At 47.6% G+C, this 115343-nt stretch carries 88 protein-coding genes, 2 tRNA genes and 1 pseudogene (1 of these 91 running past the window's edge); 46 read left to right on the forward strand and 45 right to left on the reverse strand.

The window, feature by feature from the left end:
* Positions 1 to 158: pseudogene (locus tag VIR50_RS09355) on the reverse strand (radical SAM protein); the annotation flags it as partial.
* A gap of 179 nt (positions 159 to 337) precedes the next feature.
* Here VIR50_RS09355 and VIR50_RS09360 point away from each other — a divergent pair.
* Genes VIR50_RS09360 through folK form a run of 6 tightly spaced genes read left to right on the forward strand, consistent with a single transcriptional unit; the run spans position 338 to position 4790 of the window.
* Positions 338 to 1216, forward strand: coding sequence for a cell division protein FtsX (locus tag VIR50_RS09360; protein WP_331934863.1), 879 nt, complete (start codon positions 338 to 340; stop codon positions 1214 to 1216).
* Positions 1217 to 1273: 57 nt separating this feature from the next.
* The gene (locus VIR50_RS09365) at positions 1274 to 1510 is read left to right on the forward strand and encodes a DUF3098 domain-containing protein (RefSeq protein WP_331934864.1); all 237 of its coding nucleotides are present in this window, start codon (positions 1274 to 1276) and stop codon (positions 1508 to 1510) included.
* The gene (locus VIR50_RS09370) at positions 1510 to 2430 is read left to right on the forward strand and encodes an undecaprenyl-diphosphate phosphatase (RefSeq protein WP_331934865.1); all 921 of its coding nucleotides are present in this window, start codon (positions 1510 to 1512) and stop codon (positions 2428 to 2430) included. Before VIR50_RS09365 ends, VIR50_RS09370 begins: the two co-directional genes overlap by 1 nt.
* On the forward strand, positions 2430 to 3140 hold the full coding sequence (gene truB, locus VIR50_RS09375; RefSeq protein ID WP_331934866.1) for a tRNA pseudouridine(55) synthase TruB: 711 nt from the start codon (positions 2430 to 2432) through the stop codon (positions 3138 to 3140). Before VIR50_RS09370 ends, truB begins: the two co-directional genes overlap by 1 nt.
* A gap of 2 nt (positions 3141 to 3142) precedes the next feature.
* The gene (gene queA, locus VIR50_RS09380; RefSeq protein WP_331934867.1) at positions 3143 to 4327 is read left to right on the forward strand and encodes a tRNA preQ1(34) S-adenosylmethionine ribosyltransferase-isomerase QueA; all 1185 of its coding nucleotides are present in this window, start codon (positions 3143 to 3145) and stop codon (positions 4325 to 4327) included.
* 34 nt (positions 4328 to 4361) lie between these two features.
* Positions 4362 to 4790, forward strand: coding sequence for a 2-amino-4-hydroxy-6-hydroxymethyldihydropteridine diphosphokinase (gene folK, locus VIR50_RS09385; protein ID WP_331934868.1), 429 nt, complete (start codon positions 4362 to 4364; stop codon positions 4788 to 4790).
* A gap of 14 nt (positions 4791 to 4804) precedes the next feature.
* On the opposite strand, the gene VIR50_RS09390 is transcribed toward folK, so the two are convergent.
* Positions 4805 to 5590: an ABC transporter ATP-binding protein gene (locus VIR50_RS09390; RefSeq protein WP_331934869.1), complete on the reverse strand. Its 786-nt coding sequence runs from the start codon at positions 5588 to 5590 to the stop codon at positions 4805 to 4807.
* Between the two features lie 207 nt (positions 5591 to 5797).
* On the opposite strand from VIR50_RS09390, the gene VIR50_RS09395 reads away from it, so the two are divergent.
* Both VIR50_RS09395 and VIR50_RS09400 read left to right on the forward strand, forming a co-directional pair.
* Positions 5798 to 6616, forward strand: coding sequence for a KilA-N domain-containing protein (locus VIR50_RS09395; RefSeq protein ID WP_414703546.1), 819 nt, complete (start codon positions 5798 to 5800; stop codon positions 6614 to 6616).
* A gap of 54 nt (positions 6617 to 6670) precedes the next feature.
* The gene (locus tag VIR50_RS09400; protein WP_331934870.1) at positions 6671 to 7474 is read left to right on the forward strand and encodes a carboxylesterase family protein; all 804 of its coding nucleotides are present in this window, start codon (positions 6671 to 6673) and stop codon (positions 7472 to 7474) included.
* 285 nt (positions 7475 to 7759) lie between these two features.
* Here VIR50_RS09400 and VIR50_RS09405 read toward each other — a convergent pair whose 3' ends face one another.
* The 3 genes from VIR50_RS09405 to VIR50_RS09415 form a co-directional block, all read right to left on the reverse strand.
* Complete coding sequence (locus VIR50_RS09405; protein ID WP_331934871.1) at positions 7760 to 9721, reverse strand: beta-N-acetylglucosaminidase domain-containing protein; 1962 nt, start codon at positions 9719 to 9721, stop codon at positions 7760 to 7762.
* Between the two features lie 642 nt (positions 9722 to 10363).
* Complete coding sequence (locus tag VIR50_RS09410) at positions 10364 to 11419, reverse strand: DUF4831 family protein (RefSeq protein ID WP_331934945.1); 1056 nt, start codon at positions 11417 to 11419, stop codon at positions 10364 to 10366.
* 56 nt (positions 11420 to 11475) lie between these two features.
* A complete protein-coding gene (locus VIR50_RS09415) occupies positions 11476 to 12993 on the reverse strand; it encodes an NAD(P)H-hydrate dehydratase (protein WP_331934872.1) in 1518 nt (505 codons plus the stop codon).
* Between the two features lie 89 nt (positions 12994 to 13082).
* Between VIR50_RS09415 and hpt the strand changes: the two genes are divergently transcribed.
* From hpt to VIR50_RS09450, 7 genes are all read left to right on the forward strand, one after another.
* Complete coding sequence (gene hpt, locus VIR50_RS09420) at positions 13083 to 13619, forward strand: hypoxanthine phosphoribosyltransferase (protein WP_331934873.1); 537 nt, start codon at positions 13083 to 13085, stop codon at positions 13617 to 13619.
* 40 nt (positions 13620 to 13659) lie between these two features.
* Positions 13660 to 14232, forward strand: a complete 573-nt coding sequence (locus VIR50_RS09425) for an adenylate kinase (RefSeq protein WP_331934874.1) — start codon at positions 13660 to 13662, stop codon at positions 14230 to 14232.
* 35 nt (positions 14233 to 14267) lie between these two features.
* Positions 14268 to 15428, forward strand: coding sequence for a GTPase ObgE (gene obgE / locus VIR50_RS09430; RefSeq protein WP_331934875.1), 1161 nt, complete (start codon positions 14268 to 14270; stop codon positions 15426 to 15428).
* Positions 15421 to 16200: a peptidoglycan editing factor PgeF gene (pgeF, locus tag VIR50_RS09435; RefSeq protein ID WP_331934876.1), complete on the forward strand. Its 780-nt coding sequence runs from the start codon at positions 15421 to 15423 to the stop codon at positions 16198 to 16200. Before obgE ends, pgeF begins: the two co-directional genes overlap by 8 nt.
* 89 nt (positions 16201 to 16289) lie before the next feature.
* Positions 16290 to 17408 carry a M23 family metallopeptidase gene (locus VIR50_RS09440; RefSeq protein ID WP_331934877.1) on the forward strand — a complete coding sequence of 373 codons (1119 nt, stop codon included), beginning with the start codon at positions 16290 to 16292 and terminating at the stop codon, positions 17406 to 17408.
* Positions 17409 to 17423: 15 nt separating this feature from the next.
* Complete coding sequence (locus tag VIR50_RS09445; RefSeq protein ID WP_331934878.1) at positions 17424 to 18605, forward strand: phosphoribosylaminoimidazolecarboxamide formyltransferase; 1182 nt, start codon at positions 17424 to 17426, stop codon at positions 18603 to 18605.
* Between the two features lie 76 nt (positions 18606 to 18681).
* Positions 18682 to 18867, forward strand: a complete 186-nt coding sequence (locus VIR50_RS09450; RefSeq protein WP_331934879.1) for a hypothetical protein — start codon at positions 18682 to 18684, stop codon at positions 18865 to 18867.
* Positions 18868 to 18959: 92 nt separating this feature from the next.
* On the opposite strand, the gene VIR50_RS09455 is transcribed toward VIR50_RS09450, so the two are convergent.
* From VIR50_RS09455 to VIR50_RS09465, 3 genes are all read right to left on the reverse strand, one after another.
* Positions 18960 to 19928: a bifunctional methionine sulfoxide reductase B/A protein gene (locus VIR50_RS09455; protein WP_331934880.1), complete on the reverse strand. Its 969-nt coding sequence runs from the start codon at positions 19926 to 19928 to the stop codon at positions 18960 to 18962.
* A gap of 351 nt (positions 19929 to 20279) precedes the next feature.
* Entirely contained in the window at positions 20280 to 21251 is a 972-nt protein-coding gene (locus tag VIR50_RS09460; RefSeq protein ID WP_331934881.1) for a FecR family protein, read from the reverse strand.
* A gap of 99 nt (positions 21252 to 21350) precedes the next feature.
* Positions 21351 to 21917, reverse strand: coding sequence for an RNA polymerase sigma-70 factor (locus tag VIR50_RS09465; RefSeq protein ID WP_331934882.1), 567 nt, complete (start codon positions 21915 to 21917; stop codon positions 21351 to 21353).
* 1034 nt (positions 21918 to 22951) lie between these two features.
* On the opposite strand from VIR50_RS09465, the gene VIR50_RS09470 reads away from it, so the two are divergent.
* Genes VIR50_RS09470 through VIR50_RS09480 form a run of 3 tightly spaced genes read left to right on the forward strand, consistent with a single transcriptional unit; the run spans position 22952 to position 29779 of the window.
* Positions 22952 to 26161, forward strand: coding sequence for a SusC/RagA family TonB-linked outer membrane protein (locus tag VIR50_RS09470; protein ID WP_331934946.1), 3210 nt, complete (start codon positions 22952 to 22954; stop codon positions 26159 to 26161).
* Positions 26162 to 26179: 18 nt separating this feature from the next.
* Positions 26180 to 28252: a RagB/SusD family nutrient uptake outer membrane protein gene (locus VIR50_RS09475; protein WP_331934883.1), complete on the forward strand. Its 2073-nt coding sequence runs from the start codon at positions 26180 to 26182 to the stop codon at positions 28250 to 28252.
* Between the two features lie 6 nt (positions 28253 to 28258).
* Entirely contained in the window at positions 28259 to 29779 is a 1521-nt protein-coding gene (locus VIR50_RS09480) for an arylsulfatase (protein ID WP_331934884.1), read from the forward strand.
* 227 nt (positions 29780 to 30006) lie between these two features.
* Here VIR50_RS09480 and VIR50_RS09485 read toward each other — a convergent pair.
* Positions 30007 to 30080: transfer RNA gene (locus VIR50_RS09485), tRNA-Met, on the reverse strand.
* A 504-nt stretch (positions 30081 to 30584) separates the two neighbouring features.
* On the opposite strand from VIR50_RS09485, the gene VIR50_RS09490 reads away from it, so the two are divergent.
* Positions 30585 to 32963, forward strand: a complete 2379-nt coding sequence (locus tag VIR50_RS09490; protein WP_331934885.1) for a zinc-dependent metalloprotease — start codon at positions 30585 to 30587, stop codon at positions 32961 to 32963.
* Between the two features lie 781 nt (positions 32964 to 33744).
* Here VIR50_RS09490 and VIR50_RS09495 read toward each other — a convergent pair.
* From VIR50_RS09495 to VIR50_RS09520, 6 genes are read right to left on the reverse strand one after another with little or no spacing between them, the layout of a single operon-like run.
* A complete protein-coding gene (locus VIR50_RS09495) occupies positions 33745 to 35265 on the reverse strand; it encodes a hypothetical protein (protein WP_331934886.1) in 1521 nt (506 codons plus the stop codon).
* Between the two features lie 16 nt (positions 35266 to 35281).
* Complete coding sequence (locus VIR50_RS09500; protein ID WP_331934887.1) at positions 35282 to 36046, reverse strand: DUF4843 domain-containing protein; 765 nt, start codon at positions 36044 to 36046, stop codon at positions 35282 to 35284.
* A complete protein-coding gene (locus VIR50_RS09505) occupies positions 36018 to 37454 on the reverse strand; it encodes a RagB/SusD family nutrient uptake outer membrane protein (protein ID WP_331934888.1) in 1437 nt (478 codons plus the stop codon). The genes VIR50_RS09500 and VIR50_RS09505 overlap by 29 nt, the downstream gene beginning before the upstream one ends.
* A gap of 12 nt (positions 37455 to 37466) precedes the next feature.
* Positions 37467 to 40634, reverse strand: coding sequence for a SusC/RagA family TonB-linked outer membrane protein (locus tag VIR50_RS09510; RefSeq protein WP_331934889.1), 3168 nt, complete (start codon positions 40632 to 40634; stop codon positions 37467 to 37469).
* Positions 40635 to 40657: 23 nt separating this feature from the next.
* Positions 40658 to 42052 (reverse strand): RagB/SusD family nutrient uptake outer membrane protein, encoded by a 1395-nt coding sequence (locus tag VIR50_RS09515; RefSeq protein ID WP_331934890.1) that lies wholly within the window; start codon positions 42050 to 42052, stop codon positions 40658 to 40660.
* Between the two features lie 12 nt (positions 42053 to 42064).
* Complete coding sequence (locus tag VIR50_RS09520) at positions 42065 to 44389, reverse strand: hypothetical protein (protein WP_331934891.1); 2325 nt, start codon at positions 44387 to 44389, stop codon at positions 42065 to 42067.
* Positions 44390 to 44659: 270 nt separating this feature from the next.
* On the opposite strand from VIR50_RS09520, the gene VIR50_RS09525 reads away from it, so the two are divergent.
* The 12 genes from VIR50_RS09525 (at position 44660) to VIR50_RS09580 (ending at position 57236) form a co-directional block, all read left to right on the forward strand.
* Positions 44660 to 46561, forward strand: a complete 1902-nt coding sequence (locus VIR50_RS09525) for an LptF/LptG family permease (RefSeq protein WP_331934892.1) — start codon at positions 44660 to 44662, stop codon at positions 46559 to 46561.
* 6 nt (positions 46562 to 46567) lie between these two features.
* Entirely contained in the window at positions 46568 to 47776 is a 1209-nt protein-coding gene (locus VIR50_RS09530) for a bifunctional 3,4-dihydroxy-2-butanone-4-phosphate synthase/GTP cyclohydrolase II (RefSeq protein WP_331934893.1), read from the forward strand.
* Positions 47777 to 48159: 383 nt separating this feature from the next.
* Entirely contained in the window at positions 48160 to 48303 is a 144-nt protein-coding gene (locus VIR50_RS09535; RefSeq protein ID WP_331934894.1) for a hypothetical protein, read from the forward strand.
* Positions 48304 to 48617: 314 nt separating this feature from the next.
* On the forward strand, positions 48618 to 49811 hold the full coding sequence (locus tag VIR50_RS09540) for a pyridoxal phosphate-dependent aminotransferase (protein ID WP_331934895.1): 1194 nt from the start codon (positions 48618 to 48620) through the stop codon (positions 49809 to 49811).
* 221 nt (positions 49812 to 50032) lie between these two features.
* Positions 50033 to 50854: a MotA/TolQ/ExbB proton channel family protein gene (locus VIR50_RS09545; protein ID WP_331934896.1), complete on the forward strand. Its 822-nt coding sequence runs from the start codon at positions 50033 to 50035 to the stop codon at positions 50852 to 50854.
* A 31-nt stretch (positions 50855 to 50885) separates the two neighbouring features.
* On the forward strand, positions 50886 to 51506 hold the full coding sequence (locus tag VIR50_RS09550; RefSeq protein ID WP_331934897.1) for a biopolymer transporter ExbD: 621 nt from the start codon (positions 50886 to 50888) through the stop codon (positions 51504 to 51506).
* Positions 51507 to 51508: 2 nt separating this feature from the next.
* Positions 51509 to 52162: an ExbD/TolR family protein gene (locus tag VIR50_RS09555; RefSeq protein WP_331934898.1), complete on the forward strand. Its 654-nt coding sequence runs from the start codon at positions 51509 to 51511 to the stop codon at positions 52160 to 52162.
* 39 nt (positions 52163 to 52201) lie between these two features.
* Positions 52202 to 53035: an energy transducer TonB gene (locus VIR50_RS09560; RefSeq protein WP_331934899.1), complete on the forward strand. Its 834-nt coding sequence runs from the start codon at positions 52202 to 52204 to the stop codon at positions 53033 to 53035.
* A gap of 9 nt (positions 53036 to 53044) precedes the next feature.
* Positions 53045 to 54004, forward strand: coding sequence for a PstS family phosphate ABC transporter substrate-binding protein (locus VIR50_RS09565; protein ID WP_331934900.1), 960 nt, complete (start codon positions 53045 to 53047; stop codon positions 54002 to 54004).
* A gap of 145 nt (positions 54005 to 54149) precedes the next feature.
* Positions 54150 to 55562, forward strand: coding sequence for a tetratricopeptide repeat protein (locus VIR50_RS09570; protein ID WP_331934901.1), 1413 nt, complete (start codon positions 54150 to 54152; stop codon positions 55560 to 55562).
* Between the two features lie 581 nt (positions 55563 to 56143).
* Complete coding sequence (locus VIR50_RS09575) at positions 56144 to 56311, forward strand: DUF362 domain-containing protein (RefSeq protein WP_331934902.1); 168 nt, start codon at positions 56144 to 56146, stop codon at positions 56309 to 56311.
* A 184-nt stretch (positions 56312 to 56495) separates the two neighbouring features.
* Positions 56496 to 57236 carry a type IX secretion/gliding motility protein PorT/SprT gene (locus VIR50_RS09580; protein WP_331934903.1) on the forward strand — a complete coding sequence of 247 codons (741 nt, stop codon included), beginning with the start codon at positions 56496 to 56498 and terminating at the stop codon, positions 57234 to 57236.
* A 32-nt stretch (positions 57237 to 57268) separates the two neighbouring features.
* On the opposite strand, the gene VIR50_RS09585 is transcribed toward VIR50_RS09580, so the two are convergent.
* Entirely contained in the window at positions 57269 to 58105 is an 837-nt protein-coding gene (locus VIR50_RS09585; protein WP_414703547.1) for a bifunctional metallophosphatase/5'-nucleotidase, read from the reverse strand.
* A 29-nt stretch (positions 58106 to 58134) separates the two neighbouring features.
* Positions 58135 to 58902 carry a 5'-nucleotidase gene (locus VIR50_RS09590; RefSeq protein WP_331934904.1) on the reverse strand — a complete coding sequence of 256 codons (768 nt, stop codon included), beginning with the start codon at positions 58900 to 58902 and terminating at the stop codon, positions 58135 to 58137.
* A gap of 554 nt (positions 58903 to 59456) precedes the next feature.
* On the opposite strand from VIR50_RS09590, the gene rplS reads away from it, so the two are divergent.
* Positions 59457 to 59816, forward strand: a complete 360-nt coding sequence (gene rplS, locus VIR50_RS09595) for a 50S ribosomal protein L19 (RefSeq protein WP_331934948.1) — start codon at positions 59457 to 59459, stop codon at positions 59814 to 59816.
* A 159-nt stretch (positions 59817 to 59975) separates the two neighbouring features.
* Here the strand turns inward: rplS and VIR50_RS09600 are convergent, their stop codons facing one another.
* Complete coding sequence (locus VIR50_RS09600) at positions 59976 to 61073, reverse strand: DUF362 domain-containing protein (protein WP_331934905.1); 1098 nt, start codon at positions 61071 to 61073, stop codon at positions 59976 to 59978.
* A 345-nt stretch (positions 61074 to 61418) separates the two neighbouring features.
* Here VIR50_RS09600 and VIR50_RS09605 point away from each other — a divergent pair, with 345 nt between their 5' ends.
* The 3 genes from VIR50_RS09605 (at position 61419) to nrdG (ending at position 64997) form a co-directional block, all read left to right on the forward strand.
* The gene (locus VIR50_RS09605) at positions 61419 to 61892 is read left to right on the forward strand and encodes a porin family protein (protein ID WP_331934906.1); all 474 of its coding nucleotides are present in this window, start codon (positions 61419 to 61421) and stop codon (positions 61890 to 61892) included.
* Positions 61893 to 62257: 365 nt separating this feature from the next.
* Complete coding sequence (locus VIR50_RS09610; protein ID WP_331934907.1) at positions 62258 to 64483, forward strand: anaerobic ribonucleoside triphosphate reductase; 2226 nt, start codon at positions 62258 to 62260, stop codon at positions 64481 to 64483.
* A gap of 4 nt (positions 64484 to 64487) precedes the next feature.
* Complete coding sequence (gene nrdG / locus VIR50_RS09615; protein WP_331934908.1) at positions 64488 to 64997, forward strand: anaerobic ribonucleoside-triphosphate reductase activating protein; 510 nt, start codon at positions 64488 to 64490, stop codon at positions 64995 to 64997.
* A gap of 78 nt (positions 64998 to 65075) precedes the next feature.
* On the opposite strand, the gene VIR50_RS09620 is transcribed toward nrdG, so the two are convergent.
* A complete protein-coding gene (locus VIR50_RS09620; protein ID WP_331934909.1) occupies positions 65076 to 66872 on the reverse strand; it encodes a hypothetical protein in 1797 nt (598 codons plus the stop codon).
* Positions 66873 to 67036: 164 nt separating this feature from the next.
* Here VIR50_RS09620 and VIR50_RS09625 point away from each other — a divergent pair, with 164 nt between their 5' ends.
* On the forward strand, positions 67037 to 69253 hold the full coding sequence (locus VIR50_RS09625) for a DUF4838 domain-containing protein (RefSeq protein WP_331934910.1): 2217 nt from the start codon (positions 67037 to 67039) through the stop codon (positions 69251 to 69253).
* Between the two features lie 21 nt (positions 69254 to 69274).
* Here the strand turns inward: VIR50_RS09625 and VIR50_RS09630 are convergent, their stop codons facing one another.
* The 3 genes from VIR50_RS09630 to xylE form a co-directional block, all read right to left on the reverse strand.
* Complete coding sequence (locus VIR50_RS09630) at positions 69275 to 69943, reverse strand: DUF4476 domain-containing protein (protein ID WP_331934911.1); 669 nt, start codon at positions 69941 to 69943, stop codon at positions 69275 to 69277.
* 378 nt (positions 69944 to 70321) lie between these two features.
* Positions 70322 to 70942 carry a porin family protein gene (locus VIR50_RS09635; protein ID WP_331934912.1) on the reverse strand — a complete coding sequence of 207 codons (621 nt, stop codon included), beginning with the start codon at positions 70940 to 70942 and terminating at the stop codon, positions 70322 to 70324.
* A 91-nt stretch (positions 70943 to 71033) separates the two neighbouring features.
* Positions 71034 to 72500: a D-xylose transporter XylE gene (gene xylE, locus VIR50_RS09640; protein WP_331934913.1), complete on the reverse strand. Its 1467-nt coding sequence runs from the start codon at positions 72498 to 72500 to the stop codon at positions 71034 to 71036.
* Positions 72501 to 72870: 370 nt separating this feature from the next.
* Between xylE and VIR50_RS09645 the strand changes: the two genes are divergently transcribed.
* The 3 genes from VIR50_RS09645 to VIR50_RS09655 all read left to right on the forward strand — a co-directional run bounded on the left by VIR50_RS09645 (position 72871) and on the right by VIR50_RS09655 (position 75853).
* The gene (locus tag VIR50_RS09645) at positions 72871 to 74022 is read left to right on the forward strand and encodes a DNA polymerase III subunit (protein ID WP_331934914.1); all 1152 of its coding nucleotides are present in this window, start codon (positions 72871 to 72873) and stop codon (positions 74020 to 74022) included.
* A 103-nt stretch (positions 74023 to 74125) separates the two neighbouring features.
* Positions 74126 to 75373: a PSP1 domain-containing protein gene (locus VIR50_RS09650; protein WP_331934915.1), complete on the forward strand. Its 1248-nt coding sequence runs from the start codon at positions 74126 to 74128 to the stop codon at positions 75371 to 75373.
* A 12-nt stretch (positions 75374 to 75385) separates the two neighbouring features.
* Complete coding sequence (locus tag VIR50_RS09655) at positions 75386 to 75853, forward strand: gliding motility lipoprotein GldH (protein WP_331934916.1); 468 nt, start codon at positions 75386 to 75388, stop codon at positions 75851 to 75853.
* 65 nt (positions 75854 to 75918) lie between these two features.
* Here the strand turns inward: VIR50_RS09655 and rodA are convergent, their stop codons facing one another.
* The 8 genes from rodA to VIR50_RS09695 form a co-directional block, all read right to left on the reverse strand.
* Entirely contained in the window at positions 75919 to 77388 is a 1470-nt protein-coding gene (rodA, locus tag VIR50_RS09660; protein ID WP_331934917.1) for a rod shape-determining protein RodA, read from the reverse strand.
* Complete coding sequence (gene mrdA, locus VIR50_RS09665) at positions 77369 to 79219, reverse strand: penicillin-binding protein 2 (RefSeq protein ID WP_331934918.1); 1851 nt, start codon at positions 79217 to 79219, stop codon at positions 77369 to 77371. The genes rodA and mrdA overlap by 20 nt, the downstream gene beginning before the upstream one ends.
* Entirely contained in the window at positions 79216 to 79716 is a 501-nt protein-coding gene (mreD, locus tag VIR50_RS09670) for a rod shape-determining protein MreD (RefSeq protein WP_331934919.1), read from the reverse strand. The genes mrdA and mreD overlap by 4 nt, the downstream gene beginning before the upstream one ends.
* 5 nt (positions 79717 to 79721) lie before the next feature.
* Positions 79722 to 80585, reverse strand: coding sequence for a rod shape-determining protein MreC (mreC, locus tag VIR50_RS09675; protein ID WP_331934920.1), 864 nt, complete (start codon positions 80583 to 80585; stop codon positions 79722 to 79724).
* 9 nt (positions 80586 to 80594) lie between these two features.
* Complete coding sequence (locus tag VIR50_RS09680; protein ID WP_331934921.1) at positions 80595 to 81617, reverse strand: rod shape-determining protein; 1023 nt, start codon at positions 81615 to 81617, stop codon at positions 80595 to 80597.
* 47 nt (positions 81618 to 81664) lie between these two features.
* Positions 81665 to 82258 (reverse strand): IMP cyclohydrolase, encoded by a 594-nt coding sequence (locus tag VIR50_RS09685; RefSeq protein WP_331934922.1) that lies wholly within the window; start codon positions 82256 to 82258, stop codon positions 81665 to 81667.
* Between the two features lie 169 nt (positions 82259 to 82427).
* The gene (locus tag VIR50_RS09690; RefSeq protein WP_331934923.1) at positions 82428 to 83300 is read right to left on the reverse strand and encodes a sigma-70 family RNA polymerase sigma factor; all 873 of its coding nucleotides are present in this window, start codon (positions 83298 to 83300) and stop codon (positions 82428 to 82430) included.
* A gap of 204 nt (positions 83301 to 83504) precedes the next feature.
* Positions 83505 to 85595, reverse strand: coding sequence for a M6 family metalloprotease domain-containing protein (locus tag VIR50_RS09695; RefSeq protein WP_331934924.1), 2091 nt, complete (start codon positions 85593 to 85595; stop codon positions 83505 to 83507).
* A gap of 96 nt (positions 85596 to 85691) precedes the next feature.
* On the opposite strand from VIR50_RS09695, the gene VIR50_RS09700 reads away from it, so the two are divergent.
* The gene (locus VIR50_RS09700; RefSeq protein ID WP_331934925.1) at positions 85692 to 87689 is read left to right on the forward strand and encodes an OPT family oligopeptide transporter; all 1998 of its coding nucleotides are present in this window, start codon (positions 85692 to 85694) and stop codon (positions 87687 to 87689) included.
* A gap of 561 nt (positions 87690 to 88250) precedes the next feature.
* Here the strand turns inward: VIR50_RS09700 and VIR50_RS09705 are convergent.
* Entirely contained in the window at positions 88251 to 88826 is a 576-nt protein-coding gene (locus VIR50_RS09705; RefSeq protein ID WP_331934949.1) for a manganese efflux pump MntP, read from the reverse strand.
* A gap of 467 nt (positions 88827 to 89293) precedes the next feature.
* Positions 89294 to 90220, reverse strand: a complete 927-nt coding sequence (locus VIR50_RS09710; protein ID WP_331934926.1) for a LysR family transcriptional regulator — start codon at positions 90218 to 90220, stop codon at positions 89294 to 89296.
* A 100-nt stretch (positions 90221 to 90320) separates the two neighbouring features.
* Between VIR50_RS09710 and VIR50_RS09715 the strand changes: the two genes are divergently transcribed.
* Positions 90321 to 91001, forward strand: coding sequence for a 4Fe-4S binding protein (locus VIR50_RS09715; RefSeq protein ID WP_331934927.1), 681 nt, complete (start codon positions 90321 to 90323; stop codon positions 90999 to 91001).
* A 120-nt stretch (positions 91002 to 91121) separates the two neighbouring features.
* Here VIR50_RS09715 and clpB read toward each other — a convergent pair whose 3' ends face one another.
* The 6 genes from clpB to VIR50_RS09745 all read right to left on the reverse strand — a co-directional run bounded on the left by clpB (position 91122) and on the right by VIR50_RS09745 (position 97339).
* The gene (gene clpB / locus VIR50_RS09720) at positions 91122 to 93629 is read right to left on the reverse strand and encodes an ATP-dependent chaperone ClpB (protein WP_331934928.1); all 2508 of its coding nucleotides are present in this window, start codon (positions 93627 to 93629) and stop codon (positions 91122 to 91124) included.
* Between the two features lie 301 nt (positions 93630 to 93930).
* Positions 93931 to 94018 (reverse strand) — tRNA-Ser (locus VIR50_RS09725).
* A 60-nt stretch (positions 94019 to 94078) separates the two neighbouring features.
* Positions 94079 to 94882 (reverse strand): TatD family hydrolase, encoded by an 804-nt coding sequence (locus VIR50_RS09730; RefSeq protein ID WP_331934929.1) that lies wholly within the window; start codon positions 94880 to 94882, stop codon positions 94079 to 94081.
* Between the two features lies 1 nt (position 94883).
* The gene (locus tag VIR50_RS09735) at positions 94884 to 95582 is read right to left on the reverse strand and encodes a hypothetical protein (RefSeq protein WP_331934930.1); all 699 of its coding nucleotides are present in this window, start codon (positions 95580 to 95582) and stop codon (positions 94884 to 94886) included.
* A gap of 45 nt (positions 95583 to 95627) precedes the next feature.
* Positions 95628 to 96599 (reverse strand): polyprenyl synthetase family protein, encoded by a 972-nt coding sequence (locus tag VIR50_RS09740; RefSeq protein ID WP_331934931.1) that lies wholly within the window; start codon positions 96597 to 96599, stop codon positions 95628 to 95630.
* Positions 96600 to 96619: 20 nt separating this feature from the next.
* The gene (locus VIR50_RS09745; protein ID WP_331934932.1) at positions 96620 to 97339 is read right to left on the reverse strand and encodes an energy transducer TonB; all 720 of its coding nucleotides are present in this window, start codon (positions 97337 to 97339) and stop codon (positions 96620 to 96622) included.
* A 106-nt stretch (positions 97340 to 97445) separates the two neighbouring features.
* Here VIR50_RS09745 and porQ point away from each other — a divergent pair, with 106 nt between their 5' ends.
* Together porQ and cmk are read left to right on the forward strand one after the other, a co-directional pair.
* Complete coding sequence (gene porQ, locus VIR50_RS09750) at positions 97446 to 98393, forward strand: type IX secretion system protein PorQ (protein WP_331934933.1); 948 nt, start codon at positions 97446 to 97448, stop codon at positions 98391 to 98393.
* 25 nt (positions 98394 to 98418) lie between these two features.
* Entirely contained in the window at positions 98419 to 99117 is a 699-nt protein-coding gene (gene cmk, locus VIR50_RS09755; RefSeq protein ID WP_331934934.1) for a (d)CMP kinase, read from the forward strand.
* Positions 99118 to 99617: 500 nt separating this feature from the next.
* Here the strand turns inward: cmk and VIR50_RS09760 are convergent, their stop codons facing one another.
* From VIR50_RS09760 to VIR50_RS09775, 4 genes are read right to left on the reverse strand one after another with little or no spacing between them, the layout of a single operon-like run.
* Positions 99618 to 99989: a helix-turn-helix transcriptional regulator gene (locus tag VIR50_RS09760; protein ID WP_331934935.1), complete on the reverse strand. Its 372-nt coding sequence runs from the start codon at positions 99987 to 99989 to the stop codon at positions 99618 to 99620.
* A 57-nt stretch (positions 99990 to 100046) separates the two neighbouring features.
* Positions 100047 to 100934 carry a 4-hydroxy-3-methylbut-2-enyl diphosphate reductase gene (locus tag VIR50_RS09765; protein ID WP_331934936.1) on the reverse strand — a complete coding sequence of 296 codons (888 nt, stop codon included), beginning with the start codon at positions 100932 to 100934 and terminating at the stop codon, positions 100047 to 100049.
* 2 nt (positions 100935 to 100936) lie between these two features.
* Complete coding sequence (locus VIR50_RS09770; RefSeq protein ID WP_331934937.1) at positions 100937 to 101995, reverse strand: DUF1573 domain-containing protein; 1059 nt, start codon at positions 101993 to 101995, stop codon at positions 100937 to 100939.
* A 2-nt stretch (positions 101996 to 101997) separates the two neighbouring features.
* A complete protein-coding gene (locus VIR50_RS09775; RefSeq protein WP_331934938.1) occupies positions 101998 to 107505 on the reverse strand; it encodes an alpha-2-macroglobulin family protein in 5508 nt (1835 codons plus the stop codon).
* 202 nt (positions 107506 to 107707) lie between these two features.
* On the opposite strand from VIR50_RS09775, the gene VIR50_RS09780 reads away from it, so the two are divergent.
* Positions 107708 to 110155: a GH36-type glycosyl hydrolase domain-containing protein gene (locus VIR50_RS09780; protein WP_414703548.1), complete on the forward strand. Its 2448-nt coding sequence runs from the start codon at positions 107708 to 107710 to the stop codon at positions 110153 to 110155.
* Between the two features lie 127 nt (positions 110156 to 110282).
* Here VIR50_RS09780 and VIR50_RS09785 read toward each other — a convergent pair whose 3' ends face one another.
* From VIR50_RS09785 to VIR50_RS09795, 3 genes are read right to left on the reverse strand one after another with little or no spacing between them, the layout of a single operon-like run.
* Entirely contained in the window at positions 110283 to 112337 is a 2055-nt protein-coding gene (locus VIR50_RS09785; RefSeq protein WP_331934939.1) for an AlwI family type II restriction endonuclease, read from the reverse strand.
* A 30-nt stretch (positions 112338 to 112367) separates the two neighbouring features.
* A complete protein-coding gene (locus VIR50_RS09790; RefSeq protein WP_331934940.1) occupies positions 112368 to 113297 on the reverse strand; it encodes a Dam family site-specific DNA-(adenine-N6)-methyltransferase in 930 nt (309 codons plus the stop codon).
* The gene (locus tag VIR50_RS09795; protein WP_331934941.1) at positions 113279 to 114304 is read right to left on the reverse strand and encodes a DNA adenine methylase; all 1026 of its coding nucleotides are present in this window, start codon (positions 114302 to 114304) and stop codon (positions 113279 to 113281) included. Before VIR50_RS09795 ends, VIR50_RS09790 begins: the two co-directional genes overlap by 19 nt.
* Positions 114305 to 114414: 110 nt before the next feature.
* On the opposite strand from VIR50_RS09795, the gene VIR50_RS09800 reads away from it, so the two are divergent.
* Positions 114415 to 114693: a hypothetical protein gene (locus VIR50_RS09800; protein WP_331934942.1), complete on the forward strand. Its 279-nt coding sequence runs from the start codon at positions 114415 to 114417 to the stop codon at positions 114691 to 114693.
* A gap of 382 nt (positions 114694 to 115075) precedes the next feature.
* Positions 115076 to 115343 carry the start of a MotA/TolQ/ExbB proton channel family protein gene (locus tag VIR50_RS09805; RefSeq protein ID WP_331934943.1) on the forward strand. Its footprint extends 596 nt past the window's final position, so 268 of the gene's 864 nt are visible here — the first part of the coding sequence; it begins with the start codon at positions 115076 to 115078; its stop codon lies off the right edge, out of view.

Genomic DNA, 115343 nt, shown 5'->3' on the forward strand with positions numbered 1-115343 from the left:
CGGGGCAGGTGGTCTTTATTAAACCCGCACTCGCAATAAATGCAGTCAAAAGTACATACTTTGCCATCGGGCGGCATGAGGTTGATACCAAGTGATATGCCCAATCGGCGGCTATGGATGGGTCCGAAAATAGGGGAGGGATAGAGAATGGTGCTCATAGAAAATGCTAAAGTATGGAAAACAGTCCATTGATAATATGCTTGCAAAGGTATATAAAAATATGATTCCCGGGTTACAGCTCATTTATTAATTGGTTAATATGAGTTAAACAAATTGGCAGGGCCATGTAATTTGATTATTTTTGCACCAAATTCGGATGATTATAGCCTTTTTATAAATGGGAAAGAAACGTAAAACTACCGGCAACCGACAAGGCTTGCAGGTCGTTACTCTGTGTATCAGTACCGCTATGGTGCTGATTTTGTTGGGAATGGTTGTATTTACTGTGTTGACAGCACGCAATCTTTCAGATTATGTGAAGGAAAATCTGACCGTCACAATGATGTTGCAAGAGGATATGACTAATCCTGAAGCAGCGCAATTATGTAAGAATTTACGCACCCGCAGATATATCAATCAGATTCATTTTATCAGCAAACAGCAGGCGCTCAAGGAGCAAACGGCTGCCATGGGGACCGACCCCTCGGAGTTTATCGGGGCCAACCCGTTTCTCGGCTCGATAGAGGTGAACCTGAAAGCTGACTATGCCAATAGCGATTCTTTGAAGTGGATAGAGCGTGAATTGAAGAAATATCCCAAGGTAGGTGACATCACTTACCAGCAGGATTTGATGGATAGCGTAAACCGTAACCTGCAAAAAATCAGTATCGTTTTGCTCATTTTGGCCGGCTTGTTGACGTTTGTTTCCTTCTCACTCATCAACAATACGGTACGGTTGGGTATCTACGCGCGTCGTTTCTCCATCCATACGATGAAATTGGTGGGCGCCTCATGGAGCTTTATCCGTAGGCCTTTCTTGTGGAGAGCCGTAGGAGTGGGCATGGTGGCAGCCTTGATAGCGGTGTTGTTCTTGGCAGGTTGCGTTTATGCGCTGGTACAGTATGAGCCCGATGCGGTGGCTGTCATCACATGGCAGGTAATGTTGATAACCGGCGTTTCCGTATTCCTGTTTGGCATTATCATCACGGCCATTTGCTCTCACATATCAGTTAACAAGTTCTTGCGCATGAAAGCCGGTGAGCTTTATAAGATTTGATAGTTTTATAGTTTGTCGGTAAGACGATCATATATAGAATAAAGACTTTAAAATATAATGGATAAAAGAAATTTAGCGTTCGGAAAGACCAACTTTATATGGTTGGCTGTGGGAATGGTAATCGTCATTTTAGGTTTTATCTTGATGAGTGGCGGTGAGTCGACCGACGCGGCCTACGATCCTTCCATCTTCAGTCCGATGAGAATAAAGGTAGCCCCGGTGATCACGTTTGTAGGTTTTGTATCTATCATCTATGCTATCATCCGTAAGCCTAACGACAATATTGCCGAATAATGGATATTCTACAAACAGTTATTATTGCGATTGTAGAGGGATTGACGGAGTTTTTGCCCGTGTCATCTACCGGGCACATGATTATCGCACAGAACCTTTTGGGCGTTAAACCGGGCGATCCTTTTGTTCATGCCTTTACTTTTATCATACAGTTTGGTGCCATTCTCTCGGTGGTATGCCTTTATTGGAAGCGTTTTTTTAGCATAAATCGTACGCCGGTGCCCGAGTTGGTGGCGGCGGAAGCATGGCAGCCGGCAGACCATTCGTGGTTTGAGAACGCCAAGCACTCGGCTTGTAACGCCTTTTATTGGCTGCGCCATCGGTTTGGTTTTTACTGGTTGCTGGTCGTAGGCGTGCTTCCCGCGGTAGTCGTGGGCCTCTTGGCGAAGAAGAGCGGCGTGCTCGATTGGCTGCTCGATAGCGTGGCTGTTGTGGCGGTTACTTTGGTGTTGGGTGGTATCTTTATGCTTTTTTGTGACCGAATCTTCAACAAAGGCGCTGAAGAAAACGAGGTTGACGTGAAGCGAGCCTTTAAAATAGGATGTTTCCAATGCCTCTCTGTCATTCCCGGAATGAGCCGTAGCATGTCGACTATTGTAGGAGGAATGCAGCAGAAGCTGACCCGTCACCGTGCGGCAGAGTTCTCTTTCTTCTTGGCAGTGCCAACTATGGCCGGCGCAACCTTGCTCGATTTGCTCGAAATGTTTAAGGAAGACACGGCATGGGCCACCGCTCATAACATCGAAATGCTGCTCTTAGGTAGTGGTATCGCCTTTGTCGTGGCTATATTTGCCATGAAATGGTTTGTAGGATTCCTCACAAAATACGGCTTTAAAGCCTTTGGCTGGTATCGAATCATAGTGGGTGTCATCATACTTATCTTGTTGGCAACCGGTCATTCTTTAGCGATGGTAGACTAATGGACTTTAAAGCAGGAGAGATTTTCGCCATCGACAAACCTTATCGTATGTCGAGTTTTGGGGCATTGGCCCATGTTCGCTATTTACTTTCTCATCGTTTGGGCTATAAAGTGAAGATAGGTCATGCGGGAACGCTCGACCCTTTGGCCACGGGAGTTTTGATACTGTGTACCGGTAAGGCCACCAAGCAAATAGAAACGTTGCAAACCCATACGAAAGAATACGTGGCCACGTTACAGTTAGGGGCCACGACGGTGAGCTATGACATGGAACATCCCGAGAACGCTACGTACCCCACGGAGGGTATAACCTTAGCTTCTATCAGCGAAGTAATAAAGCAGTTCGTTGGCGATATAGAGCAAGTGCCCCCTACTTACAGTGCGGTGAAGGTGAATGGCGACCGTGCCTATCAGTTGCGGCGCGATGGTCAGGAGGTGGAACTCAAGCCCAAGCAGGTACGTATTGACGAGATTGAGATACTCCGGTTTGACGAAGAGGGCATGAAACTGCAGCTTCGCGTGGTTTGTGGCAAGGGAACTTATATCCGAGCGCTGGCCCGCGACTTGGGAAGAGCGTTGAATAGCGGCGCTTATCTTACGGAGCTTCGGCGTACCAGAGTGGGTGATTATAGTGTAGATAACTGTGTGCCATTCAATGATTTTGTAGCATGGATGGACGAGAATAATATTAAAAAGGAGATAATAATTTAAATATGAAGCTATCACAATTTGACTTTAAACTGCCCAAAGAGCAGGTTGCGTTATATCCTCACAGTATATATCGTGAGTTTGAGAACGAGGATGGCCAAAAAGAAACGTTCCGTATCAGCCGTCGCGATGAGGCTCGTATGATGGTAATCCACCGTAAGTCGCAAACGATAGATATGTATCGGAAGGATGAAAAAGGAAATCCCATAGAGGGAGAGTTCCTTGAGTTTCGTGATATTCTGAATTATTTTGAAGAAGGAGATACCTTTGTATTCAATGATACAAAGGTGTTTCCGGCTCGTCTTTACGGCACAAAGGAGAAGACCGACGCCAAGATTGAGGTGTTTCTTTTGCGTGAGCTGAACGAGGAAATGCGTCTTTGGGACGTGCTGGTAGAGCCTGCCCGCAAGATACGTATAGGCAATAAGCTGTTCTTTGATGAGTCGGGCACGATGGTAGCCGAGGTTATCGACAATACGACAAGCCGTGGCCGAACGCTCCGTTTCCTATATGATTGCCCTCATGAGGAGTTTAAAGAGGAATTGTTTGCCTTGGGTGAGTCGCCATTACCTCGTTATATCATCGATAACCGTGAGATAAAGGAAGGCCAAGATACGGCCCATGCGGAAGCCGATGATATGGAAGACTTCCAAACTATCTACGCAAAGAACGAGGGAGCGGTCACTGCTCCGGCTACAGGTTTGCACTTTACCCGTGAGCTGATGAAGCGAATGGAGATATTGGGTGTGAACGATGCCTATATCACCCTGCACTGCGGCTTGGGTAATTTCAACTCCATTGAGGTGGAAGACCTGACGAAGCACAAGATGGATTCCGAGCAAATGGTTATCAACAAGGAGGCTTGTGACATCGTGAACGCCACAAAGAAAGCTGGTCATCGGGTTTGTGCGGTGGGTACCAGTGTGGTAAAGGCAACGGAAACGGCCGTGGGAACAGACGGACTTTTGAAGGAATATGATGGTTGGACCAATAAATTTATATTCCCTCCTTATGATTTCGGTTTGTCAAATTGTATGGTTGCCAACTTCTATCATCCACTTTCCACGCTCGTAATGGAGACCGCCGCGTTCGGAGGATACGATATAGTGATGGAGGCTTACAATTTAGCGGTGGAGCATGGTTACATGTTTGGCTGCTTTGGCGACGCATTGTTGATATTAGACGATTAAGCCTTTTCTCCACGTTTTCAATTATTTTAGAACCTTGCATACAGCTTATTTAGGATTAGGTTCCAATCTCGGTAATCGCAAGCGCAATATGCTTGAGGCCGTGAAACTGCTCAATGGGCAGGTTGGTGAGGTCGTGGCGACTTCTTCTTTCTATGAAACCGCGCCTTGGGGATTTGATTCTCCTAATAAGTTTATTAATATCTGCGTGCGTGTCAGTACCCCGCTGACACCTCGCCAGCTCTTAGAGGCGACCCAACGGATAGAACATTTGATGGGTCGAGTGGAGAAAAGCCACAATGGTATCTACCATGACAGAATCATCGATATTGATATTCTTCTCTTTGATGATATTCATATCGATGATTCTGATTTAGTTATTCCCCATCCGTTCATGAAGGAACGCGATTTTGTAATGACGCCATTGCGTGAAATCATAGAGCCTTCCGTGTTGGAAAGGTTATAAAACAGCTCCTTTTCTTATTCTCTTCGCTCTATGCGAAGCGTCATTGTTTGGGTGTCGAACCTGATGTCATTGCGCTCCACATATCGGCTTAACGTGCCGTTTTCGACCAGCTCTTGGGGCGTACCGATATGGAGTTGTTCTCCATCCATCATCCATAGACAGTCAGCAAGTTGCATGGCCAGCTCAAGGTCGTGGGTCGATAAGAAAATCGTTTTATCCGTCTCACGGGCTAATTGACGTAGCAATTGCATGGTATCGACCTTACTCGGAAAATCGAGAAAGGCCGTTGGCTCATCCAAAACGATGATGGGCGTCTGTTGGGCCAAGGCCTTGGCTATCATTACTTTCTGACGTTCGCCGTCGCTGAGTGTGCTCACCATGCGATGGGCGAAAGCCTTTATACCCACTTGCTCTAAGGCTTCGTCAACCGCTTTGCGGTCGGCAGGGCGCAAATGGCCCCAAAAGTCGGTGTAGGGAGAGCGCCCTAAAGCCACGAGTTCCTCCACCCGCATGTTCTGCACTTGGGGCTTTCCCGTGAGTACAACGCTGATTAATTGGGCCAACCGGGGCTTGGGGAAGTCGCCGAGGGGCCGATTATTAATGAGAATCTGCCCTCCGAGCGCCGGTTGAAAGCCGGCTATGGTGCGTAGCAAGGTTGATTTTCCTACGCCGTTACGCCCTAACAAGCAGGTTAGTTGGCCACTGATAATCGGGGCATTGAGCGCTTGTGCCACGATGTGGCGGCTTTTGCCATCATCGTAACCGATAGAAAGATTTTCCAATCTGACGGTTTCTTGCATGTAGATAAGGAGTTTATGACAAGTAGTTGGTGGACTACTTATCAGCAATGTTATGACGCAAAGGTAAGAAAAAGTTACCGTATAAAGAGTAGCCTGCTTTATTCTTTTTCTTATCTTTGCATAAGATAGCCCGTGCTCAACAATTTAAGAATAAGCTCTTATTGTCTTTGCCAGCACTATCTTTGTGCATAAATACATTTCGTTTCTATGGTAAAAAGAGATTCTATCGTCGTTAAAGAAGTTGTCATTAAGACAATGGTAAGAAATGGTATGGACTATATTTGCATTACAGATATAGCCCGACAGAAAAATCCTGCGGAGCCTAAAGATGTTGTAAAGAATTGGATGAGGCAAAAGAATACGCTTGAATATCTTGGATTATGGGAGAAACTGAATAATCCGGAGTTCAAAGGGATCGAATTCGACCCCCTTTTTCGTGAAGCCGGAAGTAACTCTTTTACGATGAGTCCCTCTCGTTGGGTAGAACTGACATCAGCCGTTGGTATTATAACTAAGAATGGATCAGGCGGTGGTACTTATGCTCAAAGAGATATAGCCTTTAAGTTTGCAAGTTGGGTTTCAGTGGAATTTGAATTATATTTGGTCAAAGAGTTTCAACGCCTAAAGGCGGAAGAACAGAAAATACTTGGTTGGACAGCTAAAAGAGAGCTATCGAAAATTAATTATCATATCCATACTGATGCAGTCAAGAACCATCTGATACCTCGTGAAATAACTTCTATGCAGGCAAATATTATCTATGCTGAAGAGGCCGATGTGCTTAACGTAGCAATGTTTGGAATGACTGCTAAGCAATGGCGTGAGGCTAATCCTGACTTGAAAGGTAACATCCGTGACTACGCAACCATAAATGAATTGATTTGTTTGTCGAATATGGAGAATATTAATGCTGTACTTATTAATGAAGGAATAGTACAAGGGGAACGGTTGTTAAAACTCAACCAAATCGCCATTCAGCAGATGCGAATTTTAGAAAACAATAAAAATAGAAGCCTATTAATATAGTAGTTTGTGAAAACTTTTCCGTAAGTTTGTAACAACTAACGAAATCAAACGCACATGAAGAAACTGATTATCCTCCTCTTTGTTATCTGTCAGGCCATTGGAGTGATGGCTTTTGACGGCAATTTTGAGGCGAAGAAAAACGTGATAGCGGGCGGATATAACTTTTGGATGTACACCCCCGGGGATTATGAGGCCGATGATCATCCGCTGCCACTGATGATATTTTTGCATGGAGCCAGCCTTTGTGGCAACAATTTAGACCGTGTGCGCCGCTACGGAGTGCTCGATGCGATAGAGCGGGGCAAGCATATTCCCATGTTGGTGGTGGCACCGCAGAATCCGGGAGGTGCATGGAGCCCGAGTAAAATCAATGATATGCTGGAGTGGGTGATGGCCCATTATAGGGTAGACGCCACACGAGTTTACGTGTTAGGAATGAGCCTTGGCGGCTACGGAACGATGGATTTTGTGGGTACTTACCCTGAAAAAGTGGCGGCGGCCATGGCCCTTTGTGGTGGCTGTTCACTGAAAGACGTGAGCCGTTTGGGGCAGGTGCCCTTGTGGATTATGCACGGCACTGCCGATAGGGCTGTGTCGATACAGCAGTCGAAGCAGGTTGTGAGCCGTTTGGAACAAAGCGGTAACGACAAGTTACTTCGTTATTTTTGGGTAAAAGGAGCGTCGCATGGCGCCTTGGCCCGTTTGTTTTATATGCAAAAAACGTATGACTGGCTGATTGGTCATTCCACGAAAGACAATCCACGGGACGCCGATCGCAGTTTCACCATTGATGAAACGGACATTCGGCAGTCGTATCAGGAAATGCGGGCCTTACCCGGTGATTACGAGAAAGATTGAAAAGAAAAGGATATATACACGGTTTTCTATCGGTAAAATGTACGGCTTGGCATAGCCGTCGTGCATGATTTGCCGTTATGAATGAAAGCGCCCGGTCTTTAAATGTAAAGACCGGGCGCTTTGGTTATTATTTCATGATCCCTCGGCGAGGGATGATTGAATATGTCATTGGCTTGGATGTATGTTAAAAATGTGATTCCAAGACAAATCCAAGACGGTTGCGTTAAATTGTTGTAACCTTTGGCGCAGGCATAGATGATGGCTCCATGCCTGCGTCGGAGAGGGTCAGAGTTTGGTTGCGAGGTAGTCGAGGAAGGGGCGCAATACCTTTGCGGACGACTCCGCCGTTTTGTTTTCGAGTCTTATATCTTCACCCATACCACTCAAGATGTTGAAGTGGTAGTTGGCATTCTGCTCAATGTTGGCCACTGTTTGCTTGAGTTTCGCGACCACGGCGGCACGTTCGGGCGTATTGGCGGCTGACTTTTGGTCAACGGCGTTGAGCAGTTGGATGGTGAGGAAAGCCATGTCGCTCACTTTCATAATCCATGGTTGGATGTCAGAATAGAAGATACTGTCGCTCTCAACGGTGGAGTTGCGCATGCCATCAATCACACGGCAGGCTTCCAACACCTTGCCCATTTCGGTCTTGATGGGCTGGCTGTTGCCATCGGCCTTGTAGTTATTGACGAGCGAGGCCATCGGTTCCTCATCGAAATAGCGCAGGTAATTGGTGAGATAGGTAAAGGCTTCGGCTTTATCTTTGCCCACGACGGCTTTCACGGCAGCCTTGAAATCGGCCTGATTGTCAAAGGTAGCGTTGTTCCACGCGTAGTCACCAACGCCGAAGAGCGCTATCTTTGAGGCTGCTCCCTGCTGCATGGGGTTGGAGATAAGGGCGCTGGCGCCATGCAATTGGCGGGGAAGTGTGGCGGTAGAGTCAATCCATTTCTCGTCAGCAAAGTTAGTGTAGGTGTCGCGAACAAATAGTTTCGTAACGTCATTATCGTTGCAGGGGTAGTTCCACCACCATGCCTGACCACGGCCTAAATCCTCAGCTACCACCTCAATGTCTTTAGAGTTGGGCACCGACCATGTAGCGGCGCCGGTAATATAGATGACCACGTGGGCCGGCGTATTCGACAAAGCTTTGAAAAAGTTTTTGCGTTTTTGCGCGTCAACCCATGAATAAGCGTAGAGCTGCGGTACGAAGTGGATGGGTTTCACGGTGTCGGCCGGCGTTTGATAGTGGCGGTTCCACTTGGCTTCCACGGCGTGTTGCACCTCTGTCAGGCGCTCGGCGTTGCGCTTGAGGGTAGGCTCGTCGCTGGGCACACCTACGTCGTCAACGAACACACCGAACTGTCTGATACCCAAATCGTACATCATTTGGAATTTGTTCATGATTTTATTGATAACCGTTTTGTCGGCTTCGTCGGTGAAAGCCTTGCCCGGGTGGATGGCCCAAATGAAGTTTACTTTCGTCTGTTTGGCCACTTCGGAAATGTCGCGCATCATGTCTTGCGTCAGGTATCCAATGGCTTTTTGGTCATCGGTAATCTTTGTGGGATAAGGGTCGGCCCATTTCTGCGAGTGGTAAGGGTCGCTCTTGGCGCCATACATGTAAGCGTTCATTTTGTAACGGGCCATGAAGCGGAACAAGTCTTTCGTTACATCGGCGTTGTAGGGCACGCCATAGTAGCCCTCGATTACGCCACGATACTGTATGTCGGCATAATCGCCAATGCTCACGCAAGGCAGGTTTTCGGTGCCTTGGTCTAACATTTGCTCGAGCGAGGCCAGTCCGTGGAAGGTGGCGTCGGTGTTCTCTCCGAGAATCAAAGCGCAGGCACGGCTCTTTTTATCCTTGCCCAAGAGCAGCACGTGGCGGTCGAACTTGCCCTTGGTAGCAAGGGCCTTACGGTCGACTTTCACCTTGGCGGCATAGCGGTCGGCGGGTCCTTTGGAGCCATTGACGCCTAAGTAGAGCGTTGCCAGCTTGGCGGAAGGCTTCGTGGTAACGACTCCTTGCAGTCCGTGATCGGCCAATACGGCTTTTGCCCGTTCCAAGGTTGTGTGGTCAATCAGGGCGTCGGCCACGATATTCACTTGCTTGGTAAACGACGCTTTGCCCGGAAGGGCTTTCTGGTTTTGGGGTACGGGATAGATTGTGTAAACGTTGTCGGCCATGGTTGTCAGCGAAACGACCAATGCCAAAAGAGTTAGTGTGATTGTTTTGATGTACATGTTATATGATTGAATAAATATTGGTAACCGTTACAGAGTGGCTATTGAAGCGTAATAGCCATGGTTTTGGTAGCGTATGATAGACTTTGCAAAGATACGGTTTTTTATTTATTTATGCAAGGAAAGATGGGGGTGGCGGTTTTTTAGTTGACGAGTTGAGGGCTAACGAGTTGGCAAGTTAATAGTGGAGTTGACGAGTTAACGAGTTGACAAGTGAACAAGTTAATGGTTTTAGCTAATGAGCTGACGACCAGTGGCTAATAAGTTGGCGGCTCATAACTAACGACTTCATGGCCGGTAGCTAATAAGTTGGTGGCCGGTTATGGCGTTTCGGCTGCTGTTATCTGATTGGTCGGCCCCGTCAGACCGGTCTGACTCATCCTCCCAAGTTGTCGAGCAAAAACGGTAAAAGTAACAAAGCGCCCTACAAGAGGGCTGCTTTTAGCGCCTCATAAGCCTGCTTTCATCGGGTAAAAGGGCTGCTTTGACACAGCCAAAAGGCAGCTTTGGAAAAGCCGAAACTGTCGTATGGATAGGTGGGAGCAAGAAAAGAGTTCAGTGATAGGGCATAAACGAAGCCCGGCCCTTGGCACTGAAATGCGCCAAGGGCCGGGCTACTGCTTATTGGGAGCGTTGATGTCGTTAGTTGTCGAGTGGCTCCGTGGTGAGTCGGTCCACATTGCCCGTAACGGGATTGAGGACCAATTGGGTGGTGAATTTCTTACCGAAAAGCTCTCCGCTGAGCGGTTCTACCCGGCCAAACTGCGCGGCATAAAGCTCGAAAGTGGCGTAAGGGCGAGCAAAATCGATGAGGGTAACCTTTATCTTTCCGGGCAGGCTGACGGCGATTCCGCAGTCGTCTTTCGACTTCTTGCCTTCGTGGGCGATGGCAGGCTCGATGGTTGAGATACTGTGGAGGTCGTCTACTTGGGCGTAAAAGGGCGAACCGCTGAGGTCATCCTTATCTACGAGCCCGGCATATTTGGAGAAGCGGAATACCAAAGTGCGCTCGCCGTCCTTCTCGGGCATGAAATCCACTTCCTGCTCCAGCGTGTCCCGTTCGGTGGTTCCTTGGAATACTTGCATCAAAGCGTTTTCCTGACGTTTGAGTTGGGCCAGCATGATACGCAGTTGCTCCCCGTCTTTGGGCATGAAATCGGCCTCGCCCCGGGACAGCATGTTACGGCTTTCGCGGATGTCGGCTATCTCCTGCGAGATAAGTTCGGCCATGCGGGCCTTGTTGGGGGCAGCCATCATGTCGGCAGTGTAGAAGTCGTGTGGGTTGTCGGGCTTGCTCTTGGGCGCCGCGAGGAAAGGTTTTGGCGGCTCGGGCTTGCTTCCTTTGGTGTTGACAGCCATGAGTACGCCGTTCTCATCACGGTCTATGCTGATGATACTGTGCTTCTTGTCGATGAGCGCCGTGAACTGTTTGGTCGTGTCGGGCAAGCCTATGAGCTGCGCCGATAGGCCTATGAGACGGTAAGTGGTTGATGGTTGGCTTTCTACCTCTTGCAATTTCATGTAGCGGGAAGCGTATCCGGCGAGGTCGCCCGGCGTATAGGTCGTTTTCTCTACCAGCAGTTTGAGTTTCAAACCGGTCTTGGGCAAGAAGTAAGTTGCCCCGTTGACGGGCATTTGAGCCAAGGCTGTGGTAAGATAAAAAGATGTTAGGAAGAGGGCAGTGATGACTTTTTTCATGTTCATTTTTATTTCTGCGTCAATAAAATCATGGAAAATGTGAAAGGGGTAGAAGTTTATTCCTCTATGCGTAAAAAGGCTTTGGGCAGGTATCGGATGAGGTCTCCGGCCATTAGACTTTCCTTGCCGAGGTCCTTGGCGGCCATGTCGCCGGCCAATCCGTGGAGGTACATGCCCACGAGACAAGCCTCGCGCTGTTGGTATCCTCGTGCGAGGAGGCCCGTGACCATGCCCGTTAGCACGTCGCCGGAGCCTGCGGTGGCCATTCCGCTGTTGCCGGTGGAGTTGAAAGTGATGTCACCATCGGGCTGGCATAGGGCCGAATAATGTCCTTTGAGCAGTATGTAGATTCCGTAATGCTGGGCCATGTCGGCGGCTTTCATCAAGCGGTCGTAACATCCGCTGCTGCCGGTGCCCGATAGACGGTCGAACTCTGCGGGGTGGGGAGTGAGGATAACGCCTTGCGGCAGTTGTTGAATCCAAGCACGGTGATTGGCGAGTATGTTGATGGCATCGGCGTCGAGCACCACCGGACATTGGCTTCCACGGACTTGAGCAATCATGGCGATGGCCGAGTTTTCGTGCTTTCCCAGTCCCGGACCTATGCCCAAGGCGCTGAAATCGGCGGTATTGACGGGTTGGGAGAAGTAAGTCTCTTCCTTGTCAATGCTCATCACGGCTTCGGGAACGGTGGTTTGGAGTATTGGGGAATTGACTTTGGGCGTGTGAACATATACTTTTCCGGCTCCGGAACGCAGGCATGCTTTGGCCGCTAACGTGGCCGCGCCACTCATACCGTAGCTTCCGGCGATGATCATGGCCGTTCCCATGTCGCCCTTATGGGCAAAATCGTCACGCGGCAGCAACAGACGGCGTATGTCGTTTTCCTCTATGACCGTGTAACGAGCCTTGGTTTGGCTGATAAACTCGGGCGAAAGTCTGATGTCGAGCACCCTTAGCCGACCGATATATTGCTGGTTGTCGGCCATGAGCATGGCGAGTTTCTTTTGTTGAAGGGTAAGTGTGAGGTCGGCACGGATGATGTTGGCGTGAATGTTATAGGTGTTGTCCTCGGTCATCAGGCCCGAAGGAAGGTCTATGCTCACCACTTCGCAAGGCGAGGCGTTGATGTATTTCACGAGCGAAGCGAAGCCTCCGGCCAATGGTTTGTTAAGTCCCGACCCGAAAAGTCCGTCCACCACGAGTGTGTCCTTGTCGAGATGAGGAGGATCGAAGTTAAGAGTTATCTCGTTAAAGGAATGCAGCTGGTGGCTGTCGATGGCACGTTGGCGATTGACAGCGCAGTCGGGAGATAAATGATTGTGGATATTAAAAAGGTAAACGCTTACCTGATAGCCCTTGATAGCTAACAGTCGGGCAACGGCCAGTGCGTCACCACCATTATTGCCGGGACCGGCGAAGACTACAACAGGCACCATGGTAGGCCATTGCTCACAAATGGCAAACGAAAGAGCTTTGGCGGCGCGTTCCATCAGATCGATAGAGGCAATAGGTTCATGCTCTATCGTGTAGTTGTCGAGCTCATGAATCTGAGCGCTGTTAAAAATCTTCATAGGTTGCAAATTTACAAAATTAATGCAAATGAATAAGGCTGTTACATAGTTTTTTCGTATTTTTGCACCAAATTATACAATTCCCAGCTATGAGTAAAATCAAAATTTTGGATAAAACGTTTAGAACTTTTATCCCGGAGGAAGAAATCCAACAACGTGTGAAGGCCGTAGCCGAAAAACTCAATAAGGACATGGAAGGCAAGAATCCTTTGCTGTTGGCAGTGTTGAATGGCTCATTTATGTTCGCGGCAGATTTAATGCGCAATATCACCATTCCGTGTGAGATTTCTTTCGTGAAGCTGGCTTCTTATCAGGGCACAACTTCGACTGGAAAAATTAAAGAAGTGATAGGACTGAATGAAGATCTGACAGATAGGACTGTTGTTATCGTGGAAGATATTATTGATACCGGTACTACGATGAAGCAGATGATAGAATCGCTGGGAACACGCAATCCAAAGTCGGTCCATATATGCTCAATGCTCCTCAAGCCGGGCAAGCTTCAAGTGCCCTTGAATATTGAGTACGCGGCGATGGAAATACCCAACGATTTCATCGTGGGATACGGTCTTGACTACGACCAACAAGGCCGTCAATTGAGAGACATTTACGTGTTGGATGAATAATTTACAAGCGATAGGCAAATAAATTTATATTAAATAAGAGATGAAAAATATTGTAATATTCGGCGCTCCCGGTGCAGGTAAGGGCACACAGAGCGATAAGATGATAGAGAAGTACGGCTTGGGCCACATTTCTACGGGCGATGTGTTGCGCAATGAGATTAAAAACGGCACCGAATTGGGCAAGACTGCCAAGGGATTTATCGATAACGGACAACTGATTCCTGATGAGTTGATGGTTGATATATTGGCAAGTGTGTACGATAGTTTCGGTTCCGACCATCAGGGAGTTATCTTTGACGGTTTCCCCCGTACCACACCACAAGCTGAGGCTTTGAAGAAAATGCTGGCAGAGCGTGGCCACAAGATTGCTGCCATGATAGAATTGTCAGTTCCTGAAGATGAACTGATGGCTCGTTTGATTAACCGTGGCAAGGAAAGTGGTCGCAGCGATGACAATGAGGAGACCATTAAGAAGCGCCTGAACGTTTACCATACACAGACAGCTCCGCTGATTGACTGGTATGAGAACGAGGGCGTGCATTATCATGTAGAGGGCTTGGGCACGGTAGATGATATTTTTGCCCGCATCTGCAATGTGATAGATCGTCTGTAATATATCATTTTTGAATCACTATCCACAAATAAAATATGGAAAGTAACTTCGTCGACTACGTTAAGATTTATTGTCGCTCGGGTAAGGGTGGCAGGGGTTCTATGCACCTGCGCCATGTAAAGTATCAGCCCAACGGAGGTCCTGACGGTGGTGACGGAGGCAAAGGAGGAAGCATTATCCTGCGTGGTAACCATAACTATTGGACGCTTTTGCACTTGAAATACCAACGTCACGTTTACGCCGAGCATGGTGGTAACGGCGGAAGGGACAAGTGTCATGGCACCAATGGTAAGGACCAATACATCGATGTGCCTTGTGGTACGGTGGTATATGACGCCGAAACGGGTAAATATGTGTGCGATGTGACCTACGACGGTCAGGAAGTGGTATTGCTTAAAGGTGGTAGAGGCGGCTTGGGAAACTTCCAATTCCGTACTTCAACCAATCAAGCGCCACGCTATGCGCAGCCCGGTGAACCCATGCAGGAGCAGACTGTCATCCTCGAATTGAAGCTGTTGGCGGATGTGGGATTGGTCGGTTTCCCTAACGCGGGTAAGTCCACGCTGCTTTCCACGCTGTCAAGCGCACGTCCAAAGATAGCGAACTATCCTTTTACAACGCTTGAACCCTCATTGGGAATCGTAGGTTATCATGACAAACAGAGCTTTGTTATGGCCGATATTCCCGGTATCATTGAGGGTGCAAGTGAAGGGAAGGGACTCGGACTCCGGTTCCTTCGCCACATCGAACGCAACTCCTTGTTGCTCTTTATGGTGCCCGGCGATACGGAAGATATTAAAAAGGAGTATGAGATTCTGCTGAATGAGCTGAGCCAGTTTAACCCTGAAATGCTGGATAAGCATAGGGTTTTGGCTGTCACCAAGTGTGATTTGCTGGATGAGGAGCTGATAGATATGCTCAAGGAAACGCTTCCGGCTGATTTACCGGTTGTCTTTATCTCTTCCGTTACGGGCAAGGGATTGGCTGAATTGAAAGACTTGCTCTGGAAAGAACTCAACAGTGAGAGCAATAAGTTGCAGGAAATTACTTCTGAAGATACGCTTGTGCATAGGGACAAGGACATGTCGAGGTTCTCGGAAGAGCTGCATGATGAAGGCATGGATTCAGATATAGAGTATTTGGATGACGCTGATGTGGAAGACGTAGAGGAACTCGATGATTTTGAATATGAGTAATCCAATATTGCATTTCTACGATGTTGACAGCCGAGTTGTCGCGTTCTCTACCACCAGACATGGTGGAGTGAGCCGAGACAGATACGGAGAGCTGAATTTAAATGAGTTTTGTGGCGACGATGCACAGAATGTTCTCACCAATCGAAGGTTGGTGGCTACAGAGCTGGGCATAGCCGCCACTCGCATTATAGTGCCTCATCAAGTGCATGGCAAAGCGGTGAGGACCATTGAGGAAGGTTTCTTCGACATGTCTTCAGATGACCGTACAGCCTTGTTGGATGGCATAGATGGCGTTCAAACCCAAGAAACGAAAGTCTGTATCGGTATTTCCACGGCCGATTGTATTCCCGTTTTACTTTATGATACGGTACATCACGCGGTGTCGGCAGTGCATGCCGGCTGGAGAGGAACGGTGCAACGCATCGCCCAACAAGCCGTAATGGAGATGCAGAAGTCGTTTGGCACACGGCCATCTGACATAAAAGCTGTAATCGGACCGGGCATAAGCGTTGCTAATTTTGAAGTGGGACAAGAGGTGTATGATGCGTTTGAGCTGGCTGGTTTCGACATGGAGACTATTGCCATCATGAAAGAAAAGTGGCACATAGACCTTCCTTTATGCAACAAACTTCAATTATTACAGCTCGGAGTGCCGGAAGCCAATGTGCAAGTAGCTTCCATCTGTACCTTTGACCATGTGGATGAATACTTCTCCGCACGCAGGTTGGGGAAAGAATCCGGGCGAATTTATACGGCAATCATGCTGAAATAATCCTTTAAAGGAATCGCCGTTGCGGTACTTTAGACCTAAAAATAAAGAACGAAGGCAATCGTTATTGCCATCCTTTAAACCTAAATAACATGACTTTAAAATTACGTTTATTGTTGTCGGGCTTATTTTTTGTGGTTACCATGTCGGCCTTTGCTCCGGTTCGTGACCATTTTACGGCAGCCGAACAACAACAAATCAGCATAGAAACTCCCGGACTTTTTGCCCGTTCCAATGCGTTTCATATCGATTTCAGCATATTAAAGGATAAGGAGTATTCTTTTCCTTTGCCCGTTGGTAAAGCTAAGCTGATGAATAACAACGCACAACTTGAGATTACCACAAAGCAAGGTGATGTTGTCAAAGCGATGTTTGGAGGTGTCGTAAGACTATCCCGTAAGCTGGATACTTTCGGCAATGTCGTCATTATCCGGCATGATAATGGATTGGAAACCGTGTATGGTGACAATGCTCAAAACTTGGTAAAGGTAGGTCAACGCGTAAAAGCCGGCCAGTCAATTGCTATCGTCGGCCAGCAAGGTAAGCTGACTTTCGCCATCATGGTGAACGGTGGACGCATTAATCCTGAGACAATCATCGCCATCAACAGCCACAAACTCAGAAAGCAAACGATTCTTTGTAAGAAAGTCAGAGGCTCTTTCGTGGACGTGTCGGTGGTAGAGAAAAGCAAGAGCGATGACGAACCGGATATTACGGATGAGTCTTTGGCCAAGTCAAGTCTTGAGAAACTGAACCTATCAGAGCTGGAAAAAGAGCGCTGGGCCTATCCTTTGCCCGGCAGCCACGTCATCAGTCCCTACGGAGGAAAGCGTCATCATGCCGGCGTTGACCTGAAAACAAAGCCCAACGACAAGATTGTAGCGGCTTTCGATGGAATCGTAACCTTGTCGGGACGCCATTACGGCTACGGCAATTGTATCAAGATAAAGCATAAGTATGGCTTTGAGACCCTATACAGTCATCAGTCCAAGAATTTTGTAAAGGTAGGTCAGAAAGTAAAGGCAGGAGAAGTCATAGGCTTAACCGGCAGGACCGGTCGGGCCACGACGGAACATTTACATTTTGAAATATCCTATAAAGGCCGTCGCATGAACCCCGCCGTAGTCTTCGATCATGCTAATCGAAAGTTGCAACAAGTGACATTGACCTTGGGAAAGAACGGCAAGTTAACTTCAAAAAAGAATAAGTAATTTTTCAAATACATTATGAAAGAACTGGCATTAAAGTACGGATGTAATCCAAATCAGAAGCCTTCGCGCATTTATATGGACGAAGGTGAGTTACCCATTGAGATTATCAGCGGCCGACCGGGCTATATTAACTTTCTCGACGCTTTGAATTCATGGCAGTTGGTGAAAGAACTCAAAGAAGCGACAGGCCTTCCTGCCGCCGCGAGTTTTAAGCATGTAAGCCCTGCCGGGGCCGCCGTGGGATTGCCATTGAGCGACACTTTGAAGAAAATTTATTTCGTTGATGACGTCAATTTTGAGCTTTCTCCCTTGGCTTGTGCCTATGCTCGTGCCCGTGGTGCCGACCGTATGTGCTCTTATGGTGACTTTGTAGCCTTGAGCGATGTCTGCGATGAGGCCACGGCACTGCTTATCAAGCGTGAGGTGAGCGACGGAGTGATAGCCCCGGGATACACCCCTGAGGCCATGGAAATACTGAAAGCCAAGCGTAAGGGTGCCTATAATGTCATTCAGATAGACCCTTCCTACACGCCAAATCCCATAGAGCGCAAGCAAGTTTACGGCATAACCTTCGAGCAGGGACGCAATGAAATCAAATTGGATGACCCATCGTTGTTTGAAGATATACCCACACAGAACAAGACTTTCACCGAAGAAGCCAAGCGCGACCTGATCATTTCACTGATCACATTGAAGTACACGCAGAGCAACTCCGTATGTTACGTGAAGGATGGTCAGGCCATCGGTATCGGCGCAGGCCAGCAGAGCCGCATTCATTGCACCCGCTTGGCCGGCAGCAAGGCCGATGAGTGGTGGCTGCGCCAATGCCCCAAGGTGATGAACTTGCCCTTTAAGGCCGACATACGCCGTGCCGATCGCGACAATACCATCAATGTATATATCAGCGAAGAGTGGGAAGATGTGCTGCAGGAAGGCACTTGGCAACAGTTCTTTACCGAGAAGCCCGAGCCGCTGACACGTGAAGAAAAGAAGGAATGGATAGCTCAAAACACGAAAGTGGCCCTCGGTTCCGACGCTTTCTTCCCCTTTGGCGACAATATAGAGCGTGCCCATAAGAGCGGAGTGGAATATATTGTGCAGGCAGGAGGCAGCATTCGTGACGACCATGTTATCGATACTTGCGATAAATACGGTATCGCCATGGCGTTTACCCATGTTCGTTTGTTCCACCATTAATACGTATAAGGTGTGAAAAGGCAGGGGAAATGGTCTGTTTCCCTTGCCACGTCACATGAAACATGTCATTCTTATTATGGATAATTTTGATGAAATCTTAGAAGGTGGTATTGTCTTTAGAAGCTCTCCCAAGGGCGATCCTAAAGAGGGCAAGGTGAAAACCAAAGCCAAAAAGAAAAAGTATATCACCGGTGCTCATGGCAGTGGATCGGCCAAGCAAAAAGCAAAATACAGAGAGCAACGTGCCAATAGGCATAAATAAGCACCCGAAACCGTTTAAACAAACCGTGATTGGAGCGTCTTGATGGCCCTCCGATCACGGTTTGTTTTTTATGAGAAATCCTATCGCCGGTCTTATTTGGCATTGGCCTTACGGGCCATGTTGAAAAGCGAGGCAGGCAGATGGCAGTAGCCATTCTTGTTTTTGTCGAGATAATCCTGATGGTATTCCTCGGCGGTAAAGAAGTTCTTGAGCGGTGTCAGCTCCACGGCGAGTTTCTCCCCAACCGCCTTTTCTTCCCGTTGGAATGCCGATTTCAGTTGTGGCAGGTCCGCTTGGTCAACATAGTAAATACCCGTGCGATACTGCGTTCCTCGGTCATTGCCTTGTCGGTTGAGGCTTGTGGGATCGATGGTTTGGAAATACAAGTCGGTCAGGAAGCCAATGCTGATGATACTCGGGTCGTAAACCACCTTTACCGCTTCGGCAAATCCCGTTCTGTCGGTGCATACTTCCTCGTACGACGGAGTGGCGTCGCGGTTGCCATTGGCGTAGCCCACCTCCGTTGCTACCACACCTCGAATCTGCTTAAAGTAATGTTCGGTTCCCCAGAAGCAGCCTCCCGCGAAGTAAATCGTTCGCATTTCGTGCTGTTGGGGAATGAAACGCAGCGACAACGAGTTAGCACAATGGCGCGTGTCCTTGGCTGTCAGCCGCTCACCTTCAAAGACATGACCTATATGGGCACCGCAACGGGCGCATACTATCTCCGTCCTTTGGCCGTCAGCGTCAATCTGTCGCCTTACGGCACCCGCTATCTCATCGTCAAAGCTGGGCCATCCACATCCGGAATTGAACTTGTCCTTTGACCGATAGAGCGGTGTCTCACAGCGGCGACACACATAGGTGCCGGCTTCGTGAAAATCGTTGTACTCGCCCGTGAAGGGTCGTTCGGTGGCTTTGTCCTCAATGACGGCCCGCTCATTGCGGGTTAGGGGAATGGCTGAATAGTCGGGTAGACTGTCGTTTTGTGCCATATTCGTGTCTGCTGGGTCACTGTGTTGGTTCTTTCCCGTGCAGCCTGTGGAGTAGAATATACTCATAGTGATAAAAATAAATAGTAATTGTCGCATCATAAAAGTGTTTTTTTTTGAAGTTTGGAAAAATAGTCTTGACTGCCCGAGTGCAGCCTATCTTATGCAAAGATAGTGCAAATGAGCGTCATAAGAACTTGTTCTTAAATGACCGAGTGTAGCCTATCTTATGCAAAGATACTTGTTCTTCGCTTCGCAATTCTCTTCTTATGGTGAAAAAAACATAACTCCCAAGGGACAAAAAGTTAACAATTCTTCTATCCGCTATGCGAGAACTGCCGGCTCACGGGCATGAGACGACGACCCACTGCGGTCATGCGTGGGCATTCACCTTATTATATATAAGGGGTAAAAAGAAAGCTATTTAAGGATAATCTTGTCCTTACCATGCGTATAGCTGATAGGGATGGTAAGGCTTAGTTGGCTGAAGATAGAATCAATGGCAGCCGACTTGTGGATAGCTCCCGAGTAAGTATGGTGAAGACTCAGCCTTGGGCTCACGGCTATGTCAACGTGATAAATTTCCGAAATGATGTCGGCTATCTCACGGATGTTGGCATTGTGGAACGTTATGATGTCGCTATGCCATATCCCGGCAATCTCTTTGTTCACCTCTTTTACACGGAGGCGCCCCGTGGCATTGTCGATATTGGCCTGCTGGCCGGGCTGCAACACCATTTGGTCGTTCGACTTGTTGCTCCTCACTTCTACCGAACCACGTACAAGGCTCACCGCCGTTGCGTGTTCCGAAGTGGTGTTATAGTTGAATTCTGTGCCTAAAACTTTCACCCTCGCGTTCCTACTTTCCACGATGAAAGGCACGTCATGGCTGTGCTTTACGTTGAAATAGGCCTCGCCAACAAGGCTCACCGTGCGCTCCTTCTCGTCAAACGAGGGAGGATAAGTGAGCTTGGCACCTTTGTTGAGCCACACTTGCGTGCCATCGTTGAGCGTTATCTTGCGTATGGCGGTGGTGGCTTGGGCGGTTATCAGTTGCTTATGGCTCGTGCGATGGTTGAATAAGAGCGTGGCGCCCAAGCCTATCGTGACGAGGAAAAGGGCCGCATAGCCTATCCATCGGCGTGAGTTGAGGCGTCGTAGGGCAGGTTTTTCTCCCTCAATACGACGCATCAGCCGTCGCAGGGCAGCCTGCTTTTGAGCGTCGCTAACCTGCAAGCCGGCCACCTTCTCATGAAGACCCACCATGGACTCAAACCGCTCCATGTTCTCCGGGGCAGCCTTTATCCATGCCAACAGTTGGCTGAGGTCGTCATGAGTGCAGTTACCCGTGAGGTAACGTGCCATGATGTCTTGGTTGAAAGAGTTCTCCATACTTGAAGTTAAATGACGCTTTTTGAGCTATTTCTGTATATATAACCACCACGAAAGGGGTTTCTACTTACTTTTTTCTGTTAATTTAAGAGTTCGATGTTATCTGATAGGCAATTGCAACATCAGCAACAAGCAGCCCAAGGTGCTTTTGAGCGTGACGCGGATGAGCTTCAGCGCCTTGTAGATATGGGCCTCGATGGTACGTTGTGAGCAGTTGAGCTGTTGGGCAATCTCCTTGTTGTGCATTCCTTGCAGGTAGCTCATGCGGAATACTTCCTGACATCGGGCGGGCAGCGGATCGATGGCTTGCTCTATGATTTGCATGAGGTTGTTGCTCTCCGCTAACTTGTCGGCGCTCTCGTATGCCGTTTCCACGTGGCGCAACTGTAGCTCGTGAATTTCCTTCATCAGCGCTACGTAGCTGTTGCTGATGTTCCGATGGCGCAACACACTGAGCCCTTTGTTGAGCACGGCCTTGTAAAGCATGGCCTGCGTGTTGCCCGTAAAGTCGATGGAAAGCCGGTGTTCCCATACGAAGGCAAACACATCCTCAACCACGTCTTCGGCCGTTGCGTCGTCACGCACTATGCCCTTGGCGTAGATAAGCAATCTTCCGTAGTTTTCCATGAAGAGTGCGGCAAACTGCTGCTGTGAAATGTTGCCCATGCTTTTTGGTCGATGACGTGCTTAAAGTGGATGTGGTAAAGGTAAGGATAATATGTTTTATGACCAAAGGAAAACGTGAAAAAGTGTTGATATAAACCTTTTTGTCTGTTGGGAGAAAACTGCACACAAGGTGATGAAAGTGTTAAAATAGGGCGGAAACAAGTGTCTTGCTTTCCTTCGGGATAGGGTTGATAAGGAAAAGAATGGCCGTTTGAAAGTCCGAAATCGGCTCATTGTTTCATGAAATGGGGCGTCTGTCGGTGTCAAAAGGCTGCTTCCGCATGGTTGTTTTATCATTTTGAAGAGTCGGAAGGGCCTTAGTGGCAGGGTCAAAGGCCCTTTTTGACTATTGAAAAAGCCCTCGATTGCATGCTCCTTTTTTGAATGATTGTTTTTAAATAATTGATAATGAGGGGATTGTGATTAGGCTCGTAAAATCCTTATATTCGGCTTATGAGCGGCTGCTTTTCGATGAGTAGGAAAATAGGAGGATTGAAATGTTAAAAAAATATTGCACACTCTGTTTCATTCTTCTTATGCCGGGGGCATGATAAAGCGTGTCGGCCGTGGCGTAATTCTTGAAAAAAGTGGGGTGGAGGAACCGAAAATAACGGCTTATAAACATTTTTTTGAAAATATAAGGATTGGGCTAAGTAGTTTTCATGGCACGGACGTTGTTTAATTAATGACTGACTAAAATATACTCACACCTAAAAATGTAAGACATGAAACATTACAATTGCCTATTTGGGGTATTGTTGCCTCGTGCATTATTTATTGTTTGTCTGCTGTTGGCTCCGTGCTTCGTGGCTCTTGCTCAGATTACTTTGAATCAGAGCAACACCACGGTTGGCAAGGTTATTAAGAGCGTGCAGCGGCAAACGAAGTACCAATTTTTCTATGATGACCACATTTCTGACATACCCGTAAAGTTGATAAATGTGAAAGATGCGCCCTTGAAGGAAGTGCTCAACAGGATTCTTGGTGGCCACGGAGTGACCTATCAAGTCAAGAACGACTTTGTTTATTTGAGGATGAAGGACAAGAGTGTTGTCGCCACCGCTGCTCCCGCCCAAAGCCGTGAGCAGGCCACTACCGTTTCGGGAAAGGTTGTCGACGTGGCCGGTGAGCCGCTTATCGGCGCTACCATCTTGGAGAAAGGCACCTCGAATGGTGTCATTACCGACCTCGACGGCCATTTTTCAATCAAAGTGCCGGTAGGAACGACCTTGGTGGTAAGCTATGTCGGGTTTAACGCCAAGGAGTTACGAGCTGCCCACAACATGGTGGTTACTTTGTCGGGCGACGCCAAGGCGCTTGACGAAGTGGTCGTTGTAGGCTATGGCACGCAGAAAAAGGCCAATCTGACGGGTTCCGTTTCGCAGGTCAAGATGGATGAGGTGCTTGGCGATCGGCCCGTGGTGAACGCCGCGGCTGCCTTGCAAGGCGCCATGCCGGGCCTGACTATCGGTGGTGGTTCGGGACCGGGCTTCGCCAAATCGCTCAACGTGCGTGGTACGTTATCAATCAATGGCGGTTCGCCACTGGTGCTTATCGATAACGTAGAGGGCGATATTAGCGCGCTAAACCCCGAGGATATAGAGAGCGTTACGGTGTTGAAAGACGCTGCCAGCTCGGCTATCTACGGCGCGCGGGCGGCAGGTGGCGTAATCTTGGTTACGCTGAAGCACCCCAAGTCGAACGACCGTTTCACGGCAAACTACAACTTTAACCTTGGTTGGGAAAAGTCTTTGAACCGTTTGGAGCAGGCTTCGCTCATGGAATATCTTGACGCCTACCTCGAGGCAGGCTACTCCAACTCTTATTGGGCGGGCAATGGCGACGTGGCCAAATGGCGTGATTACCTTGGCCAATATCAGCAGAATCCGTCGTCGGTCAACACGGTTGGCGATGGTATCTTGAAGGATGAGGACGGCCGTGTTTACTGGTTGTCGGAGAAGAATCTGGCCAAGAACATTCTGTCTACGGGCTCTATCAATAATCATAACTTGACCGTTTCGGGTGGAAGTGAGCGCATTCGCTATCGCCTTTCGGGCAGTTTGAGCCGTGAGAATGGTCCGTTGGTCACCAATAAAGATATGTTCCGACGCAAGACTATCAGTGGTTTTATCTCGGCGGATGTGCTGAAATGGTTTACCCAAGAGGCCTCTTTGATTTATACGAACAGCACTCGTACCAGCCCACAGAACGTGGGTAACATGAGTGGTTTCTACACTACACGACTCATTAACTACTATCCCGAGGGCAACATACCCGGCTCTGTGCTGGGCGTAGCGGAGGACCTGCCGTCGCAGACGCCGCTGAACATGCTGAACTATGCGCCCGTGGCTCATAACGAGTCGTCCGTTCCACGTGTGCTCTTGCGCTCTATCTTCAAGCCGTTGCCCAACTGGACGATTACGGGAGAATACACTTACAACCGTACCGACGAGCATTATAATTTCTATTCGGGTCGTTTCAGGTTTGCCGATGTGCAGCTTGCGGCCAAGAATTCCATGGAAAAAGGACAGGACTTCTACCGTATGTCTGAGTCAACGGAGAAGTACAACGCCCTCAATGTCTTCTCGAACTATGAGCATACATGGGGCAATCATGCCTTCAAGGCCATGGTTGGTTACAATCAAGAGAAGTATTACTATCGTTATTTCTACGGTAACGTGCTGGCGCAGGCCGTTCCCAGCGTTCCCTCTTTCGCGGGTGGAACGGGTGAGAAGACTATTAAGGACAGTTATTCCGAATATACCATTCGTAGCGGTTTCGCGCGTTTGAACTATGCTTTTGCCGATCGTTACCTCTTGGAGGTGAACGGTCGTTACGACGGTTCGTCCAAATTCCCCAAGGATCATCGCTTTGGTTTCTTCCCATCGGTCAGTGTAGGCTGGCGTATGGGGCAGGAGGCGTTCATGGATTGGGCAAAGAGCTGGCTCGATGACTTTAAGTTGCGCCTCTCTTACGGCTCTGTGGGCAACCAACGTATCGCTCCTTACCAATTCACTCCTACCATGAGCGTGAACAGCAGTGGTACTTATATCTTGGATGGTGGCGGAAAGACCACTTACATTACTTCGCCCGGACTGGTGAGCAGTAACTTTACATGGGAGAAAGTGACCACCTTTAATGTGGGCTTCGACCTCTATGCCTTTAAGAATCGCTTGACGGCTACCTTCGATTGGTACAAGCGTAAGACTACCGGAATGCTGTCAGCGGGTATCGAGATTCCCGGAGTGGTAGGTACAGAGGCTCCGTTGCAGAACGTGGCCGATATGAAGAACAACGGTTGGGAACTCAATCTGACATGGCGTGACCGCATTGGCGATTTCAGTTATCGTGTGGGTCTGAATATCTACGACAGTCAGGCTGAGATAACGAAGTTCAACAATGAGTCGGGATTATTGAATGATTACTATGTCGGACGCAAGATAGGTGAGATATGGGGTTACGTCTCTGACGGTTATTATTCTATCTCCGACTTCGACGCCGAGGCCGCTAAGACGGGTGTATGGAAGCTTAACGAGGGTGTCACGAAGATTAACGGAACCAATCCGCAGCCCGGGGACGTGAAGTTCAAGGACTTGGATGGTGATAACGTTATCACCGTGGGAGAAAGCACCGTGAAGAAACCCGGCGATCGGAAGGTTATCGGCAATGACGCCTCTCGCTATCAGTTTGGTGCCAGCTTGGGCGCTTCGTACAAGGGATTCAGCCTCGACGTGATGTTGCAAGGTGTGGGCAAACGCGACTATTGGTTAAGTGGCGCGGCCTTGTTCCCCTTTGGTGGTGCCGGTGCGGGTGACGCCGTATTCCAAGCTTTGTACTATAATCAGACCGATTATTGGGTAGCTAAGAGCTATGATCCCGAAAGTCCCGATTATATGGTGCCCGTTAATTCCGACAGTAAGTTGTTCCGTATCTACGGACAAGGCAACAATGTGGGTTCAAACACACGTGTGAGCGACAAGTATTTGCAGAATGCGGCCTACCTGCGTGTCAAGAATGTGACTTTGTCTTATACCTTCCCGAAGGAGTGGACGAGGAAAGTGTTGATGCAGGACGCCAAGGTTTATGTCAGCATAGAGAACTTGGCAACATTCAGCAAGCTGCCGAAGGGCTATGATCCTGAAGGTTCTTCTGCGTCGTCCACGGCCAATGCGCTCAGCAATGGTATCTCTTGGGGTTATCCCTACTACCGCACTGTATCTGTGGGTGCAAGTATTACGTTCTAAATCTTATAAGAAAAGCACATGAAAAAGATTATTATAACTTTATGTTCGGCAGCCTTGGTTTTGGCTTCGTGCAACGACGATTTCCTTGAAAAGTATCCGCTGACCGACCTTACGGAAGTAAACGCGTTTAAGGAGTACGATAATTTCAAGGCATTTATGAATCCGTGTTACGAAATGTTTACCAATACCACCATACGGACAAGCATTAACAGCAGCTATATGAACGCCCAGTTTTATGGTGATTGGTACGGTGGATTGGTAACAAATCGTGACAACTCACGCAATCCTTATGCCTATAAAACCATTACGGCGACCTCGGATGGCGGTGGATGGGACTTCGATTATATCCGCAGAATCAACATTATGCTCAGCCATTTGGATGAGGGTGTGTTAACAAAAGAGCAGACAGAACACTGGCGTTCGGTAGGTTTCTTCTTCTCGGCGTATTGGTATATGGAGCTGGTAGACCGTTTTGGGGATGTTCCATGGATAAATAAGGTCATCAGCGAGAAGGACGAAGCTACCTACGGACCACGCACGCCGCGTGCCGAGGTGGCCGATAGTATCATCGCACGGTTGGAGTATGCCGCCGCGCATATAGGAAACTTCAACGATGGTGATAACACCATAACGGCCAATGCGGTAAAGGCTGCGCTCTCACGTTTCTTGCTTCGTGAGGGAACATGGGCCAAATACCATGGTCTGAATGAGCCTTATCAGGCTTACTTGCAGAAGTGTCTCGCTGTATCGAAGGAGCTTATGGACGCTTATCCCACATTATATAAAGGTGTTGACAGTCAGAATACACCGGCAACCGGTTACGGTGAAATGTGGACTACGGAGAACTTGGCGGGTAAGCCGGGCGTTATCTTGTGCAAGGAGTTTGTGGATAACATGCTGATGAACCGCTATAATGACTTTGAGCACATCGCTGCCAGCTCGGCCGACGTACCGCAATATACGGTTGATATGTTCCTGATGAAGAATGGTAAGCCTATCGCCAATGCGGGATCGGGCTATCAGGGTGGCAAGGGAAAGGACATGTGGGACACCTTTGCCGACCGTGATCCACGCTTGTATCAGAATATTCAGCCTCCTTATGTGGTCGCTCCGAACAATGGTAAGTTTGATAATGTGAACTCCTTTAAGTCATGGAAGTTCCTCAAAGAGGGCGACAATAACCAAGGTCACGTTGTTACGGCGGAAGAAGCTGCCAAGTATCGTTATTATATAGATTACATGGGAGCCAATGCCAAGTGTCTGCGTGGTGGCGCGTTTGGTGGCGAAGGCATGAAACGTTGCCCCGGACAGAACTGGGGAGCGTCGTTAACGCCCGTGAGTCCGAACCTTACCACCGACTCGCGTGTGGCCTACATGCGTTGTCGTACGGGATATTATTTCTGGAAGAACTACGACATGTGGGAGTTCTCAACCGGTTCCTCTACTTTCTGTACGGCCGATAAGCCTATCTTTAAGATAGAAGAGGTGTTGCTCAACTACGCCGAGGCTGCGTGGGAATTAGGACAGTTCAATCAGTCAGTGGCCGATATGACCATCAACAAACTGCGTGAGCGTGCCTCTGTAGCCAAGATGGTTGTAGCTGAAATAAACGAGAGCTTCGACCCGAATCGTGATAAAGGTAATGCGAAATGGTGGACCGGCAAGGGAGGAAAGTTTGGCAATTACAATGTTGATCCGGTATTATGGGAGATTCGTCGTGAGCGTCAGATAGAACTCTTTGGCGAAGGTTTTGCCTTCTATGACGTGCGTCGTTGGGCAAAAGCTGCCTACTATGTGAATCGTCAGCCTTGTGGACTTTGGACAACTGCCAAGAACAACATCTACGCTCCTAAGAAGAACGAGTACAGTGGACAGTTTGTAGACTACGAGAAAATACAGACCGCCGGGCAATCGGCAGCGGAGAACAATTCCGTTGGCAGTGGATGGATCTATACTTATGAGAGTCCGCTCACAGCAGGTGGTTGGTTAGACACGTATTATCTGATGATGGTGCCAACCAGTCAGATAGTTCTCAATCCTCAACTCACGCAAAATCCGGGGTACAACGAACTGTTCGGATTAGGTAAATAATTGATTATGAAATTTAAAACTTCTGTTTTATTGGCCGAGTCTGTGGTGCTGGTGGCAGCTCCCGCAGGCGCGGCCAAGCTCGTAAAGCCTAATATCATCTATATCATGTGCGATGATATGGGCTACGGTGACTTAGGTTGCTATGGTCAACGGTATATCCTTACGCCCAATATCGACCGCATGGCCGCTGAGGGAATGCGCTTTACGCAGGCTTATGCCGGAGCTCCGGTGAGCGCGCCGTCGCGGGCCTGTATGATGACAGGCCAGCACACGGGGCATACCGAGGTACGAGGTAATAAGGAATATTGGGGTAAGAGCCCGGTCGTTATGTATGGGCAGAATAAAGATTACAGTGTGGCGGGGCAACACCCCTACGACCCCAACCATATCATTCTGACCGAGATAATGAAGGATAATGGCTATCGCACGGGCATGTTTGGCAAGTGGGCCGGTGGCTATGAGGGCTCTGTGTCTACTCCCGATAAGCGAGGTGTGGATGAATTCTTTGGCTATATCTGTCAATATCAGGCCCATTTGTATTATCCCAACTTCTTAAATGAGTATAGCCGGCAGCGTGGTGACAGCGGTGTTCGCCGAGTGGTATTGGATGACAATATACGTTATCCGATGTTTGGGCGCGACTATTACAAGCGGCCACAGTACTCTGCCGATATGATTCATGAGCGGGCAATGGCTTGGCTCGATGGTCAGGACGATAAACATCCGTTCTTTGGTATCTTTACTTATACGTTGCCACATGCGGAATTGGTACAACCCGACGATTCATTGGTAGAAGCATATAAGCGTAAATTCTTCATTGACAAGACATGGGGTGGTCATGCGGGCTCACGTTATAATGCCGTGGTGCATACGCATGCCCAATTTGCCGCAATGATAAGTCGGCTTGACGCCTATGTGGGACAGATTTTGGCGAAATTAAAGGCCAAGGGGCTTGATGAAAATACGCTTGTTATTTTCACCAGCGATAACGGTCCGCATGAGGAAGGTGGCGCCGATCCGACTTTCTTTGGCCGTGATGGCAAGTTGCGGGGAATCAAGCGACAATGCTATGAGGGTGGTATTCGCATTCCGTTTATTGTCCGCTGGCCGGGAAAAACCGACGCCGGGATGGTGAGTGACCTGCCTATCGCTTTCTATGACTTAATGCCAACCTTCTGTGACTTGGCCGGTGTGAAGAACTATGTGCGCAAATACGGTAACAAAGGTAGTCAACCTGATTATTTCGACGGTATCACTTTTGCCCCCACTCTTACGGGTAAAGGTATTCAAAAGCGCCATGACTATCTCTATTGGGAGTTTGCCGAGACCAATCAAATCGCTGTTCGTCGAGGTGATTGGAAATTAATTGTCATCAAAGGTCAGCCTCATTTGTATAATCTTGTTACTGACTTACACGAAGACAATGATGTTGCGGCCCAACATCCCGACATCGTCCGTCAATTGACTGACGTCATCCTGCGTGAACATATAGACAGTAAACTGTTTCCCATCACGCTCCCTCAATAATTATCTTTGCACTATTCACCCCATGATTAAAACGCTGTCATGGTGTAAGAATAATCCGACAAGAGTTGCGAAGAACTTTGCGACTCTTGTCGGTTTTGTAATATTATGAAGGAAGTAGTGCCGGACGTGTGCGTTATAAGTCAAATGTATACTTATTTCTTTAAACGAATTAAGGGATTTACAATGGCTATTGTAAATCCCTTAATCTAATAAGTTTTGCTTTATTGTAGCGGGACGGGGCTACGATCCCCGGACCTCCGGATTATGAATCCGACGCTCTAACCAACTGAGCTATCCCGCCTTGAACCAGCAAAGCAATGCTGTATTTGCGGGTGCAAAGGTAAAACATTTTTTTGGATACGCAAAATAAATGAAAGATTTTTATGTGATAATTAAAGAAAAAGCCGATAGAATGCTGTTGATAGGGGAGATGTTAAGCTATATCTTCATGTATTTGGATGTTCAGAATGTTGTCTTTTATAGGCTGATAGGGGGCTGTTGACTTATTAATATTGTATAATTATAGGCATTAAGTAAAAAGAATTTACGTTTGAATGGCTACCTTTGTATAAGGTAGGCTGCACTTGGCAAATTGATAATACATTCTCTTTGCACTCGTTTGCGCTACCTTTGTATAAGGTAGGCTGCACTCTGCAAATTGATAATACATTCTCTTTGCACTCGTTTGCGCTACCTTTGCCTAAGGTAGGCTGCACTCGGCAAATTGATAATACATTCTCTTTGCACTCGTTTGCGCTACCTTTGTATAAAGTAGGTAAGACCGAAAGAAAGATTCAATAAGTATATGAGAAGAGTATTATTAGCGTTAATGCTGGCAGCGGTAGTAGGTTTTCCCGCGCAGGCAAAGAAGAAAAAGAAAGCCACAGAGCCTAAAAAAGAAGTGCGAACACCGGCAAAGGAGGGGCTGTTCAACGTGCAACATTGGAAGGATAAATACTTTTTCCAAATACCGGACTCACTCTTGGGGCGCCTATTGATGGTCAATACTCGTTATGTTTCCACACCCGTGGACGCCGGGGTGTATGGCGGTGAGTTGGCCAACAGCCAAGTGCTTTACTGGGAAAAGCGAGATAAGACGATGTTCCTGCGGGCCAATATGTACGACACACGTACCGATTCAACCGACGCCATCGCCTTGGCGGTGCGCAACGCGACGCAAGATCCCATCGTATATTCACTGAAAATAGATTCCACGGTGACCGACCGCAACGGTCATAAGCTGTATAGCGTGGAAGTAACGAATATGTTTAACTCGGATAATTCGGTGTTTAGCATATTCAGCAGCTTGAAAGACAGAATCGGACTGACCTCTTTCAAGAAAGAACTTTCTTATATAGATTACATCCATACCTTTCCTATGAACACGGAAGTGGTGACCTTAAAGACATTCTCCTCCAAGAGTATGTCGAAGATACCGGCCGGACAACAGACCGGGAACATCACCATTAAACTCAACACCTCGTTCGTTCTCCTGCCCAAAGAGCCGATGGCGTTTCGTACTTTCGACCCTCGTGTGGGTTACTTTACCGAGGAATTCAGCGAGTTTGGCGACACCCAGCAAAAGGTTGACCGCCGAAAGGTCGTGTCACGCTGGCGCTTGGAGCCCAAGGATGTGGAGGCTTACCGTCGTGGGGAGTTAGTGGAGCCGGTGAAACAGATTGTATATTACATCGACCCAGCTACGCCTGCAAAGTGGCGTCCCTACCTCATTGCCGGCGTGAACGACTGGAACGTGGCCTTTGAAGCGGCCGGATTCAAGAACGCCATCGTGGGAAAAGAGTGGCCCAACGACTCTACGATGAGCTTGGAAGACGCCCGCTATTCGGTCATTCGCTATCTGGCCAGCGACATTCCCAATGCTTACGGACCCCATGTGAGCGACCCTCGCTCGGGCGAAATCATCGAAAGCCACGTTGGTTGGTATCATAACGTGATGTCATTGTTGCACGGTTGGTATCAGACGCAGGCCGGTGCCGTTGACAAACGTGCGCAACAAGCCCGCTTCGACGACGAGTTGATGGGCCAGCTCATTCGTTTTGTCAGCTCACATGAGATAGGTCACACGCTCGGACTGCGCCATAACATGGGCGCAAGCGCAGCCACGCCCGTCGACAGCTTGCGTAACAAGGCATGGGTGGAGAAATATGGCCATACGGCTTCTATCATGGATTATGCCCGATTCAACTATGTGGCCCAGCCCGAGGATAACATCGGCGACGCCGGAATATTCCCCCGCATCAATGATTACGACAAATGGGCCATCAATTGGGGCTACCGTTATTTCCCCGATAGCAAAGGCGAGAAAGACGAGAGGCTCACGCTCAACAAAATGACGATAGCCAAGTTGAAGGAGAGCAAGCGCTATTGGTTTGGCGGCGAGGGCAATGATAACGATCCGAAGGCCCAGACCGAGGATTTGGGCGACGACGCCATGAAGGCCGGCAGCTATGGCATTAAGAACCTGAAGCGTATCGTGAAGAACTTGGATAAGTGGAATTACGAGGAAGGCGACATGGATAATAACCTGCGGGCTGCCTACCGCAATCTTGTGACACAGATGGCCCGATACGCCGGCCACGTAGCTGCCAACATCGGTGGAGGCTACCATGACTATAAGAGCGTGGATCAACCCGGCGCCAATTTTGTGCCGGTCAGTCGGTCAACGCAGAAGAGGGCCATGGCATGGCTCGATGAATATGTGTTCACGGAGCCTGCTTGGCTCATATCAGAGCCCTATGTGAAACGCCTCGTAAGGGTGCCCCAAAACAATATTTTCCCTATAGCCGACCGGGTACTTGACCAATTGACCAGCGCCATGACCCTCAACTTGGTGAGCAAACACGCCTTTACCGCTGCCGACTATAAGCCGATGGAACTTGTAACCGACCTTGTGGGAAGTATTTTCAAGTCGACCGCGACCGGCGCGAAAACCACACTTTGGACTCGTCATTTGCAGCGTCGGGCTGTCACCAACTTTGTTAAGGCTTGGAAAGTGACCATCTTAGACGAGCAGCGTCCTTACGCCTTGTCGGCCCTGAACATGATAAAAGCCCGACTGCAGAAGGCCTCCGCGCCCGACGCCGACACACGGGCACATTATGCCGACTTGTTGGTACAGATACGGATAGCCCTATCGGGAATGCCGGTCATGAAAGAAAAATAAGGCAAATGGGCCATCGGACAAGTATCTGATGGCCCATTTCTTTAGTAGAGAAATAGGAAATCTTTAATTGAAAAGTCCTAAATTTTCAAGTGAGAAATCATAAATTTCGAGCCGGAAAATCATGAGTCTTTATTTGTAAAGTCGTAAATCTTTAGCCGGTAAATAATGAATCTTTAGTTGAAAAATGGCAGGTGTGCAGCTAAAAAACACCGAATTTTTCCTCTGAATTATTTTTACAAAAGGCTTCTAAGGGCTTTGTTATTTTAAAATAAAAATACTTTGGCTCAAAATAACGTCATTTTTCGCTATTTTTTATTTTGCTTATAATCAGGTGATTATATAATCATTAGGCGATGAAAGTCCTTTTATGATGGCTCATTACGTATGTAATGGGCCTTTTTTCGTGGTCTTTCTGCCATGCGAAAGCATTGCTTCGGGCCGCTAAAAAAGCCACTTCGACAAGCCGAAAGCTGCGTATCAGGCTTGCCGAAGCGGAAAAACATGCTTTTCATCGCCGTACGTGGACGCATGAAAAGCCGGATGATAAAATTTTCAAAGCACTTTTTTAGGCAATAAATCTTTACAAAACCGGTTTGGCGCCGGACTGTCCTCGTGAGGGTAGGAGATTGTCTTTATGGCTCTGTATTGCTTTGGTAGGATGGTTGAGCGGCTATCTCTGTCGCATAAAATATTTTCTCTTACAGCTTCGTGTTCCGTTATCGGGATGATGAGGCGGGCGCTCCCATGAAGCTGAAGACCATCGCTGCCGTCCTTGTAGCGCCTATAGGCACTTGGCAAAGTACAAGGCTCGCCCCGGGATAATGTGGTCGTACGATTGGAGTTTCTTGCCCGTGGCCGTTTCGTAAACGTAGAGCGAGGAGCGCTGCTGGGCTTTGTTGTAGAGCATAACCACCGTACAGAAATCCTCGTCGCGCAGGCCGGAGCCTTTCACTAACGGCACGACGTCGATAATTTCCTCCTCATTGGGGAAGGTGATGAGCTGCTGTGCCTTGTCCGTGTCAAACTGATTCATTTCGTAATAGTCGAAACGATAAATGCTGTTGGCCCGGGTAAAGAAGCCGTAACGCTGTCCGAACGAGCCCCACCAATAGCCCACGCTCCGGGCAAAGGTGGCGTCGAGGTCCATGGTCTGCTCCGATTTTAAGGGCTGCACCACACGTTTCAGGTAGTTGACGTAGAACCGATACATTTTGTATTGCCCGTTTTTCTTGCCAATCAGATAGATACGGTAGGACTGATTGGCCGATTTTCCCGTGGCCTCCGAGAAGCAACCGACGAGCTCATCCAGCCTGAAATCCTGCCCATCGGCCTTGATGTATTCCATTTCATCGTTGTAAACATGGTAGCAACCCACGCGTCCGTCGTCGTGAAGCACGAAGGTGGCTTTCTTATAGCGCTGGAATTGCTTGCTCGACATGGCTTGCTTCACGCCTTGCGACTTAACCCATGTTTGCTCATCGAACACGGGTAGCTTGCTGTCGGTGCCGTTGAAGACATGCAGGGTGCCGTTGCAGATGAAGTATTTGGTGGCACCGTAGCCGAAAACGGCGTTGTGGATGTCGATTGTCGGGGCCGTTCCCTTATACATTTTTGTGGCAACTTCGCCTGTGTATTCACCTACATTGAATAGGAAATTGTCCTCGGCGCTGGCGTTGCGGATAGACAGACAGCGGCCGTAGTCGGGTCGGTGATTGGTGAAGATGGCCAGTTCGCTGCCCGAGAGGAGCGCCCCGCTGAACTTGCCCGTCAGCGGTTCCTTGGGCGATATGCGGGCTATCATGTCGTCAAAATGGCGACTGAAGGCTGTCGGTTCGCCCTGCAGGGCCATCCATTCGATGGTGCCGCCCGCCTTCTCGTAGACACATACGTAGTTGGGCGTGTAGCTGCTGAGCACCTTGAAGGTGAATGTCTGTCGAAACTCGAGCCCATTCTCCTTGTTGTGAACAACGAAAGTACCGGGCACGTTGTTAGCCATGCTGTAGCCCGAGGGCAGACTTACGGCCCAATCCAAGTCGCGTTGGGTGCTGATAACCTCACCTTTGCCCACTATCCAACGGTAGTCGTAGGCCGTGCTGTCAGCCCCTTCGGACAGTCTTATCTCGGGCGTGAGGGTGAACTTGTCACCCTGATATAACGTGTAAGTGTCGCTGCTGATACCTTTCACGCCTACTACTTGTGGCAGATTGTCCGTAATATCGCCGTCCTTATTGCCGTAGCACGATTGTAGCACGACCATCATCAGGGCGGTCAAAAGCAGGTTTATATTTCTTGTTGTCATCATAGAAGCGAGTTAGCGTTTATTGGTCAAAATATATGCGGTTGCCCGTGGCGTCGTATTCTTCGTGCTCTTCAAACCATTGTATGCAGCGAGTAATCCAATACTCCAGTATAACGCTTTGCCCGTCGTCTTTCCAATTGGGGTCGGTAATGCCGCTTATCTGTAGGAAGACGGCGCATTTGCGGGCGTTGTAGGGTAGGCGGCGTAGCTTGCTGTTGTTCTCCCAGAAGGCCGGAGCTATCGAAAGGTTCTTCGTGAAGCTAATATCCATGTACTGATACTCGGCTATGCCGGCCTGAAAGTCGGCCGTCGGCACCAGCGCTATGCGCATTTTGTAGTTCTGTTCCTCGTCCATGCGGTTGATGTGGATGGTAAGCCGAATGCTGTCTTGGGCCATTCCTTTGCGAAACACTTGCTCCTCGGCCAGCGTGTAGAGCCCTTCGGTCAGTCCCGTTGATTCGCTCGTGACCACTTTTACCTTGTAAGTACGGTCACGGTTGTTGTCGATGACGCCTTGCAGTCGTACGGGAATGTGCAGCAGGTAGTCATGAATGTCGCCGCCAAGGAAGTAGGCATTGAAGGTATATTCCTCAGGATAGAGCGACGCCGAGCCAAAGATGGTTCCCTTGGCGATGTTGAGGGCCGTGCGTGAAGTGTCGTATTCGTTGAGCCGGTCCTCGCTACACGATAGGAGCATGCAGGCCGACAGCAGGATGAGCAGGCGCTCGAGACGGTGGGCATGGTAGCGGATGAGCTTATTTTCCATAACCAAATTGATTTTCATATTGTGGAAGTGGGAAGGTGTAATCGCTTTCTTTCAGGGCAATGGTGTTGCCGTTGTAGTGGCCGTCGTCAATGGTCGGCAGGTTGAGGCGCTTATAATAATAGAATAGCTGGCCCTCGCCCTTGAAGTCGCAAATGTATTCGTGGGTGATTTCATTTCGTATGTCGTTCTCGGAAGCGGTGGCGTTGACAGGCGCCTGCCCCCGTGCCGATTTGAGTGCATTGAGCAGTTGGGGCGCCGATGAGCTTGTGGTCTTGTCGTGCAGGGCACATTCGGCGGCGATGAGATACATTTCGCTGAGCTTTAGCAGTGGCACGACGGGGTCGCCGTACTTATGGCTGTCGGCCGTGAGCGTGGACCGCTGATAGCGTATGAAGTTGATTTTATTGTTGGCACTGGGGTTGCGGAAGAACCACGCACGGCGTACATCGTTCTCGCCATAGGCGTCGGTGCTCTTCACAAAGTCTTGTGTCATGACCTCATAATAGGCCCGTGAGGCCGAGAGGATGGTCTCATCGTAGAGCGCGAAAATCATTTCGGGCATGAAAATGCGGTCCGATTTGGTTTCTACTCCGTAGGCGTCGGTCTCCGAAACCTCCTCGGGCTTGACAAAACGGAAGCGCTTCGAGTTGATAACTTCTTGTGCGTAGGCCGCTGCCCGGTCGTAATGCTCGCGGTAAAGTTCGATACGAGCCAGCAAAGCCGTGGCAGCGTAGTAGTTCATGCGCTGCTGTCGGTTGTAAGTTATGTATTTATTGTTGATGGATTGGCCCGTAAGGATGGGGTCTTTCTTGAGTAGTGAGCGTGCCGTTGTCAGGTCGCTGACGAGTTGTTCCAAGAGGGCGGCGGTCGATTGTCGGGCTCCGAGGGTGGCACCGAAGTCGTTTTTGAAGGGCACATGCTTGGCCTCGCGGTCTACTTTGTAAGCGGGGCTGAACATACGCAGCAGGTCGAAGTACATATAAGCCCGCAGTGCCAACGCCTCTCCGTGCATGAGGTCGGCCACTTCCTTTGATAACAGCGTGGCGCTGTGGTCATCGAACTTGGAGAGAAGCAAGTTGTCGTTCACAATAGTGTTATACATTGACAGCCATATCTCGGAAATGATCTTTTCACCTTCGTCGGTCGCATAGTTGAATTTGGACCATTCAAGGCGGTCCGGGTCGTTTTCGCTCACGCTGTATTGCTGGGTGAGCGGCTCAAGGGCCAGCAGTGGCAGGTTGGCGCCATAGAGACCGGCGTCGCCAAGGCTCACGTAGAGACCGGTGAGGGTGGTGTAATAGCCGTCGGCCGACCGATACATTTCGTCAACATCGACATCAGACTTGGAACCGACGTCGAACCATGAGCAGGCCTGCATGAGCATACAAGCGGTTAATATGGCGATAAAATGCAGATTACGTTTCATTCGGAAGAGTATTTAAAAGTTCAATTGGGCGGAGAAAGTCATGGAGCGGGTGAAGGGATAAGCCAGTCCGCGCTCTTGACGTATGGTGCTTAGATAGAATAACTCGTTGGCTGTGAGCGATAGGCGGAGCATGGAAATCCACTTGTTGCGAAGCAGTTGCGAGGGCATGGTGTAGGCTATGCGCAACGATGTCATGCCAAGTCGGTTCTCGGTTTGTACGAAGCGTGAGGTGGCTTTCGTGGCGCTGTTGTCCCTGATGGCCTTGTAACGGGCTATGTCGCCCGGTTTCTGCCAGCGTTCGGTGAGCGCCCGACGGTCGTTGTTGACCATGTAGTTCACGTTTTCTATCTTGTCGTGCAGTGTGTAGTTATATTTGTCGGCCCCGAAGGAGTAGTTGAGATGGGTTCCCAGCTCCCATTCCTTATAGCGGAAGTTCATTCCGAGGTAGCCTTGGAGGTGGGGCTCGTTGACGTCAACGGCCACTTGATCGGCAGCATTCCATGTGTAGGTGGTGTTACCGTTGCGGTCGAGATAGATTTCACGGCCCGTTCCGGGGTCTATACCCAAGGAACGAACGGCGTAAAGGGTGTTCATGGAGGCGCCTTCCTTGAATAAGAACACGGTCGAGGCATTGCCCGTGGCTTCTTGAGCGCCCTTGTTGACGGTGTCGTTATAGCGTTGGAGCGTGTCCGAAATCTTCTCTATCCTATTGCGGTTGTGCGCTCCGTTGAGCGTGAAGTTAAGGAGCATGTCCTTGGTCTTGATGGGGGAGTAGCTTAAACTGAATTCTATGCCTCGGTTGGAGAGGTCGCCCATGTTGGTCATATAGGAATCGTAGCCGATGGAAGGGGCGATGGTGATGGTCGTCAGGTTGCCTTTCGTGATGTTGTCGTAGTAGTTCAGCTCGAAGTTCAGCCTGTTGTTGAGCAGTGATCCCTCGAAACCCAAGTTACGGTTGTAGGTGGTTTGTCCGTGCAGGTCGGGATTGCCGAGGGTGGAGATGATACCACCGAAGTAGCCTCCATAGACTTGTGGCAGGTACGAATACATGTTGCCGGCCTGATTGCGTGAGTAACTTTGATTACCGGTAGTGCCGATGTTGGCGCGGATGACCAGCCGATTGATGAACGTGAGCGGGCGCATGAACTTCTCGTTGCTGATGTTCCATCGCAGACCGGTGGACCAATAAGGTTTTTTCTGTTGCTTCTTGCCGTAGAGCGATGAGCCATCGAGGCGGCAGGTAAGGTCGAACAAGTAGCGATTATCGTAAGATAAGTTCTGATTAGTGAACACACCGGCCGTCCGAACGGTGTTCTCCGTTCCGGCGATGCGGCCATAGCTCTGGTATTGTATGGCGTAAGAGAGGTAGTCTTGCGTGTTTCCGAGGAAGCCGGTGAGCGTATATCCGTCGCTCTCGGTTTTGCTTTGACGGGCCTCGGCGCCGATAATGCTCTGTATATCCCACTTTCCATAGGAGTGAGTATAGGACAATACGAGACTGCTATAGTAGGTAAGGCCCGATGAGTTGCCTATTTGGTATTTGCCTCTTTTATAGAGTACATCGGGCGAACTGCTGGTATTGTTGTTGTCATTGATATAACTGAAGCTGCCGGGGGATAGGAATGCGTCGCTGCGACCGAAGTCATAACTTAACGACAAGGTGCCTTTAAGGCGGAGATCGCCGAGGACACTCCAATTGAAACCGAGGTTATCGGTTATATTGGTGGCTGCTGACGTGGCGTAGCTGTTGAGGTAGCGGGCTTCGTAAAGGGGCGAGGGTTGCGACGCTAATACGCCGAGTGCCATGTCGGCGGGGGCAAGATTGGCGATGGACAGCGTGCGGTAGTAGTTGCCGCTGTCATCTTTTTCACGATAATAGGGCAGGGCTGCCGTGTACGAAGAGAAGCGCCCGTAGGGCGACTCGTTGCTGTTGACCAAGGAGAATTGGAGATTGTTGCTGATGGAAAGTTTGGCGGAACTGTATATGAGTTTGGTTCCTGCTTCGTACGAGGAACGTCCCGACCCTTTCATGACGCCGTCGAGGTCGCTATAACCTAAGTTAACGGAGAAACGGACGTGGTGGTCTTTGTGCTCTTGTTTGCCCACGCTGCCTTCGATGACAAGCGAGTGTCTGTGGCGAAAACCGGCCTGTAAAGGTTTTGAAAGCCAGTAAGTATCGACGCCATTAAGGATGGTCCGGCGAATGGCATTGTAAGAATTGAGGTTAGCCCCCGGGTCTTCGCCCTCCCTATAAGCGTCGAAAATGCCGGCCGCATTTTGAAACTCAAGGGCTTCGGGTGCGTTCATGAGGTTGTAGGAGCTAAGGTCGGGCAGCTCAATCTTGCTGTTGAGCATGTAGCTAATTTGCAGTTTGCCCGAATCAGGAGTCTTGGTTTCGATGACGATAACGCCATTGGCGGCACGCGAACCGTAGATGGCCGCGGCCGAAGCGTCCTTGAGTAAGGTAATGCTTTTGATACGATTCATGTCGAGATCGTAGATGTTTCGCACATTCACTTCAAAGCCATCGAGAATAAAAATAGGGAGTGCCGTGATGGTTTGGAGGTTGCTTTGCGAAATATCGGGCATGGTATTTTGTCCTCGAATCTCTATTTGCGTGGGAACATGGTTGGGGTCTGAGCCGAATTTTCCGTACGTGTCAATCACTTGGAATGACGGATCAAAGACTTTCAATGCGTTAAAGAGGTTGGTATTGTCGACTTGTCGCAGCTCATCGCCCGACACTTGCACGGCTGTTCCCGTGAAACAGTTCTTCGTTTTTGAGAAATAACCGGTTACAACGGTCTCTTTGATTTCGTTGATGTCGGGCTGCATCTTGATAACAACGCTGTCAGCGGGCGTCACATCGACCGTATTGCTCAAGTACCCCAAGTATTTGGCGGTGATAAAGAGCTTCTCCCCGCTACCTTTTATGCGAAAGCAGCCGTTTGCTCCCGTGACGGTTTCGCCCAAAAGTTTATGCTTTGGCTTCATGCTAACAAGGCGAATCGTGGCTCCGATGAGTGGTTCGCCATATTCGTCCACTACCTGCCCGCGGATGGTCATGCCGTTTAGGTGGGTTGATGGCGTATTGCTTTTCTGGGCAAATGTGGCAGAAGGAAAAATCAGGAATAGGCCTAAAGAAAGTAGCAGATACGTTATCTTGTTATAAATCATCATATATCAACAGATGTAAGTGGTTCTTATTCAGGGAGTGAAGGCGATTCTGCCTGCCCCAGTCTCTTGTATAGGTAAAACAATTGGCCCTCGCCGAAGAGGTCGCGCTCGTATTCCGCATGGATAAGTTTCAAGAGTGTGTCTTTTGAAACTTGTCCCTCGGATTGCAGGAGTGTAGCGTTGTCGATGTTCTTACTCTCTTCTAAAGCCTTGATATAGGTAATCGCCTCGTCGAAACGGTTGAGTTGGGTCAGCGATTCCGCGGCGATGAGCGCTACCTCACCTATCTTTATATAAGGTATAGTTGCGGGTAGACCGGTCTCTACGCCCATTTGGCTGTAGACATAGCCCGATAACAAGGTTTCAGAACCAAACTTTGTAAGGGAATATTGTTGGTTGTCGGTTGCCTTGAACCATGCCCGATAGCGAATATCGGCCGGGTTTGGATAGATGGCATGTAATCTTTCGGTGACGGTAAGGCCGTCTTTGTTGCGTTGATCGCATAGCTTGGTGAATCCCTCCGGCCGTGTGGCGAGACCAAAAATATACTCGCGTGAAAACTCATAATCGCTTCCATACGTGCCCGGAGTGACATAATAAAACAGTTGATGACGGCTGTCGACATTACGGTTGTGGGCAAATACGGCTTCAGCACACTGCAACGCAGCTTGATAATCGCCACTCCACAAGGCTACACGGGCCTGAATGGCCTTGACGGCATAGTAGTTCAATTGAAGCGTTCGTAAGCGGCGGTCGAGTCGGCCCACCGCAACCAACGAGGAATTGCTGCTTTTTAGAATGGGATCGGATGAGCTTAAGAGCTTCTCAGCCTTGAGAAGATCGGCCTTGATTGCCTCCATGAATTGGGCTGTGGTCAGCTTTGGGGCTTTCTTTTGGGCAAACTTGGTGATATAAGGCAGACCGATGAAGTTGTTGTCCTTGGTCGGGAGTGGGTGATAAAGGCGCAGAAGGTCGAATTGCACGGCAGCTCTCAGGGCATAGCATTCGCCCAATACCACTTCTCTTTGGCCCGGATTGAAAAATACAATGTCGGTATTCTCGGCCTCTTCTATAATCTTATTGCATGACGTTACAGCCTTGTAAGCGGCTTTGGTCATGGAATGGAGCTGTTCTTTCAGCGCAGTGTTGGAATAGTTACGGTCGTATGCCGCTTTTTCGGTGGCGCTGCGAGGTTGGAATTCATGAGAAAGGAAATTCATCATGGTCATGTTGAGCGTACCGCCATAGAGCGTTTCGGCTCGTAACTGCGTGTAAATATCGGTCAGGGCCGAAAGGAATGCCCCCTCATCACCGTAGAAGCGTGAGGCCGGAATTGTGTTGTCATCGCCTTTTCTGTCGAAAAAATCGGAGCAACCGACGGTGAGTAATCCCGTTGCGAGCAGTATAAAGAGTTTCTTCATGCGCAATTGTGATTAAAAACTTACGTTGAATGAGGCTACAATACTTCTAACCTCAGGATATAAAATGCCCGACGCGATATGGGCGGAGCGCCATGACAGCAGGTTCTCGGCAGTCAATGTCAGCTCGGCTTTTTGGAAAACGTGCTTCACTTTTCCAAGGTCATAACCTACTTGAATGGTACGGAGGTCGAGTCGGTTGTCGGTAACGGCAGGGTTCTCTTTAGAAAGGTAGTCGATAACTTTGCCTCCCATAACGCCTGAAAGCATGAAGCCCAAGGAGTATTTCTTGAACTTTCCGCTCATGCCAAGGCTGTTTGAAAAGACAGTATGGTCTAAATCATTGGCTAAGGATGGCTTGTAAAAGTTGTCTTTAAAGTATTTGGGCACTTCATTTACACGGTTTCGGTTGAGGCTTGAGGCAAAAAAGAGCGTGGAACGGAGATTGTTGTGGTCCGTGAACTCTTTGCGGGCGGTCAGCCTATAGCCCGTATTGGTGATGGAGCCACCATTGTCGGGGATGTTCTCGAAGCCCGAGTAATAAGGCAATTGACTGAAAACAAGAAGTTGGGAAATCTTCTTGTGGAATATATCCAAGGAGAGTTGGAAGTCACGAATGCCCATTAAAAGACCTAATTGGTAAGTTGTGAGCTTGGTAGGGGCCAACTCTTCATTGGGAATTCCTTGAAGACCGGCGCCCATCTGGTAATAATTATAAATGTATTCGTTGCGAATATCGTTTCGATAGGTGGCCGAATAGTAGCGATCATTGAAGGGAACGACACCCGTAGTGCCTGCTGCGAGACTTAAGGTAAGGAGATTGAAGGCACTGTGGGTCATCCATGGTTCTTTGGTTATGTTCCAATAAGCGCGTGCACCGTAATAAACAGCATTGTTACGATGGGGAGCCAATAGGGAAGAATGGTTGATATTGGCGTTCAACGTTACGCCATACTTTTGTCGGAAGCGATAATCCATGCTGATATAACCTTGCAATGTGCGATCGAAAGTGCGGAAAGCAGAAGGCGGTTGCAGCGTGTCGTAGGCCAAAGTAAAAGAAACGTAGCTCATGCGGTCGCTCAATATGCCTCGCCCTCCGTAGCTTTCACCGGTAGAAGTGCCCGAAAAGAAGCGTACGCCGGCCTTGGCTCGTACGCTGTGAAGATATGTATGCTGCCTGAAATTGATAGCTGCGCCACCTTCATACCATGTGTTATTCTCTCGTAAAATGCGATATGTACCATGTGTGCGCACATCTTTATCGGAATGAAACGAGGCACTTCCGGGCGAAAGGAAGATGTCACGGCGTGTCAGAGTGCGCAAATAACTAAAGTCACCATGGACTGTGAACTTATCGTTGATGACAAACCGGAGCTTAAAACGGTCGGTAAGCGATGTATATTTGGTCTTATCGAATGAGCCTAAAGTGTGCTCGTAGATGGGATTGGGTACGTTTTGGCCATCTACGGGAATCGTTTCGAGCAAACTGCCGTCGGCCGCATAGGGGGAAACATGGCCGTCAATCCGTCCGAAATCGGCATAAGCGCCATAGTTGGAGAGCCGGTCTTGTGATTGTGAAAAGTTGATGTCGTTTTGCAGATGCAGGTTCTTGTGGTTGTATTCCACGAAGGAACGCAAGGCAAACAAGTTTTCTTTGCTACCAGCCATCACCCCTTGCGAAGCGGGCGCAACGACAGCCGAGAACTTATAACCTACAAAACGGTCGCCTCCTTCCACGTTGAGCTGATGGCGATTGCGGAAGCCCGTCCGCAGGGGAATGCGAAGCCAATCGGTAGAAGGCTTGCCCTTTTGCAAACGACGATAGGATTGTATGTTGGCAAAATCGAGCGAGGCGTCAAGCAAGTAGCTCACCTGAAAATCGCCACGGCGGTGCTTGCTCGTCGTGATTTCAATAACGCCATCGGCCCCATAGATACCATAGGCGGAGAGAGAGGCCGGGTCGCGGGCTATCCGAACGTGCTCAACGTCGTGTATATTGAGCTGTCGAAGCAACGCCAAGTCGGCACGTTGACCATCGACAATGACCATAGCATTGCGCTGCCGACTGCCTGTAGCCCATCGGGAGGCGCCGTCCACCATCATGGTTTGGGGCACATAGAGACTGCGACCGCCCTGAAGAGGCTTGTCAGAGAGCAGGAGCGAGGGAGCGACAGTGGCCAAAGCGTCCCATAAATTGGTTTGTCCGGCCTTCTGTAAGTCGCGTCCGAAGATAATGTCACCATCGGTAATGACAGTTCGGGAGACTATCGTTTCACTGCTCTTTGGGGTCGCCATGCAGAACGAAGGCAAGCCGAGAAGCAATAGTAAAAGTATTCTCATTATATAAATAGGTATATATGTAAGATTAGGAAATACGTTTGCAAAGATAAACTATTATTTTAACTTTTAATCATGCGCATGTTAATATCCTTAAAAATGAGGACTGCAATAGAGGAGCTATGACCCACTTTCATGATAAATGAAGATGAATATATGCAAGTAAATAACGCTATAAAAAGTGAAAAAAGGCCGTGTTTCTGAATTTTTGTACTAAATTTGCACATTGATATGCCTGAAGTCGGTTGACATCATGGTTATTGTAAGGCTTACATGTTTAGAATTAAGAAACTCGATATCTTTATTGCCAAGCAGTTTGGGCTGCTTTTCTTAGGAACATTTTTCATCTGCCAGTTTGTGCTGATGATGCAATTTCTTTGGCGTTACATCGACGAATTGATAGGCAAAGGGCTGACCATGGACATCATGATGCAGTTTTTTTGGTACATGGGTCTCATGTTGGTACCTCAAGCGTTGCCTTTGGCCATTCTTCTTTCTTCGCTCATTACTTTTGGAAACTTAGGCGAAAGTAGTGAGCTTACGGCTATCAAGGCTGCCGGCATATCGCTAATGCAATCTTTCCGCTCGCTTATTATCCTTAGCAGTGTCATCTGCTTGGGCTCATTTTACTTTCAAAACAACGTTGGACCGGTCGCTAATAACAAGATAGCCCAGCTCTTGATTTCGATGAAGCAGAAGAGTCCGGAGCTTGAAATACCCGAAGGCGTGTTCTATGACGGCATACCCAATAGCAATATTTACGTGCAGAGGAAGAACATGGATACCGGAAAATTGTATGGTATCATGATTTATCGCATGACGAATAGCTATGAGGACCAAGCCATTATCTTAGCGGATTCAGGCATGATGCAGTCGACTGCCGACAAGAAGCACTTGTTGTTAAGCCTTTGGAGCGGTGAATGGTTTGAGAACATGCGGTCGGGCGAGTTTGGCAATTCGGCCGCCGTGCCCTATCGCCGTGAGACGTTTGTTACCAAAAGGATAGTGCTCGATTACGACGGCGACTTCAATATGACCGACGCCAACTCCTTATCGAACAACGCACGAGGTAAGAGTTTGGGGCAGATAACGCACGGCATAGACTCGCTCAACCATGATTATGACAGCATAGGCAGGGCCTACTACCGTGAGGCTCAGAACTACTTGTTGGCCCGGCGCACGCTTTCTCCCAAGGATTCTGTCAGGGCCATGAAGGCCGCGGCGGCCCAAGCGCTCAACATTGACACGCTTTATAACCGATTATCGCTTAGTCGTAAGCAGCAAGCATTGTCGACGGCACAGTCGAAAGTGGGGCAGGCTATTCAGGATTTGGACTTTAAAGGCATGATTACTTCGGACGGAGATCGCATTATCCGCCAGCATAAGATAGAGGCAATCAATAAATTCACACTGGCCCTATCGTGCCTTATCTTCTTCTTTATCGGCGCTCCGCTGGGTGCCATTATAAGAAAAGGTGGATTGGGAATACCCGTTATCATCTCCGTGCTGGTGTTTATCATCTACTATATTCTTGACAATACAGGCTACCGCATGGCCCGTGAAGGCATGTGGGCTATATGGTTTGGTAGAGGATTGTCCACGGCGGTGCTTGCGCCGGTAGCCATTTTCGTGACTTATAAGGCTTCCAACGATTCCATGGTGTTCAATTTGGATTTGTACCGGGAGTTCTTCCGAAAGTTATTGGGCCTGAGACTGAAGCGTCATGTCTTTGGAAAGGAAGTCATCATACAAGACCCTGACTATCCGACCGACATGGAACGGCTGCGAACCATCAGTGAAGAAGTAGAGGCTTATTCGCAAAATCACAAGCTGGTGCGCATGCCCAATGTCATTAAAGTGTTCTTCAAATACCATCCCGACCATGAGATAGAGCGTATAGCCGGGGTGTTGGAAGACGTAATAGAAGATTTGAACAATACCAAGGACAAAGCCATACTGACCTATCTGAACCAATATCCGGTGGTGTCGGTAAAGGCACATACCCGTCCTTTTGAGAGAAGATGGATGAACATCCTGTCCTTTTTAATTATCCCCGTTGGCATTGTGCTTTATATTCGCATGTGGATGTTCCGAATAAGATTGCTGCGCGACTTGGCGACAATCAGGCAAACCAATGCCAATATTATAAACAGAATAGAAGAAATCAATAAATAGAACATTATGGGAGATTTCAAACTAAGTACTATTGAAGAAGCGATTAAAGACTTCAAGGAAGGAAAGTTCGTTATCGTAGTTGACGATGAAGACCGTGAAAACGAGGGAGACCTGATTATCGCGGCCGAAAAGATAACGCCGGAGAAAGTGAATTTCATGCTGAAAAACGCACGCGGAGTGCTCTGTGTGCCCATAACACTTTCGAGATGTGAGGAACTCGACCTGCCACATCAGGTGTCTGACAACACTTCCGTGCTGGGAACTCCATTCACCATAACCGTTGACAAGCTCGAGGGCTGCTCCACGGGCGTGTCGGCCCACGACCGTGCCGAGACCATCAAGGCGCTGGCCGACCCTAAGTCGACCCCGCAGACCTTCGGACGGCCGGGACATATCAACCCGCTTTATGCGCAGGATAACGGCGTGTTGCGCCGAAGCGGCCACACCGAGGCGGCTGTCGACCTTTGTAGGTTGGCCGGACTGTATCCTGCCGGGGCCCTTATGGAAATCATGAACGAGGATGGTACGATGGCCCGCATGCCCGAATTGCAGAAAATGGCGCAGGAGTGGGACTTGAAAATTATCACTATCAAGGATATGATAGCCTATAGGTTGCGTACGGAGTCAATCATCGAGGTGGGTGAGAAAGTAGACATGCCCACGGCTTACGGCCATTTCAAGCTGATACCTTTCCGTCAGCAGAGCAATGGAGCGGAGCACATGGCCCTCGTGAAGGGTGAGTGGGACGAGGACGAGCCCATCTTGGTGCGTGTTCATTCCTCGTGTGCTACGGGCGACATCTTGGGCAGTATGCGCTGCGACTGTGGTGAACAGCTCCGCAAATCGATGGAAATGATTGAGAAAGAAGGTAAAGGTGTTGTGGTTTACATGCAGCAGGAAGGTCGTGGCATAGGTTTGATGAACAAGATGGCGGCCTACAAGTTGCAGGAAGAAGGCTATGACACGGTGGACGCCAATATTCATCTGGGCTTCAAGTCAGATGAGCGCGACTACGGTTGTGGCGCGCAAATGTTGCGCAAACTCGGTGTTCACAAAATGCGTCTCATGACCAATAACCCCGTAAAACGTGTGGGGTTGGAGGCTTATGGCTTGGAAATCGTGGAGAATGTGCCCATTGAAGTGACACCGAACATCTATAATGAGCGCTATCTCAAGACCAAGCGCGACCGCATGGGCCACACGTTGCACTTGTAAGTTTGGCCTTGTAAGAAAATGGCTTTCAGCCAATACTGCCTCACGTTTATGGGACGGGGCTGGGAAAGAAAGACTTTTGAGTGGCTTTTTGTAGCATAAATAGATTTTATAATATGAGTTTCATTTTATAAGAAAAGGCTTTTGAACGCTTTGGGTTATGCCGTAGGAGGATAACGTAGCTTTTATGAAACTTGATAATCACCGGATTGGCGTCCATGTTTTGAGAGCATGGACGCCATTTTTTTGTAGGGTGTGTCGTCAGAGAAATGGCGCTCGATATGCCCGGAAAATATTTTACAAAAGGCGTTTGCTCCGTGTGTTATTTTAAAATAAAAAGGTTTTAGATTGAAATAACGCATTATAGGTTTGTTTTGTAATAATCTATGAATCAACGAGTTGTGGTTTTAGGGTTGGGCGGTCTGGATATTTCGCCTTGTAAAAGCAGTGCTTTGACCGTTGCAATGGGACAATTTGGCACCGTCGATGTGGTGCTTTGGGGCGGTCAAAGTGTAGCTTTTGGAGGGTAAATGGGAAATAATGACCGATGATTTTCTTGTTTTGGAGAGAACGATTGGGTAGGATGGGGCTTGTTGTTTTCTATTTTAGGAAATCTGAACGCATGTTTTTTCGTATAAAATATTTTACAAATCGTAAACTTCTTTGTTTGGAGATTGCGCGAGAGAAATTAGGGATGATGGCGGGCATGCTGTGCCTTTTTTGTCTTCTTTGCCCTGATTTTAGGGAATATTAGCACGATGTAACAAGAAAATAAAGTATATTTCTTTCTCTTTAAAAGAGAAAATCGTTACTTTTGCAGGTATATACAACAATCTCATTGATTATGGCAGAATTATCCAGTCGTTTGAACAGACTTGCTCCATCGGCAACATTGGCAATGTCGCAAAAGAGCAGCGAAATGAAAGCTCAAGGCATTGACGTGATCAACCTTAGTGTGGGAGAACCCGATTTCAATACTCCCGACCATATAAAGGTAGCGGCAAAGGAGGCCATCGACAATAACTTCTCCAGATATTCGCCCGTTCCGGGCTATGCCGACCTGCGTGACGCTATCGTGGCAAAGCTGAAAAGTGAGAATGGTTTGGATTATAGCAGGAACGAAATCTTGGTGAGCAATGGTGCCAAGCAGAGCGTTTGCAATACGGTGATGGCCCTTGTGGACGATGGAGAGGAAGTTATCATCCCCACACCTTATTGGGTTAGCTATCCGCAAATGGTGAAATTGGCCGGTGGAGTGCCAGTGTATATCAAGGCAGGGTACGAGCAGAACTTTAAGATAACGGCCGCCCAGCTTGAGGAAGCTATCACTCCGAAGACCCGAATGCTCATCCTTTGTTCGCCGAGTAACCCTACCGGCAGTGTTTATTCACAGCAAGAATTGGCCGAATTGGCGGAAGTAATCAAGCGACATGACGACCTTTTCGTCTTGGCGGATGAGATTTACGAGCACATTAATTATATAGGACGCCACAACAGCATAGCTCACGTGGAGGGTATGAAGGAACGTTCCATCATCGTCAATGGCGTTTCAAAGGCTTATGCCATGACAGGCTGGCGCATAGGTTACATTGCCGCGCCCGAATGGATCGTGAAAGGATGCAACAAACTGCAAGGACAATATACCAGCGGACCATGTTCTGTTAGTCAGAAAGCAGCTTTGGCCGCTTATACCCAAAGCCAACAGTGTGTGGAAACCATGCGTCAGGCCTTTGAGCGTAGGCGAAATCTGATATACGAGTTGGCGAAGGATATTCCCGGATTGGAAGTTAATAAGCCTGAAGGTGCTTTTTATCTTTTCCCCAAGTGTAGCAGTTTCTATGGCAAACGTTGTGGAGAGCGTGTGATCAACAGCGCTACCGACTTGGCACTTTACCTTTTGGAGGAGGCCCATGTGGCCACGGTAGGCGGTGACGCTTTTGGTGACGAGGAATGCTTCCGTATGAGTTATGCCACCAGCGATGAAAACATAGTGGAAGCCATGCGCAGAATAAAGGAAGCGTTAGCCAAACTAAGCTGATAAAAGGACGATTAACCCTATTGATACATATCAAGAAAAGAAAAGCGATTAAATCCGTTAAAACTTCTTAATACACTGCATAGGTTACCTATAAATTGTTATCTTTGCCAAACAAAAAGTTAACTGTCTGGGCTATGTAGCGCATTAACGGGTGAAATTGTAAACTAAAACGATAATAATAACTTAAATTTATCAATAACTAAAAATTAAATTTTTAAATTATGGCAACAACAACAGCAGCCCCCAAAAAGAAGTCACAGGGCTTCCAGGGCGTAAGACATGCGTTCATTATCATTGTAATCGCCTTCATCGTAGGATGGGCTTTCTACAACTTCTTCCTCGGTGATCCCGCCAACTTTGCTAATGGCGATCGCGAAGGTCATCCACTTAACATGTTGGGTACCGTTTATAAAGGTGGATGGGTTGTGCCTATCATCCTCGGTTTGCTTTGCACTGTTATCGCAATGTCTGTAGAGCGTATCCTCGCTATCCGTGCTTGCTCTGGTACAGGTAACGTAACAAAATTCACAGAAAACATCAAGGCTGCCCTCAAGGCTGGTGACATCGCTAAGGCTGAAGAGCTCTGCAACAAGCAGAAAGGTTCTGTAGCTAACGTTGTACTCGCTGACCTTAAGAGCTACAAGGAAATGGAAAATGCTTCTATCGCGTTGAAGGAAAAAGTTTCTACTATTCAGAACGCACACGAAGAGGCTACCGCTCTCGAAATGCCTACAATGACGATGAACCTTCCTATCATCGCTACTATCGTTACCCTCGGTACATTGACCGCCCTCTTCGGTACTGTGCTTGGTATGATCCGTTCATTTGCTGCTTTGGCTGCTGGTGGTGGTGCTGACTCTATGGCTCTGTCTACTGGTATCTCTGAGGCCCTCGTTAATACAGCGTCAGGTATTGCTACTTCTTGGGTATCTGTAGTTGCTTACAACTACTTCACCAACAAGATTGACAAGCTTACTTTCGCAATGGACGAAATTGGTTACACCATCGCACATACATTCGAAGACAAGCACCCGGAAGCTTAATTTTTGCTAACCCTTTAAAAGTTATTCAGATATGGGTAAGTTAAAAATTAAGAAAAGTGACGTTTGGATCGACATGACTCCTATGTCGGACGTAATGGTGCTTTTGCTTACATTCTTTATGTTGACGTCAACGTTCGTAAAGAATGAACCGGTGAAAGTAAACCAGCCCTCGTCTGTGTCGGAGATTAAAGTGCCGGAGAAAGACGTGCTGAACATTCTTGTCGACAATCAAGGCAAGGTGTTCATGAGTATGGACAATCAGAGCGACATGCTTGCGCTCATTCAGAAAGTGAATGAAACAAGCAATCTCGGTCTGACAGGTCTTGAAATGAAGAAGTTTCAGACTGATCCGTTGTGGGGTATCCGCATGGGTAGCTTGAAAGGATATCTGAGTTTGCCACAAGAAAAGATGACAGAAGTAATTACCGGTAGTGAAGCCGGTGTTCCTCTCGATTCAATTGATGGTGGTAAGAGTGAGTTCCAGCTTTGGGTAACTGAGGCATTGAACGTGAACGAGGATATTAAAATTGCTATCAAAGCCGATGCTGCGACACCTTACCAGCGTATAAAGAAAGTGATGTCTGAGCTTCAGGATATGAACCAGAACCGTTACTATCTCATCACTTCATTAAAAACAGGGGAGGATAAATAAGTATGTCAGCAGAAGTAGCAAGCAATTCAAAAGGCGGCGGAAAGCAGAAGAAAATCAACGTACGTGTTGACTTTACGCCGATGGTAGATATGATGATGCTTCTTATCACGTTCTTCATGCTCTGTACCTCTCTGGCTAAGCCACAGACAATGGAGTTGAGTATGCCAAGTAACGATAAGAACCTTCAAGATGAAGATAAGTCAGTAACTAAAGCATCTTATACAATTACTGTTTATGTTGCAGGAAACGATAAGATATTTTATGTGGCAGGACTTCCTAAATATGGTGATCCAACTTGTCTCAAGGAAACAACATGGGGTAAGGACGGTATCCGTAAGGTGTTTATGACACATATGACTGAAGATAATACGCAGCCTGTATTACAAGTCATGAAAGCAAAAGCCGAGCTTGACGCGAAGAAAGACCAAATGCCGGACTCTGTCTATAATTCGGAACTTTCAAAGATTAAGGCCGGTGAGATCAATGGCAATAAGATACAGACCATGACTATTATCATCAAGGCTACTGATAAATCTACTTATAAGAATGTAATTGACGCTCTCGATGAGATGCAGATTTGCAGCGTAGGTAAGTACGTTCTCGATAAGATTAGTGCAGACGACGAAAAGCTTTTGAAAGCTAGAGGCGTTGAGTAAAGTCGAGAACTGAGTATTAACTATTAAAGTGAGAAACAAATGTCAAAAATCGATTTGATATCTGGTGAGTGGACCGATATTGTCTTTACCGGCCGCAACCAGTCTTACGGAGCCTATAGACTAAGAAAAGGCACCGGTAAGAGAAATGTTATCTCTATCATAGCTGTAATCGCATTGGCTATTTTGTGCCAAATCGGTCTTACTATTAAGAAAGCCGCTGACGCAGAAGCAGCTAAGAGAGCAGCAATGACTCAGGCCGTTGAACTTTCTAAGCTTGAACAACCTAAGAAGAAGGCTGAAGTAAAGCAGAAGAAAGTAGAGGTGGAACCTGAGAAAGTGGTAGAGCAAGTTAAGAGTTCTATTAAGTTTACAGCTCCGGTCATCAAGAAAGACTCAGAGGTGAAGCCTGAAGATGAGCTCAAAACTCAAGATCAGCTTATGGAAACCAAGACCGCTATCGGTTCTTTCGATGTCAAAGGTAACGATGACGCCAATGGTGAAGTGCTGAAGGCTAAGGAAGTAATTGCCCAGCCCGAGCCTCCAAAGGTAGAAGAACAGAAAGTGTTTGACGTGGTAGAGCAGATGCCGTCTTTCCCCGGTGGTCCGGCTGCATTGATGAGCTACCTGAGTCAGAATACAAAGTATCCGGTCGTAGCACAGGAGAACGGTGTTCAAGGTCGTGTAGTTGTTTCATTCGTTGTTGAGCGTGATGGCTCAATTACTGACGTACGCGTTGTTCGTTCGGTAGACCCATCACTTGATAAGGAAGCTACTCGTGTTGTAAAGAGCATGCCTCACTGGATTCCCGGTAAGCAGAATGGCTCTACAGTACGTGTTAAGTACAATGTTCCTGTATCATTCAAACTGCAGTAAAATAAGCTAATGAAGAAAGAAATATCTTACGCATTAGTAGGATTAACACTATTTGCCGGTCTTTTGGCTTCTTGTTCTAAGAAGCCAAAAGACGGCAGAACCGATACTTATTCGTCAGGAGCGATGACTTTCGCTTCTGACGAAAGTTTTAGTCCTGTAATTGAAGAGGAGCGCGAACTCTTCGAGTTTACCTATCCACAAGCCAAGATTACGCCGATTTATACCAATGAGTCGGACGCCATCAACAAGTTGTTGGCAGGAAAAGTCTTTATGGCTATTACCTCGCGTGATTTCAAACCTGCGGAATTACAAAGTCTGAAAGACAGAAAGCAGTTCCCAAGGACAATCAAGTTCGCGTATGACGGACTTGCTCTTATTCAGAATAACCTTAACGTTGACTCTTGTATCAGCGTAAAAGATATAAAGCGGATACTCCTTGGCGAGGTAACGCGTTGGGACCAAATTTATCCAAAGTCCAAAATGGGTGAGATAACGGTGGTCTTTGATAATCCAAAATCGTCTTCTGTGCATTTTGCGGAAGACTCAATCCTTGGTGGAAAGCCAATTACTAATCCTAATGCAGTGGCTGTTAAAAAGACTGCGGAGGTCATTAGCTATGTTGAGAAGCATAAAGGTGCTATTGGAATTATAGGAAGTAATTGGCTCAATGATAAGCGCGATTCTACCAATCTGATGTTTAGGAAGGAAATCCGTCCGATGGCTGTGACCTCTCTTCCCGTAGCCAATGTGGCTAACAGTTGGAAGCCTTATCAGTATTATTTCTATAATAGCAGTTATCCGTTGGTGCGTACACTCTATATATTATTGAATGATACACACATGGGCTTGCCTACGGGATTCTCTAATTTTATTATTTCTCAGGACAAGGGACAGAGAATAGTGCTTCGTTCAGGACTTTTACCAGCTTATGGCAGCCTGACTATTCGCAACGTACATGTCACTAAGTAGGAGCAAATAGTAAAATAAGTAGTAAGAAATAGTAAAAAAGGTATAAAAGAAGCGTTTCGGATAAACCAAACTATTTTACTTTCGTCAGCAAGGAAAGACGGATAAGAGTATTAAATCGTTTATTAACTTAAAACAAATAAAGACTATGAGAGTAATAAAATATCTGTTGGTTGGTGCTTTCATGATGGGCTTTGCAGTTCCCACGATGGCACAGAATGATGACAAGGCCACTATTGACCAAGTAACAAAAATCATTAAGTCGAAGACCGATGTAGCGGATCAAGTTAAGGCTATCTACAAGAAGAACAAGAAGAACCCTGTTGTTTTGACAGCCATTGCTCGTGCTTACTTGGATGTACAAGACACGGCAAACGCTTCAAAGTACGTTCAATTCGCCATGGAAAAGGGCAAACAATACGGTCCCGCTTACATTTTGGCCGGTGATATTGAAGTAATTAAAGACAACGGTGGTGCTGCTTCCGCATGGTATGAGCAAGCTACCTACTTTGATCCTAAGAATCCGGAAGGCTATCGTAAGTATGCGCAGATTAACAGCAAGACTTCTCCATCCGCATCTGTAGCTAAGTTGGAGGAACTTCGCAGACAGCGTCCCGATTATCCGGTAGATGTTATCAGCGCACAGATTTACGATAAGGCCGGAAACATTAAGAAGGCTATCGAATATTACGCAAAGGTAGATCAAAACAAGTTAGAGGACAATGATTTGGTTAGCTATTCATTGGATCATTTCTTGCTTGGTCAGTTCGACAAGAGTCTTGAACTTTCACAGTTTGGTAACAACAAGTTCCCACGCAATCCGGCGCTTAACCGTCTTTCTTTCTTCAACCTTACTAACTTGAAGAGATACCCCGAGGCGCTTAGCTATGCGGATAAGTTGTTCAATCAGAGCGATTCTACCAAGATAACAGCAAGCGACTACCTCTATTATGGTTATGCTTATTCCGGTAATAAGGAATATCAGAAGGCTATTGATATGTTCAACTTGAGCCTTAATCATAATGAAGTTAATGCCGCTGATAAGAGCGATGCGTTGAAGAATATTGCTTCTGCTTATTCAGAAATGGGCAACATCAATAAGGCCGCTGAAACTTTCGACACTTATTTGAAGAGCCTTGCAACCATCAATGCTACCGATTATAATGAGTTAGCCAAGATGTGGATGAATCAGGCAGAGAAGTCTACCGGTGCCGCACAGAAGGAAGCGTACGCTAAGGCTGACGCCGTTTATGCGGACATGGCCGAGAAGTTCCCCAGCGCAGCTGACTTTGCTACTTATTACAGAGCACATATTGGTTTCGCATTGGACCCCGAGACAAAGTTGGGTACTGCCAAACCTCATTATGAGAAGTTGATTGAGATTATCAAGAGCCATACAGAGAAGGGCGACTATGACGATAATCGCTTGGTAGAGGCCTACCAATACTTGGGCTATTACTACACTTTGAAAAAGGACGTAGCTACAGCCAAGACTTATTGGAACTCTATTTTGGAAATCGATCCCGAAAATGCTACCGCTAAAGCAGCCTTAGGCAAATAAGCAGTAGTTGGTTTATAAAAGATACAAGGTGCGTCAAAAGAAATTTTGACGCACCTTTTTTAATTGTCGCTTTTGTAATAAGTACCTATCAAAAGGGCTTGTAACTTCTTTGTGTAGAGGGCTTCCTATTTGCTTGATATAGTTTGCTAAGCATTCTTCTTTACCGTATTTATTCAGAAGATGTAGGTAGGTTATAAAACTAGCTATATTTTATTGTCTTCTCATGGGTTATTACCCGGTTACCGAAGGGAAGAATTCCATCTATTATATTCTTGTAAAAAGGCTGTTAAGTCATACGCATGATGTTATCTGTTGTGTAAGAGTCTCAATAACAGAGCTTTACAAGTTGCAGTTATGTGGTAGCGAAGAATCCCTTAGCCTGCGTTACATATTAATTATAGGTCTTTGAAAGAATCTATCGAGAGAGTAGTTAAGAATCAATAATATGATATTGATGGCAAAATAAATAAAATTGTTATACCTAATATTAGGTATTTAGAAATATTTATGTAACTTTGCATCATAAGAAATGGGTATATCCCTTGACAAGTTTATATTATATTAATTAAATCATTTATATTATGGCTTACGTAATTAGTAACGACTGCATTGCTTGCGGAACATGTATTGACGAGTGTCCTGTTGGCGCAATTTCTGAAGGCGATATCTATTCAATCAATCCTGATATGTGCACAGAATGTGGCACATGTGCAGATGTTTGCCCCAATGAGGCAATCTCTCTTGGCTAAGGAATAGACCGAAAAAGAAATAAAGCGAGGCTTCAATGCTTCGCTTTTTTTGTGCCTATCAGTGAATGGTGATAGGCAAGCAAGGCGTTCAAAGCCCCCTTGTAAAGTTATGAGCGCCGGGACATATCGTAACAAATGAATGGTTAGTCGTATAATAAACAGCCTGATTTTGCGTTTTCAAAGCATGAGACGACTGATTTCAATTATATCTTTTATCCTACTTTTTCTTGTCGGTGCGAACGGGCAAACAAGGACTGTACAGAATCGTCCCTATGCCGATTTGCGCCCATTTCATTTTGGTATTTTGCTGGGCACACATTTGCAGGACCTAAAGTTTGTGAATGTGGGTATGCAAACGATAACCGATGATGACGGCACCCCCCATCAGCGACTGATTACTACCGACCAAAGCAGGTGGGACGCAGGCTTTCAGGTAGGCGTATTGGGCGAGTTCCGACTTACCGAGAACTTCCAACTCCGGCTGGCTCCCTCGCTCTTTTTCGGCAGCCGGCATATCAAGTTTCAAGATATGATGGCCGATAATGCCGTGCAGGGGGAGCGTCATCAGGACATGAAAACAGTCTATATAGCTACTTCTGCCGAGCTTCTTTTCGATGGTCCGCGGCTTAATAACGTGCGTCCTTACCTGCTTGGTGGCTTGAGTCCCATGCTCAATTTGGATGGGAAGACCCATGATTATCTTAAATTGAAGAAATATGACCTGCTGGCCGAGGTGGGAATGGGCGTCGATATTTACCTTCCTTATTTTAAGTTACGTCCCGAGTTGAAGTATATGTTCAGCCTTCTCAACAGTTTAGATAAGAAACATGCCAAGCGGTTAGACGATAAGAGCATGCTTCCTTACACCAACAGTGTGAAAGAAGCACGCTCTCATATCATTGCGTTGACCTTTTATTTCGAGTAACCGATTACGCGTCGGTCCACGTTTTGGCCCGTTTATTTTTTTACCATGTCAAGTACCATCTTGCCAACGAAGATGGCATGCTTGCCATTTTGGTCCACAGGAACGTCCTTACCGTCCTTGTTTTTAGCGTATTCCAGCTTTTCAAAGAAGCTGTGAGAGTGCCCTCCCAGCACCAAGTCTATGCCCTTCGTGTTCTTGATAAGCTGCTCGTCGTCAATGCCACGTACCTGCCAGCCCAAGTGCGATAGGCAGATGATGAGGTCACATTTTTGTTTTCTTAGCGTGTTGACTATCTTTTGCGCTTCCGTTGCAGGGTCGAGGAATTTCACACCCTGACACTTCGTCTTGTCAACAAGCCCATCCATTTTGGGCGAAATGCCGAAAACACCGATGCGCAGCCCTTTTCTTTTCACGATGACATAAGGCTTTACAAGTCCCTCAACAACAGTTCCCGTGAAGTCGTAGTTGGCGCATACGATGGGGAAATTGGCCTTTTTGAAAATTCGGGCCATGTTCTCAAGCCCAAAATCAAACTCATGATTGCCGATGGTTACCGCGTCGTAGTGCATCAAATTCATCAATTCTATCTCCGTGTCGCCCTTGAACATGGTGTAGTAGGCCGATCCTTGTGAGAAATCGCCGCTGTCGAAAAGCAGCAATTCAGGCTCAGCCTTGCGCTCCTGCTCAAGCATTGCCACTCGCCGCATGAACCCGCCGCGTCCTGCTTTCATCGTGTCGGCCAAGTTAACGTTCAGCGGGAATATGGTGCTATGCGTGTCGTTGGTATGCAGTATTACCAGTTGTTTTTGGGCCATGGTACCGGTGACGATGGCCAACAACATGAGTGTAAGAATATATTTCATTTTCATAGTTGCGTATTCTTTGGATAAAATGATGATTATTTTCTGACAATTCTGCCCTCAACTTTCGAGGACACCTTTTCTCCGGCTTTCATTTTCTCACGGAAATAGTCCATGATGATGTATCTCACGTTGTTGCGTTCCTCTTGTGGTGATAGGATATTCGTGCCTGCTTGGAAAGCCGTGAGGCCGTCATTGCCTTGTGCCAAATAGTCGAGTGTGGCTATTCTGTACGAGGCTGCCGGGTCTACCGTCTTGCCGTTGATGGTCAGTGAGGTCATTTTATGGTCGGCCGAGAACGCCATCTCCACGCCGTGGCTCACTCCTTGACCACCCAAAAGGGCTATTTGTTGGAAAAGTTCAATGACTTTAGCGCCTGAAAGTGTCATGAAACAAATCTTGTTCTCAAATGGGGCCACGTCGAGCACGTCGCCATAGGTTACCTTTCCTTTGGAGAGTGCGGCCCTGATACCGCCCATGTTGTAGACAGAGAAGTCGGGTTGCTCATTAAAAGCCTTGCCGCCCCATACCAAGATGTCGGCCAATAGGTTGGAGAGGTTGCTCTCGGGCTGCCTTGCGGCCATGTCGTTGGCAGCGTAGCCTACGACGGGGCTCATCACCGAGTCGACCGTAGGTTGATATTTGCCGATGACTTGCATGGCCATTGGGTCGGGATGGGCATCATACCTGCTGTCGATAAGGATTCTTGTACGCCGGATGGAGTCCGGTTGATACTGCGATTTGCATGAGCCCAACACGACAAGCGACATGCCGGCACCCAGAAAAATGTGTTTTAATTTCAACATATCATTACGATGTTATATAATAAAATAAGGTGTAACCACGCAAAGGCATTGAGCTGTATGTTATGTGAAGGCATATTGAGAACCACTGTTTTAATCGTCGCTGCCGTTACGGGTTATATCTGCAAAGTTATTGAAAATCATTGTAAAAACGGCAGTTATGCGCAAGTTTCGTGTCGTCAATTTTGCTTTCTGCGCTCGGCAGTGGATAAAAGGCTTTCTCAAAGCAGCCTTCTTGGCTCCCCAAAGCACCGCTTTGGGACGATCAAAAGCCCTTTATGATAAGGTCAGAGGGCTGCTTTGAGAATGTGGTCCATGGCTATCCGCTCTGCCGCTCGTATGGCTTGAGCATTCGGAAGCCCCGCCAAGCGCATGGGCTGTCGGCGCATCTGTGGCATGTTTTCTCCATGCCTATTCTTAAAAAGATAGATAAACATTTGGCTGTCAGCGGGAAATGTGCTACCTTTGCAGCGCTTTTCGGCGTAACCGCTTTCGTTGCAGACGAGTTGCAAGATATGTTGCGTTGGAACGACAAACAATATTTAATTATCAAAATAATGGATTTAATTAAAGTTGCTGAAGAAGCATTTGCAACCGGCAAGCAGTTTCCGGAATTCAAGGCCGGTGATACTGTCACTGTCGCTTACAAAATCGTCGAGGGTTCAAAAGAGCGTATCCAGCTCTATCGTGGTGTGGTAATTAAGATTGCCGGCCATGGTGACAAGAAGCGTTTCACCGTTCGCAAGATGTCTGGAACGATTGGTGTAGAGCGTATTTTCCCCATCGAGTCACCCAACATCGATTCTATCGAGGTGAACAAGCGTGGTAAAGTACGTCGTGCTAAGCTTTACTATTTGCGTAATCTTACCGGTAAGGCTGCCCGTATTCAGGAGAAGCGTACCATCTCTAAGGCTTAATTCGCATCTCCTTTTCGACAAAAGAAATAAAAAGAGACATTGCGCTGCTGTGCAATGTCTCTTTTTTGTTTTCCCTCGTCAGTCGCTTTTGGGTGGCTGTTTTTATTCTCTTGTATAGCGAATGGATAGCGTTTATTTTATTTTTACATACATTCGCCTTTATTTTTGATTATCACTTACAAAAGGCTTCAGCCCTTTGGCTGCGTCAGCGGCCGTGATGCGCTTGCCGCCATTATCCAAATCTATGAGTACATACTTATCGTTGCCCATGCCGAGTTCCTTCATGTAGGAGAGCTGGCGCAGCCCATGGCGTGTTTCTATGCGCTCTACGAGGTCGTGATGTTCGCCGGCTGTCAAGGCGTAAATAATGTCTACGCAGGCCTGATCAATGGCTAATACGTCGGTAGATGACAGGATTCCCACGTTGGGTGTGACCACCGGAGCGGCGTGAATGTCCTCGCAGTCGCATGAAACTGACATATTTCGCATGACATTTACATAGGCCACATGCTTTCCGAAGTAATCTATCGTGGCTTTGGTTGACTCGGTCATGCGTTCCATAAACTCCTCTTCGCGTATGTCCCATTGGTTGGGTTGGCCCGGAGTGGTATGGATCCATGCTTTTCCCATGCGCCCATCGGCACATCCTATGCCTATGTTCTTGTTGGAACCGCCGAAGCCTCCTTGTGTGTGTCCCTTGAAATGGGTCAGCATTACGAGTGAGTTGTAGCGGAGCATGTGGCTTCCCACTGACATTTTCGTGAACCATTTGCCGCCTTTGACGGGAATGGTCACTGTGTCTTCAGCGTCCATGATGTCTACGGAACAGAAGTTCCAGCCGTTTACGTCCAGCGTTTTACGGTGTTGCTCGGTGGTGTATCGGTCGCCTTTGTAGTAGGTATTGGTCTCCACGATGTTGGCGTCAGCCAGTTCTTTCTCCATGAGCGACTTCACCCATTGGCGTGGTAAGATGTTCGGTCCCTGCGGTTCGCCGGTGTGGAGTTTTACGCCTACCTTGCCCATGATGTTGCCCTTTACCTGCTCATAGGCTTTGATGAGCCCCTCGGCCGATAGGTTACGAGTGAAATACACGACTGATTCGTTGCCTTTTCGTTGCTCGTAAGGCACATATTTATGGCCGTCCCTGCCGGGCAGGGTTGGTTGGTTGCGGTCGTTTTTCTGCGCCGCCACTTGCGATGGAGCCATGCTGCTTAGCCATAGGAGCAGCAGTCCCATCCAAAGACTTGATTGTTTCATGTTCGTCAGTATAATAAAAAACAGTAAGATAAGTATATAAAAAAGAATAGGTAGGCCTCTTTCGTATGATTTTCGATAGGGAAGGGGCGTTCCTTAAAAGGCTTGTTATACGGTCGTTTATATCGCAAAAATAGTTTATTCTTTGTAAACCGTCAAATTTCTGACGGTATTAATGCGTCTATGGCCTTGAATTTTAAAGAGTTTAGTAGGGGTGTTGGGTACTGAAAACATATTTTTTACCTTATATATTATTATGGCTGCTTTTGTGGTTTCGCATTGGTAGCTATAATATTTTGGAGCGTTGACCGTTATCTTACTATATACTTTTAATGTTTGAATAAGATAATGAAGAAGTTATTTTTACTATTTGCTTTTGCGCTAACGGCTGTTAGTGGCTTTGCGCAGAAAGGAACGATTGAATTGGGAGCCCGTTTGAATTACAGTTTTGATAAGCCCCATGCGGGTATTGGTGTAGTGGGACGCTATCAGATTGACCGCCATTTCAGGCCGGAGTTGACCGCTAACTTCTATCCTGCGGAGGATGGAGTGCGTAGTTGGGACCTTAATGCCAACCTGCATTACATCTTCGACATTACCGATCGCTTTAAGTTATATCCTCTCGGTGGCGTAGGATTGGTGAATGTACACGCTGATTTGGTTACCGTAGATGTGGATGACCTGCGCTCCGGCTTTAATTTGGGTGGTGGTTTGCAGTTTAATATCACGCGAGACCTCCGTTTGACCGCCGAAAGTTATTATCAGTTTGTTTCCGATGTCGACCGGGCTGTGTTGAACGTAGGCCTTGTTTATGCGTTCTAATTGATTCTTTGTCTAAATAATTGGGTTGCGGCATTGGGTGAAGTAAGTCCATCCAATGCCGTGATTTTCTGCCTGATACCATGTCGTAACTCCTCTTCGGGGGCTTTTTTTATTGCAAATATCACATCTTTTATTTGGTAATCTCATTTAAATTTATTATCATTGTGGTTGCCTTTTTAGGAAAACAATTTGTTTGTTATTTTATTAAAAGTTTTCCATTTATATTTTATAAATAGTTGATAATTAGCGTATTGACAAATATTAACACGCTAAAAGTTTTCCAAAACGATAATTGTATCATTATATTTATTATCTTTGCGCTCGAGAATTAACCTACTTCTTTTTAATTAACAAGAGCATAAAAAATGATACAAACCGTAGTAAAGCGTGATGGTCGCATAGTTGGCTTCAACGAACAAAAGATCATGGCCGCCATCCGTAAGGCAATGTTGCACACCGAGAAGGGTGAGGACGAGAATTTGATAGAGAAAATCTCCAGCCACATTATATATAAAGGAAAGCCTCAGATGACTGTCGAGGCTATTCAGGACGCTGTGGAAATAGAGTTGATGCGCAGTTCGCGAAAGGATGTGGCCAAGGCTTATATCCAGTATCGCAACCAGCGTTCCATTGCCCGCAAGGCTAAGACGCGTGACGTGTTCTTGGATATTGTGAACATTAAGTCCAACGACGTCACTCGTGAGAATGCCAACATGAATGCCGACACGCCTGCCGGCATGATGATGAAGTTTGCCTCGGAAACGACCAAACCTTTCGTTGACGACTATCTTTTGTCGGAAGACGTGCGCGACGCCGTGGAACATAACTACGTACATATCCACGATAAAGACTATTATCCCACCAAGTCGCTCACTTGTTGTCAGCACCCGTTGGACCGCATCTTGAACGAAGGCTTCACGGCCGGCCATGGTTCGTCGCGTCCGGCCAAGCGTATTGAGACGGCTTCGGTGCTGGCTTGTATCTCCTTGGAGTGCGCGCAGAACGAAATGCACGGTGGTCAGGCCATCCCGGCATTCGACTTTTATTTGGCTCCTTTCGTACGTTCAAGCTATATAGAAGAGGTGAAAGGCCTTGAAAAACTCTATGGCAAGGACTTCGCTCATTTGTATGAATGTCCTATTGACGACTATCTTTCACGTGAGTTGGATGGTCTTGAGGGCGATGAGCGTGTGGTTCAGTTTGCTATTAACAGAACTGTGGCACGTGTACATCAGTCGATGGAGGCCTTTATTCACAACATGAATACCATCCATTCGCGTGGTGGTAATCAGGTGGTGTTCTCAAGTATCAACTATGGTACCGACACTTCGGCCGAGGGTCGTTGCGTAATGCGTGAGATATTGAAGTCGACCTACGAGGGAGTGGGCGATGGTGAGACCGCTATTTTCCCTATTCAAATATGGAAGAAGAAGCGTGGCGTGAACTATTTGCCCGAGGATCGCAACTACGATCTTTATCAGCTGGCCTGCAAGGTGACAGCTCGTCGCTTCTTCCCCAACTTCCTCAACCTCGACGCAACGTTCAATCAGAGCGACGCATGGCGTGCCGATGACCCCAAACGGTACATTAACGAGGTGGCAACAATGGGTTGTCGTACCCGTGTTTTTGAGAATCGCTTCGGCGAGAAGACCTCTGTGGGTCGCGGAAACCTTAGCTTCTCTACCATTAACATTGTGCGTTTGGCCATTGAGTGCATGAGCGTAGAGGATGAGCAGCAGCGTATAGACAAGTTCTTTGCCAAGCTCGACAACATGTTGGAGGTGACTGCACGTCAGTTGGATGAGCGTTTCCAGTTCCAAAAGACTGCCTTTGCCAAGCAATATCCACTGCTCATGTCGAAACTTTGGATAGGTAGCGACAAGTTGAAGAGCGAGGATACCATCGAAAGTGTTATCAATCAAGGCACCTTAGGTATCGGTTTCATTGGTTTGGCAGAGTGCTTGAAAGCGCTCGTAGGCCATCACCATGGTGAGAGCGAGGCTGCTCAGGAGCTGGGATTACGGATAATTACGTACATGCGTGACCGTGCCAAGGACTTCTCAGAGCGCTATCAGCACAATTATTCTATCTTGGCAACACCGGCTGAAGGTCTTTCAGGTAAGTTCACAAAGAAGGATCGTAAGGAATTCGGCGTAATTCCGGGCGTTACAGACCGTGATTATTACACCAATTCCAACCATGTTCCCGTTTATTATAAGTGCCCTGCCTTGCACAAGGCACAGGTTGAAGCGCCTTATCATCAGTTGACTTTGGGTGGTCATATCTTCTATGTGGAGATTGACGGTGACGCTACGCACAATCCACAAGTCATCATGAGCGTGGTCGATATGATGGATAAGTATAACTTGGGCTATGGTTCGGTGAATCATAATCGCAACCGTTGCATGGAATGTGGCTATGAGAATGCGGACGCCGAAATGGAAACTTGCCCGAAGTGTGGCAGCCATCACATTGATAAGTTGCAGCGTATTACCGGTTACTTGGTAGGTACGACCGACCGTTGGAATCAGGCTAAGTTGGCCGAACTCAACGACCGTGTGACTCATGTAGACACTCCCAAGGCGCAATAGTCTTATGATCAGTGTGCTGCAAATCGTGCATGACACGATGGTTGATGGTCCGGGATTTCGTACTTCCGTTTATAGCGCGGGATGTCCGCATGGCTGTAAAGGCTGTCATAACCCACAGTCATGGGATATTCACGGCGGAACGATGAGGTCGACAGCGGATATTTTAGACGAAATATTGTCCGATCCGTTTGCCAACGTTACCTTCACGGGAGGTGATCCCATGTTTCAGGCCGAGGGATTCTTGGAGTTGGCGAAGGCCATCAGGCAGCATTCAGACAAGAGTATCTGGTGTTTCACGGGTTATCGCTTTGAACAACTCACGGAACTTCCTATCCATCGGGCTTTGCTTGAGCAAATAGATGTGTTGATGGATGGGCCTTACGTGGAGTCGTTGCGCAACACTGACTTGCTTTTTAGAGGCTCTTCCAACCAGCGGGCCATCCTTACGAGAGAGTCGTTGGTCCAAGGTAAAGTGGTGGAACTGACCGATGAAGAAATTTTAAGCATAAGATAAAGCCACGTTTTTATATACAATTGCCCCCTGAAAAAGTCTTTTCTGATTTTTCAGGGGGCAATTTATTTTGTTACATTCTTACTGTATCACGAGGTTGTCTATCAAATATGTGGCAGCCTTGAGAGGCTCGTCGCAGCCCGGAAGTGGAGGGGCCGGCGTTTGGTTAGGCGTGTTGCGGTCGGGCAGATTTCGATATTCGCCTGTTCGGAAGCTGATTCGCTCAATGCCTTTCACGGCATGCAGATAGGGAACCGTAGTGCTGCCATAGCTTACGGACTGTCCGTCGAGGTGTAGTTTTATAGTCATCCATAGTGTGGGACCATACGTTCCGCAGGCTTGTCCGTTGAGTGTGATGAGGCCTTCGTGGAACCGCAGGACGGCCACACGCTCACCGTGACGGTCGGTAACATCCACTTCAAACGGTTCGTTATTTTCTTTTTCCACACCCAAATTGAAGCTGATAGTCGCTTCTTTTGTGTTTTCAAACACTCGGATAGCCCGGGCATAGTCGTAAGGATCGGAGTCGGAGAGACAGAGACGGTGGTCCTTATTGATAAAGACGGGGCACCATTGCGGCCGATAGATATTCCAATTAGGGATGACGGCATTGGGTTCAATGTTGTCGAAGTTATCATTGACAGGTCCTTGCCATGTCGTTCGGATGGGCAGTTGTACCCGGCTCACCCATATATCTTCTTTATTGACGCTGTAACATAGCCACATGTTGTTGTCGTTGGGAGGCGTCTGCTCGCCTTCAGTGATACCACGCACGTAGCATGGGCCGAAGTCTTTATTCTCGCCCATGAACCGTCGAGGCGGTACCTCGCCATGTACCACCCCGATAGAGTCGAACACGATACCGTCGTTACTGCTGATTGTAACGAGTGGATAGCGGTAAGGCTGGGTCTCAATGGGGTTGTAGCTGATGGCGTAGCGGCCGTCGGCGGTTCGTTGACCCCACTGTTTGCCACCGGCCATGATGAGCGATGGCACCCTGACCGGTGTGGACCAACTTTGTCCTTCGTCGGCCGACAGCGCAGCGTATGACCATTTCCATAGGGCGACCACCTTGCCATCTTTGCGGTGAAAATAGGATGTGGCCTGCACACGGTTGATGGAATCCTTCAGCGAATAGAAGCCATCGAGCCCTCGGTCCTCATCAATCCATTGCAAAGTCTTGAGCTTATCATTGAGCAAAGCCCGGCATGCGGCCTTGAAACCTTGGTCTTTGGACGATGTAAAGAATGGATAAGCGGTGTTACCGGCGTTCCATGAGGCGTGAGAAGAGTAGCGAATGAAGTATATCGGGCCCAAAGTGCCATCTTTTTTCACCTCTCTTGCCACCCGACCGATACCTCCCTCCTTGAACGGATCATAGCTGTGGCCGTAGAAAGCCACGATAAGCAGTTTGCCGTTGGGCGCTTGGTAAAAGCCCATACGCTGGTGCATGATGTAGCCATAGTAAGGTTTGGGAAAAGAAACTCCTTGCGGTGCCTTGTAAACGGGGAACGCCACAACCGGTTTTTCCCAATGACGGCCGTCCGTGGAAGTAACCATGAGGGTGTGACCGGGTGGCTGGTGCTCGTCAACGGGGTTGGAAAGATATTCCAAATAAAACTTGCCGTTCCAGTAAGTCATGTTGGGTGCGTGGTTATAAGTCCATCCGTAATCATCGGCAATGACGGGATGACTGCGGTTGGCACGCATAACCTGAATGTTCTCTGTGCCAATGGCGTAGCGAAAACCACCCTCGTGCAAGCGTGGATTACATATTTCACCACCTATATAAGTCACGGGTTCGGCCGTGGAACCTGATTGCGCCAATGTCGAAACGGGCAGTAGGACAGAGAAAAATAAGCAGAATAAGTGTTTCATTTCATGTTTCTTTTATGAATGCAAAGATAAAGCGGACGGGTGATAGTGGCCCTTTGGGCACGTTAAAGGTCGTTAAAGCCCAAATGATATAGTGATAAATGGCTATATTTGCTCAACTAACATGTGATCTAATGTTCTATCTTATTCTTTAAAACCACGAAAATATGGAAATAAAAAAGATAGGGTTGTTTGCCGCTGTCTGCCTTTTGAGCACATACGGGCAGGCCCAAGTGACACTCACTTTCAAACACAAGGCCAAGGCACGCATAGTTTTGGCCGACACCTTGCGGACAACTCATCAGGCCGCACGCCTTCTTAATACCTTTATTCATCGCATGGGCAATGATAACTTGCCAATCGTTACCGACCCGATTTTGAGGAAGGGCGATGTCGTCATAGGCGGAAAGTCGGACAAAGTAGGTGAGGATGGTTTTGAAATCATGACCGACAAACGCGAAATCCTATCCATTAAGAGTGGTGGGGATAAAGGAGCTGTCTTGGGAGTGGCCCATTTGTTGCGTAAATATTTCGGCTGTGATTATTATACAAAGAACTCATGGTGCGCCCCGCAAAAGGCCACTTTGGTCGTGCCTGCCATCAGTCTATGGACCGAGCAGCCCGCTTTTCGTTATCGGCAGACGCAAAGTTACGGTAACGAAGACGAAATGTATAGGTTGTGGTTTGGCTTGGAAGAGCCGAAAGAAATGTTTGTCGCCAATTTGTGGGTGCATACCTTTGACCGCATATTGCCCGCCTCCGTGTTTGGCAAGGCCCATCCGGAGTGGTATTCGATGATTAATGGCAAGCGCCAACCGGGCAATCACAGCCAATGGTGCCTGACAAACGAGGCGCTGTTTGAGCAAGTTTGTCATCAGCTTGATTCTATTTTTGCCGCCAATCCGGGGCTGAAGATGATTTCCATCAGTCAGAATGACGGTAACAACACCAATTGCCATTGTGATAAATGTGCGGCCGTGGATGAGTACGAGGGTGCTGTTTCGGGCAATTATGTCCGTTTTCTCAACAAATTAGCCAAGCGTTATCCCGATAAGGAGTTCTCTACGTTGGCCTATCTCTTTACGATGGCGCCGCCCAAACATGTGCGCCCGGAGCCCAATGTAAGCATTATGTTGTGCGACATCGATTGCAAGCGTGAAGTGCCATTGACCGATAATGCAAGCGGACAAGAGTTTGTGACGGCATTGGAAGGCTGGAGCAAGATAGCCAACAGTTTGTTTATATGGGATTATGGCATAAATTTCGACAATGTGGTGGCCCCTTTCCCAAATTTCCATATCCTGCAAAAGAACATCCAACTCTTTAAAACAAATAAGGCAAAGATGTTGTTTGAGCAGGTCAATGGCACCAAAGGAACGGACTTTTCGGAGTTGCGGGCTTACATGATAGCCAATCTGATGTGGAATCCTGACCAAGACGTGGATAAACTTATCAAGCATTTCTTGGCCGGTTACTACGGAATGGCCGGAAAATACCTTTACGATTACTTGCGGATAATGCAAGGCGGACTGCTGGCTTCGGGCATTCCGCTCTGGATTTACGATTCGCCCATCAGCCATAAGAGCGGCATGCTCAATAAGAATCTGCTGAAAACGTACAATGAAATCTTTGATAAGGCCGAGCAGGTTGTGGCCAAGGACAAGCCGCGGCTCGACCGTGTGCGTGTGAGCAGGCTGCCCTTGCAATACGCTATGTTGGAAATCGCCCGCACGGAACCTATGACCAATGTGGCGCAGGTGCGCTCTTTGCTGGCCACTTTCAAGGAACGTTGTGCCGAATACGAGATACCGACCCTGAATGAGCGTAACAACAAGCCCGAGGAATATTGTGCTTTGTATGAGAAACGCTTCCTTCCCAATGAGACGGATGATAATTTGGCACGCGGAGCAGTGGTGACTTATCAGAAGACGCCGGCCGAACGCTATCAACCAATCGCCACAACGGCACTGACCGATGGCCTTTATGGCGGTACCAGCTACGTGGAAGGATGGGTAGGATGGGAAGGTGTCGACGCTGAGTTTGTGGTAGACTTGGGTTCGGAAAAGTCTGTCCAAACTCTGACAAGCGACTTTTTGCATCAATTAGGTGCATGGGTTTTGCTGCCCAAAAGCGTGCGCTATGAAGTCTCAACCGATGGAGCGACATTCAAGAACTTCGGCAAACCAATTGATTTTGCGGAAGATCGGGATGTGAAAATAAAGTTCGTGGAAGCCACGGCAACCGAAAAACAGCCGGTAAAAGCTCGCTACGTGAAAGTTTACGTATCGACTTTAGGCATGTGTCCTACATGGCATTACGGCGTGGGTTACCCTGCTTGGTTTTTTATGGATGAGGTAAAAGCTTATGCCCATCTGCCCCGATAAGCGGCAGATGAGCATAAGTTATCAATAACGTTGGCGTTGCAGAATGCGTGCCGCTTTGTCTTTATCGCTGCTGAAAGTGAAGATGCGATAAATGGTATAGGCGTTTTCGGGGTCAACAATATGGTGGGCCATTAGTTTGAGGGCCTTTATTTGGTTGTCGGAAAAGGAGAACATGTTGATAATCTTGGCGCATTGGTCGCACGTATAGTAGCAACCCAAGGTGGCAACTTCGACCAATGCGAGTTTGTTATCATCAAAACCGGCCTCTTTTACCTTCTTATGTAAGACAGAAAAGTCACGTTCATTCATGCTGTACCCCATGTAAGGATAGTCGGGGTAGCCGCGTCCCATGTCGGGATAACCGCCATAGGGCACTTGAGGGGTAGGCAGAATGGGTTGCGGAGTGTTCTCTCCGGGACGCAACGGGATGTCTTGATAGCTGATGACACGGCCGTTTCTATCGAAACTAACAAAGATTTTGTGGTCATAATCCAGCAGGCTGCTCTTCAAATATTCCCATTGTTCGCCGTAAGGATTGAAGCTGGTGCTATGGGGCTTGCCCAGAATTTGGATAACTTCCTGCTTGTTCATTCCCCGTTGAACGAGCCTTTTTGCCGCTTCCATGTTCATGTTGAAGGCCAACAACATGACCAATAGCGTGAGCATAAATTGCCATTGTGTTCTTTTCATAATGCTTTTTATTTTGAGTTTATGCCGCTAAGTTAGCATATTCTGTGGATAAATCAAAGCGGAAAAGCCCTATCTTGACGGGTAATTTCCCTAAAGTTATTGGGCCGAAAGCCCTCTTTGCCCTTGCGAAAGCATACATATCGGCTTGTCAAAAGGCCCTTTTGACTTTACGAAAGCAGCCCTTTGACCGCCTTAAAGCACCTTTTCGGCACGGTAAAAGAGGGCTTTTTATTTCGTAAGATCGGCCTTACTATTATTGATTTGTTCGTGGTTGATTCGTCAGCTTAGGAGTTTTCGTAATGGGAAAACAAAAAAGCGGAGGCCCCACATTTGTGTGATGGGCCTCCGCTGTGTATTGATTTGTAGCTTAATAGCGTATTATTTTACCTTGAATTTGTAACCTACGGTTAATTGGAATACGTTATGTTTGATTGATTCTCCTACGTTGCTGACGGCTTTGGTTAGTCCTAAATTGTAACGGGCGTCTACAACAACGTTGTTGAATTCGTATGAAATTCCCACGGGAAGTGACAAAACGAAGCTGGAAACTTTGGCTTCGGGGAAGCCGCCTGCATGGAGTGCTTTCTCAAGATCAACTTCAGAAGAAACTCCATTGACAGAAACTTTTATTTTATCGTTGAGTAAAAAGCCGGGTTGGAGACCAAGTTTTACGGCTAATCCCTTAGCAACATAGACATTGGCAAGTATGGGAAGGTTAAGGTAATCCATCTTGGCTGTTCCGTTAAAGCCACCGCTATTGTCCTTGCAGCCCTGCTGTGAATAGAGAAGGGAAGCTGACAGCGATATAATGGAGCTGGTTTGGTATTCCAACTCTGCGCCTCCTACCAGTCCGAAACGTGGATCAGGGTCTTCGGAGTCGCTCATGTTGGCGATGTTAAGGCCCAACTTAGGCTGAATAGTAACAGAACCTACCTTGTGTTGTGCAAACGAACTGACGGTTGCCAATAGCAAACATGCCACGAAACATAGTTTTTTCATAAATAATTTGGTTAAAAAGTTAGATGTAATGATAATATAACAAAGATAGTAAAATATTCTTATCTCTTTGCAAGTTATTATCTTTTTCTGTTTATTTCCTCCACAGCTTACTCATGTCCTCAAGCGTTTTACCCTTTGTCTCGGGCACGAGGCGCCAAACGAAGATGGCGGAAACGATGCAGATGAGGCCGTAAAGACCATAGGTAAACCAATGACCGAAGTTGTCGCCGGGCACCAAGTGCATATTAAACATGGGTACGAAGGTGGAGCTTACGATGAAATTGAATATCCATTGGAATGCGACGGCTATGGCAACGGCGGCTCCACGGATGGTGTTGGGGAATATTTCGGCGATATAAACCCAGCAGATGGGACCCCAACTGAACATGAAGCAGGCACTGTAAACCATGATACTGAGCATGGTTATCACCTCTAAGGTTGGATTGCCAAAGGTGAGTGCCACGCCAAACGCTCCGATGGCCATTCCCACGGAGCCACTGATGAGCAGGGGCTTACGGCCAAGTCGTTCCACGGTAAATACGGCAACGAGGGTAAAGGTGATATTGATGACACCCATGATGACCGTTTGTACCATGGGATTACTCATGCCCATGTCTTGGAATATACGAGGAGCATAGTACAGAACGGCGTTAATTCCGATGGCTTGTTGGAAGACTGAAAGCATGATACCCACGAAAATGCACATGAAACCGTAGGAGAACAGCTTCTCTGTTTTCACCGAAATGGTATTTTGAATCTCGTTGATAATCGTTTGGGCCTGCGTGGTTCCGTTGATGCGTGAGAGGATGTTGAGGGCTTTGTCGTTCTGTCCTATCATGACAAGGTAGCGCGGTGTTTCGGGAACAAAGCAGATAAGAATGGTAAAAAGTCCGGCCGGGATACATTCGGAACCGAACATATAGCGCCAACCGGTGGCTATAGTCCAAGGGTCACTGCCGGGTAATACACGGCTGAAGCCCTCGCCTATGGACTCAATCATGGGGTTGGTGTGGTCGCCAAGGATAATGAAATTAACGAAATATACGACCAACTGACCGAAGATAATGGCGAATTGATTCCAGCTAACGAGCATACCACGTATGTTGCTGGGGGCAACTTCGCCGATATACATGGGACAAATGGCGGAGGCCATGCCTACACCTATGCCACCTAAGATACGGTAGAAATTGAAAACAATGAGCAAAGTCATGGTAGGTTTGCCATCGGGAAGAACGTAGGATTCGGGATTCATCGACCCCCACGCTGACAAGAAGAAGCAGATTCCGGCGAAGATGAGCGAACGCTTGCGGCCGAATCGGCTGGCAAAAAATCCGGAAAAAGAGCTGCCGATGATACATCCAATCAGTGCGCTGGACGATGTAAAGCCGTGCATAAAGTCGGTGTAGCGGAAGTCAGGGGCGTTAAGGAAAAAGGCTTGTAACCCTTTTTCAGCTCCCGAAATGACGGCTGTGTCATAACCGAACAGCAGACCTCCCAAGACGGCAACGAGGACAATAGAGAATAGGTAGGCCTTAGAGCCTGTTTGATTTTGTTTCATTTGTATATTAGATTTATAATTAGAAACTTGTGTTTAAAGCTATAATAATCGTGTAGACGTAGGTTTGTTATTTGCGCAAAAGTACAAAAGAATCCTTTAAACGACAAAGGGATATGGTAAAATATTCTACAAACGGCGATTTGTTAGCTGTTTTTTTAGTAAATTTGCAACGATATTGCACGATTGATAACGATTAGGGGTATTGCCGATGTAATGAATCAACCGGGTGGGGAAAAGCATGTCTCATTCTTGGTGTAGCTCCCTTCGGGAAGGCTATGGTACATAGGTAATGGCTCGTATCGGATGGTTTGCCGGTTTATGGGCTATTGGCAGTAGGCAATATTCAGCAAATGGTTCAAAAAATGTTCTGATGAAATTTAGTGAAGTAATAGGTCAGGAAGAAGCTAAACATCGGTTGCTTCAAATGGTTGCGGAAGAACGTCTTCCCCACGCCATGATGTTTTGTGGCCCGATGGGCTGCGGCAAGATGGCCATGGCCATGGCATTCGCCTCTTACTTGTTGGGCGAATCTGATGAGAATGGGCATTCTATTCTGACTGACGACATGAAAATACGCAATTCGGAGGCTATGTTGAAGCATTGGGAACACCCTGATTTGTATTTCTCTTATCCCGTGATACGTCCTTCGGGAACTTCGTCCGAACATAAAATGGTAAGCGATGATTTTGCGAAAGAGTGGCGCGAGCTTATCACGGAGAGCGCTTATTTCTCCATGGATGAGTGGTTGGACAAGATGGACGCGGCCAATCAGCAAGCCATTATTGGCGCCGGAGAGAGTGATGAGCTATTGCGTAAGCTAAGCCTTAAATCCTATCAGGGCGGTTATAAAGTCTGCATAGTTTGGCTGCCGGAGCGTATGAATCAGGAATGTGCCAATAAATTGCTGAAACTTTTGGAGGAACCACCGCAGCAGACTGTATTTATTATGGTGTGCGAGGAGCCTGACCAAATAATTGACACGATACGTAGCCGGGTGCAACGCATAGATATGCGGCGCTTGTCAATGGAGGCTATTCGGCAGGCATTGATGGATAGGCGAGGTTTGGAGGAGGAAGTGGCCCGACGGATAGCCCGTTTGGCCGATGGCAACTGGCTGAAAGCGTTGGCCGCTTTGGAAGCCGGCAGTGAAAACCGGCAGTTCCTTGACATGTTCATCATGTTGATGCGGTTGGCTTACCAGCGCGACATAAAGAGTTTGAAAAAGTGGAGCGAGGTTGTGGCGGCTTACGGTCGGGAGAAGCAACGTCGCATGTTGGCTTATTTCTCGTCGATGGTACGTGAGAATTTTATGTACAATTTCAAACTTCCCGAGCTGAATTACATGACGATGGAAGAAGAAAACTTCTCCAAGAACTTCGCAAGGTTTATCAACGAGGCCAATGTAGTGGAAATATCGGAGTTGCTGCAGAAGTCGCGTCGTGACATCGGACAGAACGCCAACGCTAAGATCGTGTTTTTCGATTTGGCGCTTCAGATCATCGTTTTACTGATTAAAAAGTAACACATTAGTTATAAAGATATATAGCAACAATATAATATATAAACTCTATATGCCGATGGCTATGATGTGGCAGGGTGGTGTAGGAGAGTTGACCTGAAAATTTATGGATTATAAAGATATGAAATTTCAAGTGTTCAATGGTTGTGACCGAGGACTGAGCTGCAAGGGCTGTGGTCGTCAGGATCGGCAATTGAATACATACGACTGGTTAGCCGATGTGCCCGGTAATACGCTTTCTACTGATTTGGTAGAGGTTCAGTTTAAGAATACCCGTAAGGGATATTACCATAATGTAAACCATTTGGATTTGCACAAAGGTGATGTTGTGGCCGTTGAGGCTAATCCGGGCCATGATATAGGTGTAGTAACGCTGACCGGACAATTGGTAAAACTGCAAGTAAAGAAAGCCAATATAAAGTCACCCGATGATATTCGACGTATCTATCGCATAGCCAAGCCGGTGGATATGGAGAAGTATCATGAGGCAAAGAGCCGTGAGCATGCCACTATGATTCAGAGCCGCCAGATTGCCAAAGATTTGGGATTGCAGATGAAGATTGGCGACGTGGAGTATCAGGGTGATTGCAATAAGGCCATATTTTATTACATCGCTGACGAACGAGTTGACTTCCGGCAGCTTATCAAGGTGCTTGCCGACGCGTTCCATGTGCGTATTGAGATGAAGCAGATAGGCGCTCGGCAGGAAGCTGGGCGCATTGGCGGTACCGGACCGTGCGGCCGCGAGCTGTGCTGCGCTACTTGGATGAAGAATTTTGTCAGTGTAAGTACGAATGCGGCTCGTATCCAAGATATTTCATTAAACCCACAGAAGTTGGCCGGTATGTGCGCCAAACTGAAGTGTTGCATGAATTATGAGGTTGACGCTTACGTAGAGGCCGGACGGAAAATGCCAAGCAAGGAGATTCAGTTGCAAACGCTTGATAACGATTATTACTTCTTTAAGGGTGATATTTTGGCTGGTCAGGTTACTTATTCTACGGATAAGAATTTGGCGGCTAACCTTGAGACAATATCCACGAGGCGTGTTCGTGAGATTATAGAAATGAATCGCCGTGGCGAGAAGCCCGCCAGTTTGCAGGAGGATGGCACGCCACGCAAGGATAATAAGCCGAAGGATTTGTTGGAAGGTGACATCAGCCGCTTTGATAAAAGTAAGAGAAAGAAAAAGAACAATAACCCTAATGGCAACCGTTCGGGTAACAAGAATAGGCGTCCTCGTGGCAATGGAAAGCAGGAAGCAGGTGGTGCTTCTGTAGAAAATAGTGCCCGTCCTGCGCAGCAACGTCAGGAAAATAATCGTCAAAAGGCTGACGGTGATAAAAAAGAATAAAGAAACTTGGGAATGATAGGTAAGTCCCGATGGCTGATTGGTTTTCTTCTGATAATGTTCTTGGCAGGGGCATGTACGGGGAATAAGGTGTATGATAGGTATGTGCATACGCCCGTTGCCGGTTGGGAGAAGAACGATACGCTTGTTTTCTGCCTAAGTCCTATGGCTAAGGCCGGTCAATATGAGGCTGATTTGGGGCTGCGTATCACGACAGACTACCCTTTTATGGGGCTAACACTGATTGTTGACCAAATGATATGCCCCTCAAATGTTCATCATGTAGATACGCTTAGTTGCAAGTTGATTGATGAACGTGGAAATAGCTTAGGCGTGGGACTTAGTTATTATCAGTATCATTTTCCTATATCAACTATTTCTTTGCGTGAGGCTGATAGCATTGTGGTAAGAATACGACATGACATGAAACGTGAGATATTACCCGGTATCAGTGATATAGGCTATCAGTTACGCCTGAAATAGTTATAAGTAAAGCAAAGGTAAGAAGCCCGGCTTGTTTCAATTTTATAAAGAAACAAGCCGGGCTTTTAGTTTCGGATGAGATTTCTTCCTGCGTCTATCCTTAAGAAGATGAAGAGAAGGAAGGTAAATCCCCAAAGTGATGAGCCTCCATAACTGAAGAAGGGCAGGGGAATTCCGATAACCGGGGTAAGTCCCAGTACCATTCCCACATTGATAAACACGTGGAAAAGGAATATGCTTAGGACAGAATATCCGTATATGCGTCCAAACTTGAACGGTTGGCGCTCGGCAAGATGGATGAGGCGAAGGATGAGCAAAAGAAATAGGATGAGCACGCCGGCAGAACCTAAGAATCCTTCCTCTTCGCCAACGGTGCAGAAAATAAAGTCAGTATCTTGTTCCGGTACAAATTTAAGTTTGGTTTGTGTGCCATTGAGAAAGCCTTTGCCCCGCAATCCTCCTGAGCCAATGGCTATTTCGCTTTGGTGAACATTATAACCGGCACCGGCTAAATCTTCGTCAAGTCCCAACAAAACATTAATGCGTACACGTTGATGTGGCTCCATGACATTGTTGAGCACATAGTCCGCTGAATAGAAAAACGCGATGGAACCGATGGTGAAGAGCGTTATATAAAGGTAGGGACCTACTCTTGAGCGTAGCCAATGGTAGAGCAAGTAGCCTATAAGGATAACGCTCAAAAAGAGCTGAATCCAAACTATGTCGAATGGGATGACATAAATGGAGAATAACAAGAAGACTGTGGTAATGCCTAAGCTGCCGGCCAATATGTATTGTGTTTGTTTCTTGTTGCCACAATATACGTAGACCATAATGGCGGAAAAGCATTGTACGAGCAGCAGAACTATAAATTTTCCGATAGAGGTTGGCGTGTCAAAAAGCATGACTTCCTCATATCTTATGCCGACAACGAAGTAAATAACCATTGCCACTCCCGTAAATAAAATGCTGCCGGGCATGCCTTCGCGGTAGAACATGAGGAAGAAAGAGAGGTAGACCAAGGCGGAGCCTGTTTCCTTTTGGGCTACGATAAAGAGCATGGGTACAATGACGATGGCTATTGCCGTGGCAAAATGTTTCCATTTATGGATGTTAAATCCGTACATGCTCATGAATTTAGCGACGGCCAATGCCGTGGCGAATTTTGCAAACTCCGCCGGTTGTAGTCGCAGTGGACCCAAGACCAACCATGAGCGTGAGCCTTTTATCTCATGTGGATTGAAGATTGTAAGGAACAGTAATAGCAGCAGGGCGGCATAGATAACGTAGGCGAAAGTGTCGTATAGCCGGTCGTCCATCATTATAAGTACAAAGCCAAGGCATATAGATGTGCCTATCCAAACAATCTGCATGCCGGAGCGAGTGGAGAAACTTAGAATGTCGGTGTCGCCATAAGTATAGCTGGCTCCGCACACACTGATCCATCCGAAGGCCAATAATGCGATGTATAGGCAGATAGTCCACCAATCAAGTGAGCGTAATATGCTGGGTTGTTTACCGGTTATGTGAGCCATAGGCTATTCTTCTATGTTGCAAGGCTTCAGCTTCTTTGGCAGCTGAAGGTGATAGTTTACCTTTCATATATTGTTCAAAAAGAACTCCGGCGATGGGCACGGCGAAGTCAGCACCAAATCCTCCATTTTCCACATACACGGCAATGGCTATCTTGGGATTATCCATTGGTGCGAAGCCCATGAAGACAGAGTGGTCTTGTCCTCGGTTTTGCGCTGTACCGGTTTTGCCACATACGGGGAAATCCAAGCGTGCCAAATGTTTACAAGTGCCTTTAAGAACGGATGAGCGCATGCCTGCCACCACGTAATCATACGAACGTCGGTTGGCTTTGGTTTGGCGTTTATGGGTGAATGTTGTGTCTAAAGGTTCTTCCTTTACTTTCTTTACAACATGTGGAACATAATAATAGCCGCGGTTGGCAATCGTTGCTCCAAGGTTGGCTATCTGCAATGGAGTGAGGTTTACTTCACCTTGGCCAATGGAGATACTGATGACTGTCAGACCGTTCCATGACCCTTTATAGGCTTTATCATAGAATTGGGCATTGGGAATCAGGCCTCGTTTCTCTCCGGGCAAGTCTATTCCTAATTTATAACCGAAGCCCATGCTGACCATATAGTCACGCCATGTATCCATGGCAAAGTCCACATTAGGATACTTTTTGCGGTTACCCATCATGTAGTAAAGGCCCCAGCAGAAGTAACTGTTGCAAGAAGTGCTGATTGCTTCAACCAAACTAAGGGGGGAGGAGTGGCTGTGGCAACCTACATGAAGTCCGCGATGATAGAATCCGTGGTGGCATTGGAACATCGTATGTGGTGTGATGACCCCCTCGGTCATGTAGGTAAGGGCTTGTGTCGTCTTGAAAGTGGAGCCCGGCGGGTATTGCCCCATGATGCTTCTGTTGAGCAATGGCTTCCATATATTTCTTGAAAGGGCCTTGTGCATTTTGCCTCTGTTGCGCCCCACGAGCCTTCGTGGATCATAGGTAGGGGAGGAAACCATACACAAAACTTCTCCAGTTGATGGCTCAAGGGCCACAATGCTTCCAATTTTTCCTTCAAGCAAACGCTCTCCCAAATCCTGAAGTTTAATGTCAAGGCTTAGGGTCAGGTCTTTTCCGGCTATGGGGCGTTTGTCGTATTTGCCCTCTTGGTACTTGCCTTGTATGCGACCATGGGCGTCACGCAGCAAGACTTGTACTCCTTTTTCCCCTCTTAGCGCTTTCTCGTAAAAGCGTTCCACTCCAAGTTTACCAATATAATCACCCGGCTGATAGTAATCATCTTCTTCTATGTCGCCGGTTGATACTTCTCCTACATCACCCAATACATGAGCTGCGTAGGGATATGTATATTGACGGATACTTCTTTTTTGAACATAGAAACCCGGGAAACGGAATATTTTTTCTTGAAAAACGCTGAACTCTTTGTTGGAGAGTTGGCTCATGAATAGCTGTTGGGTGAATCTGGAGTAGCCGGGATTAAGATTCCGATCTTTGATTTCGGCCATGCGTTTCACGAAAAAGTCTTTGGTAATACCAAGGGCTTGGCAAAATTCTACGGTGTCAATACGCTCTTTCGCCTCATTCATGATCACCATGATGTCATAGGCCGGCTGGTTATAGACCAACAATGTGCCGTTCCTATCATTGATAATACCGCGGGAGGGATATTCTATTTTCTTGAGAAAAGCATTACTGTCAGCGTTCTTTTTATAATCATCGCTCAACAATTGGAGCGTAAAAAGACGGATGATATATACGACTACAATGGCAATCGCTATACCACCGATAATAAATCGTCTGTTTTCAAGATTATAGTCTTTCATCTTTTACGCATATTCTCAAGCACCAATATCAAGATAGTTGTGAAGATGGTAGAGCCTACTACACATTCTATCCACTTCATCCAGTTGAAAAAGTTGAAGGTTTCTAAGGTAAAGAAGCACAAGCAGAATATAAAAACAATGATGATAGTGAAGAATATAAACTTATTGATACCAAGGTTTTTCATGCTTGGTTCCAAATCTTCGGCGCTGTCACGAGGAACAAATAGTTCCAAGAGTGTGGGCTGAATAAGTCCTATAAGGGTCAGTGAGCCCATTGCAACGCCCGGGGTGTTAGAGAACACATCAATGATTGCACCCAATATAAAGCTGATAATTAGAATGGCCCAGCGTGGAAAGTTGCGCTTGAAAGTCAGCACGAAAGATACATACAACAGTGGAGTAGCATATCCAAAGAGATGGATATGGTTGAGAATCAGTATCTGTACAAGAATCAATAGCACAAATATGATGATGCGTCTTGGTGCGATAATATTCATGTTGCTTATTCTTCCCTTACCTTAATGGAATCTTTTGCGGCTTGCATAATTTGAATTCTCTCTTCCATGGGTGTGTTATCAATCACACAAACGTCACGAAGTGTGCCGAAATCTGTAGACAGTTTGACATTCAGCCTATACGATAATCCATCGTTAGAGTTGTAGACATGCAAAATCTTTCCTACGATGATACCGGGTGGAAAAACGGAAGAGTATCCGCTTGTAACGACTTGATCGTACAACTTAAAATGAGCATGTCGCGGAACATCGTCGACGTATGCCAAGTTCGTTGCGCCACCCGTCCAATGCAGATAGCCGAAATATCCTCTGCCTTTGATGGTGCAACTGATGTTTGATTGTGAATTCAGAACCGGTAGAACAATGGCATAATGGGCGGAAACCAAGTAAACTATTCCTACGACACCATTACCACAGACAACTCCCATGTCCTTTTTGATACCGTCTTTAGCCCCTTTGTCTATCGTTATGAAGTTGTCACGGCGATTGATGGTGTTGCTAATGACTTTAGCCGGAATCAATTTATAGTTTGCTAAAGTCTGTTGAAGATTTCTTTGTAAGACAGTGGAGTCCTTGGTCTGTCTTTGAATAGAGTCTGCCAGTAGTTGAACTTGTTGCTCCAAATATAGATTCCTTTGCGTCAATTCCTGATTGACCTTGGTGAGCGTGAAATACTGTTCTATGCCCGAACTAATCTCGAATAGTGTTCCCGAGACAGCATTGGCAGAAGTAAACCATACGCTCCCCTGATAATTATTAAACTGGAAGAGCAAGATAAAACTTGCAACTTCCAGTATAATAAAAAGCAACCAGTGGTTGTATCTTGCTAAGAAATCTAAAAGATTCTTCATGAATTCTGTTTATCTCATCAAGAAAGAAAAACGGTCAACGTTCTTAAGTGCGATTCCCGCTCCTTTGGCTACGCTGTGTAATGGGTCTTCAGCGATATGGAAAGGAATATTGATTTTGTCAGTCAAACGCTTGTCAAGACCACGCAATAACGCACCACCGCCGGAGAGGTAAATACCGTTCTTCACGATGTCTGCGTAAAGTTCGGGAGGTGTATTCTCCAAAGCGCTTAACACGGCGTTCTCTATCTTGGCAACAGTCTTATCCAAGCAGTGAGCTATTTCCTGATAACATACCGGTACTTCCATAGGTAGTGCCGTGATTCGGTTAGGTCCGTGAACGATATAGTCCTCAGGACCTTCTTCTCCCAAGTCAGTTAAAGCGGAGCCAACGTGTATCTTGATACGTTCAGCCATACGCTCACTAACCTTTACATTGTGCTGGCGGCTCATGTATTCTTGGATGTCAGCCGTGAGATCGTCACCGGCTATGCGGATAGAGTTGTTGCTCACGATACCTCCCAATGAAATAACGGCAATCTCGGTGCTACCACCGCCGATGTCAACAATCATGTTGCCTTCAGGAGCTTCCACGTCAATACCGATACCGATAGCTGCTGCCATGGGTTCAAAAATCAGATAGACATCACGTCCGTCTGCGTGTTCCGCACTGTCACGAACGGCACGCAACTCCACTTCTGTGCTGCCTGATGGTACACCGATAACCATTCGCAATGATGGCGAATAGATACGGCTACCCGTATGAACCATTTTAATAAGACCGCGCATCATCTGTTCGCAGGCGGTAAAGTCTGCGATGACGCCGTCTCTTAAAGGGCGTATGGTGCGGATGTTATCATGTGTTTTCTCATACATCATCTTGGCCTTCTGCCCCACGGCAATCATTTTGTCGGTGCGACGGTCAAGAGCTACAACGGATGGTTCGTCTACTACTATCTTGTCATCGCTGATGATGATAGTGTTGGCCGTGCCAAGGTCCATCGCTATTTCTTGTATAAACGAAAAAAATCCCATTTATTTATCTTACGTATTTATATTGTTTCAAGTAAATGTCTGTTTGGTTATTTTGCGAACCAGCTGTGGATGGCCGTGTCATAATGGCTGCTGACCCCGAAAGCACGCTCTGCGAACAGTTTGCGATCAGCCAAATCGGTGCATGCGCCCTTAGCTTCCAAAATCTGCAACAAGACTTCATATTCGGCCTTGCTGGGCACAATGACAACGTCCTTAAAGTTTTTGGCTCCGGCACGGATTAACGAAATGCCGCCAATATCTATCTTTTCGATAATATCTTCATCGGAAGCGCCGCTGGCAACGGTTTGCTCAAAGGGATAGAGGTCAACGATTACAAGATCAATGGCAGGAATTTCATACTGCTGCATCTGCTCAACGTCTCCGGCATTGTCGCGTCGGGCCAAGATTCCACCAAATACTTTTGGATGCAAAGTCTTCACTCGGCCGCCCAAAATAGAGGGGTACGTGGTAACGTCTTCTACTTTTTGGCATTCATAACCTAAGGATTCTATAAACTGCTGAGTACCTCCCGTGCTAAGAAATTTGACTCCTTCCTGATTCAGTTTGGCGAGCAATTTGTCCAAACCATCTTTGTGAAAGACTGAGATAAGCGCAGTCTTTATTTGTTTCGTTCCAGCCATATATTATACATTATATATATTGAGATTGCAAAATTACGAAAAATAGCGGAATAAGTCCGTTGATTTACGCTTTTTTAAGATTATATGAGAAACTCGAAGTTCTCACTGTTTATGGTGAATACTTCGAGCTTTTCTGTATTGTAATCGGTGTTACAAATAGGTCGTTTTCCTAACCTAAATATTTCATCAGAATGCGGGCATATCCGCTGTCACGCAGTTTAGCGATACTCTTTTCGCGAATCTGACGCACACGCTCACGTGTCAATCCCAATTGGTCGCCAATTTCTTCCAGTCCTTTCTCGTGGCAACCAATGCCAAAGCATTCACGAATAATCGTAATTTCCCGGTCTTTCAGAACTTTCTTCAGTACGCTTTCCAATTCCAAAGCCATCGACTCGTGGTCTACTTGTTTGTCGGTGCGTGTGTCATCGCCCGAAGCCATGATGTCAACCATACTATTGTCCTCGCCATCTTGGAAAGGAGCGTCTATACTTACGTGGTGACTGTCGGCCATGAGACTTTGGTCTATCTTCTCTTCCTCTATCTTTGTGACGTTGGAGAGCTCGGCCAATGAGGGCTTGCGCTGGAACTCCTGCTCAAACTTATTGATTTCCCTATTGATTTTATTGAGTGATCCGACTTGGTTCAAGGGGAGTCTTACGATGCGACTTTGCTCTGCGATAGCCTGCAGAATGCTTTGGCGAATCCACCAAACGGCGTAGGATATAAATTTAAATCCACGAGTCTCATCAAACTTTTCAGCGGCTTTTACCAATCCTATATTGCCCTCGTCAATTAAGTCTGTCAAGGAAAGGCCTTGGTGTTGGTATTGCTTAGCCACGGAAACTACGAATCTAAGGTTGGCCGTAACCAACTTTTCTTTAGCACGTTCGCCTTCGCGACCACCTTTTTTGATTTTCTGTGCCAGCTCTATTTCTTCGTCGATAGAAATCAATGGGGCACGTCCAATCTCAACAAGGTACTTATCCAATGCCTCGCTGGAGCGGTTTGTAATACTCTTCTGAATTTTTAGTTGTCTCATTCTTTTTACCTAATTTCTTTCTATTTTGCCAAAATCTTCATCCTGAAAGCGTGTCGTCGGCCTTGGCAAAATGGGATGCTATACGTATATACCTCTTTATTGAAAGCGTGCAAAGATACCAATTTATTGCAAGCAAGTCAAGTCTTTTTAGTTATTATTTGCGATAAATAGAGGAAGTTATGTAACTTTAACATAGCTTCCCTGCTATTTCCTCACTTTCTTTCCATTGACAATATAGATTCCGGGTGGTAAATTATGAAGTGAAGTACCCATATTTTGTCCTCTCAGGTTGTAGATGTGTGGCGATGGGACATGGCTGTTTTCTACCTTAATATTTGATATGGCCGTGGTCTCTGCTTTCTTCATAATCAGTACATCATCGATAAAAAAGCGTTTGGCTCCGGTGAATATCAGTTGATAAGAGCCTTTAGCGGAAAATGGCATGCTGTAAGTCGTGAAATGGTCACTACTGATGTTTTGGGCCACATCAATGATTCTGTCGCCCAAACGAACATCCACGGTATTGCCATCCTTGACCCATGTGGCCAATCTCACGGTGAGAATGTAGTCGCCGTTAAAGGAAATAGTCGGTGAGGTGAGGCTTCCGGGGATGGTACTGTTGCCCACTTTCATGCAACTTTTGCCCGCTCCACCATTGTTATAGGTCCATCCCGCATTGTCGGTATATATCTTGGCGGTAGCTATGCGGCCACTGAATTTGCCGTCGTTGCCACCCGTTCCTTGACAGTCTTTGAACGATTCGTAGAATAACGTGTCAGTCTTCGCGGCGCTCTTGGGCTCTTTTATCGCGATGCGAAAGCTCATCGAAAGGTCTTCCTGCTGTGTTATCTCCTTAATGTCCTTGTGCATCAGGAAGGAACCGTCAATGTTGGCATTGTATAGAGTGGCCGAGGGAGCAGACGTATCGGTCAACTCTTGGTTGGTACCATCGGGGTATAAGTTGTGTGCTTCGGCCAATTTCGATTTAAAAGAGTAGGGTGGTTTCTTGCCATTAGCAGTAATGAGAGCGTAGCGTGGATGGCTGTCTTCCGTGTTGACTTGGTTGTCAGTCCATAGTGTTTGGTCGTAATCCACGTGCGTAATCATCAGTCCCCGGTCGGGTAAGTCGGCGTCCCATCCTTGTGTCTGCCTATTTTCAAGCAAGTAGAACTCATTACTGTTCGCGTCATTGTATATAACGAAGGTCTCGCCGTTACTGCTTATAGGTTGCATATTGGTGATGGTAGTGTCCTTATGGAGCACTGTGGGTTCCTGCCATCCGCATAACCACTTCTCGTAAGCGGTGTATCCGGTCGGAATATGGCCATTGCCGCCGAAGTTGCCATAGCTCATTAGCGACCAAACTCCCATGTCGGTAGCGCCTTGCGAGCTTGTATCGTAGAAATCGGGGAGCCCCAAGCAGTGGCTGAACTCATGACAAATGGTGCCGATACCGCATAGCTTGTCGCTACCATCAAGCTCCGGACCGCAGGCATAGGTATTGATGGCTGTCTTGTCGAGTTGTAGTGATTGTCCGTAGTCCGAACTTTCCAAGTTCCATTCGTGGGGCCAAATCGTCTCCTCGCTGCCTTTGTCAGCTTCGCCTCTTCCGGGATAGATGATATAAACTTGGTCTACCTCGCCGTCGTTGTTCCAATCGTAATCCTTGAAATCCACGTCGTTATCGGCCAGCCGGCACGCTTCGGCCACCATGGCTCCGGGCCGTCGGTCGGTATCTTCACCGTCCTTTTGGATGTTTTCGCCATAATAGGCACGATTATGTTCCAATTGGTAAACACCTTTTACATCGAAAGACAAGTCGAAAAGCCCATTGCTTTGCGCAAGGAAATAGTCATGTACGCTGCCTATGATGTCGCCTTCTTTGTAGCCACTCTTGTTGACTAACTTCTCAAACGTGTCAATGGTATGTGTCGCTTTGAGTTTTATGTCTTTAAAATTGACAAGCAGTATCAGTCCCCGCTTGGTTCCTCGGTTGGTTTGGCTGGCCCTATTACGAGCCAATCGGGCCATTCTCTTAGCCTTGACGGCCGTGCTTCGGGTTGTGAGTTGTCCCATTTGACGAGGGGTGAGCCTTACGTAATAATCCCCGTTTTTAGCATATCCGTTGCCGTCTTTGTCTATATAATAATGTGAAAATTCGTCACCTGTGAGCCGGGCCTCTACGGTTGTACCGTCTTTCAGTCGCAATGTTTTCCATAGATTGGGCTTTGCGGGTATGGCCAAGGCTGTCATGAAGCAGGCCAAAAGCAGGCTGGTTATAATCGCTTTTCGCATGGTATAATTGATTAGACTACCGGCAAATATACGACAATTATTTGGCTTTTCAGCCCAATTACTTTAACTTTGCAAGCAAAAATGTAATAAATGATTATGGAAGAAAAGGAAAAGCAGTCTATGCAATTGCCGGAAAACGCGTTCCGGGAGTTGAATGAAGGTGAGCGTTATGAGCCTATTATGTCGCCGGAGCAGGTTTATCCGGAAGTAAATGTATGGTCCGTGTCGTGGGGAATAGTGATGGCGGTGTTGTTTTCGGCCGCCGCAGCCTACTTGGGACTAAAGGTTGGGCAGGTCTTCGAGGCCGCCATTCCCATCGCAATCATCGCTGTTGGCGCTTCTACGGCTGCCAAACGGTCGAAGGCTTTGGGCGAAAATGTGATAATTCAAAGCATTGGCGCTTGCTCGGGAGCCGTGGTTGCCGGTGCTATTTTTACCCTTCCGGCCATCTATATCCTGCAAACGAAGTATCCGGACATGACGGCTTCGTTCTTTAAAATATTCTTAAGTTCGGCGCTTGGTGGCATTATCGGCATTCTTTTCCTGATTCCTTTCCGCAAATATTTCGTGAGCGACATGCACGGAAAGTATCCTTTCCCCGAGGCTACGGCCACTACGCAGGTGCTTGTGTCGGGTGCCAAGGGTGGCAATCAGGCCAAGCCACTTCTTATCTCGGGCCTTGTGGGCGGGCTCTATGACTTTATTGTGGCTACGTTTGGCTGGTGGAATGAGAACTTTACGACCCGTGTGGTGGGCTTGGGACAGCAGTTGGCCGACCAAGCCAAGCTGGTGTTTAAGGTCAATACCGGTGCGGCCGTCCTCGGCTTGGGCTACATTATCGGTCTGAAATACGCTTTTATTATTTGCTTGGGCTCCATGGCCGTTTGGTGGTTTATCGTTCCGGGCATGGCATTACTATTCCCTGACACGGTTCTCAACATAGGAGGAACAGAAGTCACAACGGCTGTAGGTGCCATGAGTCCCGAACAGATATTCTCTACTTATGGTAAAAGTATCGGTATAGGCGGTATCGCCATGGCCGGCATTATTGGCATTATCAAGAGCTGGGGCATTATTCGCAGCGCCGTGGGACTGGCAGCCAAGGAAATGAGTGGCAAGAGTAGTGCCGATGTAGAGGCTGTTCGCACGCAGCGTGACATATCCTTTAAGATTATCGCCATAGGCTCTTTGGTAGCCATAGTCGTTACTTTCATCTTCTTTTGGTTCGGTGTGATGAACAATTTGCTCTATGCCGTGGTAGCCATATTGCTGGTGGCACTGATCGCTTTCCTCTTTACCACGGTGGCAGCCAATGCCATTGCCATTGTAGGTAGCAATCCCGTGTCGGGCATGACGCTCATGACGCTTATCTTGGCCAGCGTGGTTATGGTTGCCGTTGGGCTCAATGGAGCCGGCGGAATGGTAGCAGCGCTGATCATGGGTGGCGTCGTTTGTACGGCGTTGAGCATGGCCGGCAGCTTCGTTACCGACCTTAAAATAGGTTATTGGTTGGGTACGACCCCTAAAAAGCAGGAAACTTGGAAATTCTTAGGCACGCTTGTGAGCGCCGCAACGGTAGGTGGTGTTATGATGTTGCTCAATGATACTTATGGCTTTGACCCCAATCAGGCAGGTCATTTGGTAGCTCCGCAGGCCAATGCCATGGCAGCCGTGATCGAACCGATGATGAATGGCGCCGGCGCACCATGGATTCTCTATGGCATAGGTGCGTTGATAGCCGTTGTCCTCACGTTCTTTAAGGTTCCGGCGTTGGCTTTTGCCTTGGGTATGTTCATTCCTTTGCAGCTCAATATTCCTCTTCTCGTGGGTGGCGCGGTCAACTGGTATGTCACAAGTCGCAGCAAAGATGAGAAGACAAACGCTGCCCGGGGAGAACGGGGTACGCTCATTGCCAGTGGCTTTATTGCCGGCGGAGCCTTGATGGGAGTGGTAAGCGCGCTGCTGCGCTTTGGTGGTTTCAACCCCATCAGTGAGGAGTGGCTGGCCAATCCGTTGTCTGAAATCTGTTCGCTCGTGGCTTATGTCTGCCTCATCCTTTTCTTTGTATGGCAGACAAAGAAGGCGAAGGCATAGTCAAACTTGTTTCATGCCGCCATGGGGATTATCCTTTATAGTCCTTATGGCGTCATGACTATTTTTTTATTACCTTATTATATTTTCACCCCAACCCCTCCTCAACATTACACCCTTAACGTATAAATCCCTCCATGGCCTATCGGTCGTGGAGGGATTTTTGGTTCTGAATCGTTGCTTTAATCAACTGTCGGCGCTTTGTTAAGCGATACCTTTGCTGGCAAGAATGGCTTCACCGTAGATGGTCATTGCCTTTACGTAAGAAGCGGCAAATCTTTTGAGTCCATTCTTTACATTCTGTGTTAATCTTTCCATTGTTTTAATCTCCTATTGGCGCTGCGTAGGCAGTCGCCTTTTAAGTTGTTATCCTAAAATCCGAACCCACTCTTCAGGTTCGGTTATCCTGACGGTCTCTCTCGAAACCGCTGCAAAGTTATCGCATTTTCAGCAGGTCCCATGCTTTTAGGGGTGGAGAATAAACTAATGGTTATATTTCTTGATGGACGTCAATTGCTTTCAAATCGTAAGTCGGAAATGGCGTTCCAAGGGCCGCTTCGCAATCTATTGCGATAAATGACTGACCAAAACTTTCAGTCCGATAGCCACAAGGATAATGCCGCCGATGAGCTCGGGCCTGAAACGGCGGCAGAGGCAACCGCCAAAACGAATGCCAAAGAGGTTGCCCGTGAGACTGAAGAAGAACGAAACCAGCCCGATGATGACCAGTGGGAGGGTAAGGCTGCCGAGCGTGCGGTAGCCCGTAAAGGCGAATGTTATGCCTATAGCCAGTGCGTCAATGCTCGTTGCGACGGCCAAAAAGAGCTGCGATTTCAGGCTCACGGGGTCGAAATGCTTTGCTTCTTCGGGCAGAAACGACTCGCGAATCATGCGTCCACCGATGAAAGCCAGCAGCCCGAAGGCTATCCAATGGTCGTAGGCTTCGATGTAACGGCTGAAATGTGTCGTGCCCATCCAGCCCAGCAGTGGCATGACTGCTTGGAAAAAGCCGAACAGAAAGGACATGCGGAGAATGGTAAACCACAGCCGTTGGCGCAGGATAACGCCACTGATGATGGATACTGTGAAGCAATCCATGGCCAAAGCGATGGCCAGCAGCGTCAGATCGATGAAGTGCATCATGGCTGCAAAGGTAATGTAATCTTGTAGAACATGGAAATAGGAAGGCTTGAAAATGCAGACTTGTTTTGATAAAAATACGTTTCGGATGATTCGGAATATTCTTTACATTTGGCTTTTGTAGGACGGTTTATTTGTCAGAAAAAGTTTTTTGCAGCCAAATATGCGAGTTTTGATGTGTTTTGTAATTGCTTTAAAATCAGCGGGTTATATGATTTAAGGTGATTGCTGTGGCGTTGGAAAGCTCTGATAGCTATGCTTTGACCGCATGAAAGGGCTGCTTTCGGGTGGCGAAAAACATGTTTTTGCAAGTCAATGGCAGCCTTTTAGCAAGCCGAAAGCACCGCTTTGGGCGCTCGGTAGGCTCGTTGGGGGAGGGAAGAAGCGATGTTTTGGCCTTTTTCTTTCTCTATTTCAACGATTTAGGATGCGCTTTTTGGAGTGAATAAAACTTGACAAAAACGTTGTTACAGCTTGATACCAAACTGTTTGATGCGTGGTTCCATCATGGTTTCGGGCATGAACCGTAGCAGCGTTTGGCTGATGGTGTTGAGCATGCGTTGGCGTATGTAGTCGTCTTTTACGTAAAGCGACACGCGACGTTGCGAGAGATAGTCGCCGTCAATGCGCCTTACGTTTTGTCGTTGATGGTCGGTGAGGAAGGGTAAGTGCATCTCGGGTATGATGGTAAAGCCGCCGTTGAGGTCCACAATGCGGATAAGCGTGTCGATACTTCCGGCCTCGTAAACACGTCGGCCTTTGCTTCGGGCCTTGCAAAAGCTGAAAGCGCTCTCACGCAAGCATTGTGCTTCCTTCATGATCCACATTTGTTCATGCTCCAAATTCTCGGGTTTGAAGACAGGTAATTTACGCCAACAGCGCTCGGAAAGGTACACCCAAAAGCGCTCTGTGTAGAGAGGTATCTCGAGAATGCCCTGCTGTTGGTGGCTGCTGATGGCTATGGCGGCGTCGATGCGACCGTTGGCAAGGGCGTCGAAAGCGGTCGCGGCCTTCATCTCGGCTATGCTTAGCTTCACTTGCGGATAGTATTCGGCGTAGCTTTTGATGAATTGTGGTAGGATATAAGGGGCTATCGTGGGGCCTACCGATAAGGAGAAATGGCCCGAGATGTTGCCTTTTCCCTCGGCCACAAGTTCACTGATACGCTCTACTTCGCTATAAGCTCTTTCGGCTTGGCGGATGATTTGCTCGCCGGCGGGCGTGGGTTTAACGCTTTTGTTGCTGCGTTCAAAGATACGGGTATCGAGCTCTTCTTCTAATTTTTGCAGCATGGCGCTGAGTGTGGGTTGGGTAACGCCAAGTTCGTCGGCGGCCTTCGCGAAGCTGAGACTTCGATTGATGGCAATGATATACTTCAACTGTTGTAATGTCATAACGATAGATTTTGTCTATGTAAAGATAGGTAAAAGTATTCATTGTTCTATCTTAAAGCTCATAATTTTGCAGCCGTAATCAAAAAAATGAACTTATTTTATGGCTTCAAAGACATTTCATCGTTATTTTCCTACCAAGGGTTATGCGCTTTATTGGATATTGTTTGTATATCTGGTCGTGGGCTTTTTCTATCCTATCATTGGCTTGTTGGCCCTCGTTTGTATGGTTGCTCCGGTGGCGTTTGCGGTGAAGAAAGGGCGTTGGTGGTGTGGCAATGCCTGCCCGAGAGGTAATATGTACGACCGCTTGTTGGCCAAGTATTCGCCTCATAAGCCTATTCCCAAGTTCTTGCGCTCGTTTGGTTTCAGGCTGTTCATGGTGATGTTTATCTTCATGATGTTTGGAGTGCAGATGTATTTTGCGTGGGGTGATTTGAGCGCCATGGGCAAGGTGTTTTGGAATATCATCTTTGCGACCACGGTGGTAGGCGTCGTTTTGTCGTTTATCTATGCGCCTCGTACGTGGTGTTCGTTCTGTCCTATGGGCACGTTGTCGTCGTGGAGTTCGCCCCGAAAGCCGAAGTTGCCCAAGGGTTTCGTGAATATCCACGTCAGTGAGCGCTGTCAGATGAAGTGTAAGAGCTGTGCCCGGGTGTGCCCCATGCAGCTTACGCCTTACGATAGCCGTGGAGTGGCCGTGGGATATTTGCATCCCGATTGTATCAAGTGTGGAAAATGCGTGTCTGCTTGTCCCATCAAGATCATGTCGCTTCAGCATTAAGGATAGTCCGAAGCATGTAGGCGGAGGCTTACACGTAACATAAAAAACAATCCCAAACATAGCTTTCAAGGCTTGTTTGGGATTGTTGCTTTTGGTAGAAGCAGGCTTGCCTGCCGCTCGTTAGTTCCTGAATACGAGGCCTTCGCCGAAGGAATCGATGATGATAGGCTTCTCGCGGCTCACCTCCTCGGCTAAAATCTTGCGGCTGAGGTCGTTGAGTACCATGTCCTGAATGGCTCGTTTCACGGGTCGGGCGCCAAATTGAGGGTCGTAACCGGCGTCGGCTAAGGCTTCAATGGCCTGCGATGTCCATTGCAAGTCGTAGCCTTGGGGCTGTAACATGGCCTTTACACGCTTCATCTGCATGGTCACTACGCTGGCAATCTCGTCCTTGTTGAGCGGTTTGAAGGTGATGATGTCGTCGATACGGTTGAGGAACTCGGGTCTCATAATTTGCCGGAGCTGCTCTCGGGTGGCGTTGCTGGTCATGATGATGATGGTGTTCTTGAAGTTCACGAGCCGACCCTTGTTGTCGGTTAGGCGTCCGTCATCGAGTACTTGCAGCAAAGTATTGAACACATCGGGGTGGGCTTTCTCTATCTCATCAAAGAGAACGACGCTGTAAGGCTTCCTTCTGACCGCCTCGGTCAGCTGTCCGCCCTCGTCATAGCCTACGTATCCGGGAGGCGCTCCTATGAGTCGGGTGACGCTGAACTTCTCTTGATACTCGCTCATGTCAATCCGTGTCATCATGTTTTCATCGTTAAAGAGATATTCAGCCAGTGCTTTGGCCAGCTCGGTCTTACCTACTCCCGTGGTACCGAGGAAGATGAAGGAGGCGATAGGGCGCTTGGGATCTTGTAATCCGGCCCTGCTTCGACGCACGGCGTCGCTTACTGCGTTGATGGCTTCTTGCTGTCCGACGACCCGATGATGGAGTTCGTCCTCCAAATGGAGCAGCTTTTCACGCTCACTTTGCAGCATTCGGCTGACGGGAATGCCCGTCCAACGGCTTACTACCTCGGCAATATCGTCGGCGGTGACCTCCTCTCGCACCATCTGCGTACTTTGTTGGCCGGCCGCTAATTGCGATTGTACGGCCTTGATGTCCTCGGTCAGACGGTTGAGTTCGCCATATCGTATCTCCGCCACACGCTGGTAGTTGCCTTCCCGTTCGGCTCTTTCGGCCTCGAACTTGAGACTTTCTATCTGTTGTTTGTCTTGTTGAATTTGGTTGACCAGCGCCTTCTCGCTTTCCCATTTGGCCCTGAAGGCGCTCACTTTGTCCTTTAAATCGGCTATCTCACGGTCGAGCATGGCGAGCTTGTCGGTATCATTCTCGCGCCTTATGGCCTCTCGCTCGATTTCTTTCTGCTTGAGTTGGCGCTCCAAGTCGTCCAATTCCTCGGGTACGGAGTCACGTTCCATGCGCAGTTTGGCCGCCGCCTCGTCCATAAGGTCGATGGCTTTGTCGGGCAAAAAGCGGTCGGAGATGTATCGTTCGCTCAGTTTCACGGCGGCGATGCAGGCGTCATCCTGTATTCTTACCTTGTGATGGTTCTCGTAACGCTCCTTCAGGCCACGCAGAATGCTGATGGCGTCGAGCTCATCAGGCTCATTTACCATGACTGTTTGGAAACGGCGCTCGAGCGCTTTGTCCTTTTCAAAGTACTTCTGATACTCGTTGAGCGTTGTCGCACCAATGGCCCTGAGCTCCCCGCGAGCCAGTGCGGGTTTCAAGATGTTGGCCGCGTCCATGGCGCCTTCGCCTCCTCCGGCGCCCACAAGTGTGTGGATTTCGTCAATAAATAGGATAATTTGGCCCTCGGCGTTGGTCACTTCCTTGATGACTCCCTTGAGTCGTTCCTCAAATTCGCCCTTGTATTTGGCACCGGCTACCAATGCTCCCATGTCGAGTGAGTAGAGTTGCTTGTCTTTAAGGTTCTCGGGCACGTCGCCACGGACGATTCGTTGGGCCAGACCTTCCACAATCGCGGTCTTTCCCGTGCCGGGTTCACCAATCAGGATGGGGTTGTTCTTGGTGCGGCGGCTCAGTATTTGCAGCACCCGACGTATCTCGTCATCACGTCCTATCACGGGGTCGAGCTTGCCCGAGCGGGCTTGTTTTATCAAGTTTATGGCGTATTTTTTCAGTGCCTGATAATTTTCATCGCCGCTTTGGCTTTGCACTTTCTGCCCCTGACGCAGCTCTTGGATGGCTTTCATCGCTTCTTTCTCGGTCATGCCGGCGTCCTTTAGTATGCGTCCGGCGGAAGTGTTGCTGTTGAGAATGGCCAATAACAAAGGCTCAATGCTGACGAACTCGTCGCCGAGTTTTTGGGAATGATCCAGCGCACGCTGCAAAACGGTGTTGGTATCGTTGCTCAAATAGGCTTGTCCGCCTTGTACTTTGGGCAGGTGAGCTATCTCTTGTTGCAATGCCACTTCGATGGCGTGGCTGTTGATACCTAACTTTTGAAAGATGAAAGTGGTCAGTTCGGCCCCTTTTTTCATGATTCCGGCCAGTAGATGGGCGGGTTCAATGCTTTGCTGGCCTGCTTGTTGCGCAAGATTGGCTGCCTCCTGAATGGCTTCTTGCGCCTTAATGGTAAATTTGTCGAATGTCATATTAATTGCTCCTTTCTAATATCTTATCATTTGTTGTTGCTGTTCAAAAGACCCATGGTGGGCTATAGAAAGGTCTTCAAAGGGCGTTCCTAATGCTAAAAGGTGTCATATTGGCATGCAAAAGAGCCATTATGACATATCGAAAGGGCTGCTTTGGCCCGCTAAAAGGGGGCCTTTGGAATGGTAAAAGGGTAGCTTTGACAAAATGAAAAACGCCGTAAGACGATTATCTTACGGCGTTTCTATAAAATGACTTGCTATGTTTGCGCCTATTGTTTGACGAGCAAAACTTAGCGTTTTGCGGAAAGAGGGGGATTCGAACCCCCGAAACGCTTTTGACGTTTACACGCTTTCCAGGCGTGCCTCTTCAGCCACTCGAGCACCTTTCCTTAAATTCGAGTTGCAAAAGTAGAGCTTTTCTCTCAAATAACGATAAACAATGAACTTATTTAAAATTCTTTAATAAATGACCCGAACACACATTTGACGTTCTCATTGGTGGCTTGGGCTATTTCTTCCTCCGACACTCCATAGGCTGCGGCCAGTGTTTTCTGCACCTCAATGATGAACGAACTCTCGTTGCGTTGGCCCCGATGGGGCACGGGAGCCATGTAAGGACTGTCCGTTTCGAGCACGATGCGGTCGAGCGGAACGGCTGCCGGGAGGTCTTCGCGCAAGTGGCTGCTCTTGAAAGTGCTCACGCCGCCAATGCCCAACATGAACCGTGGCATACGCAGAAACTCATGGGCTTCTTGTTGATTACCCGTGAAGCAATGGAAAACGCCGCCCGGCAGGTCGGCTTCATACTTGCGGAGGATGGCCAATAGCTCGTTTTGAGCTTTGCGGCAGTGTATCATCAGCGGCAGCCGAGTGCTGACAGACCATTGAACTTGCTGCTCAAAAGCCGCCAACTGTTCCTGCTCGAACTCCCTACTCCAATAGAAATCAAGGCCACATTCGCCAATGGCTATCACCTGCGGATGGGCCGATGATCGGTCGGTTTCTATGAAAGTCCACATGTGGTTGAGTACCTCTTGCCAATCGGCTTTCACCTCCTCGGGCTGTAGACCTATCATGGGAAAGGCGTAGCCGGGGTAGTTTTGGCAAATAGCCATCATGGGTTCTATGGATGGAAGGTCGACGGCGGGAATGAAAATCTTGCCAACTCCGGCGGCTTTTGCACGGGCGATGACGTCCGGTAAGTCGTTATGAAATTCCTCAACGTCGAGGTGGCTATGGGTATCAATGACCATATCAGTATAAATGTTCTTCGTTTTTACGATAATAATAGATAACGCCGAGCTTCCTACATTCGGCAAACCGCACCTCGGGAGGCTCCGACTGGAAGTGCGCTTCTATCTGATTCCACAGTTGAAAGATAATTTCGTCGACCACGGGGCGCAGTTGTGACAAGTCTTCCAGATTCTGTTTGGTGCGTTGCATGAGCTGTTGTTGCTGGCCATAGAATTCCTTGAAAATCTCTATATGGGTCGTAACAACGCCTATAGGTGGGTTGTAGATGGGGCGACCTCCGGCCTTCATTCGGGCCTTCTCACCCGTGATGGCTTTTTGTCCCCACTCAAGCAGTCCGGCGATGGTCTTGATGTTGGGAATGCCGGTGGCCTGTTGGTCCAATCCATAGAGTGATAGCGTGGCGCGCCTGATTTCTCCTCGTTCCACCGACATGAGTAAAACCTGCAAGAAATGGCTTACATAAATCGTGGCATTTCTTTGCAGTTTATCCATCCTTGTGCTGTGTCGAGTTTGTGCCTGAAAGCTAATTCGGTATTGATCGACGGCCGTTTGCAGCCGTTCGTAGGCTGTTTTGGCCTCATTCAGTGTCTTCCAATCCACAAAACGGTTCCTGACGGTGTAAATATCGTCGTTGTCGAGCAGTGTTTTCAGTGTCTTCAGACGGGCAGAATCGGTCTTGGGTAATCTTCTGTAGGGCACGGTGGGCTATATATATAATAAGGTGAAAGGGTGTCAGTGTGGTGCTTAATAAGTGCGATTCATCATGCGCAGGGCATAACGTTTCAGCTCTTCCTTGCGTTCGGACGGTATGTTGACCGCGTCGAGGAAACGTTGGCTCTCATTGAAATAGTAGCTGATTTTGTCTTGCGCCAGTCTGTCAACCTGCAATTCGTTATAGATTCGGGTGACAGCGGCCACCTTCTCATCACGGTCAAACGTATCGGCGTTGATCCAGCGGATGAGTTCTGACCGCTGATTGCCCGTGGCTTTGTTGAGCGCTTGGATGAGCATGAAGGTCTTTTTGTTGGAAGTGATGTCGCCACCAATCTTCTTTCCGAAGACCGAAGGGTCGCCATAAACGTCAAGATAGTCGTCTTGTAGCTGGAAAGCGAGGCCAATTTGTTCGCCAAACTTATAGAGATTGTCGATGTCTGCTTGAGGAGCACCGCCCAAGATGGCGCCAATTTTAAGGGCACAAGCCAGCAGTACGCTGGTCTTGAGCCTAATCATTTCGATATATTCTTCCTCGGCCACGTCGTCACGGGTCTCAAAATCCATGTCGAATTGCTGGCCTTCGCCTATTTCCAAGGCTGTTTTGGTGAAAGTGTTGAGCACGGCCGGCAGCATGTGGGCGTCACTTTGGGCCATGAGTTGGTATGCCAAGACGAGCATGGAGTCGCCCGAGAGGATGGCGGTGTTGGCGTTCCACTTCTTATGAACCGTGGCCTTGCCGCGTCGCATGTCGGCATTATCCATGAGGTCGTCGTGCAACAGCGTATAGTTGTGGTATGTTTCCAAGGCGATAGCCGCGGGCATAATCTCTTGTAACTTGTCTTTATAGAGATTGTAGGCCAATATCATGAGGGTGGGGCGTATGCGTTTGCCACCGATACTGAGTACATAGCGGATGGGTTCGTATAATCCGACAGGCTGCTTTCCGTCTACTAAATGATCCAGACTGTCATTGATGCGTGTTAAGATTTCTTCGGCGCTCATAGTGATTATATGTAATGAAGTTATAATTTAAAGTTGATGGGAATGGCAAACATCGTGCGGCAGGGCTTGTTATCCTGCATGCCGGGTTTCCATTTGGGCATGATACCGACGATACGCAGGGCCTCGCGGTCTAAAAGAGGGTTGGCTGACTTGGCTATTTTGGCGTCGGAGATACTGCCATCCTTATTGATAATGAAGGACACAACGACCTTTCCCTCAATACGTTGTCGCTGGGCGAGGGGAGGATAATTAAGGTTTTGGGTGAGCCATTGCATGAAAGCGACCATGCCACCGGGGAATTCCGGCAATTGCTCAATGATTCTGAAGTTTAGCGGATTGTCGTTCGTGTCGATGGCAACCGGCGCCGGCTCCTCCTCATTTTTTGATTCCTCAGCCTTTGATGGGCTGCCATCGGTCTGCCCCTCGATGAGCCTATCGGTGGTGGCAGCGGCTATTTTCTTGGATAAGTTGGTCGGCGTGTCAACGGGTTTTATCGTCGGGCTGGCGGCCGGGGCTGAACGAGGAACGACCGCTATCATGTCTTTCTTGTCGTGGGCGGGCAGGAACTCGATGTCCTCGCTCATGTCGTCGAAGAGCTCTTCGTCCAGTGCCGTGGGATTGTCATGGCCGCTGTACTCAATCAAGGTGAGGAAAAGCATGAGAACAAGAACGATTCCGAGCAGAAAATAAGTCGTTCGCTTCTGCTCTAAATCTGCCGTTTTAGATTTCTTAATATCCACGATGAAAACCGATAGTTGCGCTTTTGACGAAGCGTAAATAATGATACAAAGTTAAGCTATATAATTGAAAAATACATTATCTTTGCCAAATATTTAGGGAAAATATATGAAAAAGATAGGATTCTCACTTGTGTTAACCCTTATAGCGCTGACAGTTAACGCGCAGGAAAGCCTGACGGGATACAATTTTCTTCGGCTGCCCGTGAGCGCTCATGCCACAGCTTTGGGGGGCGACAACGTGTCATTGATAGATGACGATGAGTCGCTTATTTTTCAGAATCCGGCTCTTTTGTCGAGTGTTTCCGACCGTTCTGTTTTCCTAAGCTACATGCGTTATATGAAAGGTGTCAACGCCGGCAGCGCAGCCTTTAATCGGGTGCTGTCGGATAGGGCCGCTTGGGCCGTGTCAGGGCAGTACGTGCATTACGGTACAATGAAGCGGGCGGGCACGGATGGCATTGTAACGGGGGAGTTCACCGCCAAGGATATTGCCCTGACGGGTTATTTTTCCTATTTGCTCACCGACCGTTTGGCCGGTGGTATAGCCACTAAAATCATCACGTCTTCCTTGGGAGAATACCGGGCTTTGGCCGTTGGTGTGGACTTGGGGCTTAACTATTACGTGGAAGAAGCTGATTTTTCGGCCTCGTTGGTGGCCCGAAACTTAGGCGGACAGCTCAAGACTTTTAACGAGGAACATGAGAAAATGCCCATCAGCGTGGAACTTGGGGCCACAAAACGGTTCAGGAATACACCCTTCAGGCTGCATGCCATGCTGACCGATGTGACCCATTGGGACTATAAGTTCATCTATCACGTCAAGGTGGGTATCGACGCTTTGCTGACCGAATCCATTTGGATAGGTGCCGGTTACAACTTTCGGCAGGGCCACGAAATGGAGATTGTGACAGGCGACAGTGAGCGTTCGAGCCATGGGGCAGGGCTTTCGGTGGGAGCGGGAATCAACTTGGAACGCTTCAAACTTAATCTGGCCTATGGCAAATACCATGTGAGTAGCGACGCACTGCTGCTCAACGCGGCCTTTACACTTTAGAATTAATAATTTAAACACATTTGATATGAAGAAGATTACCATCGCCATCGACGGTTTCTCGTCGTGTGGCAAGAGTACGATGGCCAAGGATTTGGCCAAGGAAATAGGCTATGTATATGTAGATACGGGGGCCATGTATCGGTCGGTAACGCTGTATGCGCTGCGCCACGACTTGTTTTTGCCCGACGGAACCATCAAGGCCGATCAGCTCGAAGAGCAGATGGGCGATATTCAAATCACCTTTCGCTTCAATCAGGAAGCCGGCCGTCCTGACACGTATCTGAACGGAGAACTGGTCGAACAAGAGATTCGTAAGCTGGAAGTGAGTGCCCATGTAAGCCCCATTGCCGCACTGCCGTTCGTGCGTGAGGCCATGGTGAGGCAGCAACAGCTCATGGGGCGTGAGAAAGGAATCGTGATGGATGGGCGTGACATTGGCACAACCGTCTTTCCGGATGCCGAGTTGAAGATATTTGTAACGGCCGGCGCGGAGGTCAGGGCACAGCGACGTTTTGACGAGTTACGAATGAAAGGGATGGAAGCCGACTATGAGAGCATACTGAAAAACGTGCAGGAACGTGATTATATCGACTCTCATAGGGAGGTATCGCCCCTGCGCAAGGCCGATGACGCCATCGAGTTAGACAATAGTTACATGACTGTGGCCGAGCAAAAGGACTGGCTTTACAAGCAGTATCTTAAGGCTGCCGAGACAACAGCGTAACCATCCCATTCCGAAAGCAGCCCTTCGGGGCGATCATAGTGGCCCTTTTGCATCCTCAAAGTTTAGCTTTGACCATGCGAAAGGGCCACTCTTGTAAATAGGGAGCTAAAGAAGTAATAAATTGTTGTTGGATGGTTGAAAACTAATTTTTAAAGGGAAGTTTTGAGAAAGAATGTAATAATGTTGAAGAAAAATCACCCATTTAACAATAATTTATTGGATTTTATTTGGAGAGAATAAACATATTGGCTATCTTTGCACTGTAAAACTAAACAAAGCAATTAGGTTTCTAACATAAAATAGCACAATTGAAAGTTAGTTGATAATGCTTGAAAAAGATTTGGTTTACAAAAAATGAAACCATAATAGGTTGAAAATTTTATTTTTGAAATAAATGTTAGACAAGATAAGGTAAATAGAAATTAGATTATAAATTTTGAGTTAATTACTGTTTTTTTCTGAGAGGATTACTTCGTGAGAAGTGATCCTCTTTTCGTATGTCACCCTTTCGGGGGGAGAGTCTTCTCGGCGTGCATTTTCCGATATTGCGCGGGCGGCATGCCGAAGTGGAGTTGGAACAGCCGATAGAAGGTCTGAATCTTGGGAATGCCGCAGTCAATGGCGATTTCGGAAATCGACATTTGCGGTTTGTTCTTCAAACTCTCTTCTGCTCGTTTCATTCTGAAACTGTTCACATAGCTGATGAAAGAGGTGCCCGCATACTTCTCAAACATCGGGGCAAAATTGTTTTTTGACAGCTTGACCAGCTTACGTAGTGTGTCTCTGTTTAGCTTCTCGTCTCTGTACATTTCTTTCTCTACGATGTACTCCTTCATCTTTCGGAATACATCTTTCTCTTTTTCGATTCTCATAAGTCTTTATTTTTGTGTACGAAGTTAAGTATAGGAATGGATAGATCGATGGGTAGATTAGGGGTGTTGGTAGTGGTTGTGTATGTAGTCACGGCATTCTTCCATCAGCCATTTGGGCGTGCTTGTGGCCCCGCAGATACCGACGGTCGTGGCATTGTCAAACCATGACATGTTGATTTCCTCGGCTCGCTCTATCTGATAGCTGTTAGGATTCACCCGGAGGCACTCATGGAAGAGTACTTTTCCGTTGGAGCTCTTTCGTCCGCTGACGAAAAGAATGACATCGTGGCGGGTGGCGAAGGTTGAGATGTTGGGCATGCGATTGGCCACTTGTCGGCAAATCGTGTCAAAACTCTTGAATTCGGCCTCCTTGGCGATGTGCTCTTGGATGTATTCAATGATGTGATGGAATTCGTCTAAGCTCTTGGTTGTTTGGGAATAAAGATAGATGTCGCGGTTGAAGTCAAGGTGCTTCACGTCGTCAAACTTCTCTATCACGATGGCTTTGCTTCGGGTCTGGCCTACCAATCCTAACACTTCGGCGTGTCCGTTCTTGCCGAAGATGACGATTTGGCGGCCTTCTTCCGGGGTGCTTTCCTCCTGATTGCATTCGTATTGCTTCTTAATACGCTTTTGAAGTTGAAGCACCACGGGGCACGTAGCGTCGATAATCTCTATATTGTTTCGGCGCGCTATCTCGTAGGTTTCGGGAGGTTCGCCGTGCGCACGCAGCAAAACTTTGACATTGCGCAGCTCTTTCAGTTGGTCATGGTTGATGGTGATGAGGCCTTGGTCGTGCAAACGCTCTACTTCCATGCCATTGTGCACAATGTCGCCGAGGCAGTAGAGCGTCTCTCCTTTGGCCAATTCTTCCTCAGCTTTCTTGATGGCCGTGGTGACACCGAAGCAAAATCCGCTTCCGTTGTCTATTTCTATTTGTATCATAGTTACTTAACGTTGATGTTGATGACTACTTTGGGCTGTTCGGGATCATTGGTAATCATCAGCACGCGGGGACGTCTTTGCTTGTTGAGCATGCCGACGTTGGCGGCTATTTTCAGCTTGGCGGTCTCGCCGGGAGCCAATTTGGTTTTGTTGAGGGCAACTTCTAAGCCTGTGGTAAACATTTGAAGGTTGCGTATTTCGAGGGTCGATTTTCCGTTGTTGGCTATCTCGATGGTGCCTTTGAGCTTCTTCTTGCCGCTGGAAGCGTCCAAATTTAATTCTTTTGCGCTAAGTTTGAGTTTGGGAGCTTGGGCCAATTGTTCATTGGTCATGTTCTGAAAGGCGGGTAGGAGAACGGCTGACACGGGCAGCTCTATATCGGGCGACACCTTAACACCGGGCGCAAAGCCTAAGTAAACGCTGGTTTGAGATAGGCCGAAATCGCGCAGTTTGCGAGAATCGAGCGTCAATTGGACCTCTCCATGATGGCCGGGTGCGATTTTGGAGGGCGCAATCTCGGCGGTAAGATAGTTGGGCAGGTGCATCAACTGTGGCTCGGCTATTTGGTCGGAGTTATTGTAAATGTGGATTTTTACGGACGGTCTGTCGCCCCGATTGATGTTGTCGAACTCTATTTCGTTCTTATCTGTCTTCAAATCTCCTAACTCATAGGGATAGTTTCCTGCGTAGTCTTGAAGTTGGTCGACCACGACTCCTTTAAGTTGGAGCATGATTGGGCTCTTCTTATCATTGGTGTAAAGGCCTATTTCTTTTTGAAAATGTCCCAATGTGGCGGCATCGTACGTGGCTTTAAGGATGTACTCCTTGCCTCCTTCGATGGAATTGTTGTCAATATTAACGGTTGTACAACCGCAACTTGTTCGTACTTGTTCTATTCGCAATGGCTTGTTGCCCTTGTTGGTGAGTTTGAATTCCACGGTCACGGGTGACCTGAAAAGCACTTGACCTACGTTGATAGAACTTTTTTCTACAGTTAGTTTCTGTGCCATTCCGCCTAATGAGCTGATGACCAGTAGTGAGAGTATAAACGTTTTCTTCATAATCATTTAACTTGAAGCCGAAGAGCTTTGTTGCGTCCGGCATATTCAGGACTATACATGCAGCGGGCCGTGCAGGTGCCGGTGGTGTAATTGCCTGTCTTGTCGATATAATATTCAGTTTCCAAAGTGTGCGTTCCTTTGGAGAGCATGTCATAATAATAGTAAGTGGAGGCGTCTTTCAACATGTAGTAGCAGCCTTGCGTGTAGCCGCTCAATTGACGTACAGGCTCCATGCAGGCTGCTCTGTGGTCGGCAATTTCCACGAAGTCGTAGTCGCGGTCGGCTGTTATGGTGATACGTACTTTGACTTTGTCGCCTACTTTCAGTGTTTCGTTGGGCATGATGACCTCACGTTTCACGGTCAGTCCCATCTGTGCGTCGGCTATGTCGGTACTTTTTTGCGTGAATTCGGCGTACACCGCGCCCCATGTTACACGGTCGGCATGGTTCTCGGCGGTGAAAGTTCCGAAGTTATTGCCCGACTGTTGGGCCTGAACAAAGCCCGTTCCGGGAAAGGCCGGGGAAGTAGTGAGCGGATTGCCGTTGAGTTTCAGGGTGGCAGGCTTTGCGGTGTTGTCGGTAAGGGTAGACATATTACCGTCGACAAATCCGTAAACGGCGTCGACACAGTTGAGCGGCGTGTCCCATTGTTGGGTGCGTTTGCTCTGCAGAAGCCAGCGTTGCATTTCCGTAATGGTGGTTTTGTCCTCGGGAGTAATCAGCTTTAACGCTTCAATAGCGGCCACCTGCGTTGGTATTTTGTAGTCAAACCATGAGTAATAAGCGTTTTTCGTGTCGAAATAACGGCCCATTTCCTCTTTATATACCGTGTATTGTTTGATACTGTTGAGCTGTTGCAATGCCTTTGCAGTCTTGCCCGAGCGGCCTAATATCACGGCCATGGTGGCTTTACCATGAATGGTGAGGTAGGTGGGATGGTCTTCTATGAGCTTCAGCAGGTATTTATAGTCGGCTTTTTCTTGGTTTTGCCGGCGTAGTGCGCATAGATATAAGTAGCTGATAGCTGCGTCGCTGGGGATCAAGTTCTTATGTCCGGCTTTCTCTCGGCGCTGAAGTTCTTTTACTTCTTTGGCCATTTGGGTTTCTATGTAACCCATGCCTTTTTGTAATATTTGCGTGGTTTGGTGTTGGGGACCGGCCAACATGTTGAGTCGTTGCAGGATTTTGCAGACCGAAAGAGTGATATAAAGGCTCTCGGGACCTTTCTCCCACCAGCTGAAAGAGCCGTTGGAATTTTGTAATTTTTTGATTTGTTGGAGATTGTTGTTCAACCGATAGCTGATGTTATTATCATCCAAATAGTTGATAAGTTGCCCTTGTTGGTCGTGTTCGTGCAATGCTTCTTGCAGCCATGGTGAGTTTTCAAGTTCTTCATTCAGGCTTTCAAACGGGCTCTTGCTATCGGTTTTGGGTGTTATAGTCCATTGACGGATGGTCTCGGCTATCTTTGGACTTTTTGAAATAATGCTTTTCGCAATGCTGTTGGCGTAGAAGGCCACGGCTTGAGATATGGCATTCTTTGTATTATCGGTTGCTACGGAAGGCAAGGTCTTGATCATCAACCATGCCGGATTGTTGGTATATTCTATCGTAAGATGGTTGGTCGCTTCTTTCACGGGGAAGAGTTGGTCGGTGTCAATAGTCTTCGTTCCTGCTCCTATTTGGCTGAAAGCAACGGTGTTGATTACCTTTTCCTTGTCGGAAAGGATGGGTAGGTAATGCTGTTCGCCATCACTGAAGTCAGAACCTTCGACCGTTATGCGACAAACCAATAGCCCACCATCAGATGATTCCATGACTTCCTTGGGCACGAAGTTGAAGGTCTCGCCTATGGTTTCTTGTTCCTTTAGTGTGATTTTTTTGCTTTGTGTGAAAACAACTTGCTCGTTTTCAGGGTTGATGAGTTGCATGGTGAGTTTGCCTCTTTGCACTTTAGCGGTGGTGTTTACCACTCTGCAAGCCAATTGAGGCGTGTCGCTCAATCGAACAAAGCGTGGCATGTTGGGCATGACCATCACCGTTTTTTGCGCTGTGGCCACGGCTTTTTCAAAGCCAAAGTTCATCTGTCGGTCGTGAGACATGCCGATAAACTTCCATGTTGTGACGCTTTCGGGCAGTGTAAATCGAATTGTTACATTGCCTTGCTGGTCCGTTTCGAGCATGGGATAGAAGAAAGCGGTCTCATTGAAGTTCTTTCTTACTGCTATCGCATTGGCTTTTGGTTGCTCGGAATCATTCTCTTGGGCTTTTTCTTCCTCCTCTTCGTTGCTGTCGGCAAGCTGCTTTGCCTTGCTTTTCTCTGCCCTTGCGGCACGTAGCTCCATGGGAGAAACAGCTTTGGCTTCCAATACAGAGCCTGCCACAGCGTAGCTTCGCTTAGGTTGTATGCCATTTACACGGCCTTGAAGGGCTGTGCTAAGGAAGAAGTAGTTGTTCCATGAGGTAGCTGAAGGGTCTATTTGGGTAAAGTCAAGTTCGCTTTCGGCAAGGGGATCGAATGGCATTTCACCGTAAAGAGTGAAGGATTGGAAATCAGTGTCTTGCCATTTGGGAATATAGGGAAGCCTATTGTAGTAGGGAAGTGATAAGGTCCAATTGTGTGGGTTGATTTCATCCAAGCTCTTATCGTACATCACCGCCATGAGCTGAGCTTTGGCTGCTTTGCCTTTAGGGTCGGTAATTTGCAACTTCCATGTCTCTTCTTGCCCGGGCGTCAGTCGATCGCGGAATGTTAGCCACTTCATGTTCAGCGTTTTGTTGGGCAACGGCTTCTCTATATATACTTGATGTGTATAGCATTGTCCGTCCCTAACCCAAGCCATGGAGACGATGATTCCATCGCCATATTCCGGCTTATACTTGAATGAACGTGTCTGTACTTCCTTGTTGAGGCGCAGATGTCCTTGCTCCACAAGTTTGGATTCGGCGTATATGTCGTACACTATGTACATGTTTTCATCGGACGATCCGAACTGCACAGATACCGGACTGCCGTCTTCAGGGAACGAGTTGGATGAAGCGATGAACCAGTCATGCGTTTCTATCGGTGCGGTTTTATCCTTAAATGAATAAATAACAAAAGAATGATGAAGGGTGTCTGAACCGCAAACAGCTTGCAACTGATGGCGTCCCGAGGCCAAGTTTAGTTTGTCTAAAGCAATATCTAAGTTACTCAGCGCTTGGTATGACTTACCATCGATGGTGTAATAAACGGCTGAAGTCAGCTCTTCTTCAAGGATGTTTTTGTAGGAGAAATGGAAAGAACCTAAGTGTTCTTTTTCTAACTTGTCCGCAAGATTATGGCTGAAAATGCTTGTTCGGTTGCTAAGCGGCAGGTTTGTTGTAGCCGTGTGGCTCTCTCCGGCCAAGTCGGTAACCAATGCCTCGATGTGATAATTGAAGTAAGCGGCTTCTCCTTTCTTTGTTTCGGGGAGGAAAAGAGGTACTCTTACCGTGAATTTACCTTGACTGTCAGTAACTGTTGTATCGGGTTCAAAGTTGTAACTTTGCGCATTCGACATGCTTCTCCAATAGAAGCGAGGCTTTCGTTGGATGTTAAGTTTGACCGTGGCCCCGGCAACCGGCACTCCGGCAAAGCTTTTGGCGGTTCCTTCTAAGGTAATGGTATCGCCGCTATGATAGGCCTCTTGGTAGGGAGTAAACGCAACGTTGTAGGTTGGGCGCTTGTATTCTTCCACACGGAAGGTGCACCTTCCGTTCGCTTCTCCGGTTATTTGGAAGTTTCCCGTTAGGCCTGTACGTGGTAATACGAACTCGGTTGAGGCCACACCAAAGTCATCTGTTGTAATGGTTTTCTCACCTTGTGTCTTGTAGTTGGCGTCTTTGAGTGTCAGCTTTATGGTTTTTCCTGCGGCCACTTTCGTGTCTCTATCCTTTTGACGCATGTTAAAGGCCAAGACAGAAACCTTAACTGTCTGTCCCGGGCGGTAGAGACTGCGGTCAGTAAAAATCTTTGTTGCCGACTCATATTCATTATTTGAGTGGTAAAAACTAAGATTATCATTAATTTGGAAAGGCGGACAGAACTTGTCGTTCTCAGTAAATACTTCCATTCGGTCGGGCTCCTTGCCGCCTTTGTAGACAGCTTCGCCGTTCTGATCGGTGGTCAACGTGAGGATTTCCGTTCTCTTTCTGCTATTCCAATCGTATTCAGACAGTTTGATATGTGCCCCCGCTACGGGTAGTCCCGTTGTGGAGTTTAAGGCTATCAGTCTCATTTTACCATCGGGAAGCGGGCGTGCGAAAGCAAACATGTCGGTGACATGAAGCATCATCCTTTCGGGTTTAATATCCTTGTTGTCGGTCAACAATTCCACCATATACTCACCCGGAGCCAGCCCCTCGATAACCATGGAGTCACTCTCAATCTTATATGGTGGCAATCCTACGTATCTGTGGGTGACCGTTTGGGTAGGATTCTGTTCCAACAACTTATTTATTTTAGCGTAGTCATTTGACACATTAGGATTAAATTCCGTGAAATGAGCAACATTGAGACGGGTAACCGTCATGGTGAGTTGCTGAATATTGGTCAGTTGTCGAATATAAATCGTTCGGGGATGGTGGGAGAGCAACACGTTCACTCCCATGTCGGCAATGAAGTCGGGAAGCGTTAATCGCTTCTGGGCATTGCGCAGTATGTTCATTCTATGCCATGTTCCCCATCGGCTCAAGGCATAGTTGATGTAATTATACTTATCCGCTGTGGTGGCGTCAGTGGCCTTATCCATGAAATTGTAGCGCTCAATGGCCAGCTCACCGGCCACGGGCAAGTCTTTATATACATTGATGAGCGAGTCAATCGTTTGAAGGTATTTGGACTTCCGTACCTCCATCACGTCGGCCTTTCTGTCTTGCTGCGTTATCTCAAATGCACAGAGACAAGCTGCCGAACGGTTATTGTGAGCGGAATACCATTGATACATGGTCTTAAAATCACCCGTTTCGTAACCGATGACATGGAGAAGATCATTATAAAATATGTGACTGTCGGCCCCCTTTGTGAGCAATGGCTCATAATTATCGGCGTTAACGGCAGCCAATTTGTCGGGATGGCGCATGGCTTTCTCAAACCACGACTTGCTCAACGCCGCGCAATCAACGCCGGGTATATTTAAGTCTGCGTAAACTTTTCCCAATGCGCACTGATAGACTGCTGCCAAAACGACGTTCCGCTTCTCAGCTTTGGAAGCCTCATTCTCCAATCGTTTGAGTACAACAGGTATGGAGTCTTCAGATATGCTGGCCTTAACCTGCCCTAACTTGAACTCCGCTTTCAGCAAATGGCCGTACTTCAGTTCGGTCCTCGCTTTCTTTGCGATTCGATTTAAGATGATAAGCTCGTCTTGAGGCAAGTCCTTTGATTCCAATTCCGCGTATCTTTTCCACAAAGTGTTATAGCTGTCAGCCCATCCGATAGTGGGCATCCATGTGAAAAGAGCAATCAAGATGACGAGAAGTTTATTCATTCTTAGTAATCTGTTTACACATTATTATATATTGCAAAGGTAGGTATTTTCTGCATACCCCCAAAGATAATCGGGCCTTTTTGTAAGCTAAAAAAGCCTTTTTGAGCCCAAATTATAACATTTTTTGAATCAAAATGTTACCTTTGCAAGGTAGTATTATAAAGCAACTTAAAACTAATTCTCTTAAACAACTTTATTTATTATGATTCAGAACCCTAAATTTGGTCATTTTGACGATACCCGCCGGGAGTATGTCATTACTGATCCTAAGACGCCGTGGCCATGGATAAACTATCTTGGCAACGAAGATTTCTTTTCTCTTATCTCAAATACGGCAGGTGGATACAGCTTTTATAAGGATGCCAAATTCCGTCGTTTGACTCGTTATCGCTACAATAATGTGCCGATGGATAACGATGGTCGCTACTTTTACATAAAGGATGGCGACACGATTTGGAACCCCGGATGGAAACCTTGTCGAACTCCTATGGACTCTTACGAGTGCCGTCATGGCATGAATTATACCCGCATAACGGGTAGTAAGGATGGTATTGAGGCCAGCGCATTGTTCTTTGTCCCATTACACAAGTGGTGTGAAGTGCAAAAACTCACGTTGAGCAACCTATCAACCGAGCGCAAGCAGTTCAAACTTTTCTCATTCCAAGAGTGGTGTTTGTGGAATGCGGCAACGGACATGGAGAACTTCCAGCGTAATTTTTCTACCGGTGAAGTGGAGGTTGAAGGCTCTACCATTTACCATAAGACGGAATATCGTGAGCGTCGCAACCATTACGCGTTCTATCATGTGAACCATCCCGTGAGCGGATTTGATACCGACCGTGAGACTTTCATGGGGCTTTACAGCGATAAGTGCGCTCCTGACGCGGTCGTGGAAGGCCGGTCACGCAACAGCATAGCCCACGGGTGGAGCCCCATAGCCTCCCATTGTATAGAGGTAGACTTGCTTCCCGGTGAGCGCAAAGACTTTGTTTTCCTATTGGGTTATGTGGAAAATGAGCAGGAAAATAAGTTTGTAGAGCGTCAGGTTATCAATAAAGAGAAGGCCCATTCGCTGATAGCCGAGTTTGATACGGCCGAAAAAGTAGACGCGGCTTTCGATGAGTTGTGTGCTTATTGGGACCGTTTGTTAAGCGTCTATACGGTCAAGAGCTCCAACGAAAAGCTCGATCGGATGGTCAATATATGGAATCAATACCAGTGCATGGTAACCTTCTGCATGAGCCGTTCGGCCAGTTTCTTCGAGAGTGGCATAGGTCGTGGCATGGGATTCCGCGATAGTAATCAGGACCTCGTGGGCTTTGTGCATCAGATTCCTGAGCGTGCCCGCCAGCGAATCATTGACATTGCGTCCACCCAATTTGCCGATGGAGGCTGTTACCATCAGTATCAGCCGTTGTCTAAGCGTGGCAACAACGATATTGGAGGTGGCTTCAATGACGACCCATGCTGGCTTATTTTCGGCACGGTGGCCTATATCAAGGAGACGGGTGACTTCTCTATACTCGACGAGATGGTACCTTTCGACAATCAACCCGGCACCGAGGTGACCTTGTTCGACCACCTGCGTATCTCTATGGACCATGTCTTGAACAATTTAGGTCCCCATAAATTGCCACTCATCGGCCGTGCCGACTGGAACGACTGTCTCAATCTGAACTGTTTCAGTTGGGATCCTAACGAGAGCTTCCAGACCACCGAGAACAACAGCGAGGGCAGTCAGGCCGAGAGTTTGATGATAGCCGGCCTCTTTGTAGTCACCGGTAAGGACTATGTAGAGCTGTGTCGCCACTTGGGTAAGGCTGAAGAGGCCGACCGCATGCAGCAGGCTGTCGACGCCATGGTTGAGGCTGTAAAGAATCACGGCTGGGATGGCGAGTGGTTCCTGCGGGCATACGACTTCTACGGTAATAAGATTGGAAGTGATGAAAACGCCGAAGGTAAGATATTCATCGAGTCACAAGGCTGGTGCACCATGGCCGGAATAGGCTTGGAGGAAGGCCTTTGCGACAAGGCACTCGACAGCGTCAGCGAGCGTATGGAGTGCGAACATGGAATCGTTCTCAACAATCCGGCCTTCACGACGTACCATGTTGAAATGGGTGAAATCAGCTCTTATCCTCCCGGTTATAAAGAGAATGCGGGCATATTCTGCCACAACAATCCTTGGGTTATCATCGGTGAGACCGTTGCTGGACGCGGAAATGACGCATGGAGGCACTATACCAAGATTCTGCCTTCGTATGTAGAAGAGAAGTATCAGGCACTTCATAAGCTGGAACCTTACGTTAACTGCCAGATGGTGGCGGGCAAAGACGCCGCCCGTCCCGGTGAGGGAAAGAACTCATGGCTTACGGGTACGGCCGCTTGGATGTGGTACACAGTGAGCGCTTTCATACTCGGTGTGCAGCCAACTTACGATGGTTTGCTCATCAATCCTTGTCTTCCGGACACAGCTACTGAATATGAAGTGTGTCGGAAGTTCCGTGGTGGCGAGTATCATATCCACGTTAAGAATCCCGCGGGTGTGCAGAAAGGCGTTAAGCAGATAACCGTTGATGGCAAACCATTAACCGGTAATGTCGTTCCCGTGCTGGAAGGACGCCATGAGGTAGAAGTTATTATGGGTTAAGCGCTTAGCTCTTCCTATATGATAGGCGGAAAATTGGCCGCCTGAAGATGATAAAAGCGGAAATCAACTTGTAGGGTTGGTTTCCGCTTTATGCGTTTGGTTAGGGGCGAAAGGGGCAGATACTACTTTAGAAACTTAGCTTTAACTGTTGTTCCGTCTGTGCTTCGTTTTCAGTTATAAGGCTGACTTGCTCCTTATACCATTGCTTTGGATTTACATAGTTGTCGGAAAGTTGATAGGCTTTGTCAAACTTTTCGTAGAGCTGTTGGTAGGTAAGACCGTGTGTGAGGATAGTTTTCAGGTCTTGAGTGTTGAGCGGAGTAATCTTCATTCCTTCTATAAAATGATCTTCATCCTGCGGATTGAAGTAGGGAACATGTTTCCTTGATTTGAAATCACTGATGACATTGATGTGTAGATAAGTCGTGATGAAAATGCCATAACTGCTCATGTTACCCGTCTTTAGCAGGTGATTCCCCACATGACGTGATACGGGTTCCATTTCCATTCTGCGCTGATTGGTGCTTTCTGCTAAGGTCGCTTCCAACAGGACATTATGAGCCGGATAGTCATTCGTGTGGTTATATTCATAGACAATGTCGGCTTCACCACCACCGGCGTGCGTAACGGGTAGCAGATTAGCGTCGAGCGACAGCTTCATATAGTCTAACAGATTACCTTGGCGTTCACTTGTTTTGTACCAAATAATGCCTATTATGTATTCAAATATGGTCGGAATATCGGCATTATCGGTCACTAATTGATTGATGTGGTCATCGTTTCGCTTCTCAAAATCATCAAGAAGTCGAAGCAAGACTTTATTATCGAATTTCTCATTGATTAGCTTATTCAGACGATTATATCTGATTTTATCCACTTCGGTGTAGGCTTCGTCAATCGTATTGATGGTGGTTCCTAACTCACGGCTCAATCCTTCGATGACTGTTTGCTCATTGAATGTCAATGAAGGACAAATATCCTCGAGTGAAGAGTTGACGAACAGCAGGTCGCTGGCTTGATATGCTTGACGGTACAAGTCATCAATGGCAGCTCCAAAAAACTGTTTGGGCACAGTATCGAGCGTCACTTGCTGATTGGCAAATATGAAACAGTTGGTCAGTCCCAAATATCTGCGATTCAAATCCAAGTAGTCTTCCAACGTGGTTTTGGCCTTGTTCAGGTGCATGGTGGTATAGAAGAAATCCTTGAAAGCGGTCTCTGAAGCCAATGTACCCTCGGGGAGTGCTCGTAAATGGGTTTCGGGTGAATGTTTGACTGCCGCTTTAGATGTCGTATCAAACAGCATAGTCTTCCATTTGATGGCAATAGCAGGCTGGAAATTAGCCATCGATTCAAACAGCGAAACGATGCTTTCGTTTTGTTGTTCCATGTAAACAGCGTGTAACTCCTGATACAAAATCGCATAGGGTTTATCGTATTTCTCGCTCTTTCGGTTCATGCCGACCGATAACAGTAGGCTTTCCGAGAACTCATTTTCCATAAAGCGTTTCCTACCTTCTTGATAATTGCCTTTTGAAAGGAGAACATCAGTAAGGATTTGGTCTATCGACCCACGGCCATCCCTTAGCTCCCGAATGTGGTGGAGTATGTATTGTGTCGATGATTCATCGGTACATAGTGGTACAAGATAGCGAAACTCATCGTTTGAAAGGTTGCCTAATTTTGAAAGAAGGTAGAGTACTACGATTAAAGGCCTTACCACTGTGCCGGTATTTCGGTCGCTTAGCTTGAGCAACTGCTTGAGATAGAGCATGGAGTCTGCCGATATTCCCAGCGGTGTACGGGTTAAATAACTTCTTTCCTCGGTAATGCGCAGCAATTCACGACCCACTTCTGTCAATCTATGCTCATTGTTGATGAGGCCCATATCGTACAGTCCGCTTGTCTTCTCACGGGCAGCTTTGTACTTTACACGGTCGTTTCCTTTTGTAAAACCGTTAAAGACCAGCCAATCGTAATAGCGATTTTTAACCTCGTAAATGTCGTTCTGGCCATCTACGGCGGTCTCCCATCCTAAGTCCTTGTTCTCGGGTTGGGTCCAAAACTCGTCCAAAAGACGCAGTTGCCACTCTGTCATCTTGTTGAACCTTTGGGTTCTGAACGATGTCGTTCCTAACTTCCATAGAAACGATGTGTAAGGTATTCTTTCATATTTATCCATGGTGAGCTTGTTATCAGGGCTGTTAGGCGATTAGTAATTTGTGATGAGCACCTCCTCGGAGTCGGCCTCTTTCGTTTTTTTCTGATAGTTGCTGTAGTGGTAGTCCATGTAAATATTATGGACGGTATAGTTGTTGCGGTCTATCCACGCTTGTAAAATATCGTTATGCTTGCCCTCATGGTGGAGCACATTCGACATGGCGAATCTTATGCCGGCGGCGTTCAGACGGTCGAGTAGGGCCAAAAGGTCGAGCTCGTCCTTGAGGGTCCATCCTGACTTTTCATTGTAAGTAGCCGTCGTGATGAGGTAGGGCGGGTCGCAATAAACAAGGCTGTTGGGCGTGAGCCGCTCGAAGTTGAAGCGTCGGAAATCGTGCATTTGAAACTCATGGGGCTGCTGTCGCAGCGCATCCAAGAAGCGCACGAGCTTTGCCTCGATAGCCGTATTGAAATCTCTTTTGCCCACGGGCAGGTTGTATTCTCCCTTATCGTTGAACCGTAGTTGGTTGTTGAATCCGTAGAGTATGAGCGTGTAGAGCAGAATATAGTAGTGGTTATCTTTCTTTTTGTGCGTGTTGAGGCGCTCTCTCAGCCGTAGGTATTTCTGACGGTTGTAGACCGACACGCCAAGATTGGCGTTGCCACCGTAGAAGGCAAAACCGTGGTCTCTCGTTCGGCTCAGTTCAAACTCGTCAATCAAGGCGTTGATACGCCTTATAATGGTGGTGTTGCTCATGCGTTGAAGTGCTTTGAGCAGGCGGATGAGCGGTTTTGAAATGTCGTTATAGATGGTATAGTCGGCCTTGACGTTCATTCCTACGTTGCAACCGCCGCAGAACAAGTCGACAAAAATGTCGATATTGTCGGGCATGAGCGGCAGCAATTGGTCCAAGATACGGGCTTTGCCACCGATGTAGTTGAGGGGAGATGCTATATAGTTTTTTATCGTTGTACGTTGCATAGGAATAATCTCTCTTGATTATCTTTATTCTTATCACTTTTACCCGCGTCGAAACCGCGGTATTCTTTGGTGAAAACCTGCACGTCACCACGTAGCGATAGAATGCGGAAAATGTCGTCGTCGGACAGCTTGGCGTTGGAACGGGTCTGTAGTTTTCGGCCGTTGTTGTTATAGGAAAGCAGGATGTACCTGCACTGGAGGTTGCTTACAAGCTCTTCCAACGCCGTGGCAGCCTGCCGGCTCTTGCAGTATTGGCTCTTCATTTGGCTGCGATCCATCTTGCGGGCTACGCCGTAAACCTCGGGTTTGTTCCAAAGTGCGATGTTTTCCAGCAGATGATAGGCGTCGCAATACTGCCTGCTGTTGTAAGGGGGGTCAAGATAGGCCACGTCGGCCGGCTCTAAGTGGGCTATCAGATTGGAGTCTGCACAGTGTATATGGTTGTCTTGATGGAGGGAATAATCGTTTTGTGGCAATCGCAGTTCCAAGTTGCCGTCGTATCGTCCGTCCCTGATAAAGGAATCATAGTGGCCACATGTGTGGGAAATGCGGTCCATGGCGTAAAAGAGCGACGTAACAACCGAGGCATGCTCACGCTCATTTACCTCGCCCGTTTCAAACCTTTGCTGTATGTCATCACGTATAAATCCAATCTTCTGGCAGGTCAGTCGATTGAAATAAGTGTCGGAAAAGTTGTCCGACATGTAGTTTTCTTCCTCGGAAGCGTCGTACTTGTTGTAGAAATCGAGTAGCGAGTTGAGCTTTGAACGGTCAATGGGCATGGGTGAAAACCAGCATAAGGCCGACAAATAATTGCTGCGCATCATATCGCAGACCACAAGTCTTTTGTCGGTGAAGGCCGAGGCTACGCTGCCCGTACCTGAGAAAACGTCGAAGAAAGACTCTACGTCTGTGCAGTGAGTTTCTACGATTTCCTTTATCCAGCCTAATAGTTTATATTTATTTCCTAAATATCTTCTATTGCTAATGTTGAATGTATCTGGCATTTTTAGGGCATTCTATGCTTGTGTGAAGCCACGGCCTATGCGGTGGCGGGACTGTCGTCACGTTCAAGTTCCTGAAAAACAGTCTCCTGACTTGTTTTAACGAACTGGAAATGAGCGGTTTTGCGATTCTTTTAAAGATAAAATCCAATGTCGGAAAATATGAACAAAGATACAATAATAATATCAGATTTGAGAAACTTTTGTTTGAAAATTATTTTTGGGCAGCTTACTTGTGGTGTGGTTGTAGGGTGGATGGATGGTGTTGGGGGGCTCGGAAAAGAAAGGCTTTTCGTCAAATATTATTACCAAAAAAACGAGCTTTGGAAATGGGGCAAATAGCTTTTGGCGTGGGCAGAATCGGTCTTTGGACCGGCGAAATGTGGGGGTAAGCATGGCAAAAGTAGTGCGCTTGTGGGGCGAAAGCACTGCTTTGACTTATCGGAAAGCCTGCTTTCGTTGGCTGAAAAAGCCGTTTTAAAGCCTTAAAAAGCAATGAAATAGGGGCCGGAAAATGGCCCGCGGAATGATTGGGAAACGTAAACAATTGGTAGACAAAGGTTTGCGAAATGGCTCAAAAATCGAGAATTTCCGTCCAATTATTTTATATTTTCAAATAACGAAGCCTACGAAAGCATTTTGTAAAATAAATTCTGACACAGCGGGGCGTCCGTTTTTCATTTTCAAATAAAGTTAAATGATAAAACCGTTATTTTGCCAAAACAAATAATATGTGTACTTTTGCCTATCAAACATTGATACTTTTAACAGTTTATGAAGAAGATAATAGCCGGTCTCTCTGTAGCCTTGTTGCTGGCGGGAGCTGTCGTTATGCCTGCCCAAGGGCAGAAGGCGTCGGCCACGGTGCCGAAAGATAGTGTTTCGCTAACCGAAAAGGCTGTTGCCGGCAAGCCCTCGGCAGACTCTTTGGCCATGGATTCGACCATGTCGGTGGCGGCTGACGAGGCGCTGGCCGAAGGGTTGGAAGAGGCTGTCGGAGGCGAGAGTTTCCATCAGATGTTGAAGTCTAAGTTTATCGAAG

The organism is Prevotella sp. (assembly GCF_036570325.1).
Classification (GTDB): Bacteria; Bacteroidota; Bacteroidia; order Bacteroidales; family Bacteroidaceae; genus Prevotella.

Bases quoted from the DNA above. Each gene is read 5' to 3' on its own strand.
- VIR50_RS09410 (WP_331934945.1), bottom strand. From the start codon at position 11,419: ATGAAAAAAGTCATCACTGCCCTCTTCCTAACATCTTTTTATCTTACC.
- VIR50_RS09525 (WP_331934892.1), top strand. From the start codon at position 44,660: ATGTTTAGAATTAAGAAACTCGATATCTTTATTGCCAAGCAGTTTGGG.
- cmk (WP_331934934.1), top strand. From the start codon at position 98,419: ATGAAGAAGATTACCATCGCCATCGACGGTTTCTCGTCGTGTGGCAAG.
- VIR50_RS09445 (WP_331934878.1), top strand. From the start codon at position 17,424: ATGAAAGAACTGGCATTAAAGTACGGATGTAATCCAAATCAGAAGCCT.
- VIR50_RS09425 (WP_331934874.1), top strand. From the start codon at position 13,660: ATGAAAAATATTGTAATATTCGGCGCTCCCGGTGCAGGTAAGGGCACA.
- VIR50_RS09370 (WP_331934865.1), top strand. From the start codon at position 1,510: ATGGATATTCTACAAACAGTTATTATTGCGATTGTAGAGGGATTGACG.
- VIR50_RS09610 (WP_331934907.1), top strand. From the start codon at position 62,258: ATGATACAAACCGTAGTAAAGCGTGATGGTCGCATAGTTGGCTTCAAC.
- VIR50_RS09790 (WP_331934940.1), bottom strand. From the start codon at position 113,297: ATGCAACGTACAACGATAAAAAACTATATAGCATCTCCCCTCAACTAC.
- VIR50_RS09440 (WP_331934877.1), top strand. From the start codon at position 16,290: ATGACTTTAAAATTACGTTTATTGTTGTCGGGCTTATTTTTTGTGGTT.
- VIR50_RS09505 (WP_331934888.1), bottom strand. From the start codon at position 37,454: ATGAAACGTAATCTGCATTTTATCGCCATATTAACCGCTTGTATGCTC.
- VIR50_RS09580 (WP_331934903.1), top strand. From the start codon at position 56,496: ATGAGACGACTGATTTCAATTATATCTTTTATCCTACTTTTTCTTGTC.
- VIR50_RS09710 (WP_331934926.1), bottom strand. From the start codon at position 90,220: ATGACATTACAACAGTTGAAGTATATCATTGCCATCAATCGAAGTCTC.
- xylE (WP_331934913.1), bottom strand. From the start codon at position 72,500: ATGAAACAAAATCAAACAGGCTCTAAGGCCTACCTATTCTCTATTGTC.
- mreD (WP_331934919.1), bottom strand. From the start codon at position 79,716: ATGAATATTATCGCACCAAGACGCATCATCATATTTGTGCTATTGATT.
- VIR50_RS09480 (WP_331934884.1), top strand. From the start codon at position 28,259: ATGAAATTTAAAACTTCTGTTTTATTGGCCGAGTCTGTGGTGCTGGTG.
- VIR50_RS09575 (WP_331934902.1), top strand. From the start codon at position 56,144: ATGGCTTACGTAATTAGTAACGACTGCATTGCTTGCGGAACATGTATT.
- VIR50_RS09605 (WP_331934906.1), top strand. From the start codon at position 61,419: ATGAAGAAGTTATTTTTACTATTTGCTTTTGCGCTAACGGCTGTTAGT.
- obgE (WP_331934875.1), top strand. From the start codon at position 14,268: ATGGAAAGTAACTTCGTCGACTACGTTAAGATTTATTGTCGCTCGGGT.
- VIR50_RS09555 (WP_331934898.1), top strand. From the start codon at position 51,509: ATGTCAGCAGAAGTAGCAAGCAATTCAAAAGGCGGCGGAAAGCAGAAG.
- VIR50_RS09740 (WP_331934931.1), bottom strand. From the start codon at position 96,599: ATGAGCGCCGAAGAAATCTTAACACGCATCAATGACAGTCTGGATCAT.
- VIR50_RS09690 (WP_331934923.1), bottom strand. From the start codon at position 83,300: ATGAGACAACTAAAAATTCAGAAGAGTATTACAAACCGCTCCAGCGAG.
- clpB (WP_331934928.1), bottom strand. From the start codon at position 93,629: ATGACATTCGACAAATTTACCATTAAGGCGCAAGAAGCCATTCAGGAG.
- VIR50_RS09800 (WP_331934942.1), top strand. From the start codon at position 114,415: ATGAGCGGTTTTGCGATTCTTTTAAAGATAAAATCCAATGTCGGAAAA.
- porQ (WP_331934933.1), top strand. From the start codon at position 97,446: ATGAAAAAGATAGGATTCTCACTTGTGTTAACCCTTATAGCGCTGACA.
- VIR50_RS09625 (WP_331934910.1), top strand. From the start codon at position 67,037: ATGGAAATAAAAAAGATAGGGTTGTTTGCCGCTGTCTGCCTTTTGAGC.
- VIR50_RS09405 (WP_331934871.1), bottom strand. From the start codon at position 9,721: ATGTACATCAAAACAATCACACTAACTCTTTTGGCATTGGTCGTTTCG.
- VIR50_RS09390 (WP_331934869.1), bottom strand. From the start codon at position 5,590: ATGCAAGAAACCGTCAGATTGGAAAATCTTTCTATCGGTTACGATGAT.
- VIR50_RS09795 (WP_331934941.1), bottom strand. From the start codon at position 114,304: ATGCCAGATACATTCAACATTAGCAATAGAAGATATTTAGGAAATAAA.
- VIR50_RS09650 (WP_331934915.1), top strand. From the start codon at position 74,126: ATGGATTATAAAGATATGAAATTTCAAGTGTTCAATGGTTGTGACCGA.
- VIR50_RS09470 (WP_331934946.1), top strand. From the start codon at position 22,952: ATGAAGGACAAGAGTGTTGTCGCCACCGCTGCTCCCGCCCAAAGCCGT.
- VIR50_RS09600 (WP_331934905.1), bottom strand. From the start codon at position 61,073: ATGAAACAATCAAGTCTTTGGATGGGACTGCTGCTCCTATGGCTAAGC.
- nrdG (WP_331934908.1), top strand. From the start codon at position 64,488: ATGATCAGTGTGCTGCAAATCGTGCATGACACGATGGTTGATGGTCCG.
- VIR50_RS09730 (WP_331934929.1), bottom strand. From the start codon at position 94,882: ATGGTCATTGATACCCATAGCCACCTCGACGTTGAGGAATTTCATAAC.
- VIR50_RS09395 (WP_414703546.1), top strand. From the start codon at position 5,798: ATGGTAAAAAGAGATTCTATCGTCGTTAAAGAAGTTGTCATTAAGACA.
- VIR50_RS09460 (WP_331934881.1), bottom strand. From the start codon at position 21,251: ATGGAGAACTCTTTCAACCAAGACATCATGGCACGTTACCTCACGGGT.
- pgeF (WP_331934876.1), top strand. From the start codon at position 15,421: ATGAGTAATCCAATATTGCATTTCTACGATGTTGACAGCCGAGTTGTC.
- VIR50_RS09590 (WP_331934904.1), bottom strand. From the start codon at position 58,902: ATGTTGAAATTAAAACACATTTTTCTGGGTGCCGGCATGTCGCTTGTC.
- VIR50_RS09400 (WP_331934870.1), top strand. From the start codon at position 6,671: ATGAAGAAACTGATTATCCTCCTCTTTGTTATCTGTCAGGCCATTGGA.
- VIR50_RS09760 (WP_331934935.1), bottom strand. From the start codon at position 99,989: ATGAGAATCGAAAAAGAGAAAGATGTATTCCGAAAGATGAAGGAGTAC.
- mreC (WP_331934920.1), bottom strand. From the start codon at position 80,585: ATGAAGAATCTTTTAGATTTCTTAGCAAGATACAACCACTGGTTGCTT.
- VIR50_RS09455 (WP_331934880.1), bottom strand. From the start codon at position 19,928: ATGAGTATATTCTACTCCACAGGCTGCACGGGAAAGAACCAACACAGT.
- VIR50_RS09770 (WP_331934937.1), bottom strand. From the start codon at position 101,995: ATGAAGAAAACGTTTATACTCTCACTACTGGTCATCAGCTCATTAGGC.
- VIR50_RS09550 (WP_331934897.1), top strand. From the start codon at position 50,886: ATGGGTAAGTTAAAAATTAAGAAAAGTGACGTTTGGATCGACATGACT.
- VIR50_RS09765 (WP_331934936.1), bottom strand. From the start codon at position 100,934: ATGATACAAATAGAAATAGACAACGGAAGCGGATTTTGCTTCGGTGTC.
- VIR50_RS09620 (WP_331934909.1), bottom strand. From the start codon at position 66,872: ATGAAACACTTATTCTGCTTATTTTTCTCTGTCCTACTGCCCGTTTCG.
- VIR50_RS09570 (WP_331934901.1), top strand. From the start codon at position 54,150: ATGAGAGTAATAAAATATCTGTTGGTTGGTGCTTTCATGATGGGCTTT.
- VIR50_RS09515 (WP_331934890.1), bottom strand. From the start codon at position 42,052: ATGAAGAAACTCTTTATACTGCTCGCAACGGGATTACTCACCGTCGGT.
- VIR50_RS09510 (WP_331934889.1), bottom strand. From the start codon at position 40,634: ATGATGATTTATAACAAGATAACGTATCTGCTACTTTCTTTAGGCCTA.
- VIR50_RS09415 (WP_331934872.1), bottom strand. From the start codon at position 12,993: ATGAAGATTTTTAACAGCGCTCAGATTCATGAGCTCGACAACTACACG.
- VIR50_RS09700 (WP_331934925.1), top strand. From the start codon at position 85,692: ATGGAAGAAAAGGAAAAGCAGTCTATGCAATTGCCGGAAAACGCGTTC.
- VIR50_RS09585 (WP_414703547.1), bottom strand. From the start codon at position 58,105: ATGAAAATGAAATATATTCTTACACTCATGTTGTTGGCCATCGTCACC.
- VIR50_RS09560 (WP_331934899.1), top strand. From the start codon at position 52,202: ATGTCAAAAATCGATTTGATATCTGGTGAGTGGACCGATATTGTCTTT.
- VIR50_RS09715 (WP_331934927.1), top strand. From the start codon at position 90,321: ATGGCTTCAAAGACATTTCATCGTTATTTTCCTACCAAGGGTTATGCG.
- VIR50_RS09545 (WP_331934896.1), top strand. From the start codon at position 50,033: ATGGCAACAACAACAGCAGCCCCCAAAAAGAAGTCACAGGGCTTCCAG.
- VIR50_RS09695 (WP_331934924.1), bottom strand. From the start codon at position 85,595: ATGCGAAAAGCGATTATAACCAGCCTGCTTTTGGCCTGCTTCATGACA.
- VIR50_RS09495 (WP_331934886.1), bottom strand. From the start codon at position 35,265: ATGATGACAACAAGAAATATAAACCTGCTTTTGACCGCCCTGATGATG.
- VIR50_RS09530 (WP_331934893.1), top strand. From the start codon at position 46,568: ATGGGAGATTTCAAACTAAGTACTATTGAAGAAGCGATTAAAGACTTC.
- hpt (WP_331934873.1), top strand. From the start codon at position 13,083: ATGAGTAAAATCAAAATTTTGGATAAAACGTTTAGAACTTTTATCCCG.
- queA (WP_331934867.1), top strand. From the start codon at position 3,143: ATGAAGCTATCACAATTTGACTTTAAACTGCCCAAAGAGCAGGTTGCG.
- VIR50_RS09535 (WP_331934894.1), top strand. From the start codon at position 48,160: ATGAATCAACGAGTTGTGGTTTTAGGGTTGGGCGGTCTGGATATTTCG.
- VIR50_RS09645 (WP_331934914.1), top strand. From the start codon at position 72,871: ATGAAATTTAGTGAAGTAATAGGTCAGGAAGAAGCTAAACATCGGTTG.
- VIR50_RS09635 (WP_331934912.1), bottom strand. From the start codon at position 70,942: ATGAAAAAACTATGTTTCGTGGCATGTTTGCTATTGGCAACCGTCAGT.
- VIR50_RS09540 (WP_331934895.1), top strand. From the start codon at position 48,618: ATGGCAGAATTATCCAGTCGTTTGAACAGACTTGCTCCATCGGCAACA.
- mrdA (WP_331934918.1), bottom strand. From the start codon at position 79,219: ATGAAAGACTATAATCTTGAAAACAGACGATTTATTATCGGTGGTATA.
- VIR50_RS09365 (WP_331934864.1), top strand. From the start codon at position 1,274: ATGGATAAAAGAAATTTAGCGTTCGGAAAGACCAACTTTATATGGTTG.
- rplS (WP_331934948.1), top strand. From the start codon at position 59,457: ATGGATTTAATTAAAGTTGCTGAAGAAGCATTTGCAACCGGCAAGCAG.
- VIR50_RS09680 (WP_331934921.1), bottom strand. From the start codon at position 81,617: ATGGGATTTTTTTCGTTTATACAAGAAATAGCGATGGACCTTGGCACG.
- VIR50_RS09360 (WP_331934863.1), top strand. From the start codon at position 338: ATGGGAAAGAAACGTAAAACTACCGGCAACCGACAAGGCTTGCAGGTC.
- rodA (WP_331934917.1), bottom strand. From the start codon at position 77,388: ATGGCTCACATAACCGGTAAACAACCCAGCATATTACGCTCACTTGAT.
- VIR50_RS09655 (WP_331934916.1), top strand. From the start codon at position 75,386: ATGATAGGTAAGTCCCGATGGCTGATTGGTTTTCTTCTGATAATGTTC.
- VIR50_RS09685 (WP_331934922.1), bottom strand. From the start codon at position 82,258: ATGGCTGGAACGAAACAAATAAAGACTGCGCTTATCTCAGTCTTTCAC.
- VIR50_RS09630 (WP_331934911.1), bottom strand. From the start codon at position 69,943: ATGAAAAGAACACAATGGCAATTTATGCTCACGCTATTGGTCATGTTG.
- VIR50_RS09490 (WP_331934885.1), top strand. From the start codon at position 30,585: ATGAGAAGAGTATTATTAGCGTTAATGCTGGCAGCGGTAGTAGGTTTT.
- VIR50_RS09520 (WP_331934891.1), bottom strand. From the start codon at position 44,389: ATGAGAATACTTTTACTATTGCTTCTCGGCTTGCCTTCGTTCTGCATG.
- VIR50_RS09475 (WP_331934883.1), top strand. From the start codon at position 26,180: ATGAAAAAGATTATTATAACTTTATGTTCGGCAGCCTTGGTTTTGGCT.
- VIR50_RS09705 (WP_331934949.1), bottom strand. From the start codon at position 88,826: ATGCACTTCATCGATCTGACGCTGCTGGCCATCGCTTTGGCCATGGAT.
- VIR50_RS09565 (WP_331934900.1), top strand. From the start codon at position 53,045: ATGAAGAAAGAAATATCTTACGCATTAGTAGGATTAACACTATTTGCC.
- VIR50_RS09775 (WP_331934938.1), bottom strand. From the start codon at position 107,505: ATGAATAAACTTCTCGTCATCTTGATTGCTCTTTTCACATGGATGCCC.
- VIR50_RS09465 (WP_331934882.1), bottom strand. From the start codon at position 21,917: ATGGGCAACATTTCACAGCAGCAGTTTGCCGCACTCTTCATGGAAAAC.
- VIR50_RS09780 (WP_414703548.1), top strand. From the start codon at position 107,708: ATGATTCAGAACCCTAAATTTGGTCATTTTGACGATACCCGCCGGGAG.
- VIR50_RS09785 (WP_331934939.1), bottom strand. From the start codon at position 112,337: ATGGATAAATATGAAAGAATACCTTACACATCGTTTCTATGGAAGTTA.
- VIR50_RS09450 (WP_331934879.1), top strand. From the start codon at position 18,682: ATGGATAATTTTGATGAAATCTTAGAAGGTGGTATTGTCTTTAGAAGC.
- truB (WP_331934866.1), top strand. From the start codon at position 2,430: ATGGACTTTAAAGCAGGAGAGATTTTCGCCATCGACAAACCTTATCGT.
- VIR50_RS09500 (WP_331934887.1), bottom strand. From the start codon at position 36,046: ATGAAAATCAATTTGGTTATGGAAAATAAGCTCATCCGCTACCATGCC.